Annotated in this window: 80 protein-coding genes and 1 pseudogene (1 of these 81 only partly in view); 12 read left to right on the forward strand and 69 right to left on the reverse strand. The window is 38.8% G+C overall.

Annotated elements, in window-relative coordinates:
• On the forward strand, window positions 1-432 hold the 3' portion of the coding sequence (locus RR45_RS02430; RefSeq protein WP_072353406.1) for a restriction endonuclease subunit S. It extends 120 nt beyond the left edge of the window; 432 of the gene's 552 nt are visible here — the last part of the coding sequence; its start codon lies beyond the left edge, outside the window; the stop codon is at window positions 430-432.
• A gap of 26 nt (window positions 433-458) precedes the next feature.
• Here the strand turns inward: RR45_RS02430 and RR45_RS11135 are convergent, their stop codons facing one another.
• The 11 genes from RR45_RS11135 to RR45_RS02480 form a co-directional block, all read right to left on the reverse strand.
• Entirely contained in the window at window positions 459-635 is a 177-nt protein-coding gene (locus RR45_RS11135) for a hypothetical protein (protein ID WP_167362553.1), read from the reverse strand.
• A complete protein-coding gene (locus tag RR45_RS02435; protein WP_031365669.1) occupies window positions 628-1,293 on the reverse strand; it encodes a zeta toxin family protein in 666 nt (221 codons plus the stop codon). The genes RR45_RS11135 and RR45_RS02435 overlap by 8 nt, the downstream gene beginning before the upstream one ends.
• 44 nt (window positions 1,294-1,337) lie before the next feature.
• Window positions 1,338-2,576 carry a restriction endonuclease subunit S gene (locus tag RR45_RS02440; RefSeq protein ID WP_031365670.1) on the reverse strand — a complete coding sequence of 413 codons (1,239 nt, stop codon included), beginning with the start codon at window positions 2,574-2,576 and terminating at the stop codon, window positions 1,338-1,340.
• Window positions 2,577-2,579: 3 nt separating this feature from the next.
• Entirely contained in the window at window positions 2,580-5,111 is a 2,532-nt protein-coding gene (locus RR45_RS02445) for a type I restriction-modification system subunit M (protein WP_244148273.1), read from the reverse strand.
• 123 nt (window positions 5,112-5,234) lie between these two features.
• Window positions 5,235-7,064, reverse strand: coding sequence for a translation elongation factor 4 (gene lepA / locus RR45_RS02450; protein ID WP_096823138.1), 1,830 nt, complete (start codon window positions 7,062-7,064; stop codon window positions 5,235-5,237).
• Window positions 7,065-7,135: 71 nt separating this feature from the next.
• Complete coding sequence (gene ndk / locus RR45_RS02455; protein WP_031365673.1) at window positions 7,136-7,549, reverse strand: nucleoside-diphosphate kinase; 414 nt, start codon at window positions 7,547-7,549, stop codon at window positions 7,136-7,138.
• 14 nt (window positions 7,550-7,563) lie between these two features.
• Window positions 7,564-7,998 (reverse strand): DUF3592 domain-containing protein, encoded by a 435-nt coding sequence (locus tag RR45_RS02460; RefSeq protein WP_031365674.1) that lies wholly within the window; start codon window positions 7,996-7,998, stop codon window positions 7,564-7,566.
• Window positions 7,999-8,766 (reverse strand): ABC transporter ATP-binding protein, encoded by a 768-nt coding sequence (locus RR45_RS02465; RefSeq protein ID WP_031365675.1) that lies wholly within the window; start codon window positions 8,764-8,766, stop codon window positions 7,999-8,001.
• The gene (locus RR45_RS02470) at window positions 8,756-9,595 is read right to left on the reverse strand and encodes an ABC transporter permease (RefSeq protein WP_031365676.1); all 840 of its coding nucleotides are present in this window, start codon (window positions 9,593-9,595) and stop codon (window positions 8,756-8,758) included. Before RR45_RS02470 ends, RR45_RS02465 begins: the two co-directional genes overlap by 11 nt.
• A gap of 51 nt (window positions 9,596-9,646) precedes the next feature.
• Window positions 9,647-10,633 carry a tryptophan ABC transporter substrate-binding protein gene (trpX, locus tag RR45_RS02475; protein WP_031365677.1) on the reverse strand — a complete coding sequence of 329 codons (987 nt, stop codon included), beginning with the start codon at window positions 10,631-10,633 and terminating at the stop codon, window positions 9,647-9,649.
• A gap of 46 nt (window positions 10,634-10,679) precedes the next feature.
• The gene (locus tag RR45_RS02480) at window positions 10,680-11,144 is read right to left on the reverse strand and encodes a hypothetical protein (protein ID WP_143188705.1); all 465 of its coding nucleotides are present in this window, start codon (window positions 11,142-11,144) and stop codon (window positions 10,680-10,682) included.
• A gap of 153 nt (window positions 11,145-11,297) precedes the next feature.
• Here RR45_RS02480 and RR45_RS02485 point away from each other — a divergent pair, with 153 nt between their 5' ends.
• The 3 genes from RR45_RS02485 (at window position 11,298) to RR45_RS02490 (ending at window position 14,969) form a co-directional block, all read left to right on the forward strand.
• Window positions 11,298-12,926, forward strand: a complete 1,629-nt coding sequence (locus RR45_RS02485; protein WP_031365679.1) for an Rqc2 family fibronectin-binding protein — start codon at window positions 11,298-11,300, stop codon at window positions 12,924-12,926.
• Between the two features lie 325 nt (window positions 12,927-13,251).
• The gene (locus RR45_RS11500) at window positions 13,252-13,374 is read left to right on the forward strand and encodes a hypothetical protein (RefSeq protein ID WP_279625286.1); all 123 of its coding nucleotides are present in this window, start codon (window positions 13,252-13,254) and stop codon (window positions 13,372-13,374) included.
• Between the two features lie 617 nt (window positions 13,375-13,991).
• Window positions 13,992-14,969, forward strand: coding sequence for an L-lactate dehydrogenase (locus tag RR45_RS02490; RefSeq protein WP_031365680.1), 978 nt, complete (start codon window positions 13,992-13,994; stop codon window positions 14,967-14,969).
• A gap of 189 nt (window positions 14,970-15,158) precedes the next feature.
• Here the strand turns inward: RR45_RS02490 and RR45_RS11695 are convergent, their stop codons facing one another.
• Window positions 15,159-15,251 (reverse strand): DUF7916 family protein, encoded by a 93-nt coding sequence (locus RR45_RS11695; protein ID WP_455363147.1) that lies wholly within the window; start codon window positions 15,249-15,251, stop codon window positions 15,159-15,161.
• Window positions 15,252-15,493: 242 nt separating this feature from the next.
• Here RR45_RS11695 and RR45_RS02495 point away from each other — a divergent pair, with 242 nt between their 5' ends.
• A complete protein-coding gene (locus RR45_RS02495; protein ID WP_031365681.1) occupies window positions 15,494-16,213 on the forward strand; it encodes a GntR family transcriptional regulator in 720 nt (239 codons plus the stop codon).
• A gap of 53 nt (window positions 16,214-16,266) precedes the next feature.
• Here the strand turns inward: RR45_RS02495 and nadA are convergent, their stop codons facing one another.
• The 9 genes from nadA to RR45_RS02540 all read right to left on the reverse strand — a co-directional run bounded on the left by nadA (window position 16,267) and on the right by RR45_RS02540 (window position 26,342).
• Window positions 16,267-17,379: a quinolinate synthase NadA gene (gene nadA, locus RR45_RS02500; RefSeq protein WP_031365682.1), complete on the reverse strand. Its 1,113-nt coding sequence runs from the start codon at window positions 17,377-17,379 to the stop codon at window positions 16,267-16,269.
• A gap of 49 nt (window positions 17,380-17,428) precedes the next feature.
• Complete coding sequence (gene nadC / locus RR45_RS02505) at window positions 17,429-18,295, reverse strand: carboxylating nicotinate-nucleotide diphosphorylase (RefSeq protein WP_031365683.1); 867 nt, start codon at window positions 18,293-18,295, stop codon at window positions 17,429-17,431.
• Between the two features lie 7 nt (window positions 18,296-18,302).
• Window positions 18,303-19,796, reverse strand: coding sequence for an L-aspartate oxidase (gene nadB / locus RR45_RS02510; RefSeq protein WP_031365684.1), 1,494 nt, complete (start codon window positions 19,794-19,796; stop codon window positions 18,303-18,305).
• A 175-nt stretch (window positions 19,797-19,971) separates the two neighbouring features.
• On the reverse strand, window positions 19,972-20,907 hold the full coding sequence (gene ftsX, locus RR45_RS02515; protein WP_031365685.1) for a permease-like cell division protein FtsX: 936 nt from the start codon (window positions 20,905-20,907) through the stop codon (window positions 19,972-19,974).
• Complete coding sequence (ftsE, locus tag RR45_RS02520) at window positions 20,900-21,595, reverse strand: cell division ATP-binding protein FtsE (RefSeq protein WP_031365686.1); 696 nt, start codon at window positions 21,593-21,595, stop codon at window positions 20,900-20,902. The genes ftsX and ftsE overlap by 8 nt, the downstream gene beginning before the upstream one ends.
• Window positions 21,596-21,669: 74 nt before the next feature.
• Window positions 21,670-22,770 carry a peptide chain release factor 2 gene (prfB, locus tag RR45_RS02525; RefSeq protein WP_031365687.1) on the reverse strand — a complete coding sequence of 367 codons (1,101 nt, stop codon included), beginning with the start codon at window positions 22,768-22,770 and terminating at the stop codon, window positions 21,670-21,672.
• A gap of 22 nt (window positions 22,771-22,792) precedes the next feature.
• Window positions 22,793-23,848, reverse strand: a complete 1,056-nt coding sequence (gene queG, locus RR45_RS02530) for a tRNA epoxyqueuosine(34) reductase QueG (RefSeq protein WP_031365688.1) — start codon at window positions 23,846-23,848, stop codon at window positions 22,793-22,795.
• 14 nt (window positions 23,849-23,862) lie between these two features.
• Window positions 23,863-24,414 (reverse strand): dihydrofolate reductase family protein, encoded by a 552-nt coding sequence (locus RR45_RS02535; RefSeq protein ID WP_031365689.1) that lies wholly within the window; start codon window positions 24,412-24,414, stop codon window positions 23,863-23,865.
• A 143-nt stretch (window positions 24,415-24,557) separates the two neighbouring features.
• Window positions 24,558-26,342: a lectin-like domain-containing protein gene (locus RR45_RS02540; protein WP_072353405.1), complete on the reverse strand. Its 1,785-nt coding sequence runs from the start codon at window positions 26,340-26,342 to the stop codon at window positions 24,558-24,560.
• 240 nt (window positions 26,343-26,582) lie between these two features.
• On the opposite strand from RR45_RS02540, the gene RR45_RS02545 reads away from it, so the two are divergent.
• Window positions 26,583-27,455: a metallophosphoesterase gene (locus RR45_RS02545; protein ID WP_031365691.1), complete on the forward strand. Its 873-nt coding sequence runs from the start codon at window positions 26,583-26,585 to the stop codon at window positions 27,453-27,455.
• Between the two features lie 65 nt (window positions 27,456-27,520).
• The gene (gene ntdP, locus RR45_RS02550) at window positions 27,521-28,048 is read left to right on the forward strand and encodes a nucleoside tri-diphosphate phosphatase (RefSeq protein WP_031365692.1); all 528 of its coding nucleotides are present in this window, start codon (window positions 27,521-27,523) and stop codon (window positions 28,046-28,048) included.
• Between the two features lie 130 nt (window positions 28,049-28,178).
• Here ntdP and RR45_RS02555 read toward each other — a convergent pair whose 3' ends face one another.
• The 6 genes from RR45_RS02555 to RR45_RS02580 all read right to left on the reverse strand — a co-directional run bounded on the left by RR45_RS02555 (window position 28,179) and on the right by RR45_RS02580 (window position 35,109).
• On the reverse strand, window positions 28,179-28,433 hold the full coding sequence (locus RR45_RS02555) for a hypothetical protein (RefSeq protein ID WP_031365693.1): 255 nt from the start codon (window positions 28,431-28,433) through the stop codon (window positions 28,179-28,181).
• A gap of 51 nt (window positions 28,434-28,484) precedes the next feature.
• Window positions 28,485-29,093 (reverse strand): hypothetical protein, encoded by a 609-nt coding sequence (locus tag RR45_RS02560; protein ID WP_031365694.1) that lies wholly within the window; start codon window positions 29,091-29,093, stop codon window positions 28,485-28,487.
• Between the two features lie 53 nt (window positions 29,094-29,146).
• Complete coding sequence (locus RR45_RS02565) at window positions 29,147-29,701, reverse strand: hypothetical protein (RefSeq protein WP_031365695.1); 555 nt, start codon at window positions 29,699-29,701, stop codon at window positions 29,147-29,149.
• Window positions 29,702-29,723: 22 nt separating this feature from the next.
• A complete protein-coding gene (locus RR45_RS02570) occupies window positions 29,724-31,769 on the reverse strand; it encodes a hypothetical protein (protein ID WP_143188704.1) in 2,046 nt (681 codons plus the stop codon).
• A gap of 381 nt (window positions 31,770-32,150) precedes the next feature.
• Entirely contained in the window at window positions 32,151-33,038 is an 888-nt protein-coding gene (gene scrK / locus RR45_RS02575) for a fructokinase ScrK (RefSeq protein WP_031365697.1), read from the reverse strand.
• Window positions 33,039-33,162: 124 nt separating this feature from the next.
• Complete coding sequence (locus RR45_RS02580) at window positions 33,163-35,109, reverse strand: sucrose-specific PTS transporter subunit IIBC (protein ID WP_031365698.1); 1,947 nt, start codon at window positions 35,107-35,109, stop codon at window positions 33,163-33,165.
• A gap of 207 nt (window positions 35,110-35,316) precedes the next feature.
• On the opposite strand from RR45_RS02580, the gene RR45_RS02585 reads away from it, so the two are divergent.
• Together RR45_RS02585 and RR45_RS02590 are read left to right on the forward strand one after the other, a co-directional pair.
• Window positions 35,317-36,795 (forward strand): sucrose-6-phosphate hydrolase, encoded by a 1,479-nt coding sequence (locus tag RR45_RS02585; RefSeq protein WP_143188703.1) that lies wholly within the window; start codon window positions 35,317-35,319, stop codon window positions 36,793-36,795.
• A gap of 38 nt (window positions 36,796-36,833) precedes the next feature.
• Window positions 36,834-37,790 (forward strand): LacI family DNA-binding transcriptional regulator, encoded by a 957-nt coding sequence (locus RR45_RS02590; RefSeq protein ID WP_031365700.1) that lies wholly within the window; start codon window positions 36,834-36,836, stop codon window positions 37,788-37,790.
• 145 nt (window positions 37,791-37,935) lie between these two features.
• On the opposite strand, the pseudogene RR45_RS11405 reads toward RR45_RS02590, so the two are convergent.
• From RR45_RS11405 to gdhA, 41 genes and pseudogenes are all read right to left on the reverse strand, one after another.
• A pseudogene (locus tag RR45_RS11405) lies at window positions 37,936-38,095 on the reverse strand (GNAT family N-acetyltransferase); the annotation flags it as partial.
• 32 nt (window positions 38,096-38,127) lie between these two features.
• On the reverse strand, window positions 38,128-40,092 hold the full coding sequence (locus RR45_RS02600) for a KUP/HAK/KT family potassium transporter (protein WP_031365701.1): 1,965 nt from the start codon (window positions 40,090-40,092) through the stop codon (window positions 38,128-38,130).
• Window positions 40,093-40,366: 274 nt separating this feature from the next.
• The gene (gene purB / locus RR45_RS02605; RefSeq protein WP_031365702.1) at window positions 40,367-41,659 is read right to left on the reverse strand and encodes an adenylosuccinate lyase; all 1,293 of its coding nucleotides are present in this window, start codon (window positions 41,657-41,659) and stop codon (window positions 40,367-40,369) included.
• 211 nt (window positions 41,660-41,870) lie between these two features.
• Window positions 41,871-42,929: a 5-(carboxyamino)imidazole ribonucleotide synthase gene (gene purK / locus RR45_RS02610; RefSeq protein ID WP_031365703.1), complete on the reverse strand. Its 1,059-nt coding sequence runs from the start codon at window positions 42,927-42,929 to the stop codon at window positions 41,871-41,873.
• Window positions 42,922-43,416: a 5-(carboxyamino)imidazole ribonucleotide mutase gene (gene purE / locus RR45_RS02615; protein WP_031365704.1), complete on the reverse strand. Its 495-nt coding sequence runs from the start codon at window positions 43,414-43,416 to the stop codon at window positions 42,922-42,924. The genes purK and purE overlap by 8 nt, the downstream gene beginning before the upstream one ends.
• Complete coding sequence (gene purD, locus RR45_RS02620; protein WP_031365705.1) at window positions 43,409-44,662, reverse strand: phosphoribosylamine--glycine ligase; 1,254 nt, start codon at window positions 44,660-44,662, stop codon at window positions 43,409-43,411. The genes purE and purD overlap by 8 nt, the downstream gene beginning before the upstream one ends.
• Before the next feature lie 134 nt (window positions 44,663-44,796).
• Complete coding sequence (gene dprA / locus RR45_RS02625) at window positions 44,797-45,648, reverse strand: DNA-processing protein DprA (RefSeq protein WP_031365706.1); 852 nt, start codon at window positions 45,646-45,648, stop codon at window positions 44,797-44,799.
• A gap of 79 nt (window positions 45,649-45,727) precedes the next feature.
• Window positions 45,728-46,684 carry an ABC transporter permease gene (locus RR45_RS02630; RefSeq protein WP_031365707.1) on the reverse strand — a complete coding sequence of 319 codons (957 nt, stop codon included), beginning with the start codon at window positions 46,682-46,684 and terminating at the stop codon, window positions 45,728-45,730.
• Window positions 46,684-47,760: an ABC transporter permease gene (locus RR45_RS02635; RefSeq protein WP_031365708.1), complete on the reverse strand. Its 1,077-nt coding sequence runs from the start codon at window positions 47,758-47,760 to the stop codon at window positions 46,684-46,686. The genes RR45_RS02630 and RR45_RS02635 overlap by 1 nt, the downstream gene beginning before the upstream one ends.
• A 2-nt stretch (window positions 47,761-47,762) precedes the next feature.
• Window positions 47,763-49,277 (reverse strand): ABC transporter ATP-binding protein, encoded by a 1,515-nt coding sequence (locus RR45_RS02640; protein WP_031365709.1) that lies wholly within the window; start codon window positions 49,275-49,277, stop codon window positions 47,763-47,765.
• Window positions 49,278-49,410: 133 nt separating this feature from the next.
• Window positions 49,411-50,115 (reverse strand): purine-nucleoside phosphorylase, encoded by a 705-nt coding sequence (deoD, locus tag RR45_RS02645; RefSeq protein WP_031365710.1) that lies wholly within the window; start codon window positions 50,113-50,115, stop codon window positions 49,411-49,413.
• On the reverse strand, window positions 50,115-50,924 hold the full coding sequence (locus RR45_RS02650; protein WP_031365711.1) for a purine-nucleoside phosphorylase: 810 nt from the start codon (window positions 50,922-50,924) through the stop codon (window positions 50,115-50,117). Before RR45_RS02650 ends, deoD begins: the two co-directional genes overlap by 1 nt.
• A gap of 2 nt (window positions 50,925-50,926) precedes the next feature.
• Entirely contained in the window at window positions 50,927-52,144 is a 1,218-nt protein-coding gene (locus tag RR45_RS02655; protein ID WP_031365712.1) for a phosphopentomutase, read from the reverse strand.
• Window positions 52,145-52,267: 123 nt separating this feature from the next.
• Window positions 52,268-53,320 (reverse strand): BMP family lipoprotein, encoded by a 1,053-nt coding sequence (locus RR45_RS02660; protein ID WP_031365713.1) that lies wholly within the window; start codon window positions 53,318-53,320, stop codon window positions 52,268-52,270.
• 135 nt (window positions 53,321-53,455) lie between these two features.
• A complete protein-coding gene (locus tag RR45_RS02665; RefSeq protein ID WP_031365714.1) occupies window positions 53,456-53,863 on the reverse strand; it encodes a cytidine deaminase in 408 nt (135 codons plus the stop codon).
• Window positions 53,847-54,512 (reverse strand): deoxyribose-phosphate aldolase, encoded by a 666-nt coding sequence (gene deoC / locus RR45_RS02670; protein ID WP_031365715.1) that lies wholly within the window; start codon window positions 54,510-54,512, stop codon window positions 53,847-53,849. Before deoC ends, RR45_RS02665 begins: the two co-directional genes overlap by 17 nt.
• Window positions 54,509-55,798, reverse strand: a complete 1,290-nt coding sequence (locus tag RR45_RS02675; protein ID WP_031365716.1) for a pyrimidine-nucleoside phosphorylase — start codon at window positions 55,796-55,798, stop codon at window positions 54,509-54,511. The genes deoC and RR45_RS02675 overlap by 4 nt, the downstream gene beginning before the upstream one ends.
• A 212-nt stretch (window positions 55,799-56,010) precedes the next feature.
• Window positions 56,011-56,571, reverse strand: coding sequence for a signal peptidase I (lepB, locus tag RR45_RS02680; protein WP_072353403.1), 561 nt, complete (start codon window positions 56,569-56,571; stop codon window positions 56,011-56,013).
• Between the two features lie 111 nt (window positions 56,572-56,682).
• Entirely contained in the window at window positions 56,683-56,889 is a 207-nt protein-coding gene (locus tag RR45_RS02685; protein WP_031365718.1) for a DUF2969 family protein, read from the reverse strand.
• A gap of 152 nt (window positions 56,890-57,041) precedes the next feature.
• The gene (gene trxA / locus RR45_RS02690) at window positions 57,042-57,359 is read right to left on the reverse strand and encodes a thioredoxin (RefSeq protein ID WP_031365719.1); all 318 of its coding nucleotides are present in this window, start codon (window positions 57,357-57,359) and stop codon (window positions 57,042-57,044) included.
• A gap of 118 nt (window positions 57,360-57,477) precedes the next feature.
• Entirely contained in the window at window positions 57,478-59,991 is a 2,514-nt protein-coding gene (locus tag RR45_RS02695; protein WP_031365720.1) for an ABC transporter permease, read from the reverse strand.
• 4 nt (window positions 59,992-59,995) lie between these two features.
• The gene (locus RR45_RS02700) at window positions 59,996-60,697 is read right to left on the reverse strand and encodes an ABC transporter ATP-binding protein (RefSeq protein WP_031365721.1); all 702 of its coding nucleotides are present in this window, start codon (window positions 60,695-60,697) and stop codon (window positions 59,996-59,998) included.
• A 196-nt stretch (window positions 60,698-60,893) separates the two neighbouring features.
• Window positions 60,894-61,580 carry a hypothetical protein gene (locus RR45_RS02705; protein WP_143188702.1) on the reverse strand — a complete coding sequence of 229 codons (687 nt, stop codon included), beginning with the start codon at window positions 61,578-61,580 and terminating at the stop codon, window positions 60,894-60,896.
• Between the two features lie 372 nt (window positions 61,581-61,952).
• Entirely contained in the window at window positions 61,953-62,873 is a 921-nt protein-coding gene (locus tag RR45_RS02710; RefSeq protein ID WP_031365723.1) for a hypothetical protein, read from the reverse strand.
• A 265-nt stretch (window positions 62,874-63,138) separates the two neighbouring features.
• Complete coding sequence (locus RR45_RS02715; RefSeq protein ID WP_031365724.1) at window positions 63,139-64,698, reverse strand: ABC-F family ATP-binding cassette domain-containing protein; 1,560 nt, start codon at window positions 64,696-64,698, stop codon at window positions 63,139-63,141.
• A 253-nt stretch (window positions 64,699-64,951) separates the two neighbouring features.
• Complete coding sequence (locus RR45_RS02720; protein ID WP_031365725.1) at window positions 64,952-67,288, reverse strand: endonuclease MutS2; 2,337 nt, start codon at window positions 67,286-67,288, stop codon at window positions 64,952-64,954.
• A gap of 8 nt (window positions 67,289-67,296) precedes the next feature.
• Window positions 67,297-67,857 carry a CvpA family protein gene (locus RR45_RS02725; RefSeq protein WP_031365726.1) on the reverse strand — a complete coding sequence of 187 codons (561 nt, stop codon included), beginning with the start codon at window positions 67,855-67,857 and terminating at the stop codon, window positions 67,297-67,299.
• A 94-nt stretch (window positions 67,858-67,951) separates the two neighbouring features.
• On the reverse strand, window positions 67,952-68,362 hold the full coding sequence (locus RR45_RS02730) for a hypothetical protein (RefSeq protein ID WP_072353402.1): 411 nt from the start codon (window positions 68,360-68,362) through the stop codon (window positions 67,952-67,954).
• A 70-nt stretch (window positions 68,363-68,432) separates the two neighbouring features.
• A complete protein-coding gene (locus tag RR45_RS02735) occupies window positions 68,433-69,896 on the reverse strand; it encodes a glycoside hydrolase family 32 protein (protein WP_031365727.1) in 1,464 nt (487 codons plus the stop codon).
• Between the two features lie 46 nt (window positions 69,897-69,942).
• Window positions 69,943-70,800 (reverse strand): carbohydrate ABC transporter permease, encoded by an 858-nt coding sequence (locus tag RR45_RS02740; RefSeq protein ID WP_031365728.1) that lies wholly within the window; start codon window positions 70,798-70,800, stop codon window positions 69,943-69,945.
• A 1-nt stretch (window position 70,801) separates the two neighbouring features.
• Window positions 70,802-71,680 (reverse strand): carbohydrate ABC transporter permease, encoded by an 879-nt coding sequence (locus RR45_RS02745; RefSeq protein WP_031365729.1) that lies wholly within the window; start codon window positions 71,678-71,680, stop codon window positions 70,802-70,804.
• Window positions 71,681-71,900: 220 nt separating this feature from the next.
• Window positions 71,901-73,226 carry an ABC transporter substrate-binding protein gene (locus tag RR45_RS02750; RefSeq protein WP_031365730.1) on the reverse strand — a complete coding sequence of 442 codons (1,326 nt, stop codon included), beginning with the start codon at window positions 73,224-73,226 and terminating at the stop codon, window positions 71,901-71,903.
• A 245-nt stretch (window positions 73,227-73,471) separates the two neighbouring features.
• Window positions 73,472-74,446 (reverse strand): LacI family DNA-binding transcriptional regulator, encoded by a 975-nt coding sequence (locus RR45_RS02755; RefSeq protein ID WP_031365731.1) that lies wholly within the window; start codon window positions 74,444-74,446, stop codon window positions 73,472-73,474.
• Window positions 74,447-74,623: 177 nt separating this feature from the next.
• Window positions 74,624-75,403 carry a DUF4097 family beta strand repeat-containing protein gene (locus tag RR45_RS02760; RefSeq protein ID WP_031365732.1) on the reverse strand — a complete coding sequence of 260 codons (780 nt, stop codon included), beginning with the start codon at window positions 75,401-75,403 and terminating at the stop codon, window positions 74,624-74,626.
• Window positions 75,393-75,989, reverse strand: a complete 597-nt coding sequence (locus tag RR45_RS02765) for a DUF1700 domain-containing protein (RefSeq protein WP_031365733.1) — start codon at window positions 75,987-75,989, stop codon at window positions 75,393-75,395. Before RR45_RS02765 ends, RR45_RS02760 begins: the two co-directional genes overlap by 11 nt.
• On the reverse strand, window positions 75,986-76,297 hold the full coding sequence (locus RR45_RS02770) for a PadR family transcriptional regulator (RefSeq protein WP_003137818.1): 312 nt from the start codon (window positions 76,295-76,297) through the stop codon (window positions 75,986-75,988). Before RR45_RS02770 ends, RR45_RS02765 begins: the two co-directional genes overlap by 4 nt.
• A gap of 147 nt (window positions 76,298-76,444) precedes the next feature.
• Complete coding sequence (locus tag RR45_RS02775) at window positions 76,445-77,074, reverse strand: DUF1648 domain-containing protein (RefSeq protein WP_031365734.1); 630 nt, start codon at window positions 77,072-77,074, stop codon at window positions 76,445-76,447.
• Window positions 77,071-77,340 (reverse strand): autorepressor SdpR family transcription factor, encoded by a 270-nt coding sequence (locus tag RR45_RS02780; protein ID WP_031365735.1) that lies wholly within the window; start codon window positions 77,338-77,340, stop codon window positions 77,071-77,073. Before RR45_RS02780 ends, RR45_RS02775 begins: the two co-directional genes overlap by 4 nt.
• A 101-nt stretch (window positions 77,341-77,441) precedes the next feature.
• A complete protein-coding gene (locus RR45_RS02785) occupies window positions 77,442-78,605 on the reverse strand; it encodes an MFS transporter (RefSeq protein ID WP_072353401.1) in 1,164 nt (387 codons plus the stop codon).
• Between the two features lie 151 nt (window positions 78,606-78,756).
• A complete protein-coding gene (gene ccpA / locus RR45_RS02790) occupies window positions 78,757-79,755 on the reverse strand; it encodes a catabolite control protein A (protein ID WP_031365737.1) in 999 nt (332 codons plus the stop codon).
• 294 nt (window positions 79,756-80,049) lie between these two features.
• Window positions 80,050-81,399, reverse strand: coding sequence for an NADP-specific glutamate dehydrogenase (gene gdhA / locus RR45_RS02795; RefSeq protein WP_031365738.1), 1,350 nt, complete (start codon window positions 81,397-81,399; stop codon window positions 80,050-80,052).
• 157 nt (window positions 81,400-81,556) lie between these two features.
• Here gdhA and RR45_RS02800 point away from each other — a divergent pair, with 157 nt between their 5' ends.
• The 3 genes from RR45_RS02800 (at window position 81,557) to RR45_RS02810 (ending at window position 85,725) form a co-directional block, all read left to right on the forward strand.
• Window positions 81,557-82,645, forward strand: a complete 1,089-nt coding sequence (locus RR45_RS02800; protein ID WP_031365739.1) for a M24 family metallopeptidase — start codon at window positions 81,557-81,559, stop codon at window positions 82,643-82,645.
• A gap of 204 nt (window positions 82,646-82,849) precedes the next feature.
• Window positions 82,850-84,985 (forward strand): ABC transporter substrate-binding protein/permease, encoded by a 2,136-nt coding sequence (locus tag RR45_RS02805; RefSeq protein WP_031365740.1) that lies wholly within the window; start codon window positions 82,850-82,852, stop codon window positions 84,983-84,985.
• Window positions 84,985-85,725, forward strand: coding sequence for an amino acid ABC transporter ATP-binding protein (locus RR45_RS02810; RefSeq protein WP_031365741.1), 741 nt, complete (start codon window positions 84,985-84,987; stop codon window positions 85,723-85,725). Before RR45_RS02805 ends, RR45_RS02810 begins: the two co-directional genes overlap by 1 nt.
• Window positions 85,726-85,911: 186 nt before the next feature.
• On the opposite strand, the gene RR45_RS02815 is transcribed toward RR45_RS02810, so the two are convergent.
• Window positions 85,912-87,014 (reverse strand): InlB B-repeat-containing protein (locus RR45_RS02815; RefSeq protein ID WP_143465079.1); only part of this gene is annotated, 1,103 nt, incomplete at its 5' end.

The following is an 87,014-nucleotide window of genomic DNA, read 5'->3' on the forward strand; positions in this document are numbered from 1 at the left end:
GACGATGTTACTAATGTAAAATTTGAAAAATTTGTTAGCAATTTAGGTTTGAAAAATTCTGCTACTAAACTTATATCCGAGAAGTCAATTGCTATAGTTATTCGTGTTGGTGTTGGAAAATTAGCCTTGATTAATGAACCCTTTACGACTTCACAAGATTTTCTTTCTTTGAGTAACTTAAAAATTAATCCTACCTTCGGGGTGTATTCAATTTATCAAATATTGAAGAAAGAGTTGAGCAGTATTCAAGGAACTTCAATTAAGGGAATTACAAAGAATGATATTCTAACAAAGAATATAATAATTCCAATTAGTCTTGAAGAACAAATCAAAATCGGCAAGTTCTTCCAGCACCTAGACAACCTGATTACTGTTAATGAGCATAAGCCTTTCACGGGGTTAAATCAAGATAATCTGGGTATTTTTTGCTAATTTTAGGAATTCAAAACATTTTCGACTTATTTAGCCGTGGAATGGCTATCCATTTCAAAAAGTTTGCTTTGTTTTTTATTGGCTTCATCTGCCAAAAACTTCATAAATGTCTTTAGTTCTTTATTCGTTGCATTTTGGGATAGTTGTGAGTAGCTGTCACCATATTTATCAACGATTTGTTGTACTTTTTCTCTATCAGTCATGTAAATTTTCCTCCAAAAAATCTTTTGTATAAAGTTCTGGTAGTATCATCTGAATGTTCTCTGTATCCGCATGCGTTTCAGAAATCTTATTTTGATAATCTTTGAACAAAATGTTGATTTCTACACGTTCTCCGAATTTTTCTTTTACTTTTATCAGATTGTGTCTTGCCATGAAATAAGCATTGATAAAACGCTCCTTGGGAACGTTTCTCCCCTCTACTTTCTCACGTTGCTTCACAAATTCCCAGGCTATCACCGGGTCTTGATAAACATAGTAAATCGAAACGTTATAGCTCCGCTTTAGTACTCTGTCAATATTTTTACTAGCAGAGGCAAGCGCAAATGTGCCGTCTAAAAGCAAGGAATAACCTGCATCAGAAACACGATTGAAAATCTCACCTACCAACCAAGATGCACCTGACTGAATTTCACTAGAATTAGCGGCGTTATAAGCTGGAAACCCTTCACGAAAAAGGTCAGCATCAATGACAACCATATTTTGATAGAAAGATAGTAGCTCTGTCGCGACCTCGGTCTTTCCTGCTCCAGGGCTTCCAGCCATAAAGATGGCATCTTTGGTTTGCCCGATGTGCTTACCGCTTATCACTTGCGCATAAAAATCATCTTGATGTTCTTTTGCATACGCTCTTGAGTCCAAATGTCATCCTCTTTCAATCTTTTATGATAAAAATTATTCAAAATCTACACAAACATGTCATTTAAATACGATTTTTTTAGTTCTTTTAGCTTTTTTAGCTCACGCTCATTAACAGTAATCAGGTTGTCTAGGTGTTGGAAGAACTTGCCAATTTTAGTTTGTTCTTCAAAATTTGGTACTAAAATTTCAAGCCTACTAAGTGACTTACCTGATATTTCAAGAAAGGTAGAACCTGAGGCAATTTGAAGAGCCATCTCTTTTATTTTAGAACTGATAGAGTATAAAAAATATAAGTCAGTTTTTTCTTTAATAACTAGCGATTGAAAACCTTGGTTTGTGGCACCATTAGTAGTCATAATCGCTGTATTACCAATCCCCGCACGTGAAGTAAATAATATTGTTTTATAAGCTGGTAAAATTTTTGCGGAACTTTTTTCCAATCCTAATTTTGTGATTTTATTCTGACTAGATGAAACATATATTTGATTGCCTATTTCTACTGGAGAATACCAATTAATTTCACCATTCCAATATTCTAAAATAGAAGTACTTGGTGTGCCTCCTCCAACAATTTCAGCAACATCACCCAACTCACACTTCACCCAAGCGTCAGTGTAACCAGAAAATCTTAATTCTGGAATATTTGACCCATTTTTTGGAAACATTTTTTCAAGATAAGATTTCTTCAGATTTTTGAGCTTATTTAACTCACGCTCATTAACAGTAATAACCTTATCTAATTTAGTAAAAAAATTCCCGATTTTAGTTTGTTCATTTTTTGAAGGCAAATAAACAAGAATTCTTTCTAAATCTGAGTTATGGAGATGGACCACTGATTTACCTTGTGCTCGCTTCGTCAATTCCCTTTGTTGCGATCCATTTGAAATAGTAATTGCTAAAAATATACTATCCAATACTTGTTTATCAGGTTTAATAATATTCAAGTCTCCACCTAATATAATCCCTGATATATCAATAGTTGATGCTCTTGAAATATCTTCTGCTGTTTCACCAGAACCTGGTACAATAACATCTCCAATTTCACTTTTTATTGAATTTAAATCGGCAGAGACAAATGTATCTGTAACTGTTGAAATTGTTGTTTCATAATTTGTGTATAGTCGACCATATAAAATAATTGGATAACCAGCTTTAACTAAGTCACTTTTCGAATAGCCCCTCCCTTTTGAAAACTTAGCAAGTTCAGACAACTCATACTTCACCCAAGCGTCAGTAAACCCAGGGAACCTCAACCGAGGGACTTGCTTATTTTGTTCGCTCATCTCTCACCCCTCTACCAATTCTGCCATCATACTTTGTAGCTCTGCTTCAAGCGCCTTTTTCTGAGCTTGAATGTCGCTGAGTGTATCGCTATAGCGGTCAACCAGTGTACTGAGTTGATCAAGTTCTGAATCAATCGCATTATCCAACAGTTTCAACATATCCGCATCAAATGCACCAAACCATTTTTCACGCAATAAGGTCTTGACTTCATCTTCTGTCAGGCTGGCATAGCGCGCAATGGTCAACTCATCTAACGCGTCTTCTGCTTTTTTCACGGCACGGCTGCTATCACTTTTCAACTTATCAGCTGTGGTAAAGGCTTTCAACCAGGTCAAGATAGCATCATCAGAAGTCTTGTCATAGTCTTTCAGGTCAGATTTGATGCTGTTCTTTTGGACTTTGCCATCTTCATAGTAAGCTTCCAAGTCAGCATTAGATTGCCCTTCCTCAACCAAGGTGTTGTAGGCTTCTTCTGCTTCCTCTGCAGCTTGTTGCAACACCGTCACCTCTTGCAATTCAGCCACAAAAAGGACTTTTTGAACCAGCGTTTTGGGAATCACGCGTCCATTGCGACCAATCACTTTTCCTTTATTGTTCGTCTCAGTTACCACTTCTTGACCAGTTTGGATCAAGCCGAACTTTTGGATCAATTCAGTATCTTGTGTTAAAAATGCTGTCCAGAGATTTGCGACAACCTGGTAAGCCGAATACTGGTCGACAACGTCATCAATTTTCAGCGCTTGCTGAGCGTCACGGGACATCTCAAATTTCAAGGCTTCAAGTGACAGCTCAGGTGCTAGCTTAATCAAACGCGCAAACCATTTCTCAACAAAGGCCGAAATACTTGTCTGATAAGCGTTTTTACTTGCAATCACTCCATGTGCCTGATAAATGGACTTGCGCAAAACTTCTTTATCAATGTTAGCTTGCAGGTAGCCTGGTCTGATGACATCAAATGAGGCATCCAATTCTGCTTTGGCTAGTTTATTAATGACATGTAAATTTTCAAGTGCATAAGCAGGGACACCACCTTTTAAATGACCGTCTACATCTTGAACATCTTCCTGTGTAATAGACTCGACATAACGCGGAATGTTAAGGTTCCAATCGTTTTCGCGAATCTCATCTAAGGAAGCTAGATGACTAAAGCCAGGAATCTCATCACGAGTTTTGACTGTATCAACAATCTTAGCGATGTCACGCTCACGCAACTTGTTTTGCTTGCCGTCTTTGACGAACCCATCAGATGCATCAATAATCAGCACCTTATCCCCATTGCTTCTATTTTTCTTTAGCACCATGACGATAACCGGGATACTTGTATTCGTAAATAAGGTTGAAGGCATACCGATGATGATATCAATCTGATTGCGTTTGAGCAGGTTTTGACGAATCATCGCTTCATCGCCACCTCGGAAAAGCACACCATGTGGCAAGACAATCGCCATTGTTCCCTGGTTATCGAGATGATAAAGCCCATGGAGTAGAAATGCAAAGTCAGCCTTTGTCTTAGGCGCAAGCGTACCATAATCTTGGTAACGTGGATCTGTCAAAGTAGCTTGCTCATAAGCACTATCATCACCCTTGCTCCAGTTATGCGAATAAGGTGGATTCATGACTACCGCATCAAACTGTTTACTTTGTTGTGGATTCCGCTCATCTTCTGGCCAATCTTCTCTCAGAGTGTCACCATTGTTAATGGTCATATGGTCAGGCTGAACGCCGTGAAGCAAGAGATTCATTCGCGTGAGGTTAAAAGTCGCTGTATTATATTCTTGACCATAATAACGCAACAGTGTTCTGTTTTCAGTATCTAGATGCTTCGCAACTGTTAAAAGAAGCGAGCCAGAACCAACAGTTGGGTCATAGATTGTTTGGATACTATCAGTAGTGCTCGTGATGACTTGCGCCATGACTTCTGATACTTGACGAGGCGTGTAGAATTCTCCCGCTTTCTTCCCTGACTCCATACCAAATTGGCCGACTAGGTACTCATAGGCATCACCAAGAACATCCGTTTTTTGCAGCTCTGCCATGTCTAAGTCAGCAAATAATTTGATCAATGCGCGTAAATTTTTATTACGTGCATTCAAATCGCCACCCAAATCAGGACTATCAACATTCATGGAACTAAATAAACCATCAAAATCATGTCGATTACTTGACCCTTGAATATTTCGATTGAAGTTATTGATCGCATCTTTGATATTTTGGACTTCAAAAGTATTATTCTCGATTTTTTTGATCCAGGTTTGATACAAATCCTCCGGCTGAACATAATAGCCAAGTGTTGAAATCAATGCTGCATTGACCTGAACACGCATATCATCAGCTGCTAAATATTGTTCATAAGCTTCTTCACTAGGAATTTCTGCATATTCCGAAAAAGATGCTAGCGTTTTATCACTCAGAAATTTATAAAACATAATCCCAAGCATATAGTCTTTATATTTCGAAGCATCCATTGAGCCACGTAGCTGTTCAGCTCCATCCCAAAGGCGGGCATATAAATCTTGATTTGTTTGAATCGTCATTTTATCTCCTAGACACAATTTTCCACTATTTGAAATCCGTAGAATACTGCTATTTTGCGGTTTTCCTATCTTCTATTATACAATAAATCGAAAAAAACGCATCTCTGCGCATTTTTTCTATATTTACTCATCATCCATACTCAAAACGCTCAAGAAAGCTTCTTGTGGGACTTCGACAGAACCGATTGACTTCATGCGTTTCTTACCTTTTTTCTGTTTCTCGAGGAGCTTGCGTTTCCGAGAAATATCGCCACCGTAACATTTGGCGAGGACGTTTTTACGTAAGGCTTTGATATCGCTACGGGCGACAATTTTTTGACCAATAGCTGCCTGAATTGGGACTTCGAATTGTTGGCGGGGAATGATTTTCTTGAGTTTATCTACGATAATTTTACCGCGTTCATAGGCAAATTCTTTATGGACAATGAAACTCAAGGCATCGACACGCTCACCGTTAAGCATGATATCCATCTTAACAAGAGAACTTTTACGGTATTCCGAAATTTCATAGTCAAAGCTAGCATAGCCCTTAGTACTTGATTTCAATTTATCGAAAAAGTCGAACACAATTTCTGACAATGGCATTTGATAAATCACGTTCACACGATTTTCATCCAGATAATCCATGGTCACAAAATCACCACGTTTACGCTGCGCCAACTCCATTACGGCACCAACATAGTCTTGAGGCACCATAATTTGTGCTTTGACAAAGGGTTCTTCAATATTATCAACGCGGGTCGGATCAGGAAATTCAGATGGATTGGCCACTTCTAAAGTTTCACCATCTGTCGTATTGATATGATAGACCACACTTGGGGCTGTCATAATCAAATCAATATTGAATTCACGCTCCAAACGCTCTTGAATCACGTCCATGTGTAGCAAGCCAAGGAAACCACAACGGAAACCAAAACCAAGTGCCTGTGATGTCTCAGGCTCAAACTGCAAGCTGGCGTCGTTGAGCTGTAACTTATCCAAGGCTTCACGCAAATCATTATATTTATTGGACTCAATCGGATAAATACCTGCAAAAACCATGGGGTTCAATTGTTTATAGCCATGTAATGGTTCTTCTGCAGGATTATCCGCCAAAGTAATGGTATCCCCAACACGCGTATCGGCAACTGTCTTAATGGCAGCGGCGATATAGCCAACGTCACCTGTTGCTAAGAAGTCGCGACCAACTGTTTTGGGTGTAAAAATACCGACTTCTGTGACATCAAAGGTTTTACCATTGCTCATGAGCTGAATTTTATCGCCTGGTTTGACGATACCATCCATGACCCGTACTTGGAGGATAACACCACGGTAGGCATCATAAACTGAGTCGAAAATCAAAGCTTTCAGAGGATTGTCGACAGAGCCTTGCGGTGCTGGTACCTTTTCAACAATTTGCTCCAAAATTTCTTCAATCCCGATGCCAGCCTTAGCCGATGCCAAAACTGCCTCAGAGGCATCTAAGCCAATGACATCTTCAATTTCTGCGCGAACACGCTCAGGGTCTGCTGCTGGCAAATCAATTTTATTGATAACCGGCAAGATTTCAAGGTCATTATCCAAGGCCAAATAAACATTGGCAAGCGTTTGGGCTTCGATTCCTTGCGCCGCATCCACAACTAAAATCGCACCCTCACAAGCCGCAAGAGAACGTGACACTTCATAAGTAAAATCGACGTGTCCTGGTGTGTCAATCAAATGGAAGGTATAGTTTTCACCATTCTTAGCCGCATAATTCAGCTCAATCGCATTCAGTTTGATTGTAATCCCACGCTCACGCTCCAAATCCATCGAATCTAGCAATTGCGCCTGCATTTCACGCGCTGTTACCGTTTTGGTTTGCTCCAAAATACGGTCAGCCAGCGTCGACTTCCCGTGGTCAATATGGGCAATAATCGAAAAATTTCGGATATTCTTCTGCCGTGTTTTAATTTCATTTAAGTCTATAGTCATAAGCTTTATTTTACCATATTTTCTCCAAATAAAAAACCTGTCCGAAGACAAGTTATCTTAATTTATAGTCGTTATTTACCAAACCAAAGGGCAATTTCACGTTCAGCTGACTCAAGACAATCTGAACCATGGACGATATTTTCGACACAACCATTATCAGAAGAGTGAGCAAAGTCGCCACGAATCGTTCCTGGCAATGCATCTGCTGGATCTGTCGCGCCCATCATTTTGCGCCAAGAGCTAATGACATTTGACCCCCTCAAAATGCCGATAACTACTGTACCAGTCGTCATGTAAGTCACAATATCAGGATAAAAAGGCCGATCAACTAAATCTGAGTAGTGCTGATCAAGGATTTCTTTTGTGACTTGACGCATCTCCAATTTTTCAATCGTAAACCCACGACGCTCAATACGAGAAAGTACTGAGCCCACCAAAGATCTGTGAACTCCATCAGGTTTGATGATAAAAAAAGTGTTTTCCATTTGAATTCTCCCTTTTAAAATGCCTTATTTTCTTTTCTAGCCATCTTCCTCAACTTATGAAGAAACCAATATTCGAAGAATAAGACTAGTACAATCAACATCGCCCAGCCAATCAAAGCCAGTGCTAAAATTAAAAGGCTGGTTGCACCTTTTCTGATGTAGATTTTTGTCGGATGATTATGGTTAACATAGACAGGAATCTGCGTCCCCACTTTACCAAAAGTTTTTAGAAAATTAGCTACCGGTACAGCCTGATAGTCCCTTCCCTCAAAAGTATAAGCCACCATTTTGCCATGCTCAGAATTTTTAACTACCTGACCGATAACCAAGGTCTTGACTTCTTTATGCTCCGTCAAGTAACGTTGAAAATTCATCCCCCCGACAAACAGCAGAATTAGAGCGAAAAATCCCAAAACCACTCGTGAAATTCTTTGTAGTATCTCATTCATCTAATCAAATATCCTATAAAAATCTTCTAACTTCATCTGTTCCTTCTCCGAAGTTGCCAAATCTTGTACAATTTGGCCTTCCTTCATGACAATCAAACGATTGCCATATTTGAGCGCATCCTCCATATGATGCGTAATCATTAACGCCGTCAAATTTTTACTAGTAACCAAATCATCTGTCAACTTCATCAAAGCTACTGACGTTTTCGGATCCAATGCCGCCGTATGCTCATCTAATAAAAGCAAATCTGGTGGCACAATCGTCGCCATCAACAAACTCAGCGCCTGCCTTTGCCCACCAGATAAATTACCTGTTGGCGTATCCAGATGCTTCTCTAAGCCATTACCGATTTGCTCTGCAAGACTAGCAAAACTCTCCTTATACTTGGCGATATTACGTAATCTGAGACTTCTTCTCTGCCCACGTAGCGCCGCAATTGCGATATTTTCCGCAACCGTCATCCGAGGTGCCGTTCCCATTTTTGGGTCTTGAAACACGCGTGAAATGGCAGCAGCACGCTTTTCTGGACTGTGATTTGTCACATCGTTGCCTTTGATGTACACGGAACCTGCAGTTAGTGTTAAAGTACCTGAAATCGCATTAAATAAAGTTGATTTTCCAGCTCCATTTCCACCTAAAATGGTAATAAAATCTTTAGCGTATATTTTCAAAGACACATCATCTAAAATAACTTTACGCTCGTCACCATTCTCAATAACTTTCGTCGCATTCTTGAGTTCAATAATTGGTTTTTTATCATTTGGCATTGAGCTTCACCCCCTTGAAAAATTTGTCTTTAAAGGTTGGAATCATCAAGCAAATGGCTAAGACAATGGCACTGAAAAGTTTGAGATAATTGGTATTGAAACCAAGTTTAATCACAGCTAAAATCAAAAATTGATAAAAAATTGAGCCGATGATAATCGCAAACAAACGTTCAAAAAGTGAGACATTACCAAAGAAAACCTCACCAATAATGATACTAGCAAGTCCTATGACGATGACACCAATTCCTTTAGAGATGTCTGCATACCCATCGTTTTGTGAAATTAAAGCACCCGATAGCGCTATGACACCATTGGACACGACTAAGCCTAAAACTTCCATTCTTCCCGTGTTGATCCCAAATGACTGCGCCATCTCGACATTATCACCTGTCGCAATGAAGGCCTGACCGAGGTTGGTGTTGAGAAAATAGAAGATGAGTATTAAGACAAGGAGAACAGCTGATACACTAATCCAAGTACTTTTGAGCTTATCAGCACCGAGTAGACCTAGATTAGCACGCCCCATAATCATAAGCATGACAGAGTTGCACGATGTCATGACTAGAATCCCAGCTAAAAGCGTCGGAATTTTACCTTTGGTGTAAAGTAAACCGGTCACAAGACCTGCTGCACATCCTGCAAGAAAGGCGACAAACGTTGCAATGACAGGATTAACACCTTGTGTGATGAGTGTCACGGCAACGGCACCACCCAAAGGAAATGACCCTTCTGTCGTCATATCTGGAAAATTAAGTATTCGGAAAGTCATGAAGATGCCCAAACCCAAAATCGCCCATAATAACCCTTGATTAATTGTTGATAATATCATAGTAAGTCTAAAGCATCATTATTTTAATTTGATGCTTTATTTTGTCCCCTTCTATTTTGCTGATTTTGCAGCCTTGGCAACACTTTCAGGAATGGTAATGCCTAAAGTTTTAGCTGCAGTTTCATTAATCACTGGTTTTGTTGTATCGTAAAATTCGACTGGTAGCTCTGAGACTTTTTTGCCTTTTAAGACTTCTGCTGCCATTTTTCCTGTTGCCACACCTAAATCATGTTGATTAATCGTAACTGCTGCTAAACCTCCTTGTTCGACCATGGTATCAACTGATGGAAAAACCGGTATTTTGGCTGCGTTTGATAGCTCGATAACTGTCGGAAATGCTGACGCAATTGTATTATCAACGGGTACATAGAGGGCATCTACTTTTGAAAGGGCAACATTAACTGTTGTTGTAATATCATTAGTGGATGATACAGCATATTCAGAAACTTCATAGCCTTGCTGACTCGCAACTTTTTTAAAATCAGCGACTTGTGATTTAGAGTTATCTTCTGATGAGCTATACAAAATACCGATTTTTTTAACGTTGGGTGTCATTTCTTTAATCAGACTGATTTCTTTGGCAACCGGAAACTTATCTGATACTCCAGTTACATTACCCTCTGGTTTTTTGACATTTTTAACGAGTTTAGCCCCTACTGGATCTGATACAGCACCCATAATAACTGGTATGTCTGATGTCGCATTAGCCAATCCTTGAGCTGTCGGTGTCGCGATACCAATAAGTACATCATTTTTTTGATCGACGAGTTGACCTGCCATTGTCGTTACTTTTGACTGGTCAGCTTGGGCATTGTAAAAATTAATCTTAGCATCTGCATAGCCCTCATCAGCTAAGCCCTCTTGGATACCACTGTAAATCTCATCCAAAGCAGGATGGGTCACGAACTGTAAGACACCAATTTTAACATCGGCTGATTTTACCTTGTTTTGTTGCTTGATAAACTTAGGAATGAGAATTGAACCCAAACCTAGGATGACAATAATAGCAACGACGAATATCATTTTTTTGTTTTTCATGGGGTAATAACTCCTTTATAAAAGATAGGGGGCAATAAAATCTGACTTAATTGGCCGAAAGTTTTTTAAGTTGGTCGACTAAACTTTGATCAAAAGCAGTTTTTGATGTTATCGGATAGATGGCTTGTGGCTCTCCACCTTCAAATTGCACGACATTGATGGCTGTCTTGTCGAGATTCAGTTTCGCAATCACTTTATCATGATAGAGTTCTTGGAAAATATAGATTGTCTGAGATAAACCTAAATTTTGATTTTGATTGATAAACGCATCAAATTTTTTATTTAGTTTTGAATTTTGCACATTCAGCATTATCAAGGTTACTTTGGGGTGAGATTTAAGCAACGCTTTGATGTCATCATTTGGTACAGCTTGAATTTGGTCTGTTACCGTAACCTTGGGAATAATTTGACCTTCCTCACGTTGAACGTGCCGATGAATGTTCGGTGTTATGATAACCAACAACAAAGCGATGACGGCGCATATTCCCCAAATTCTATATTTTTTATTCATGTTATCATTATAACTGAAAAATGGGCATTTTACAAAAAATTCTGATAAAATAGGAGAAAAGAGCAAAAGTCTCTATTTATTTTGTGCCAAGATAGGGCAAGTTTTAAGGTTCACCAAGATTTCACTCAAATGGAATCACAGAAGGGAGTTATTATGTCTTTTGATGGCATTTTTTTACACCACATGACTCAGGAATTAACTGAGCAATTAACAGGTGGTCGCATCCAGAAAATTAATCAAGTTTTCGACCATGAATTGGTGCTGCAAGTTCGTAGTCATCAAACCTCACATAAATTATTATTGTCCGCACATCCTACTTTTGGGCGTGTCCAATTAACCCAAACTGTTTTTGAGAGTCCTAAGCTACCTACGACATTTACCATGATTTTAAGGAAATATCTCAGTGGTGCTTTTATTGAAAAGATTTATCAAATTGACAACGACCGTCAAATCATCTTTGAAATCTCCTCTAAAAATGAAATCGGCGACCGTATGAAAATTGCCTTGATTGCTGAAATTATGGGGAAACATAGTAATATTATCCTCATGGATCGTGAATCTAATAAGATTCTTGAATCCATTAAGCATGTTGGCTTTTCGCAAAATCAATATCGAACAATTCTGCCTGGCTCGACATATATCGCGCCACCTAGTGATGGTAAAATCAATCCTTTCACGGCATCTGATGAAAAAATATTTGAAGTTTTGCAAACTGGTGATAATTTACAGCAAGTGTTTCAAGGATTGGGGCGTGATAGCGCAATGGCTTTAAAAGGTTTGAGTCTAGCTGACTTCAAGTCTATCTTAATGACTGCGACACCCTCCATTTATACGAATGATACTTTTTCTGCGATTCGATTATCTGATGATTACCAATCTTTTGATACCTTATCTGCTATGCTAGACCATTATTACCAAAATAAGGCAGAACGCGATAGGGTACGCCAAGTTGCAAGCGAGGTGATTCGCAAGGTGACAGGGGAACTAGATAAAAATCGTAAGAAACTGAAAAAACAAGAACGTGAGCTGAAAGCGACGGATAATGCTGAAATTTTCCGACAAAAAGGTGAGCTTTTGACAACTTTCTTGCATGAAGTACCTAACAATAAACCGTCTGTTACTCTGGCTAACTACTATACGAATGAGCCACTAGAGATTGCACTCAATCCTGCTTTAACGCCTAATCAAAATGCTCAAAAATATTTCCATAAATATTCTAAACTCAAGCAAGCTGTCAAATTTTTAGGCGAGCAAATTGCCAATACGCAACAGACGATTACCTATTTAGAGTCCGTTGAGAATGCGCTAGAGCAGGCTACTGTAACTGAGATTACAGATATTAAGGAAGAATTAATCCAGACTGGTTTTATCAAGCAGAAACACCGTAATAATAAGAAACAAAAATTATTGCCGCCTGAAAAATATCAAGCATCTGATGGCACGACTATCTTAGTCGGTAAAAATAATCTACAAAATGAACAGGTTAGTTTTAAACTTTCTCGAAAAGGTGATTTATGGTTTCACGCCAAAGACATTCCTGGTTCCCACGTCATTATCACGGGCAATCCAACGCCTTCTGATGAGACGATTACTGAGGCTGCTGAACTTGCTGCCTACTTTTCAAAAGCACGTCTCTCCAATCTGGTACAGGTTGATATGATTGATGTCAAAAAATTACATAAACCAACTGGGACACCGCCTGGTTTTGTGACTTATGTTGGGCAAAAAACATTGCGGGTGACTGCTGATGAGGCTAAAATTCGTGAGATGAAATGTGATTAATATCTCAAAAGATCAATTTATACGCATTCAAGTATCTGAATTATAGACGGTAGCCACAATTCAGATACTTTTTTTATTTTCACAAATTCTATGTCATTCGTGGTATGTGACAACTTTTCTTTTGAGATTACACTATACTGAATATAGAAATAAATAAGTTTTAAAAATTGGCCAATGATGCATACTTTTTGTTTTGTGACCAAAATATTTTTCTTTATTTTAGTCACCTATCGTAGTGAAGAGAAATTCACGAAGACAGCAATAGATCAGCTTTCTATAATTTAAAAAATAATCTCAAATCAATTCAATTATTAGGAGACAAACTATGACAAGCCAAAAAATATTAACTAACTTTGCAGCTCTTGGAGGTTTTACAGAAGATCCACTAGGCGCTTTTGCAGGAGCCATTACAGGATTCATAAAAGGATATGCAGAAGGACCTAAATAATGAACTATAATTACCTTTTTATGATTGTCCTTTTCTTGTTTATGACACTTATCACCTATATGTTTTCTATTAATATCAATCTTTTTATTATATTAATATTAACAGTCCCGTTAGCACTGTTAGTTAAATATGTCTTTAGGCGTCTAAAATAAGGTAGAGAAATTTTGTAGCCATGTCAAACTTCTTTCATAATTATTAATGCTAATACCTCCGCTCTATGAAAAAATAGAAACCTTGTTTTTCGACACTTATTATATTAGTCACAGTTTGAAAATTATTAAAATAAAAATATTTTTACTTCTGATTCTTACGGTAGTAAAGTTTCTAAACTATTTCATTTTAGTAATGTAGAAAGTGTTTATCCTTGATAATATTGACATAAAAAAATTTCGTCACAGTTTGAAAAATCAATTTAGTCAAACTGTGTTTTCTTTCTATCTGATCAAATAAAGAACAAATAGCATTTCTATTTTTTAATCTATCAGACGCGAAAACGCTTACAGAAATTTTCTTGAAAAAAGTTTAACATAATACCTGACAAAGCCATTCTAAAATGTTATAATTTAACTGTTTGAAAAACTTGGTCTACCAAGAATTTGAAAGGAATTCATCACATTATGACTGATGTAAAATTGCACAAAAAAGTAATCCTCGTAGGCGATGGCGCTGTAGGTTCTTCATACGCGTTCGCCCTTGTTAACCAAGGTATCGCGCAAGAACTTGGTATCGTTGATATCTTCAAAGAGAAAACTGAAGGTGATGCAGAAGATTTGAGCCATGCGCTTGCATTTACTTCACCTAAAAACATTTATTCAGCAACTTACGCTGATGCACATGATGCTGACCTTGTTGTTTTAACAGCAGGTGCGCCACAAAAACCAGGTGAAACTCGTCTTGATTTGGTTCAAAAGAACCTCCGCATCAACAAAGATGTTGTCACTCAAATCGTTGCTTCAGGTTTCGACGGTATCTTCCTTGTTGCCGCTAACCCAGTTGATATCTTGACTTACTCAACTTGGAAATTCTCTGGTTTCCCTAAAGAACGTGTTATCGGTTCAGGTACATCACTTGACTCAGCTCGTTTCCGTCAAGCGCTTGCTGAAAAAATCGGTGTTGACGCACGTTCAGTCCATGCTTATATCATGGGTGAACACGGTGACTCTGAATTTGCAGTTTGGTCACACGCTAACGTTGCCGGTGTTAAACTTGAACAATGGTTGCAAGACAACCGTGACATTGACGAACAAGGTTTAGTTGACTTGTTCATCAACGTTCGTGATGCTGCTTACTCAATCATCAACAAAAAAGGTGCAACTTTCTATGGTATCGCTGCTGCATTGGCACGTATCACAAAAGCTATCTTGGATGATGAAAATGCTGTATTGCCACTCTCAGTTTTCCAATCTGGTCAATATGGCATTGATGACGTCTTTATCGGTCAACCAGCTATCGTTGGTGCTCACGGTATCGTTCGTCCAGTAAACATTCCTTTGAATGATGCTGAACAACAAAAAATGGAAGCTTCTGCTAAAGAATTGAAATCAATCATTGATGAAGCATTCTCTCAAGAAGAATTCAGCTCAGCTGTTAAATAATTAAATTTGTAAAACCCAATAAAAATTCCTAGTCTTTCAGTTTTGAAAGACTAGGAATTTTTATTTTATTTATTTAAGTTTTTCTAGATATCGAGTTGCAATTACTTGTGCTAGACTATTACTGCTTTCTTATAAATCAGCGACAATTTCAAAAAAGCAGATGAATTCAGATTTCATCTATCCTTTTTCCTAACGATTAGCACTGCGTGACATGCGAACAAAGGTATGTCGGCGACCACGAATGGCGATAGAAGCATTGTAAATTGTCGTTGGTACAGGCATGCCTGCCAGGCACGTGTTAATTTAATGTCAGCACTAATTCGTTCTGTATAATTAAAAGTATATAGTTTTGTTAATTATTTGTCAAGAGTATTTTAATATTTGTTTCATTAATTTTAAATAAAAGCAAAATAACTTATATTTTAGGGTTTTAAAACATATAAACACTAATTTAAAACTATATACTTTATTCTTAAATAAAAATGGTATAATATATCTATATAGAATAGATTCAAGGAGCAGTCATGAGAACCAACACCAAGTATATTGATATATATACGCAAATTAAATACGATATTGAGTCCGGTAAATATCCAATCAATGAGAAATTGCCCCAAGGACGCATCCTCGCAGACCAGTTTAATGTCAGTGAACTAACGATTACAAAAGCCATCAACTTATTAGTTCAAGAAGGCTATATCGTACGACGTAGAGGTTCAGGTAGTTTTGTCAAAAACTTTAGAAATTCTACCATTACTAAATTTTCACCTTTAACTGGTAGCACTGCTTTACATGAAGGAGAAGTCACCTCTACAATTATTGGTTTTTCAACTGAGGCACCTAACCAGTACATCGCTGATAAATTAAGTATTGACAAAGAAAGTTTAGTTTACAAAATCATTCGACTTCGGACCATTAAAAATGTCCCTTCCATCATCGAATATACCTGGATGCCGCTTGAGATTATACCTGGCCTGACAACCAAAGAGTTAGAAACATCAATTTATAGTTATATCCATAAAACACTCAATCTAACGATTAAAAGTGCACATATTAAAGTTGCTGGTGTTCGACCCAGTATTCTTGAAAAAGCCTATCTAAAATTAAAAGATACGGATTTTCTGATGCAAACAGAACAAATTGGTTACCTAGATGACGGCCGAATCTTCGAATTTTCAATCGCTAGCCATATTCCAAGTGAATTTGCTTTTGAAACTGTTTTAATCGCTAATGAACACGACTAATCAAAAAACTCCCTCACTTCAGCTTTGGCTCGTGTGAGGGAGTTTTTATCTATTTATTTTGCCAACATCCGCTCAAGTGCCTTGAGACTAGATATTTGTGTGGCTTCATCTACTGTTATTTGCTGAATCGTTGAGCCCTGTTCTATCTCTTCTAGTGTCCATAAAAGATGTGCTAGGCGAATGCGATTCATGGTGATGCATGAAAAGGCAGAGGCATTAATGGACCTGATGTCATGATTAGGGAAGCTTTGAATCAAGCGATTCACTAAATTGTTGTCCGTGCCAATCGCCCACTTTGTGCCTTCGGGACTAGCTGCGACTTCATCAATAATTTTTTTAGTTGAGCCGTAACTATCTGATGCTTGCACGACTTCAATCGGACATTCAGGGTGAACAATGACCTTCAAGTTGGAAATTTGACTGCGTAAGGTTTTAATTTGTTCAACGGTATATTGTTGATGCACACAACAGCGGCCTTGCCAGAGAATCACTTTAAGATTTTGAAGGTCACCCTCTGCTTCTAATCTATTTTGTTTAGGATGCCAGACAGCCATTTGCTCAAGTGGAATTCCTAATTGATAAGCAGTATTACGCCCTAAATGCTGGTCGGGTAAAAAGAGGACACGTTGATGTTTGTCAAAAACACGTTTCAAAATAGTCTCAGCATTACTAGATGTCACGATGACACCATCATGGTTACCAACGAATGCTTTAACCGCTGCTGTTGAGTTGATATAAGTAACGGGTATGACTGGTTCAGCATAGGTTGTTTCTAAGAATTGCCAAGCTTGTTCCAACTGCTCTAAATTAGCCATATCCGCCATTGAACAGCCTGCTAAAGCATCTGGTAAGTAGACCTTCTGATCAGCTGTTGTGAGCATATCAGCTGTCTCAGCCATAAAATGAACACCACAGAAAATAATGTGTTTAGCCGACTCATTAGCTGCTGCTTCTTTTGCTAATTGTAAGGAATCCCCAACATAATCTGCAAAGGGAATAATTTCATTTTTTTGGTAATGATGTGCCAAAATCAATAAATCATCACCAAATTGTCTTTTTTTCTCATAGATTTTACGAATCATTTCACCGTCTGACAGGTGTAAATAACGTTCAGGAATGATATGTTTCTTATCAAATATTGGGTTAGTTGTCTCACTAGCTGCCATGATTTCTCCTCATCTTATCTCGTCTAAGGTCAGTTATACTCACTTTTTGTCACCCAACATAAGGCAAATTTGTTTCGCCTTTTTCACCATTTTGGCTATTAAAACTAATATCAAAAGCGATAACTGAATGGGTTAATGCACCTAGCGAGAGATAATCAGCGCCTGTATGTGCGTAGTCTGCTAAATTATCGAGTGTAATGCCTCCAGAAATTTCAGTCAAAATCGTCTCAGGCACTAGCTTTGTCCAAGCAGCCACTTGTTCTGGTGTTCGATTGTCAAACATGATAATGTCAGCTTTGGCATCAATTGCTTCAAGTAATTGCGCCTCAGTTTCGATTTCGACTTCAATTTTAACCATTTGACCAATCTGCTGACGAACTTTTTCAACTGCTTTTGAAATACTCCCCGCATAAGCAATATGATTATCTTTTAGCATGACACCATCATAAAGACCACTCCGATGATTAAAGCCACCACCGATTTTTACGGCTAGTTTGTCAAAATAGCGCAAACCTGGGGCTGTTTTTCGGGTATCACAAATTTTAATCGTTGCATCATTTAATGTTTGAATCGCTGTATGGGTAAAAGTCGCAATACCACTCATGCGCTGTAAGAGATTCAAAATCACACGCTCTCCGGCTAACAGTGTTCTGATGTTACCCGTTGATCGCCCAATAATTTCACCTTTTTTAATGCTGTCACCATCAGCCACAGCAGGTATAAACGTCGCATCCTGACTGAGTAAATCATAAACTTGCTGTGCCACTTCGATTCCAGCAATGATGCCGTCTGCTTTGGCAATAAAGATGCCACTTGCTTGTTCGTGCGCATCAAATATTAAATCCGACGATAAATCGCCAGTGCCGATATCTTCAATCAAGAAAGCATTAAGTTGTTCTTTTGCTTGTAAATTCATGCGACAGTTATTCCTCCGGTAATAGATAATGTGCACCAAGACTTTTAGTCCGAGCTAGCGTTGCATTGGCAATCGTTTCTGCGACAAGACATAGGTTAGCTGTCTCAATTTGGTGACGATTTGTGCAAGTCTGGTCTATGGTATGATAGTCAAAGGTTGACAGCCAGTCTTGAAACTGACGTATGCTTTTTGGTTTTCGAATAATGCCAAGTGCATCTGATGTTCGTTTGACTAAATCAGCCCGATTTGGTAGGTGCATCTGAGTTGATGATTGTGAGACCTGCTGCATTTGCTCATTTGGAGAGCTATTCTCTTTGTCTAACAAAATGGCATCTGCCACACTTCTAGCAAAACTAAGCCCTTCTAGTAAAGAATTACTCGCCAAACGATTAGCACCATGGACGCCTGTAAAAGCGACTTCTCCTACTGCATATAAGTTGCCAAGCTTTGTGTGACCTGAAGCGTCTGTTTTGACACCACCCATCAGGAAATGCATGCCTGGTTTAATAGGAATGCGCTGACTAATTTCAAAATCAATATTATTCTGCTTCAAATAGCTTGCAATGGATGGGAATTGTTGAGAAAAATTCGTGACACGAGAGATATCCAAATAAATATGGTGTCCCGCTTGTATCTGTTCATTAACAACTCGACTGACAACATCTCGTGGTGCTAGGTCGAGTTTACTAGAGCGACCAACCATAATCGGACAATCGTTTTCATCAACTAAAATTGCACCGGCACCTCTGACAGCCTCTGAAATCAGAATCGAATGTACTTTTTCGCCACCATCTAAAAGACTAGGATGAAATTGTAAAAATTCCATATCAGACAAGTCACATCCCGCACGTAAAGCCATGGCGATACCGTCTCCAGTAATCGTCTTATCGTTACTCGTATCCTGAAACAAATGCCCAATGCCACCACTTGCTAAGACAACATCATCTGCAAGTATCGTTTGCCTTTGATTATCCGCATCAAGATAGCTTACACCACGAACTTTGCCTTCTTCTACCACAAAATCTAATGCAAAAGTGTTAGGCATCCATTTTACTGCTGACAATTGTCCATGAACAAAACACGTCAACTGATGACCTGTTTGATCCCCACCCGCATGTAAAATTCGTTTATGCGAATGTGCACCCTCAAGCCCCATATCTAATTGCCCATCGAGCGTTTGATCAAAAACCATCCCTAAATCAATCAGATCTTGAATGACTCGAGGACCTTCATGCACCATTTTCTCAACTGCTTTTTTCTGATTATGGAAAACACCGGCAGACAGTGTGTCCGCGACATGAGATGCTTCATTATCCAACTCCTGCCCCTTTTTGAGACTCTTAGCTGGCATGACAGCCGCAACACCTCCCTGAGCCAACATCGAATTACTTTCTTCTTGCTTTCCCTTACAGATTATCGTGACATCCGCTTGCCCCTCCAGATATAAGGCGACTGTTGCACCTGCAATCCCCGAGCCAATAATCACAACTTTTTTCATCATTTCTTCTTTCAATTATAAAATAATCATATACGATTAACTTTAAGTTTGTAAATTAACAAACTAACAAACTAACAATATTGCTACTATTCTACCACAAAATTCGTGTGATGAAGTATAAAACAATAAAAAAGAGCAAAAAAAAAGAGCGAATGTTCGCTCTTTTAAAGTTTGTCGTTTAAATTTTAAGAAATCGTCTCATTGAGATAATTGAACCTAGTGAACCAATCGCCACACCGACAACGATCATTAAAATAATCAACTGCGGTACAAATGTACTAGGATTTAAAAGGTATAAGCCCTGTTGCGATAATGGTTTTTGTAAGCCGACATAACCAATGCGGTAAACAACACTAATTAATACACTAGGTAGAATAGCACCAAGTAAGCCAACCCAAGCTCCTTCAAGGAAGAATGGCCAACGGATATAACCATTCTTAGCACCAACCAAACGCATGATTTGAATTTCTCGTTGACGAGACAAAATCGTAATTCGAATCGTATTAGAAATCAGAAAGACTGCGACAAACAAAAGTAGAATTGCTGCGCCAGCTCCCCAAGTTCTGATAACTTTTGATAGGCCAAAGATTTTCTTGGTATTGGTACCACCGTAGTCCGCACGGTCAACGCCATCAATTTTACTGATGTTTTTAGCAACTTCTGTTACATTTTCAGGTTTATCCGCTTCAACGATGTAAACATCATAAAGAGGATTACTGTCGCCTTTAAACATTTTCCAAGTATTACCGAGTGATTTTGTGAGTTTTTCTAACTCATTTTCTTTGCTTGAATAAGTCACCTTGGTCACGTGCGGTACTTTTTCAATCGCTTTTTCTATCTTATGATAGTCTGGATTAGCAACCATTTTTGATTTATCATTGGGGTCTGCAATTTCTTTTTCACCATCATGAACATTTAGTTTCAAAAAAGTTGAAATCCGAACATTATTTTCTAAATCAGATGCTAGTTTCGTTGTATTGAGGATAACGGCTAGGAACACGCCGACTAATACAAGGGTGATGGTAACAGATGAAACAGCAGCAACTGTCATCCAACCATTTCTGCGGAGATTTTTAATAGACTGCCACAGGTGCTTAAAAAATGTTCTAATCATCGTAGCCATATTCTCCTTCTATTTGATCTCGGACAATTCGACCATTCTCAATCGCAATAACACGATGACGCAAGGTGTTAACGATTTGTGAATTGTGGGTCGCCATTAAAATTGTTGTCCCTTGGATATTAATTTTTTCCAGAAGATTCATAATTTCCCATGAATTTTCTGGGTCTAAATTACCTGTCGGTTCATCGGCGATTAGTACTTTGGGTGCATTAGCAATTGAGCGCGCAATCGCCACACGTTGCTGCTCACCACCTGATAATTCATTCGGGAATGAGCGAACTTTGTGTTTAAGACCAACAAGGTCTAGTACTTCCATGACACGTTTCTTGATTTCTCGTGGGCGTTTACCAATAACTTCCATGGCATAAGCAATATTTTCATAGACTGTTTTATTTTGTAGTAATTTATAGTCCTGGAAAACGACACCGATAGATCGACGCAGCATTGGCACATCGCGCTTTTTAATTTTTTCAAGATTGTAGCCAGCGACGACACCCTGACCTTTATCCAACTTCACTTCACGATATAATAACCTGATGAATGTTGATTTACCAGCGCCTGAAGGTCCTACGACGTAAGCAAATTCTCCGGCCTCAATATCAACTGAAATATTTCGTAAGGCGGTCGTTCCGTTATTATATTTTTTGGTTGCATTACTTAATTTGATAATACTACTCATATTTTTAGTTTCTTTCTGTTTTTTGTCAACATATACATATTATAACAAATTACTATCTCTAAAATATTACAGCCTTACAACATTTTCCATTTGAGATAAGCATCAATAAAGCCATCTAAATCACCATCCATAACATTATCAATCTGACTTGTTTCGTATCCTGAACGTGTATCTTTGACCAATTGATAAGGCATGAAAACGTAAGAACGAATTTGTGACCCCCATGAAATATCGGCTTGATCACCTTTCAATTCATCAACTTCTGCTTGCTTTTTATCAACTTCGAGTTGGTAGAGTTTAGACTTAAGCATCTTCATTGCCAAATCTCTATTACCATACTGTGTTCTATCCATAGTAGATGAGACGACAATACCAGTCGGGATATGCGTCAAGCGAACACCTGTCGATACCTTGTTGACATTTTGTCCACCAGCACCACCAGAACGGAAAGTATCCATTTTAATATCAGCATCGCGGACATCAACTTCAATCGAATCGTCTAATTCAGGCATGACATCAACCGAAGTAAACGAAGTGTGACGTCGATTTTGTGAATCAAAAGGTGAAACACGTACCAAACGGTGAACACCTTTTTCAGAACGTAGGAAACCGTAAGCATTATTACCAGTAAATTTCAGAGTTGCTGATTTAAGACCAGCGACATCACCATCTTGGTAGTCGACCACTTCAACCTTGAAATTGTGGGCATTACCCCAACGTTCATACATCCGCATGAGCATGCTACCCCAGTCCTGAGACTCGGTACCACCTGAACCTGGATGAATCTCTAGAAGGGCATTCATGTGATCATAAGGCTGATTGAGGAGCATCTCAAGCTCATAGGCTTGCATTTTAGCACCTAATTTATCAAGCTCCACTGTCAACTCTGCTTGCATTTCCTCGTCAGCATCTTCTTCTAACATCTCCAACATCACTTCTTGATCATCAAGCATCGCTTGCATGGTCATAAAAGTGTCATATTTAGCTTTGAGCTGGTTAGATTGCTCAACGACTTTTTGTGCAGCAATGTTATCATCCCAAAAACTAGGGTCAGACATATCATTGTCAAGAAGCGCAATTTCTTCTTCAAGGCGGTCTAAATCGAGATTATCTCGAAATGACGCCATCTTATCTCTATTTTGGGCAATTTGATTGCGAATTTCACTAATTTCCATATTATATTATTCTACCACGTTCTCATCTATTTTTCAAAGATTGATGATGATTCACCTTTGATTTAATCTTGTCTAGCGCCCATTGTGCCGCCTCTTGGTGGACGGCATTGCTAGGATCTGCTGCTATTTCTTCTAATAAAGGAATAGCCGTTTTGTCATTAACATTAGCTAAAACGTAAATCGCATTACGCTGCAAAACATTTTTACCTCGCCATGAACCTGCAATTTCACTGAATTTAGCCTTAAACTCCTGATTACTCAGCTGAATAAAAGGTTGTAGCTCAGGATAAGCGAGTTCCGGATCAATGATAGTCTGAGCCTCATTCCTTATTCCCTTATTATAAGGACAAGCAATTTGACAAATATCACACCCATAAATCAAAGTCTTCATTTTGACGCGAAACTCTTCATCCAGTGGCCCTTTTTTCTGCGTCTGAAAACTCAGGCAACGCTTGGCATTCATGGTTGAATCGCCATTTAGTGCATCAGTCGGACACGACGTGATGCAATGGTCGCAATCGCCACAGCCGTAGTCAACCGGACTGTCCGGTTCAATATCGAGATTAGTGATGAGTTCTCCCAAGAACATATAGGAGCCAAATTCTTTAGAAATGACGAGGCCATTTTTACCGATGAAACCAATTCCCGCTCGTCTGGCGACAGCAGTATCCACTAAAGCGCCTGTATCGACCATAGCCTTGTGGTCAAAATCATCTGTTAATTCAGCAATTCTCTCAGATAAACAGGCCATTTTTTCTGTAAGAATGGTATGATAATCAACACCCCAGCTTGAAGAAGAAAACTTACCACGTTTATAAGATGATTTCCCTGGTAATTGTGGCAGTTTATTCGGATAGGCAATGGCAATCGAAATAATCGTTTTGGCATTATCAAGTAAGAGCTTAGGCTTGATTCGCTCTTCAATATTTTGATGTTCAAAACCTGAGTTTGTCCCTTTTTCTTGAGCCAGTCTTAATGATTTTTCCAAGTAGTCAAAATTATCAGCTGCCGTAAAGCCGATTTTTGAAATGCCAATTTCTTTGGAAATGGCAATAATTTGTTCTTTCAGATTCGTCATATTTTTATTATACCTTAATTTACTGGACTGGTAGACGATTTTTGAATTCTCTTTAAATGTAGCTCTGATAATTGACCGATTTTGTCAACTGAGACTAGTTCAAAACGTTTTAACTCCTGTTCTGTCTCCTCAAACAAACGTTTACCAGTTCCCAATACAACGGGCGCAATTTGAATCCAGAGCTCATCAATCAAATCATGTTTTAAAAGTGTCGTCACGATTTCGCCGCCACCAACAACCCAAATCGCTTGGCCAGCTTCAGCTTTTAAGCGATTAATAACAGCTACTGGGTCACCTGAAACATAATTTCCTTCTATTATATTGCCTTTTTCACTACGTGAAAAAACAATCTTTTCCTTATTAGGAAAAATGCGTTCTGCTCCCGAGAGACGTTGCGTTTCACGGTAAGTCGTATGTCCCATGACCACTGTACCAATGCGGTCTTCAAAGTCACTAATATCAAACTCCTTATCTAGAGATGTGTCAAACAACCACTGTAAATCATCAGTAGCGCTTGATAAAAAACCATCTAGACTAATGGCGCCATAAAAAAATACTTGTCGCATTGTTTTCTCCTTTAAAATAAAAGATACGCATTTATTATAACATATTCTAACAAGTCTACTCACCCTTACAAAATTAAAAAATTTCCCCAATACTGAAGAAATTTTTATTAACCTTAACTTTTTAACACTTGCACGTCAAAAAGTTATTCTTGATTTTTTCTTAATTTTAGCCATCCAGCTGTCGCCAAAAAGACAATAACACCAAGGATAGTTTCAGCTATACCATTTTTGGCACCTGTATCTGGTAGTTCTTTTTTATTTGCTTGAGCGGTGACAGGCACAGATGGCGTTTGACCTTTCTTACTAGATTCACTTGGTTGACTAGGATTATGAGGTGCCACCTTATCTTTATCCATTGGTATTTTCACCGCACTAGGTACCTTCATATAGATAACCGTTTTAACAATATCTTTCGTCTCACCACTTACCTTGTCAATGGCAGCAACTTGTGGGACATCGGGTGTATAATTTTTAAGGCTAGGTGATGTCACCTTTTCAAATGAAGTGCCACTGCTCGCCATCCAGTCACCATAAGTTTTACTACCTATCACCTGGTCAGTCGTGACTGTTCGAGTGAATGTTAAGGGTGTCGCAACATAATTATTTAAGGCTTGTTTGCCATTTTTGTATTGATAGTGAATAACTTCTTTCACTTGTTTAGTTTCGGTCGTTGCGATGGATTTATGCATCAGATGAACCTCGAAATTTTGCGGTTGATTAGTAAAAGTCACACCAGCTTTTGGATAATTATCTGAAACATACTGATAGCCCTCACTCAGAAAAGTCGCGATATCTGTCTTGGTCGTATAATTTGTAGACTCCCCAGTTGCACCTGTGATTTCTTTGTGAGTTAAAACTTGTCCTGTCGTATCATCAATATATGTAATTGTTGCAAAATCTTGATTTCGTTTATAAATGTAATTGACATCTTGAGCATTTGCTTGATATGTACCTATGTGTGCAGCGCCTGTCACGCGCTCAAAAGTATAACCTGGAATTGTCACTTGACTCGTTGTATAGAGGGTATCAATATCACCACTTGTTGTGATTGTAGCTTTAAGGGTTTGCCCATTTTCATCTAAATAATTAGCATGAACAGTTCCTTGAGCAATAGTATACTGAAAGTTTGATAACTGTAGTTGTTGTAAATTAAAATTATCACCTGTAGAGGCAGAAATTGAAAAGGCCATTGATTGATTCGTACCAATCAAGTTACTAACATCTTGCTGCCAAATCTTACCATCATAAGTCACTGTCATCATTTTTGAAGTGCCATCATAGGACATTTTAAAAGGTTTAAATTGATTATTACTAGGTTGTGATATAGGTTGTGCACTTTCTTCTAGAGTTTGTGCCACACCACTTGTGCCATTTACAAAAGCACCATAAGCCTGACCAGGTGAAAATTCACTTGGATCGGGATAGAAGTAAGGATCTCCATCATAGTTATAGTAAGTATCTAATTTGAAACCAAAAGCACCTTTAACCCCACCAATGCCAGCTGCACCCCCTTTTACACCCACAACATCTGTATTACCCGGATGAAATAAAAAGCCAACACCGTCAGCGCCACCAGACTCACTACTTTTATCGCCTAAATTAATTGAACCAGATAGTGTGAAATTCTGTGACATATCTACTTTGGTTTTCAATGTTACATTACCAGACTGATCTTTCATATTCGGTGTTAACGTTTGTACAAAATTTTGGATGTCATAATTAAAATTTGCTGCTGACCCGTTCCGTTGAAAGTAAGTCAAAAAATCTGAGGGATAAACCGTTACTGTTCTTTGTGTCACTGAATTTGAAGACAGTGTTGGTGATTTTTCTTCTTGTGCGTCTGCAGTGATGCTTGTTGTGATAAGACTTGTGTCAATACCTATTGTTGTGGCACTTAGAATCAAGACAATACCTGTTTTAAACTTCATTTTTTCCTCCTAGAATTGTTTTAATGTAATGTGTAATTTATGTCACGTAACTATCTTAATGACATATTTTAATTTAACAAAATTTATTATACTGCCATGTGATTAAAAATGCTATCTTTTTAACCTAATAAAAAGAAGAACTGTTACAGAACATTTAAAAAAAATGAAACAGATCAGTATATTTTACTCAAAATAGTAAAATATGAAAGATGCTTAAAGAGAATATGCTATACTTAGATTATGAAGAAGCTGGCTATTCTCTCTGATTTGCACTTGGATGTTAATCAGTTTGATGAAAAATATGAACAAATCTTAATTCAAACCTTGCAAGAGCAAGACATCACGGATATACATCTGGCAGGTGATATTTCAAATGACTTTGAACAGTTATCAAAGCCTTTTTTAGCACGTCTATCTCAATATTTTACTGTTTCTTATAATCTTGGTAACCATGATATGTTGGGTATGACCGAGTCGGATATTACTGCAAATGACTTTCAACTTCGGTCAATTGGTCAGAAAAAACTGCTTAGTTTTGCAGGTTGGTATGATTATTCTTTTTGTCCGGGTATCAGTGTTGAGCAAAATATGAACACTAAAAATACGTTTTGGTTTGACCGGAAAATTACACGAGATGCCGATGATATAACGGTGACTAACCGTATCTTAGCTCAATTTGACGCGGTCTTGACAAATATGACAGCGGCTGATAAAGCTGATTTAATCATCGCTATGCATTTTGTACCTGAACGCTCTTTTTTGATGACGCATCCTAAATTTGTTAAGTTCAATGCTTTTTTAGGGTCTGAGCAATTTCATTCTATTTTTGTTAAACATGGCATCAGAGAAGTTGTTTTTGGTCATAACCATCGGTCTTATGACCAAGTAATTGATAATGTTCACTATCAATCTAAACCTCTAGGATATAAACGGGAATGGTGTTTAATCAGTGATTACTTCAAATCTTATCCTGTCTATCAATCCTATAACTCTTACAATCTGCATAGGCGTTATAACCTAATCAAGAAAACAAAAGAATTCGATGCTTATCTCCTCACGCATTTTTCAGAGGAAGTGAAAAAGTCTTTGATTATTTTCAACGTTCAAATCTGACAAATGTCGGATAAAATGGTATAATTTTTGTTGAGAACTTTGAATGTTAGAAAGTTGGTAGGATGATGAAAATCCCCAAAGAAGGCGACTTTATTACGATTCAAAGCTATAAACACGACGGAAGCTTGCATCGTACTTGGCGTGATACGATGGTGCTAAAGACTAACGAAAACTCGATTATTGGTGTGAATGACCATACCCTTGTGACTGAGAGCGATGGCAGACGTTGGGTGACCCGCGAACCTGCTATTGTTTATTTCCACAAGAAGTTTTGGTTCAATATTATTGCCATGATTCGCGAAAATGGCGTCAGCTACTACTGTAACTTGGCAAGTCCTTACACGCTTGACAATGAAGCTCTTAAATATATCGACTATGACCTTGATGTCAAAGTTTTTGCTGACGGTGAGAAGAAATTGTTGGATGTCGAAGAATATGAGCGTCATAAACGTCAAATGCATTATCCAGAAGATATTGATTTTATATTAAAAGAAAATGTCAAGATTTTAGTTGACTGGATTAATGAGGGTAAGGGGCCATTTTCTAAGGAATACGTTGCCATTTGGTACGACCGTTATCACCAATTAAAATAAGCCCTCACAAAATTGAGGGCTTATTTTTTTACGACAAATTAAGAGTAGAATATTTTCAAAACATCAAAAAGCCCTTTACCACATTAAAATGGTAAGAGGCTTTTTGAATTTCAGCTCAACCGATGAAGATCTATCTTTTTGAATGAGCCTTAATTCTGGCATATCTTCTAATAATAAGAGCGACAATCAAACAAAGCGAACCTGTGAACATTACAATGCCTACTCCTCGTAAAGGAGGTAAACCATCTTTATCAGACATCATCATTTGCTTGTGTGTTGTATAATGTATTGAATTGCTACTTTTCTTTTGAGATAACTTTGCTTTATCAGTTGAAATAGTTCTATCCACCAGGCCTAATTCGCCTGATATGGTTGCTATAATCATCCTGAAATCTCCTTATGCTTGACGATACTAATGGGCAAATGCGAATAAATATTAAAACGCAATCGAATCAAATTTCAAGCTCAAAGTATAACCTAATTTCAAAGGTGCCACTGCTTTTGCAGAACCAGCATATGTGAAAGTGGCATGGTTATTCACAGCTGTGCCTGCTGTTACAGCTGTATCATTTTTCGTGTATTGGTCAACATTATTTGCCAACGTAATTAATTCATTTGTTGATGCTTGAAGTACACCTTGTTCAATCAATTTTGTACTTGTTGTTGTGACATTATTTCCTGTCACCTTCAAATTCAAGGCAAAATCATTTGGCAACGTAGGATTTGTGGTACCCGCAGCATCAGCAAAATTATTCACACTAACTTTCACAGGACGACCAGAATGATTGATGATATCATAAGTTGGCGCTTTAATTGTTGGTTCACTCACTTTATTATAAAAAATCGTGTCAGTTGGTACAGTTACGTTGATCCAATCAACGTCTGTTTCAGGAATTGTTGATCCCGGATCCGTATTATCAGCCCCTAATGTTCCGTTAACTGCAATATCTGCATCACCAGCACCAACAATATCTTGCGCCATAACCGCTTGCGCACCACCGAATACAGCTGATGAAATAAGTAAAGTTGAAAGTAGTTTTTTCATGATTTCTCCTAAATTAAAATAAAATAAAATATAACATACTCGTTTAAGTATAATTAGCCGACGATGAAACTGACACCTGCTGCCACTTCACCTTTTTTAGTTTTCGTTTTCGAATCGTATAAACTAAAACGTGCCGTTGCAGGGTGCGTCCCTTTAGTTAATGGTTTCTCTAGCGCAATATGACTCACCTCCTCTCCTGGCTCAACAGCACCAGACGTATAAATGACATCTCCAGTTTGATCATCTGTGATGACGACATTAACCGGATAAGTATTTGTCTGAGGATTTTTAATATTGAGTGTCCCTTGCTGAGACTGACTGCTAATGATAGCTTTTGAACCAATCATCATATTAAACTGACTATCATCTACCTTTTTCTGAGCAAATTTTTTGAGCTCCTTATCTGACATCTTCTTAGCATCCTTACCTCCAGGTAAAAAATCACCACTAATCACTGTCACATTTTCTTTGGGATTTTGCCCAAAGACATGGTAGAGGCTATACCCAACCCCTGCCAATAAAAGCAAGAGCAGGAAGATTAATCCCCATTTTTTTCGTCTCTTTGTTTGACTTTCTTGTGCTGTTTGTTCTATATTTTGATTTTGCATCTTCAACTCCTACTATCCTAGATTATGATACTTGCCTAATTGAAACAGCCAACTTATAATTGACATGATAAGGACCTCCGTCTGATATAGTGACCGAGTGCTCACCTTTAAAATAAAGAGATGCCTCATGGTCACTAGTCCAATACGGTTCCAACTCTATCGGTTGTCCTGTGATACTTCCTATCAATAAAGGATCCCACAATACATCACCGATATCTGTCGGATGATTAGCCAATAGTTCCAGATGAATTTGTTTTCTCTTGGGAGACTTTGCTACCAGCGATACGTCTTGATCACTACCTGAGTTAAGCGCTAAAGATTTCAAATTCATTTTAACTGGTACATTGCCATGATTAATTGCAAGATAATTTGCCAAATGATTTTCTTTTGTAATCTCACCTGCTTTTGGTGCTACAAAGTCTAAAGTATCCGGTAAACTCACCTTGGTATATGAGGGGACTAGCACGACTTGCTCGATCCAAGGACTAGACAAGGTATAGCCTGTTATATGGTTCGCATCTAATCTACTGTAAACATAATAAGTCTGTGCAGGTAAATCATGAAACTGATATATCGAGTCTTTCCCTATATCCGTTGCAATATCAACGCTTCTCGAGTCTCGGACACCATTTGCCGCTGTGGCATTATTGATACTTGTCTGTGATGACGTCGTCGTGATATTATTACCTGAATATAGCGTTCTTGTGGCTATTTTATAATTGATTTTACTGCCGGCTGCCAGGCTTTCTGGATTCCATTGCGTAATTTGAGCAGTTATCTGGCTAAGGTCATCTCCTACCGCTGGAACAGCATTGAAAGCCGTAAGTTGTGGTGCACGAGCATAAACAACCGATTCTCCACTGTTGATATTGGATGCCGTAATACTTCTACTTCCTGTCATGTTTGCTGTTAATTCTTTTTGACCACTTTTCAAATATTTAATCGGATACAGATAACCATCAGAATCTTTTCGCGTCAAACTCGGTGCAATGGACCCTAAAACTGACTTACCCGATGTTGTCGCATTAAATAAAATATAATTAGGAGAGGTTACGCTAATCGTTGGATCCTGACCAGTAAAACCATTCTTTTCTGTTGTAAAAATACCAATAGCATCTTTGGCAAAATCCATATTAATACTGCCAGTATACTTTAATGATGCCGTTTGTGTCGCATGATTGGGTCCTGAAATAGCTCTATAACTAAACTGTCCTTTTTCTTTCACATTTAAATTAAAAGAAGTGCCATCATAGGAAAGATATTGTTTACTCGTCTTAATATCGACTAGGGCATGCTTACCAACTGTCAGCGTTTGGTTAGCTGGTCCCCAAAAAAATGCTAACTCATTATAAGTATCGTGATAAATCGTTGTTTGACTATCATCATCGAAATTGATAGCTGTAAACCCTTGGGCAAATTCACCATCGTAACCACCACCAGATGTCCCAGCCTTAAAATTATTTTTGCCTTTAAAGGTTAAGGTATTGGTTTCATTGTTAGCATAAAAAGGTTGCCCACCTTTTTGAATGTCGTAATCAATATTTTCAATCACTAGATTGGTATTTCTATTATTAATGCGCATGATGCCATACCAAGTGCTGTTAGGATAGGTTGCATTACCATACTTGATATTTTTTAACGTGATCGTTAAATTATCAGCACCAGTTGAAAAATGTTCATAATCATAATAGCCGTTTGCTGGTGCACGTGTTTCTGTATAAAGTATCGCATGTCCATCACCATCTATCACAGTGTTTTTACTCACTTTTATCCCTCTGTCCGAGAAAGCGTAATAAATATCAGCGGTTAACTTAATACAAAGTGCTGACTCACCAGGTGCTATACTCTGGTTTAGAGCAGTTTTTAAGTCAGCAATCGTTGCGACCAATAATGGCGACCTCGCAGTACCCGTACCATTGGTAATATCGCGTGGTGTGACATCTGAAACTTGTTGCGGTGTTGGCGTATCATCGTTTGTTGTCGTTGATGTCTCATCTGCCCTCACAAAAATTGGGCATACAAATGCTAATAAGAAAAGCAAAGCTAATCCTCTTAGTATGTTTCGCAATTCAAAAATCCTCCGTTTTACTCTTGGGAAAAAATCAAGTCTAATGCAACTGCAATTAGGCACCACTCCTTTCAATAATGGGACTCGATTTGTTATACAGCCATTTATTTGCAGTGTTTTATTTGATTATGTGGTTATTATAGCCTATTATTTCTTAAAAGTGTTAATATTTGCTCATGAATTTTAATTAAATTACTATCTACTTTAATTAAAGTATTATCAGATTTGAATAATCTTGTTTTTTTGTATATTTTATTAAAAATAAAACATATCAAAAACCCTTTACCAATCAATAGGGTAAAGGGTTTTGAATGCTTAAATATCAGATCACCATAAGTTTTTGCCTATAGCATAGCTAAAATCATATCAGCTAACTGTTTGTCATTTTGAAGTTACTTGGTCATATACGCGTTTCGCTAATGCAAAATTTCCTACTGTTGCCGACGCATTGTTAGCAATACTTGGCACTTGTAAATAATCCGTCAACTCAGGTACTGTGACATAGTCATTTAAAAGTTCTGCAAATTGTTGACGGACACGCGCCATCATATGTTCTTGTGCCATGACGCCACCACCAAAAATGATTTTTTCAGGACGAAGTGTCAAGGTCGTAGAGACAGCAGCTTGCGCAATGTAGTAAGCTTGAATATCCCAGACATTTGAATCAAGTTCAATATTTTCACCTCTAATACCAGTTCGAGCTTCAAGTGACGGACCTGCTGCGACACCTTCTAAACAGTCACCATGATAAGGGCAGACACCAGCAAAATCTAAATCATCTGAATGACGTTTAACAAACATATGCCCCATTTCAGCATGTGAAATACCACCTATAAATTCACCATTTTGAATCGCACCCGCACCGATGCCAGTACCGATAGTAAAATAAACCAAGCTTTTAAGTGACGGTTCAAGTAACTGCTCACCATATGCTGACGAATTAACATCGGTCGTAAAGTACATCGGTAAATCAAGCTGTGCTTTCAAGAATCCAATCAAATCAAAATTAGCCCAGTGTGGTTTAGGCGTTGTCGTCACAAGTCCATAAGTTTCTGATGCCTCATCAATATCAATCGGTCCAAAGCTACCAATCGAAATCGATACAAGCGATGAACCAAACTGTTTAAAGAAATCAACTGCTTGCTGCAGAGTTTTCACTGGTTCCTCCGTTGGAAATGTCGTGCTCTCAAGAATCATAAATGCTTCATTACCAACTGCACAGACAAATTTTGTACCACCTGCTTCAATACTACCAAATAATTTACTCATTTTGACCATCATTGAGTTGCCTAACAACTCGTCCTTTCTTTTCTGAACGTATATTCCTGTAAACGTTTTCTACAATTATATCATAATTCCAAATAAATAACCGATCTAATCGGTTATTTTAACTTTATTTTGTTACAGGTGCAGTTGTATGAATAACAGCTTGACCAACTGTAACAGTTTGGTTATTAATTCCTTGAACTTCTGCAAATGACATGGTATTTGTCACAATGACCATCACTGTCGCTTCATAACCAGCGGCTTTAATTTTACTAATATCAAAAGTGCCTAGTAAATCACCTTTTTTCACGACTTGACCTTGTTTAACTTGTGTTGAGAATCCTTCACCTGCCATTTGTACTGTATCAATCCCAATATGGAGTAAAACTTCTGCGCCATTGTTCGTCAAAAGACCATAAGCGTGTTTACTGTCATTTGTGACTGTCAATGTACCATCTGCTGGAGCGTAAATTTCACCTATCGTTGGTTCAATTGCAATCCCTTTTCCCATTAATTCTGATGAGAATACTTGGTCTTTCGTTTCAGAAAGTTGGATGGCTTGACCAGCTACTGGAGCATAGAGTGCTTCATCTGAAACACCTTCAGAAGTTTTAACGCTATTAATTTCCTGAGCTGTTGTTCCTGTCGTTGTAACATTCGCAGGGACATCCATGCGTCCTCGACCGTAGACATAAGTCGCAATAAAAGCAAGGACAAAGCTGATCACAATACCGAGCATGAACATTGGAATGCTAGCTGGCTTGATGGCGATAAAACCAATGATTCCCGCAGGTCCAAGCGATACGCCACGCACGCCCGCAAATCCCATGATAGCAGAGGCAATACTGGCAGCACCAAGACCGATGAAGAATGGAAACTTAAGTTTGAGGTTGACACCAAACATTGCTGGCTCAGTAATACCAAGCATCGCTGAGAAAGCTGATGATGATGCGAGACCTTTTTGTTTTTCATTTTTCGTCAAGAAGAAGATGGCAAATGTTGCAGCACCCTGAGCAACGTTGGCTGCAGCTGCGATAGGGAAAATGAAGTCCCCTCCTGTTTTTGCAATATCAGCAAGTAGAGAAGTTTCGATTGCTGGAAATGATTGGTGTAAACCAGTCAGCACAATCGCTGAATAGCCAAGACCAAAGATACCATAACCAACCCCACCAAGGGTATCAACCAACCACACAAGACCATCAGTCATACCAGTTGAGACTGTTCGTAAGACAGGACCTACCACAGCAAAAGTCACAAAACCAGTGATAATGACGGCTAACATTGGGGTAAAAGTAAAGTCAATCGCATTTTTTAAATGTTTATGGAAGAATTTCTCAAGTGTTGCCAGAATCCAAGCCACACCAATGACTGGCAATACTTGACCTTGATAACCGGCTTGTGCGATTTGGAAACCAAAGACATCCCAGTAAGGCATTTTGTTTGTCGAAATCGCTTCTGCTACACCATAACCATTGACAAGGCTAGGCATGACTAACATCATCCCTGCTGCTGCCCCTAGATATGGATTCCCACCAAAACGTTTAGTGGCAGAAAATCCGATAAGAATTGGTAAGAAGGCAAAAGGTGCTGATGCCATGAGATTGACAATCTCAGCAAATCCCTTAATCCCCGGTACCATTTCAACAATAGATTGAGGTCCAAAGAGTCCTTGACCTGTCAAGACATTGTTCAACGCCATTAAGAGACCACCTGCTACCAAAGCAGGAATCAGTGGCACAAAAATGTCTGACAAGACTTTAATCAGCTTCATAATTGGATTTTTTTCAGTGTCGGCGACATTTTTTAGTTCATCTTTCGACACTTCCCCAACACCTGTAATGGCAACCAACTCTTTATAGACAGTATTAACATCGCCAGGACCAACAATGATTTGATACTGACCATTGGCTTCAAATGTGCCTTTCAAGTCTGCATCGTCATCAAGCGCTGCTTGATCAATCTTAGCTGTATCTTTAACAACTAAACGCAAACGTGTGGCACAGTGGGCTGCCGCGATGAGGTTATCTTCGCCAAGTGCTGCCGCAACTCGTTTTGCTACTTCTTTGTGATCCATAGGAATCCCCCTTTAAATTCTACGCATGGCCTTTTCTAGTGATTGCTATTCAAAACTATCACCTAAAAGTCAATGGTCACCTAAAATAATTTCAATACGATATCAAGTTGTCAAACGTTTGATACCGTTTACATTTTTAATTATAACTTGTTCCAAAAGTATTGTCAAGCGTTTGACATAAAAAAATTTTTGCTTTATAATTTGACTATGATGACTAAAATAGATTATACAAAACCTTGGACTTCTGCAGAGCGTTATCGCCCCTATGCAGACTACTCTGCTGATTACATAACAGCACTCACAAATGCTGTTGATAAATCAGCTTATAGAAATTCCTATCATATCCAACCTAAAATAGGACTCCTCAATGATCCTAATGGTTTCTCTTTCTTCAATGGTAAATATCATTTATTTTACCAAGTCTTTCCCTATGGTCCGGTTCACGGCCTTAAATCTTGGGCACTCATGACATCACCCGACTTGATTCATTGGACAGATGAAGGGCTTAAACTTTTTCCTGATACCATTTTTGACTCACACGGTGCTTATTCTGGATCTGCTTTGCCACTTTCTGACAAAGAACTTTTCCTATTCTACACTGGCAACACGCGTGGCGAAAATAATTCTCGGGATGCTTATCAAAATGGTGCCATTTACACACAAACAGGCAACATCCGTAAATTTGATACCCCACTCCTTAGAACACCAGAAGGCTATACTGATCATTTCCGTGACCCAATGATTTTTGACGCACATGGTCATAAATTTGCTATCATCGGCGCACAAACATCTGAAGAAAAAGGGACAGTCGTCTTAGCTCAAGCAACTAACGACAGTTTAACCGCTTGGGATTACAAAGGACAACTTCAGTTTACCCAAGAGGAAATGGGCTATATGATTGAATGCCCTAATCTCGTCTTTATTGACAAAAAACCCGTTCTCCTATTCTGCCCGCAAGGTCTTGACAAATCAATCGCTGACTACGATAATATTTTTCCGAATATGTATGTGATTGCGGATGAGTTTGATTCTGAATCTGCTACACTGACACAGGCAGGAAAACTTCATAATCTAGATGACGGCTTTGAAGTCTATGCGACGCAAGCTTTCAACGCCCCTGATGGTCGAGTACTTGCCTCTTCTTGGTTGGGCTTACCTGATCTGGATGTGCCATCACAAGCTGATGGTTGGCAGGGTATACTCAGTCTAGTTAAAGAGTTAACACTCAAAAATGGTCAACTTTACCAATATCCTGTTGTAGAGACAATATCACTACGGCACGAAAAACAAAACATTACGCTGTCAGAAGTTGCCACTACCATTGACAGTAATAGTTATGAACTTGAAATTGAACTTAGCGAAGATGAAGAAAATGAACTTTATCTATTTGCAAGTGCCGACAATTCTTCTCACGTTTCGCTCAAAATAGATGTAAAAAATGGTAAAATAGAACTTAATAGAGCAAATCTGCCTGTTAGCTGGGCTGAAAATTATGGTGTGACGCGTTCGACTTATGTCGCACCTGGCAAGATGAAACTTAATATCTTTGCGGATACATCGTCGCTTGAAATTTTTGTTAACGATGGTGAAAAGGTCATGTCTAGCCGTATTTTCACAGTGCCAGAAAACACTTATTTGTTCGCCAAAAGCAGCTTACCTGCTACTATCTGGCAACTAAAAAAATAAGGATATATTGCGTATTTCATATGCAATCATGTAAATTTATGGCAACTTTAAACGATGTCGCAAAAATTGCTGGCGTCACGCCCACAACTGTTTCTCGCGTGATTAACATGCGAGGGTCTCTATCTCAAAAAACGATTGAACGTGTTCATAAGGCTATGCGGGAATTGAACTATCAACCTAATGCCATGGCACGTTCACTACAAGGTAAGAAATCCCAGCTGATTGGGTTAATATTTCCTTCTGTCGCCTATCCTTTTTATGGTGAAATCATTCATGCAATTGAGTCCAAACTCTTTGAACAGGGCTACAAAGCGATTTTATGCGACAGTGAAAATGATCCTATAAAAGAGCGCGCCTACCTGACAATGCTCATGGCCAATCAGGTTGATGGCATCATTACCAGTTCTCATAACAAAGAAATTCATGAATATGAAAATGATAATCTAGCCATTGTCGCTTTCGACCGTTATCTGGCGGATGGCATTCCTATTGTTTCTTCTGATAATTTGGCAGGTGGTAAACTTGCAACTGACTATCTTTATGAGCAAGGCTGTCGCAAGATTGCTATAGTCGCAGGTGTCTCTGATACCATTAGCCCAACAGAAAATCGGCGATTAGGCTATCAAACTATGATAGCAGAACGTCACCTCACACCACTGATTCATTATCTTCCAAGAGAAAGTAACCTCAATCAAAAACGTCAGAGTATTCATCAGTTTTTAGTTGAGCAACAACCTGATGGTGTTTTTTGTACAGATGATTTGACCGCCGTCATTGTTCAAAATCTTGCAACCACAGTTCATTTAGATAATCTCAAAGTTGTCGGTTATGACGGCACGCAGGTTATCCAGAGTTTCATGCCAAGTCTATCAACGATTGTCCAACCAATTGACGACTTAGCAGAACTCATGGTCAAAATTTTAATTCAAAAAATTGAGGATGAACAGTTTACCCCTCAAGCTAACTATGTCTTACCTGTGACCCTGAAAAAATAATCTACCGTGTCAAAGGCAGATTATTGATAGAGGATACTAACATCATTTTGAAGAACGACATAACAGGATATTTCTCAACAAAAAAGAACTTAGAAGTTTATCATTACTTCTAAGTTCTTTTCTTTTCATCTTAAAAGGATTGCTCCTACCATTCTGCTCTCAAGATACCAAACTTAACTGAATCACAATATTGATTTTGCCAAAAGCGAACCTTGCGAATCCTGCCTTCTTCAATCATACCATTTTTGACCAAGCTGACTCATCCCTAGATTACCCGAATAAGTTGTAAAACCAATATGTGGTAGGTCATTCATTTCAGCCTTTCTATGCTAGCGCTTCAATCAATTCTCTCTAAATGAGGTTTACGATATTCACCAATCACGAGTGGCGTCCGCTCGACTAGCACTTCACTGAACTCAAGGCCGAACCATTTAGCTGGAGTCACGGTTATCTGACGAATAGCAAATTTAGTTTGCATGATAAATCGTGACCAGTTTGATAATTCACCTGCATGGGAGAGCTCTTCATTGAGTAAAATAAATCTGAAGTCACCGACTTCACGGTTTTCAGAAATTGAGTAAGTCTGTACTTGTTTTTTAATTTCACCCGTTGCCATTAATTCCGCAACAATTTGTCGGAGATAAATATTAACTTCTTGACTAACTCTAAAACCTAGGTGCAATTTAACAAGCACAACATAATCTGTTCCAAGTGTGTCAATTTCATATTGTTTCGTAAAAGGTTCATCCGTAACTGACACGTTGACAAACCAATAGACATGAGCACGTTTCGGATTCTTGTCTAAAATAGAATATAGAATAGGTGCATCAATTTCATCTGCCTCCATATACTTCGTTAAATATACGACATTTGTTTGTAAGATAGGCAGTGAATGGTCATCCCTCAAATGGTCAAGTTGAGATAGATATTTTTTAACAGGTAAATGTTCAACCAAGCCGTCAGTAATCTGGCTACCCTTATACCAAATATACATTATCATAATAATCGCAAGCGCAATCAGAACCGCAACATATCCACCATGTACAAACTTATCCAAGCTTGATAGCAAGAAGACAATTTCAATACCTGCAAAGAAAAGTGGTACGGCGATAGCAAAGAATGCCTTTGCACGTGTCTTGAGATAATAATGAAGTAAGAAAGTGGTCATCAGCATCGTTACTGTAATCGACAGGCCATATGCAGCCTCCATTTTAGTAGATGACTGGAAAACAATAACAACGATAGATGTCGTCACCCACAATAGAAAGTTCACAACTGGTATATATTGTTGACTACGACTCTTACCAGGATAAAGGACGTGCAAGCGTGGCAGAATTTTCAAGCGCATCGCCTCGCTGACAAGTGTGAAAGAACCCGTGATTAAGGCTTGAGATGCAATAATCGCAGCCAAAGTCGCAAAAAGAACTGCCAAAGGCATCAAGGGATTCGCAATCATGTGAAAAAATGGATTCATCTCTTTGAATTGACGAATATCAGTTGATAAGAGATAGGCAACTTGACCAAAGTAATTGACAATCAGACTGATTTTAACATAGGGCCAGCTCAAATGGATATTAGATTTGCCGACATGACCTAAATCACTATACAGAGCTTCAGCACCTGTTGTTGCAAGAAAGACATTCCCTAAAATGAATAAACCTAAATGATTATTAGGGCTAAATAATAGCTTGATACCATAAATTGGATTTAAGGCTCTCAGTACTGACAAATCTTGTAGTAAGTTAGCAAATCCTGAAACCAAAAGGAAAGTAAACCAGATAAACATTATAGGGCCAAATAATTTACCGACTGTGTCCGTCCCAAAACGCTGAAAACTAAAGAGAACTAATAGAATAACTAAAGTGATAATCACAATTATATCTTGTGAATAACCAAAAACTTCTGTAAAAATCGGTAGCGTCCGCAAACCTTCTATCGCACTGGTTACAGTCACTGCAGGTGTTAAGACACCATCCGCAAGCAATGCCGCACCACCAATAATAGCTGGAATAATTAAAAATTTCCCCATAGGCCGGACAAGTGCATAAAGTGAAAAAATACCGCCTTCGCCTTTATTATCTGCATTCAGCGCAATTAGGACATATTTTACTGTTGTTAATAAGGTAATCGTCCAAAAAATCAAGGACACACTACCAACTAAAAAATCTGCGTTAATTTCGCCATGGTTACCTGCTATCAGCCCCTTCATTACATAAAGCGGACTGGTTCCTATGTCACCATAGACAATCCCCATTGCAATCAAGAGGCCAGCTGCTGACCATTTCTTATTTAACTTCTTCATTCTAAAATACCCCTCCTGGGAATTTTTACGCGCAAAAAAAACCTAAATGTCCCAATCATTTCCGTTGAAATATAGAACACCTAAGTCTTGCCATTTAAGGATAAACCAGTGGTAAGTGATAGTCAATAAGTTTAAACATCTCACCACAGACATGTTGATTTATCCAGTCGTACACGACCTGCTACTCCCTTAAGTCAATAGAGTTATTTTAACAGTATAGTGTGTCAGTGTCAAGAGCAAACCACTAACCAAATTGAATTATTTTTACACGAATTTACAAACCAATCCGCTCAAAGACTTCTTCCACTCGACTAGCATAATAAGTTGGATCAAATAACTCATCAATTTCTGCCTTAGTCAAGATTGACATGACTTGTTCGTCAGACAAAAGTTGCGGTTTAAAATCTACTTGATTATCCCATGAATAAGCAGTTTTTGGCTGAACCAAATCATACGCCGTTTCACGTGTCATTCCTTTTTCAATAAGTTTCAACATCACACGTTGACTGTAAATCAAACCAAATGTACTATTCATATTACGAATCATATTTTCGGGAAAAACAGTCAAATTTTTAACAATATTGCCAAAACGGTTTAACATATAATTCATCAAGATTGTTGTGTCTGGTGTAATAATTCGTTCAGCTGAACTATGTGAAATATCACGTTCATGCCATAAGGCAATATTTTCATAAGCAGTCACCGCATGCCCACGAATCACGCGCGCAAGACCGGTCATGTTTTCAGAACCGATTGGATTACGTTTATGTGGCATAGCTGAGCTACCTTTTTGACCTTTGGCAAAGAATTCTTCTACTTCACGTTGCTCAGATTTTTGCAAACCACGAATTTCAGTCGCCATACGCTCAATAGACGATGCGATAATTGCTAAAGTACTAAAATACTCTGCGTGCAAATCACGTGGTAAAACTTGTGTCGAAATTTCTTGGGCTGTAATACCAAGTTTGTCACAGACATAACGTTCAACGAATGGCGGAATATTGGCAAAATTACCAACAGCACCTGAAATTTTACCTGCTTCAACACCACGTGCAGCATGCTCAAAACGCTCAATATTACGTTTCATCTCAGAGTACCAAGTTGCCAATTTCAACCCAAAAGTCGTTGGCTCCGCATGAACACCATGCGTCCGACCCATCATAATCGTCAATTTATGCTCGCGCGCTTTGTCCGCAACGATTGCTGTAAAACGTTCAAGGTCTGCACGCAAAACATCATTAGCTTGTTTAAAAAGATAGCCATAAGCCGTATCTACAACGTCAGTCGATGTCAAGCCATAATGCACCCACTTACGTTCTTCACCTAAACTTTCAGATACAGCACGTGTGAATGCCACCACATCATGACGTGTTTCTTGTTCAATTTCAAGAATCCGATCCACATCAAATGTTGCCTTTTCACGAATCTTTGCGACATCTTCTTTTGGAATTTCACCAAGTTCTGCCCAAGCCTCATCAGCTAAAATCTCAACTTCAAGCCAAGCTTGATATTTATTTTCTTCAGTCCAAATGGCTGACATTTCTGGGCGGGAATAACGTTCTAACATCTTTTTATGTTCCTTTTCTATTGTGGACATCTCTAAAAACTCAGATTTGCCTCTTTTGGCTAAATTTACCTATTGCGTCTTTATTGCTCCGTACCTTGCAGTAGCAATGGGCTTTATATGGCGAGTAATCGCAGCTACAAGATTTGTCACAATACCTATCGCTAGGAGAATTTAGCACAAAAGCCATCAAAAACAATTTTTAGAGTCACCCTTATAAACTAATCGCGCAGTCATCCGTCAAAACAGTCACATGACCCATTTTGCGATTTTCCTTTGCTTCAATTTTACCATACAAATGCAAATGTGCGCTCGGATTTTCTGTCGCAAAATGTTGTGCAGTAGATAAATCTTGGCCTAAAACTTGCAGCATGACAGCAGGTGATAACAATGCTACCTTTGGTAATGGTTCACCCAAGATACCACGAATATGTAAATCAAACTGCGAAAAATCACACGCTTCAATTGTCGCATGACCTGAATTATGCGGCCGCGGTGCAATTTCATTAACCAAAATATCATGGTTAGTCACAAACATTTCAACACATAAAGTCCCCGACAATTTCAAAGTCTGAGCAATTTTCAGTGCCATACTTCTCGCTTCTTCTGCCAAATACTTTGAAATTCTTGCAGGCATAATTGTTTTATCTAAAATATTGTTCTGATGCAAATTTTCGCAAACTGGAAAAACAGAAAACTCAGTGCCATTACCAGAAATAATAACAGAAATTTCCTTTAAAAAGCTAACAAATTCTTCACTTACACAAGGTTGAAGATCCGCAAGTTCACGCGCTTCTTCCCAATCCACAATATTTTTAACAACAACTTGACCATGACCATCGTAACCACCAGTTGCCGTTTTGACAACGTGTTTTTTAGATAAATCTAAATCATTCAAGTCTTCTAACGTATTAATGACTGTATAATGTGCTACTTTCACACCTGCTTTTGTCAAAAACTCTTTTTCAAAAATACGATTTTGAGAAATGCGTAATAAATCTAAACCTTGAGGTATTTTGTCTTCGTAAGGTGCTAATGCATCTGCCGATACATTCTCAAACTCATAGGTCAGAACATCAGAACGTGCGGCTAATTTTGCAATGGCAACCTGATCATCATACTTAGCTACAATTTGTTCAGCCACCTGAGAGGCCGGACAAGTCGGATCTGGATCAAGAGTAATGACTTTATGTCCCATATAAATCGCAGATATAGCCATCATTTGTCCGAGTTGACCGCCACCGATAATTCCTATCGTTTTCTCTTTAGTCAAGTTCGTCACTACTTTCTATCACAGCTTGTTTTTGATCTTCTCGGAATTTAGCCAAGCGAGCAGCTAAATCCTCGTCAGAAATTGACAAAGTCTGCAAGGCATATAAGCCTGCATTCTGTGCACCGGACTCACCAATTGACATCGTCGCAACAGGTACACCACCTGGCATTTGAGCGATGGACAAAAGTGAATCTAATCCATTCAAAGCACGCGATTTAACAGGTACACCGATAACGGGCAATGTTGTTTTAGCTGCCACCATACCTGGTAAATGTGCTGCACCGCCAGCACCTGCAATAATAATTTGGATGCCACGATCACGTGCAGTTTCCGCAAACTCAAACATCAAATCTGGTGTTCTATGGGCAGATACAACTTTCTTTTCATATGTCACACCAAATAAATCAAGAACATCTGCTGCTTTTTTCATGGTAGCCCAGTCGGACTTACTTCCCATAATGATTGCGATTTTAGATTGTTTAAACATTTGCTTTATCTCCAATATCGTTTCTATAAAAGAGTCCTGTTGTGTCTTGTTCTTTTAATTGTTTGTATAGGATAGCTTGTGCATCAGCTACTGTATCAGCTGATGTCTCTAAAAGATATACACGACCGCCATTCGTCACAAGTTGTCCCCTAGCATCAGCAGTCACACCTGCATAATAAGTCGTGATATCTCCCGTTGTTTTCTCAGGAATTTTAACGCCTTTGCTATAATCACCTGGATAGCCTTCTGAGGCAACGACGACACCTAAAGTGACACCGCTATTGAGCCAAGTGAATTCTGGGGTTTTATCTGCAAGTAAATCGCGCATATTAATCGCAAAGTCTGAGATTAGACGTGGTAAAATGACTTGTGTCTCAGGGTCGCCAAAGCGTGCATTAAATTCAATGACTTTAGGACCGTCTGCTGTCAAAATGAGACCTGCGTACAAAATACCTGTGTAAGGACGTCCCTCGTTGATCATACCGTTGACAACGGGCTTGATAATCGTCTCAACAGCCGTGTCAACAACCGACTGTGGTAAGTGAGGTACTGGCGAATAAGCACCCATTCCACCTGTATTTGGGCCTTTATCTTGGTCATAAGCACGTTTGTGGTCTTGCGCTGTCGGCATCATATAGAATTTATCATGCTTGACGAAAGCAAAGAGTGAAAATTCTTCACCGTCAAGAAATTCTTCGACAATGACACGTGACTTACCAAATTTATTATTTTCTAGAACATCACGTGTGAAATCCAAAGCTTGAGCAACTGTTTCAGCAACGACTACACCTTTACCGAGTGCTAGGCCATCTGCCTTAATAACAATAGGCGCTCCTTTTGATTCAATATAAGTAGCTGCTTGACTGAAATCACTAAAAGTCTTGTGGTCAGCGGTTGGCACACCATATTGATTCATGATTTGTTTTGCAAAATCTTTTGACCATTCTAGTTCCGCTGCACGTTTGGTAGGACCAAATACAGATAAACCTGCTGTTTCAAAATCATCAACAATTCCGGCCGCCAAAGCATCATCTGGTCCGACAAAAGTAAAGGTAATATCGTTTGACTTAACAAAATCAATCAATTCAGCATGTTGGTCAATGTTGATCGCAATTGTTTCAATCCCATCTAAAACCATACCGGCATTGCCTGGTGCAGCGTAAACAGCTGTCACTTCAGGACTATCTAGTAATTTTTTAGCAATCGCATGCTCACGCCCACCTGAGCCAATGACAAGTAATTTCAAGATTGTTTTCCTCTTTATGCTCTCTTTTACATTATTTTGTTTCATTCTATCATGATTATGAGTAAAATCAGGTAAAATACCAGACAAAAAACCAAAAACCAGCTTAAAACGTTCGGTTTTTTATCATATGCATCTCACCTATCATACTCCATCAAAATATCACGACCGTGGTAAACAAGTTTAGCACCCTCCTGAATTAGAAAATGACAACCATCAGATAAATTATCAGTAATATTACCAGGAATAGCAAAAACATCTCTGCCCTCTTCCATGGCGCGCTCGCAGGTAATCAAACTTCCTGAACGCGATTTTGCCTCAGTCACCAATACCCCCCGAGATAAGCCAGCAATAATTCGATTACGCTCTGGAAAATGATATTTCAAAGGCTTTTGACCTGGGCCATATTCCGTCAGTAGTAATTGATTTGTCGCAATATAGTTTTGTAGCTGAGCGTTTTCTCTGGGGTAGTTAACATCAAGACCTGTGCCAATCACAGCAATTGTCTTCCCCCCATTTTTAAGAGCTGCAATGTGACTGGCAGTGTCAATGCCACGTGCTAACCCACTAACAACGACAAAATGATTTTGCAATTCCCCAATAATTTTTTTAACACTTGCAACACCTTGTAGACTACAATCTCGACTGCCTACAAAACCTAATTTTGCTTGATGGAGTAGGCTTAAATCACCTTGATAGAACAATAAAACGGGAGGATTATATATCTCACGTAACTGTTCGGGATAAACAACATCCTGAATCGAAAATGATGGAAATTTCAGAAATTCTTGTCGTAGTGTTTTTAAATCAAGTGATCGAAATCTTTCCCAAAAAAGTGCAGGATGTTTCATATTTGATTGACGAACAAAGGCAGGTAAGCAGACCAAAGGTTTTTTTTCCTGACAGTCTGCAGTTAGTGTTAAAAACTGATAAATCAATAGATTTGACATACCAGCTTTTTTTAAACGATAGATATCGAAATTGGTCATAAAATAATCCTTTCAATACCCTATACGAAAAAAAGCTGCGATTGCTCGCAACTTTTATATCGTCTATACTGTCATCAAATCATTTCGATTTAATGTAATTGATACCATTGGCCTTAGGCCCTGTTGATTTGCCAAAGAAAATAGCTAAGACTAGAATCGTCAGAACATAAGGGGCAATTTGCAAGTAAACACTTGGAATACTTGAAATCACTGGAATTTGTGTGCCGACAACTGATAAACTCTGTGATAGTCCAAAAAACAAACTTGCAAGCATAGCACCAATTGGATTCCATTTACCAAAAATCATGGCAGCCATGGCAATAAAACCTTGGCCTGCAATGGTAGACCCACTAAAGTTAACTGAGATTTGTTGAGCAAAAACTGCCCCACCGATGCCGCCTAAGACACCTGAAATCATAACACCAGAGTAACGCATCAAATAGACGTTAATACCGAGCGTATCAGCTGCTTGTGGATGTTCACCGACTGAGCGTAGGCGCAAGCCAAAACGTGTCTTAAATAAGATAAACCAAGCAATAAATGACACAAGGATAGCAACATAACCAATCAAAGAAGTTTGTTTAAAGAATATTTTACCAATAACTGGAATTTTGTTTAAAAGCGGAAAATCCCAGTAACCAAAGCTCTGTTGGATATTATCTGTTTGACCTTTACCATAAAAGACTTTAACCAGAAAAACAGCAAGCGCTGGTGCCATGAGGTTAATCACTGTCCCTGAAATAATATGGTCTGCCCGAAAATTAATCGTTGCGACTGCATGGAGTAAGGAGAAAATCAACCCAATCACACCAGCAAAAAGTAACGCAATCCAAGGTGTTGCTTTACCAAAGGTACCCGCAAAAGTCAAATTAAAGACGACAGATGAGAAGGCACCCATAATCATAATACCCTCAAGACCGACGTTGACAATCCCACTACGCTCTGAAAATGTACCACCTAGACTTGTAAAAATCAAAGGTGTCGCATAGATGAGCATAGAAGAGATTAAAATTTGAAAAATCGTTGTGATTGTCATCAGTTCTCACCCTCTTTCTTAGCTACTTTTTTAGGTAATTGCGGTAAAATTTTCTCGATAACAAACTTAATACCCACAAAGAAGATAATACTTGCAATCACAACATTGACAATTTCTGCTGGAATACCGGTAACATTCATGCCTGGTGCACCAACTTTCAAAATTGAGAATAAGAAAGCTGCTAATAAAATACCGATAGGAGAATTTTCACCTAACAAAGCGACTGCCATGCCATCAAACCCGATAGATAGACTTGAATATTGGACAAAGAAGTTTTGGAAAGTTCCTAATCCCTCAACGACACCACCTAAACCAGCTAAACCACCTGCCATTAACATCGAAATGATGATTGTTCGTTTAGATGAAATACCAGAAGATTCAGAGGCATTGGGATTTAAACCAACTGCCCTAATTTCAAAACCAAGGGTAGTCCGTTTAAAAATAATGGCAACAATAATAATCGCAATAATGGCAATAAAGATACCGATATTAAGTCGAGAATTATTGGTAATCGATGTTAAAAATGAATTTCTAAATGTCGCATTGGCACCTACTTGAATTGTTGAATCTTTAGATGCCATCAATTTTTGATTAAAACCATAATGTACGAGGTAAGTTGATACCAGCAAAATGATGTAGTTCATCATAATCGTGACAATAACTTCACTCGTGCCCCAAAATGCTTTGAGAATCCCAGGAATAGCTGCCATAATTGCACCCCAAGCAGCGCCAATGATAATGACAAGCGGAATCATAAAAACACGTGGCATATCTGGAAAGCTTAGTGCAAACCAGACAGAAGAAATCCAACCTGCTAGGGCTTGACCAGACATTCCAATATTAATCATCCCTGCTCTCATCGCAACAGCAAAAGATAAACCTGTCAAAATCAGTGGTCCCATACTTCGGAAAATTTCGCCGATTGATTTACTATTGCCGAAAGCCTGACTGAGCAAGTCTTCATATCCCCAGATTGGGTTGTAGCCGAAAATCAGCATGATAATGGCGCCAAGCAAGAAACCAGCAACGACTGCTATAATCGGTACCATGCCTTTTCTAATTGATAAATTTTTCATGTTTACCCTTTGCCTCCTACCATCAGAACACCTAGTTCTTGTTTTGTTGTGTCCTTAGGTCTGACAATTCCTTGAATTTGACCATCATGAATAACTGCAATCCGGTCTGAGACATTTAATATTTCGTCGAGTTCATACGAAACGACTAAGACAGCTTTACCTTCATCCCTAGCTTGAATTAAACGCTTATGAATATACTCAATCGCACCAACATCTAGTCCACGAGTCGGTTGACTGACAATCAATAAATCTGGATTGCGGTCAATTTCTCGTGCGATGACTGCCTTCTGCTGATTGCCGCCAGATAGTGCTGATGCTGGTACTAGTTCACTTGCACCACGAACATCAAATTCTATCATTAACTCGCGCGCATGGCGATTGATTGCTTTATAATTCAAGAAACCATGATGACTCAACGGTGCTTGATAATAGGTTTGTAAACTGATATTTTCAGCGACGGACATGGCTAAAATCAGACCGTCACGGTGGCGGTCTTCTGGAATGTGTGCCACTGACATTTCAGTAATTTGACGCGGTCGATAGTCAGCGACATTTTGACCTTTTACATTAACTTGGCCACTTTCAACATGCTGCAACCCCGTAATCGCACGGACCAACTCACTTTGACCATTGCCATCAATCCCAGCGATTCCGACAATTTCACCCGCATGGACTTGTAAAGAAAGCGACTTAACGGCTTGGGCGCCACGACTTTCATGAACGACCAAATCTTTGATATCGAGGACGACTTTACCAGGATTTGCGGCTTTTTTCTCTGTTACAAAGGATACGCTGTGCCCGACCATCATCTCAGCCAGTTCTTTACTGCTACGACCTTCAACCTCAACGGTTTCAATCGATTTACCACGGCGAATCACAGTCACGCGGTCCGCTACGGCACGAATCTCTTCAAGTTTATGAGTAATCAAAATGATTGATTTCCCTTCCTTCACAAGGTTTCGCATGATGTCTAACAGCTCTAAAATTTCAGCAGGTGTTAAGACAGCGGTTGGTTCATCGAAAATGAGAATATTTGCACCACGATAGAGGGTTTTCAAAATCTCAACGCGCTGTTGTTGACCGACATTAATATCTCTAACTAAAGCATCAGGTTTTACCTCAAGACCGTACTTTTGAGATAACTCGAGAATTTCTTTCTCGGCTTTTTTAATGTCCAGTTTCCCACCATGGACCGTTTCATTGCCCAAAATAATATTTTCGGTGACTGTGAAGGCATCCACTAACATGAAATGCTGATGTACCATCCCAATCCCAAGTTTACTTGCTTTTGATGGCGAATCTATTTTTTTCGTCTCACCATTGACTATAATCTCACCAGAAGTTGGTTCAAGCAAGCCTGATAGCATATTCATCAGGGTTGATTTGCCAGCACCATTTTCACCCAAAAGTGCGTGAATTTCACCTTTTCTGACTTGCAAATCGATCTGATCATTCGCAACAAATTCTCCAAAAATTTTAGTGACTTTGCGCATTTCTATAACATTTTGTGCTGTCATAAAAACTCCGTTCTAATATTTTGTCCATTTTATTATATCATATTGCTGTATACGATTTCATAAAAACTCAAAAAATTCTAGGCATGACCTAGAATTTTCAAGTCAAAATTCAATTCTTGATTATTCAAATCGACTAGGCAATGAGCGTTTCAAGACCAACTCGCATCATATCCGTAAAAGTTTTCTCACGTTCCTCAGCAGTCGTATCTTCATCTAAAACGAGACTATCTGAGATGGTCATGAGACTAAGTGCTTGCACTTGGTGCTTAGCAGCAAAATAATAAAGCGCAGCCGCCTCCATCTCAACAGCCTTAACACCCATCGTACCAAGCTTGATATTTTTGTCAAATAAGTCTGAATAAAATAAGTCTGCAGATAAAACATTACCAACGTGGGTGATAACGCCCATGTCTTTAGAGATATGATAAGCCTTATCTAGCAAATCAAAATCAGCGATTTGGGGGAAATCATACTCAGGCCAATCATTTTTGATAATTCGAGACGTCGTTGCTGCTGCTTGTGCAAGGACTAACTCCCGAACATGAACATCTTTCGAAAGTGATCCAGCAGTGCCCACACGAATCAATTTCTTCACATCATATTCTGTAATCAATTCATGTGCATAAATAGAAATAGAAGGCATCCCCATACCAGTACCCATGACAGAAACGCGCACACCTTTATAGGTTCCTGTATAACCAAACATATTTCGAATATCATTAAACAAGACTGGATTTTCTAAGAAATTCTCAGCGATAAATTTCGCACGCAAAGGATCACCTGGCAATAGAATCTTATCAGCAATGTCACCTTTTGGGGCGGCGATATGGATTGACATTAGATTTCCTCCAGGATTTGTTTAATAAGCGTTTTGAATGTACCTTTGATACGTGTTGTCACTTCCACAACCTCTTCATGGTTTAGTTCAGCTTGTTTACCAGCAGCATGATTCGTGATAGCCGAAATACCAAGAACACGTAAGCCTGAGTGAACTGCAATAATCACTTCGGGCACAGTTGACATCCCAACCGCATCCGCTCCAATTGTTTCTGCAAAACGAATTTCAGCAGGTGTTTCATAAGTTGGACCAGTGAATCCCATGTAGACACCTTCTTGCAAGTCAATCCCCGCACGATCAGCCACAATTTTTGCAGTGGCTTGGTAGCCTTTATCATAAGCACTTGACATATCAGGGAAACGTGGTCCATAAGCGTCCAAGTTCTCACCGATTAAAGGATTTTGACCAGTAAAATTAATGTGATCATTAATCAACATCAATGTGCCTGGACCATGTGTCACACCGCCTGCAGCGTTAGTAACAACAACACCTGTCGCATCTAACTCAGCCATCACACGCACAGGGAAAGTCACAACATCAAGTGGATTTCCCTCATAAAAGTGAAAACGTCCTTGAAGTGCCAATACTTTTTTGCCCGAAAGTGTACCGTAGACCAACTTACCAGCATGACCTGCAACTGTTGATTTGCCCCAGTTAGGAATATCAGCATAATCAATCATGACTGGATTTGAAATTTCATCTGCTAATTCACCTAAGCCTGACCCTAAAATCAAACCAAAGTCAACATTTTCAACACCTTGTTCTTGTAGGAAAACAACAGTTTCCTTTATTTTGTCCATCATTGTCATGATTAATTTAAGTCTCCTAAGAATGATTGTCCGTTTTCTGTTGCAGGCACGCCGAAGTTTTCAGCGACCGTCGCTGAAATATCAGCATAATGCCCAATATTTAAAACACCTTGTCCAGTAAATGTTTTACTGTAAGCGAGTAATGGCACATACTCACGCGTATGGTCAGTACCAACATAAGTTGGGTCATTGCCATGGTCAGCGGTAATTAGCAATAAATCTTTTTCACCCATTACCTCATAGATTTCTGGTAATCTCGCATCAAATTCATTAATCGCATTACCGTAGCCTGCCACATCACGACGATGTCCGAAAAGTGCATCAAAATCAACCAAATTCGTGAATGAAAAACCCGTTTCAAAGTCTGGTAATTTCAGCGTCTCAATCAAACGGTCCACACCAACCATGTTACTCGCAGTATGCCCCATATCATGGTTAATGCCAACACCATTGAAGATATCATTGATTTTACCAACAGAGTAGACACTAATACCAGCTTCATTTAAGCTGTCTAAAACAGTATGACCGAAAGGTGATAGTGCGTAATCATGACGATTAGCTGTCCGAGTAAAGTTACCCGGCGTCCCAACATATGGACGTGCAATAATACGGCCAATCATGTAAGGATCATCTAAAGTAATTGAACGTACATATTCACAGATTTTATAAAGTTCATCTAGTGGAATAATGTCCTCATGCGCAGCAATTTGCAATACTGGGTCTGCTGATGTATAAATAATCAACTCTCCAGTTGCCATTTGTCGTGCACCAAAATCATCGATGACTGCTGTACCAGAATAAGGAATGTTTGCCTCACGAATGACTTTACGACCAGAGAAGGCCTCAATTTTTTCAAGCAAATCTTCTGGGTAACCTTCTGGAAAAACACGGAATGGTACTTGAATATTTAAGCCCATAATTTCCCAGTGACCTGTCATCGTATCTTTACCACGTGACACTTCTTCTAGTTTTGTAGCATAACCAGTCAACTGTTCTGTCGCAATTTGTTCAATACCAACCAATGCTTTTTCGCGTGGAATTTGACCCAAACCTAATTTCGCCATGTTAGGGACATTGAGTGCAAAATTCTCTGAAATGTGACCGAGCGTATCTGATTGGGTATCGTTTGTATCGTGGTTGAAAAATTCATCCGCATCTGGTGCAGCACCAATTCCAACTGAATCCATGACTACTAAATGAATCCGATTAAATTTTGACATATATGCCTCTTTCTAATATCTAAAAAAACAGTGCTTGAAAACTAGCACTGTCCTTTATCATGCTGATACTTATTTACTTTAAAAATAGGGCGTACAGTAGCGAATTTTTAAAGCAAATACGTCTTATTTCTCAGGGACAGTAATTTTACCTGATTTAATTTCGTCATAAGCTTTATCAACAGCAGTTTTTGCATCTTCAGAAAGATTATCATCGGCTAGGCCAACAGCACCTTCTTTGATACCATAAACAACATGTTTACCGCCTGGGAATTTACCGTCCGCTGTGTCTTTACTGATGTTTTGAACCGCTTCGCCTACACCTTTAGTTGATGAGGCAAGGACAAAGTTAGATTTCTTACCATCTTTAGAAGTATAGTTACCTTCACCTTTTTGGTCACGGTCAACACCGATAACCCAAACTTTGTCCGCTTCTTTTTTCTCTTCGTTCAATGATTTTGCCTCAGAGAAGACACCAGCACCAGTTCCACCTGCGGCTTGATAGATGATATCCGCGCCACCGGCATATTGTGTCGCAGCAATTGTTTTACCCTTAGCAGCATCTGCGAATGAACCAGCGTAGTCAACTTGTACTTTGATTGATTTATCAACAGATTTCACACCTGCCTCAAAACCTTTTTCAAAGCGTGAGATAACTTCACCTTCCATACCACCGACAAAACCTACGATTTTTGTTTTCGTTGATTTTGCTGCCGCAACACCTGCTAGGTAAGCTGCCTCTTGGTCTTTAAATGTTGCTGATGCGACATTTTTTTGTCCTTCAATCACATCGTCAATCAACACATAATTGATGTCTGCGTTATTTTTTGCTGCCTCTGAAATCGCATTGTGGAGTGCAAAACCAATACCGTAGATTAGCTTGTAACCACCTGATACAGCACTATCAAGATTTGTTGCGTAGTCAGATTCACTAGCAGATTGGAAATACGTGTAACCCTTATCTTTAGATAAATTGTTAGCTTTCCCCCAGGCTTGTAAACCTTCCCAAGATGATTGGTTAAATGACTTATCATCAACACCACCAGTATCTGTAATGATGGCAACAGTCAAGTCTGTTTTAGCTTTAGCTGAACCCGTACTTTTATCACGGCTACCACAAGCTGCAAGTGACAAGACTGCAACAGCAGCTAAACCAACACCAATTATTTTTTTATTCATCAAAATGAACTCCTCCAAAATTTAGCTCACGCAAGCGTCAGCAAGACAATAATGTGTTTTTGAAACTCTACTTTAATTTTATCGTAACTCGTATAAATTCACAACCATTTTTCAATTAAATTTAAACATATAATTCTAATTGTTTGTTTTTTTATCCAAATCCTTAAAATGATAAGGTAATAAGTCACCGACCGTTGTTTTTTTGACATCTCCAGCTTTTGAAAATAACCAAACAGGCATCTCATCTGGACAAAATTCTGTTAAGACTTGACGACACGCACCACATGGAGATATCGGCTCTTCCGTCTCCCCATAAATGCCAATCATCTCAAATTCACGGATGCCACTCGAAACTGCCTTAAAAATCGCTGTACGTTCCGCACAATTGGTCAAACCAAAACTAGCATTTTCAATGTTACAACCTTGAAAAACGAGTCCATTTTTAGCAACTAAGGCTGCACCTACTGGAAAATTAGAATATGGCACATAAGCGACACTGGATGCCTCCCTCGCTTGTTGAAAAAGCTCAATATCCATTGCCATCAGCTACATTTCCTTTCATGATATCAACACCATTAGATGTACCAAGTCGTGTTGCACCAGCGTCAATCATGGCTTGTGCATCCGCAATTGATCGAACACCACCTGATGCTTTAACCCCCATATCTGGACCGACTGTTTGACGCATCAGCGCAATATCTGAAACAGTCGCACCAGCAGTTGAAAAACCAGTTGACGTTTTAACAAAGTCTGCACCCGCACGAACAGCAGCTTGACAAGCTTTGATTTTTTCTTCATCAGTTAGTAATGACGTTTCAATGATGACTTTAGTTAGGACATCTCCTGAAGCATCCACGACGGCTTGGATATCAGATTCGACTAAATCCCAATCGCCATCTTTAGCTGCACCAATGTTAATAACCATATCAACTTCATCTGCACCGTGCTTTATAGCGTCAGCTGCCTCGAACGCTTTGACAGCAGACGTATTGGCACCCAAAGGAAAACCAATAACCGTACAAACTTTTACATCAGTAGTCGCTAATTGTTTAGCTGCAAAACTGACCCAAGTCGGATTAATACATACACTCATGAAATCATACTGAATCGCCTCATCGATGATTTGTTGAACTTTAGATTTCGATGTATCTGCTTTTAATACCGTATGGTCAATATATTTATTTAAATTCATTTGATAATCTCCACAATCTCTTTAATTTCTACTTTTTCATCTGAAATGCTAATGGCATCCAGTAACACTTGGCTTTCCTTTTCAACATCAAAATCAGCTTTATTATACAAAATCTCAAAAAGTGGCTCATCACTCTCGACATAATCTCCGATTTTTTTGAAAATCTTAAGACCGGCATCTAGGTCAAGGACATCTGACTTGACGGCACGACCTGCGCCTGCTCGCATGGCAAGTAGACCTGCTGTCAGTGCATCAAAACTGGTCACATAACCTGTTTGCGTACTGACCACGGTTTTTGAAAAAATTGTCTTATGCTCTGGCGATGTCAGTAATTCATCAAAATCACCACCTTGTGCTTCAATCATTTTCTTGAATTTTTCAAGGGCAGCACCATTTGAGAGATTTTCTAAGATAGCATCTATTGATTTATCAATACCTGCCAGACCAAGCATGATTTGTGCCAAATCAGCGATGAATTTTCTGAGTTCTGGCCTACCACCCCCTTGTAAAACAGTTAAGCTCTCAGCAATTTCTAACCGATTACCAATCGTAGCACCTAGAGGTTGACGCATATCTGTAATAACAGCTACTGTCTTGCGTCCTACTGCATTGCCTAAATCAACCATGGTTTTCGCGAGTAGGCGGGCATCTGTCATGTTTTTCATGAAGGCGCCACTACCAACGGTGACATCTAACAGAATAGCATCGCTACCTGCTGCGATTTTTTTCGACATAATTGAGCTTGCAATCAAGGGAATGATGTCAACGGTAGCAGTCACATCACGTAGGGCGTAAAGCAGTTTGTCAGCTTTTACTAAGTTATCTGACTGACCAATGACTGAAATACCGATGTCTTTGACTTGTTGGACAAAGTCGGCTTGAGTACGCTCGACTTGGAAACCGTGAATGCTTTCGAGCTTATCAATCGTACCACCAGTATGACCTAGACCACGCCCACTCATCTTAGCAACAGATACGCCAAAGCTAGCAACGAGTGGCGCTAAAATCAAGGTGACTTTATCGCCGACACCACCTGTTGAGTGTTTATCGACCTTTACACCAGGAATATCGGACAAGTCAATCTGTTCACCTGTCGCAACCATAGCCATAGTCAAGTCTGCAATTTCTGTCTTGTCCATGCCTTGGAAATAAACTGCCATCGCCCAAGCGGACATTTGATAGTCAGGAATTTCTCCTATTGCATACTGCGTAATCAACCATGTCGTTTCAGCCTTGCTCAGCGCCAGACCATCCCGTTTTTTCTGAATGATATCAATCATTCTCATCGCCTTACCTCACTTCATCTATCTCTAACAGCCTCACCCAAAATCGGATAAAATGACTGCTTTTTTTAACCACTCGTCAGGCTTTATTTTATCATATTTTAATAGAAAATGAACGTGATACTTTAAAATCTATTCTTATAAAATAAAAAAATCAATCCGTAAAAAGAGTCACTTCAGTAATTTTTTGACAAAATAAATAAGGCCATCTGACCTTATTTATTTTCAAAACCATTTTCAATTTTAGCTTCATCATTTTCGACAAAACCGAAATCACTGATTGGTGCATATTTAAACTTGAGTTCACCTAAAATATCTTTTTGGGGAATCGCACCAAATTCTCGGCTATCATCTAATACATCTCTGGCATCATTTAAAATCCAATAACTATCTTTACCTAACTTATCTCGACGAAAATCTGTCGTAAAATTTTCATCATGCGTTTTTAGATAAGTCGTTTGATTCTTTTTAATATAGGGCTCTTTCAGAATCTTCTGGTCAACATAGACAATGTTATCCATCGCAATGACACTTTGACCCGGCGTACCAATAACACGCCCCACATATTTCTTACCGTTATGGCGATAAGCAACTAAGTCAAGATTATCAAGCCGCGTGCGTTTAATAGCAAATACTTGCGTTTTCTTAGGCAAAATAGGCGCCATATTATTATTATGAATTCTAATGGGCTCTAAAACAAACAATCGCAAAATGGTCAACACTGCGACAATGATTAGGCCAATCAAAATATTTCGATATAAGTCTCTCTTAACCATTTTTACTAAAACTTTCTAAAATAAAAGCGAACGTATCAATCTGCCGCTCTCTATTTCATTTATATTAAGGATAGGGGCCATAACAGACTGCCCAGATACACAGCGAAAGGCTTATAAAGCCAAGTTATAAGTTTTGATAGCCTCTTCCAAAGCCTCTGGGTATGCCTTAAATGTCTTGATATGTTTACCATTGACAATCACATCAAAGCTATCGTCGGCAGTATTTTTGATTTCAGCGACCATCTTCTTGCCAACCGTTAAAACCACGCCATCTTTACTGTCAGAAATTTGAATTTCCGTCTCTTTTTTCTTACTCATGTTACCTATTATACCTAAAAATGTCGCATTTTTCAAGTCAAGCATTTTTACTCGCGCGCACATCACCGCCTTGGCAATGCGAGTGATGTACTTATGTTGGCATAAAAATCCATCAAAAAAGTCTAGGCGATACTCACTTAGACTTTTTTTGATTAGGCGTTTAATTCTGCCAAGATACCTTTGATTTGATCTTTAGTATGCACACCTGCGACTTGTTTAACAACTTCACCGTCTTTTTTGAAAAGAAGTGTTGGGATACTCATCACACCAAAAGATTGGGGTGTTACTGGGTTTTCGTCAACGTCCATTTTAACGATTTTGAGTTCGCTTTCGTCTAATTCTTCTGAAAGCTGTTCAAGAATCGGTGCTTGCATCCGACAAGGGCCACACCATGTTGCCCAGAAATCTACGAGTACAATGCCATCTTTCGTTTCTTCTTGGAAAGTTGCATCTGTTACTTCTATTGTCATTTTAATCACCTCTTATTTATTTTTCTATCTCTATTCTACCTTAAAGTTCTAGGTTTGTCCTAAAATTTGCACGCAAAATGTTTTGTAATTAAAATCAGGATTTCCTTAGGTAATCGGCTTATTCTATATTTTTCAAAGCGTCAATCATATCGATTTTTTTCAAGCTAAAATGCGTGATAAGATTAACAATCACAGTAAACGAAATCGTTAGTGCTGCTGCAAAGATAAAACTCATCGTATTCACGTGTCTAACAAACATCAAGGTATCTGTTTCACAGGTACTGATGATGAAATGACACAAGTAAACACCACTTACCAAGCCAATGATCATCCCAACCATCGTGAAAATCATATTTTCTTTGGTAATATAAGCATCCGTCTCTTGATCGTAGAAACCTAAGACTTTAAGTGTCGCAATCTCACGCTTACGCTCGCTAATATTAATCGTTGCCAAATTATACATGACGACAAAAGCTAGAATTGCTGATGAAACAATTAAAATCAGGACAACAAGATTAAGTGACGTCATAGTGTCATTAATCATAGAAACCGTTGTCCTAGAATTAATGACACTCGCCACCGATTGATGCGTCAAAAGGAAGGCATCAAACTTGTGGTCTGCCTGCGTCGATAACTTATCTTTTAGTTTAATCGCGACGACATTAGTGTCATATCCACCAAAGATAGCTTGGGATGTTGCCTTAGATAAGTAGACATAATTTTGAATATAATTTTCAACGATTTTGCCTACTTTGACTTCGTGCGTTTCATCGCGACTATCTTTGAAAGTAATTGAATCTTTTTCTTGAACCTTTAATAACTTAGCTAGCTTTTGACTGATAATAGCTTGATTACCTGTCAGAGAAACAGCTTTTTTATTGTGATTAATATCATTAAGATTGATGACTTGCTTGAATGTTTGGCTATTATCTGGCACAATGACTGTCACATCATAAGCTTCACCATGGCTTGACACATGTTTTGTTGCCATAGATAAATTAGCCATATGCGCAACTTCTTTATTTTGCGATAACTCATTAAGCAGAGGCTGCTCATCTCTACTTGCTTTTAAGGACACTAGTTTATCGTATTTAAAGACATTGCCATACTGGTACTTAACGATGTCAGTGATTGAATCTTTGAGTCCAAAACCTGCTAGGATCAACGCAGTGCAGCCAGCGATGCCTAAAATTGTGACGATGGCACGCGTTTTATAGCGAAAGAGATTCCGCATGACAATTTTATTTGAAAAGTTGAATTGATTCCAGATGACGGGTACGTATTCTAGTAAAATACGCTTGCCTGCCTTAGGTGCTTTTGGCCGCATCAAGATGCTCGGTGTGTAGATGAGCTCACGGTACACTGCGACTAAAGCGCCACCACATATGCAAATCAGTGCGATTGCAAGTCCTGTCAAACAATAGACTGGCTGGAAGAGTACGATAAACTTAGGTATGGTAAATAGACTCGTATAAATGTTCCAGATGAGGTTGGGGATAAGATTAAGACCGATGAACATGCCAAGGACGCCACCAACCAATGTCGCTGAAACAGAAAATAGACCATATTTTAAAGCAATAGCAGAATTTGAAAAACCTAGCGCTTTTAGAGTGCCAATTTCACTTCTATCTTCTTCTACCATTCGTGCCATGGATACTAGACTAATCAAAACAGCAATCACATAAAAGACAACTGGAAAGACACGTCCAACTTTAGCGATACTTTTCGTCGCATCAATAAAATCTTTGTAGCCTGTATCATCTTTTCGATCGGTGATATACCATTTAGCAGGTGGCAAACTATCGCGTTTGACCAATCCTGATGCGGTGGCAGCTGGATTCAGATAGGCTGCATAGACCGTCTCAAAACGCTGCTTTTCTTGCACCTCTTTAATTGACTCAACTTCTTTTTTGGCCACTGAAATTTTATCCAAGTAAGCCGTCTGACTTGTTATTTCCTGATTGGCACCTTTGACTGTCAAAGCAATTGCGCTATAAGCATCCTGTTGAAATACACTAGGTTTGACATACATGAAATAATCAATTTGACCATCTCCAAGGCTTGTCGTCCCACGGTTGACCTTAGAAAAATAAAGTGGACTCTTAACCGTCCCCACGATTTTGAAAGTCTCATTTGTCAAATCAGAGTCAGTTATTTTAAGTGAATCACCCAACTTCATCTTATGTTTCGTTAGATAAGCTGCTTCAACGACAATTTCATTATTCTTTTTCGGCAATCGTCCCTTAGACAAGCTGATTTTATCAAGTTTGTCCGGCATACCAATCACTTTGGCAATCGCAGTTTCATCTTTTTGACGCGTTGCTGCTTTGTTAAGGACTGGTTCAATAAGCTCATCTTTAGTATAGACGCCTTGAACGCTATTAATGTCAGATAATTTTTCAAGACTTGCAACATCTGCCTTGCTTAAACCAAGAGTAGACTGAATTTGCAAATCATGAGCATTGCTTTGATCCAAATAAGTATCTAAAGTCGAAAGCATATCTTGTGAAGTCGAGCTGATGCCTGCATAAAATCCGACACCTAAGAGAGCCATAAACAATAACGAAATAAACCGTTTAGACGACTGCGTCATATTACGAAAACTACTGATGATAATCGTTTTATTTTTCATTGGCTTACCACTCTATCGCTTCAACCGCTAAAGGCTGGTCATTCCTTTGAATTGACTCAACGCGACCATTTTTAAATTTAATGATCTTATCAGCAATCTGACCAATAGCACTATTATGCGTGATAACGACGACAGTAATTTTTTCTTCTCGGCACGTATCCACAAGCAAAGATAGAATCTGCTTACCTGTATGATAATCTAAGGCGCCTGTCGGCTCGTCACATAAGAGTAGTTTAGGGTTCTTAGCAAGCGCTCGAGCAATGGCGACCCGTTGCTGCTCCCCGCCTGAAAGTTGAGCTGGGAAGTTCTTTTGACGCTCACCTAAACCAACTTTTTCAAGCGTCTTTGCTGGTGAAAACGAGTCCTTAGTCAGTTGGACAGCCATTTCAACATTTTCAAGTGCTGTTAGATTTTGAATTAAGTTATAGAATTGAAAAACAAAACCAATATCATTGCGGCGATAATTGACCAAGGCTTTATTTTTCAACTGCGTGATGTCTACACCATCAACCAAGACTTGCCCACTCGTAGCACCATCCATACCACCCAAAATGTTCAGTGCTGTTGTTTTACCAGCTCCTGAGGGCCCAAGGATACAGACTAATTCCCCTTGCTCAATTTCAAACTGTGCATGGTCTAGGGCTTGAATACTCACTTCTCCCATTTGATAACTTTTTACAATATCGTTAAATTCAATATATGCCATCTCTACCCTCTAATTCATTTAAAACGATTTAATTATCTTGACTTACTCTAAATTATAGGGGATTAAAGCTGATTGTCAACTATTATAATAGAAATATTTAGGTTTGTATTAGATTTTTAAGATTAAGGTTTGTTTTTCGAAAAAAAAGAAGACTTATGTCTTACTTTTAATTCTTGATTTAAGATATTTGTCACAGTTAACCGTAGATTTCTTCCTCTTTTTCAATTCTTTTGACGAGATTTACTTTTTCATCTGTCAAATAATCTTTTTCTTTTTGTAAAAGTGTTTGATGCGATTCTGAGCTTGAAAAATAGAATCTGTGCTCAAGTTCACTTTTTAAATAGTCAACTGTCTCTGAAACTGTTTTGGCTTTACCACTTGCGATATATTTTTCTAATAGGGTCAAATACTCAACTGAGAGATAGTGGTCAGGCACTCTAGGTTTTTTAAAGACCTGTTGAGAGATGATGTGATTAGCTTTTTCATCGATTTTTTCTATATCTGAAAACAACTGATGTTTGACCTTTTTTTCGAATAGGTAACTGAACGCTCGAAAAAGGGGTTGACGCCAAATCATATGGATAAAGAAGTACGGTAAGATAATGAGTGAGGCGGTCGTCACTAATAAACCAATTAATCGTATCATAAACGCACCTGGTACTTGTACATCAAATATACTAACTTCCAATGAAGTTAAGGCAGTAATCCAGAATACTGTTGGTAATATTGAGGCTAATATACCTGCTGTAATCGCCCGTATAGCGCGTGTTTTCTCGTGAAAAATTCTCAGGCGTTCATTTCTTGCATAGGCTACTTTTTCTAGCCTTCTTAACAGTATGATAGATGTATTAAAATAATCTAAATCATTCAGTTTTTCCATCATAATCTCCTCCAACGTTTTTGATGTCTTTAATCATTGAAATGGGTAAGAACCATGCGATATCATTTATGATATTTTAACTCAATATACCCTCAATAGACATATTATAATCGTAACAAAAAAACATCTGCATTTTAAGCACTTTTGCCATATTGTCCTAATGTTATTATATAAAATGAAAATCAGGACATTTTGTCGATTTTTTATTTTATTTTTCTAAAAATAAGACAGATTGACTAAAGTTGTTCAAAAAAGATATCGTTCCTCTTACTTTGAAAACAAATCAGATCGTATTTATTGTTGTCGCATCAAAAAAACCTTGCATGAGGACTCTACCATTGAACCAAAAAGGTTTAGTCAGGTCTTTTGCAAGGACTATTTTTTATTTGCTTCTATTAAATTTATTTCTAGTTGATCTAAAAAATACTCGATTCTAGGAAATGATTCGTTCGGGAATAGCATGGTGAAGGCGTATCTTAGCTGTAACAAATTTTCTTTGAATTGCTCGTCTTTAGGGTTAATCATTTGGTTTTCAATGAGTAGCGCACATTTTTTTAAAAATAGGAAGAACCAATCTTTATTCTGGCTATATAATTTATTTATGATTTTAAGGATTTCAAATAGATTTGTGACGTTTCTTGTTTGCAAATTCGCAATTACAATGTGAATAAAGAAATCTTCAAGTAGGTTTTTTGTCCTATAATCAGCGATGACAAATTCAGTGATGACTAAAATTTCTTTAACCAGTGAAAAATCCATTTTTTGTAGCCCTAATAAATTTTGCATAGCTAAAAACTCTAAGTCAAATAATGTATAAAGTTCACTTTTATTGAGTTGCTTGATGATTTTATTTTCGTTGTCTAATGCTTCTGCTTTGGTGATGTTTGTTTTCGGATTATGTAAAAGGCTCATACCTTGCATCATATATAAAACATATAATTTTCCTAGACTTACTGAAGTTGTTATCGTATATTCTTTGAATAAGCCATAAATACGCTCTGCTTCTTCAAACTTTTGTGTTTGAATTGCTGAAACAAACTTATTGCGATACTGCACGGTCATGGACTGATTTTCAACTTCCAAATTGACTTCTAAGGGAGATAGACAGAGAATTTCAACAATAATCGCTAGGTCTGATACTGCCATGTCTGACTCGCCTGCTACGACTCTTTGGAAAGTTCTAGACGAGACGCCATTCGCTTCAAAAACGCGATAAGGTACTTTTTTAGCACGTCTGACATCGTCAATATACTTACCTAAATTTTGATATTCATTAAAACTACTTTGCTTAATCATACTATTTGGAAACTCCTAGTTTTTATTTCATCAATAACTTGTCTATACAACATTTCAATAATATCACATCTTTAACACATTTCATTGAAATTTGTTTAAAATCTAAAAGCAATCTTCTAAACTTTTAGAAGTGTATCAAAAAAATAAAATGTCAGCGTATTCATCCTTTTTAGATGCTAAATTTCAACAGTAATTCTTTCTGTCAGATGCCATGTTCAATCTGCATTTAGGGCCAAAAAAATAAGACTTGCGTCTTACTTCTTGTTTAGACAACTTTTGTCGTCCAGTCTTCACAATTAATGATGTCAGTTGCAATATCTTGGTAAAATTCTGGTTCGTGACTGACCATGAGAATAGTACCTTTATAAGCTTGAAGGGCGCGTTTGAGCTCGTCTTTGGCGTCCGCATCCAGGTGATTGGTTGGCTCATCCATGACCAGGATATTAGACTCATGGTTCATGATTTTACCTAGACGCAGTTTCGACTGCTCACCACCAGATAAGACGTAGACGCGACTCTCGATTTGCTTAGTGCCAAGACCACATCTGGCTAGGGCTGCACGGACTTCAGCTTGATTGAGCGTTGAAAACTCGTCCCAGTAGTCATCCAAGACTGATTTTTGGCTCGGCGTTTTATCTTCCTGAGCGAAATAGCCGATAATTTGAAACTCACCCTGTATGACTTCTCCTGATAGGGGTTGAATTTCACCTAATAAAGATTTGAGTAAGGTTGATTTTCCGATACCGTTCGAGCCTGTAAAGGCGACTTTCTGACCACGTTCCACTAGCATGTTAATCGGACTTGAAAGGGGTTCTGACGCATCATATCCCAAAACTAAATCCTTTGCCTCAAAAATAAGTTTGCCTGATGTGCGACCCAATTTGAAGTCAAAACTTGGTTTGGCCTTTTCCTGGATGGTCTCGACAAAAGTCATCTTGTCCAACTTCTTCTGGCGGGCTTTTGCTTGACCAGATGTTGCAACATTGGCTTTTTTCTTAGCGATGAAGTCTTTGAGTTTAGCCGCCTCAGCCTGTTGGGCATCTGCGAGTGATGCCAGCTGTTTTTTCTTCTCTTCGAAGAGGCGCTCAAAATTATGGTAATCGCCCACATAACGATCAATTTTCTGCTGGTTGACATGGTAGACGATATTGATAACATCGTTCATGAAGTCAACATCGTGAGAAATCAAGACAAAGGCATTTTCATAGTTTTGCAAATAATTTTTCAGCCAGGTGATGTGTTCTTCGTCGAGATAGTTGGTTGGCTCATCTAGCAGTAGGATATCTGGTTTTTCAAGCAAGAGTTTGCCGAGTAGGATTTTTGTGCGTTGACCACCTGAAAGATCCGCTACATCTTTATCAAGTAAGTCACCAAGTCCCAAGCCACGTGCGATTTCATCAACCTTGGCATCAATCAGATAAAAATCTGAATTATCTAAGGTATCTTGTAAGTCAGCAGCTTTTTCAAGGGCTGTTGTCATCTCATCATCAGACATGTCACCCATGCGTGCGTAGATATCGTTCATCTCACTTTCAGCGTCCAATAGATACTGGAAAGCTTCCGATAAAGCTTGACGTGTCGTTTTTCCTTTACCAAGCGCTGCGTGCTGATCCATGTAGCCAACACGGTGTTTGGTTGACCAAGTGATTTTTCCTTCGTCTGGTTGCAGATTGCCGGTAATGATGTTCATGAAGGTTGATTTCCCCTCACCATTTGCCCCGACAAATCCAATGTGCTCACCTTTTAATAGCCGAAAATTGACATCATCAAAAATCGCACGATCACCAAAACCATGGCTTAGTTTTTGAACGGTTAATATACTCATCTTTACTTCTATTTCTCCATCTGTTTCCAAGTTTGCTTTCTCTATTTTAACAGAATTTTTGGGAATGGGGAAGGGTGGGAAACGGCAATTAGAGTTTTTGGTACAGGCATTCAATTCAACATAGCTCTAAAACCATAATTATAACATTTAAGATTTAATAAGTGTCATTTGAATACAATTTTTCAAAAAAATCAGACAGTTATTATCTGAGCAAAACAAAAAAACACTGATGCCTCAGTATTTTCACTAATCTCTATTTCAATGTCACAATACTAGCCCCACTACCTCCAGCATTCTGCGGGGCATAGGTATAGGATTTAACATGGCGCGAGCGTTGCAGATACTCTCTTACCATGTCACGGATGACACCTGTCCCGATACCGTGGACAATAGTAATCTGATGGAGATTGGCAAGCAGGGCCTGGTCCATATAATCATCCAACATTTTCCGCGCCTCCTCGTAGCGGACACCCCGTAAATCAAGTTGGGCTTTGATGTTAGAGGTAACTGTCTTTTTAACAGCCTTGGTCTTCGTTTTCTTAACCTTTTCTTCTGGCTCAATCGGTTCGAACTCGTCTTCTGAGAGCTTAGTTGTGATCAAGCCCATCTGGACCTCCCAGCGACCATCTTTTACCAGTCTAACCAAATTCCCACGTTGATTATAGGATAAAACTAGAACTTCAACACCTGGCTTCAGACCGCGTTTGGCCTTGGCTTTTTTGAGGATTTTATTTTTCGATAAGTCAACAATCTCAGGTGCTAACTCACCTAATTGGTGCTTGGCATCAATGATTTCATGCGGTTTTAAAAGTGATTTCTCCTGTAAATTTTTCAAAATATTATCAGCTTCTTCAACAGCAACTTTAACGATGTCTTGCGCTTCTTCTCGCGCTTTATTCAACTCTTTTTCGCGATCTCGGTTAAAGGTTTCAAGCGCACGTGACAAGTCGTGATGTAAAAGCTCGTTATCCTTTTCTAACACCTTAATCTGTTTAGCGGATTCAAGCATCTCTTGATTTTTTTGCTCAAGCGAGGCAATCATGACGTTGACATCATGTTCATCCTCGGTCAAAAAGCCAGCTGCTTCCGCCAAAATCTGAGTTGGCAAGCCTAACCGTCTCGAAATTTCCAACGCGTTCGAGCGACCTGGTACGCCTTGAACCAAACGATAGGTAGGGCGGAAGTTATCCAAATCAAACGCCATTGAGGCATTCTCCACACCGTCTGATTCGACGCCATAGGCTTTTAATTCGGGATAATGCGTGGTGGCTAGCGTTTTCACATGCTTGCTTTTAAGAAAGTCTAGGATTGAAATCGCTAGGGCTGCGCCCTCTTTAGGGTCAGTCCCTGCACCGAGTTCGTCGAAGAGGACAAGGCTCTTGGCATCCACCTGACCCAAGATGCTGACGATGTTAGTCATATGACTTGAGAAAGTTGACAGGCTTTGGGCAATCGACTGCTCGTCGCCAATATCAGCAAAAATCTCAGTGAAGATGCCAACTTGACTGCCCAAATCAGCCAAAATCGGCAGACCTGACTGTGCCATCAGCTGGACGACACCAAGTGTTTTCAGGGTAATCGTTTTACCACCAGTATTAGGACCAGTAATGACAATCGTTTCAAGTGTCTGGTCGAAAAAGAGGTCATTTGCCACAACGACTTTGGGATCAATTAAAGGATGTCTTGCGGCATAAAGCTTAACGGCTTTATGGTCAGAAATAAGTGGCACTGTCGCTTTTTGGGCAACCTGATAACGATACTTGGCATTGATAAGGTCAATTTGCCCGATTAACCAAGTATTTTGACGAATATCGTCAATGTGTGGCTTAATCGCTTCTGCCAGTTCACGTAAAATACGTGCGACTTCGTTTTTTTCTTCAATTTTCTTTTGCGCAATATCATTATTAAGCTGCACAACACGATTAGGCTCAATATAAAAAGTCTGACCTGAGGCACTCATATCATGCACAATCCCAGGAACTTTATTTTTACTGTCACTTCTGACAGCAAGAACCGGTCTGCCTTGGCGAATGGTGATAATACTCTCGGTCAAACTAGATTGAGATTTCGAGAGAATTTCAGCCAAAATTTTCTTGACTTCAGCATCACCTTTTTTGATATTTTGGCGTAAAGTGTACAATTTATCTGACGCTGTATCAGAAAGCGCACCTGCTGAATCAATGACTTGTAAAAGGCCCAAAAGATAGGCAACATCTACAAATTTATCAATGGTCTGACCTAAAACAGGAAAGCTGACATTAACCGCTTGTTCAAAAAAATGCCGCGTTTCATTGGCCAAACGCAGAACTTTTTTGATTTTCGCAAATTCTTGACTAGCCAGACTCGCATCCAATTCAATTCGACGGAGGATCTCCGTCAAATCAGCAGTGTTGGATAATGGTACTGGGCCATTTTCTTGAACAATCGTACCAAATTCAGATAACTCATCAAACCATTTCTGGATACGTGCTTTATCTGAAATTGGGGATAGATGTGCCATTTCGTTCTGACCTTGTGAAGTCGATAGCGACCGCGCAATCTGTGCTTTAATCTGATCAAACTCTAAAATGTCTAATATTTTTTTATTCATTGTCATTTCTATATTTTAATATGTGTGATCTGTGTGATAAAGGTTTCTTGTAGCCAACCAGAGAAAAGCGGCGTGTTGACTAGCATAAAGCGGGCTAGACCGCTGCTCATCAATTGATTTTGAACAAGAGGAATTGGCATTGTCGACAAGGCCATCAAGCCAAGTGACAAAACAAAATAGGTGCAACAAACAGACAAAGCACCCGCAATGATGTTACCAGTCTTACCAAGGATAATTTTATTTTCAAGGGCACCCAGAAAAATACCAACCAAACGCACAATGCCGTAGACAATAAGAAAGATAACCATGAAAGCTAAAACAGCATAAAAAACATGGTCAATTTCAAAAATTAGCTTTGAAGAATAAAAAGCTAATTTACTGTTAGAAGTGGCTGAGGCAAACGGAACCCACAATGTTATTTTTTCGCCTAAAGCTTGATAATTTTTGAGCGCAATAAAAATCGCTACCCATGAGCCAAGTGTGTAATAGCCTTGGAGCGCAAGACCGCGCGACTGACCAACTAGGTAAGCCCAAATTAAAATTGCTAAAATTAAAATCGTGATAATCATAGCATTATTATATCATAAAAGGCGAGGATATGCGATTTCCGAAACAATTAAAGGTCTTGGTAAACAAATTAAAGAAGTCGCTCATCTCGACTTCTCATTTTCCTATGATTTTCAATTTTATTTTGCCATATCTCTTTTGTATAGAAGTACTCGAAAGTATAAAATTCTTTCCCCAATGTCTTGACATCATATGCACTCTCTTGCTCAAATCTAAAATCAGATTTTCCAATCGAAGCCTTTGACCCTTGTTTCCTCGAAAACAACCAGCATACACTTTCCAGATACTATTAGAAAACAGATAATTCAAAATCAAGGGGATCGTTTCACTCCTAATCCCTTTTACTTGATAATCAGCATTAACCAGAAACAGAAACCCTAATTCTTTCGTGTCAACTCTATTATCAACAGAGTCAGCCTTGATAATGATGTAGCTGATAACTCTCTTTTCTGCCTTGTATACAATAGTGAAAATATTTTCATCGTCTAAATAGTTATTAAGTGACACTGTAGCTATCCTATCTCATCTCTTTTTTAACAAAAAAATACTAAGCTCACACTTAATATTTTTATCCTTATCATTTAATATCAGAATAGGTCAACGTACCATTTAACTCACCATCAGTACAAATACTGATAGCCTGACTTTTTTCAAGTTCATAAAAAGTTGCTGTTAGCGCCACACCACCATTTAAGAAGATTTCGATTGATGAGGTATCTTTATAAATCTCAATGATTAACCACTCAGAATCAGCAAGAGATAACTTAATGTGACGTCTATTTAAGGGGGATTGCTCCTGCCCAACCAAGGGCAAGCCAAAATCAGTTCTATCAAAAGTCAAGATCTGTGTGTCAACATCAAAAGACAACTTTAAGGCTGATTTTTCTGATTTCAAAAGTGCTATCAAAACTTGTGACGTTTTAGAGATATCAAGTTCAAATTTAAGATAGCAGCTGTCTGTCATGAGATCTTTAAATAGCACGGTCTTATCACCTGAAACAGTAATCCTTTGTGTCTTGGGCTGCAATTTTACAGGTACAGGTTTTTGTACTAGCCTCAGCTTGTCTACTGATAATTCTCGTGGTAAAGTCATGGCACCAGCCCAGAGATGACCTTTGTCATCCGTTGGCAAAGTCCGTTGCCACATCTGCATCCATGCGACCATGATTCGCTTACCGTTAGGACCTTGACAAGTTTGCGGGGCATAAAAATCTAAACCACCATCAATTTCATGCTCATTTTCTACCTTGAAATGCCCTTTAGTCCAATCAACTTCACCTATAAAAGCGAGCGTTGAATTGAGGTTTTCATAGGCAAAACCATCGATTGGCATGGCAATGGGTGAAAGGATGAGGACATCCTTGCCGTCTAAACGGAACAGATCAGGACATTCCCACATAGTGCCATGTTTGGCTTCTCCTGTGAGTAAAGTAGAGAAAAATGTCCAGTTTTTCAAATCATTTGATTTGAAAAGCAAAATCTGTCCTAAATCTTCAGATGTTTTAGAGGCAACGATACAGTAAAATTGACCTTCACGTTCGAAAATTTTCGGATCCCGGAAATCAGCAATATCTGCATCTAACCCTTCAAGTTGTACTTCCGATATAATCGGATTATGGCGATATTTTTCGAAATGGTTACCATCCTCTGACATCGCTAAACATTGGACTTCCCGTCGCACGCCGTCCTGTTCAACATGTCCCGTATAAATCAAATAAAGTTTGTCCTCATGTGCAATTGCACTGCCAGAATAACAACCATTGGCATCATAAGCTTCATCTGGTGCAAGCGCCACAGGCAGATGCTCCCAGTGTATTAAATCCTCAGACTTAGCATGTCCCCAATGCATCGGGCCCCACTTACTCTCATAGGGATAGTATTGATAAAATAAATGATAGGCACCCTGATAATAGATAAAACCATTGGGATCATTAATCCAACCTATTGGCGCCATCAAATGATAATGATGTCGGTAAATTGGGTTCACTTTCTTAACGTTCTCAGCAATAAACTGATTGGCTAAATCAACTTTTTGTGTCATTTTTTCCCCTCATATTTGTACTTTCAGCTAGCTTAATTGACTTATTTTATTTAATACCTGTGCCAGAGCCACCGAGTCCTTGCAAGATATATTTTTGTGCCACAACATAAATGATAATCAATGGAATGGTTGAAATAGTCAAGACTGCCATGACTTGATTGATATAAACCGGTTGTGTCGTGTTAATCGTCGTAATGGCTACCTGCATTGAAAATTTACTTTTATCTGTCAATACCATCAGTGGCCAGATATAATCATTCCAACTCCCGATAAATGATAGCACACCAACCGTTGCAATGGCTGGTTTAGACATGGGTAACATGATCTTAAAGAAAATTTTGACAATACTCGCCCCATCAATTCTCGCGGATTCGATAATTTCTTCTGGAATCGCAATGAAAAAATTTCTGAACAGATAAATATTGAAAACACTAGCGATACCCGGTAAAATCACCGCTAAACGTGTATTAACTAAACCTAGACCATTCATAATCGTAAACTGAGGAATTAAGACTGTTTCGACAGGAACGATTAGCAGTGCAAGCATCATGCCAAAAATGATTTTCTTACCTGAAAAATTGATTTTAGCAAAAGCAAAGCCTGCTAATGAATTGATTAAAATCGAACAGGCAGCGAAACTCAACCCGTAGAAAATACTATTGAAGAGATAGGTCCCAACACTGAAACGGTTGATAACTTCTGCATAAGTTTTGAACCAATTACCAGGATTCAGACTGGGTAAAAAAGCACGCAAACTAGACAAATCTTTGAAAACACTTGCCTCAGGCTTCATGGAAGATACAACCATCCACAACATAGGGAAAATGAAGAGGGCTGCTAAAAGCAAGAGTAATCCGTATTCTAAAATTGTCATGGCTTTCATTTTTTTTAGCATTTTTTTCATCTCAGTTATCCTCCTTCATCAGTCGACGTTGTGCGATTGAAATCATGCCAATCATCGTCGTGAAAATTAAGGCGATGGAACTGGAATACCCAACCATTCTATCTGTGAAACCTGTTTGATAAATATAATAGACCATCGTCATCGTTGAATTCATCGGCCCGCCTTGGGTCATGACCATTGGCTGAACAATGAGTTTAAAGGCTGAAATCAAAGTTGTCAATAAAACAAAGAGCGCTGTGGGCTTCAACAAGGGCATCGTAATATAGATAAATTGTTGAAATTTATTAAAACCATCAAGTTCCGCAGCTTCATATACATCTTGCGGAATATTTTGCATACCACCCAAAAGCAGTAACATCTGATAGCCTGCCCCTTGCCAAGCAGAAACGAAAACAATCGTGTACATGGCTTGTTTGGGACTTGTCAAAAATGGCTGAGCGTCAATGCCAATCTTCATTAAAAGCGTGTTGATTAACCCATCATTTGGATTGAGCAAATAGAGCCAGAGAATTGAAATGACGACTAAAGACATGACAACAGGTGCAAAGAATGCCACTTTGAAAAAAATATTGCCTTTTCTTGCTTTGTTGACAATCAAGGCAAGTCCGAGTGACGCCCCCAACTGAACAGGAATAATCCAAACAACAAATTTCAAGGTATTGAAAATTGATTTGATAAAAATTGGATCCTTAAATAATTGAACGAAATTTGATAATCCTACAAATTGTCGTTGGTCTGGTGTTAATAAATAATAGTCCGTGAAAGAATAATAGACTACCATAAATACGGGAATGACTAGAAAAATCCCTAGTAATATCAAAGCTGGTGACATAAAACCATAGCCAATCAGATTCTCTTTTAATGTCGATTTTTTGTTCATTAAACTACTCCTAAATCCAGATACAAGCTCTCTGCCAATCCTGCCACAAACAAGCAAGCATCGTGCGAGTCAAAATTGTTGACGGTTGGGATCCTATACAATGCTTTTTACAGCAACTTTACCAAACGCCTTAGCTAGGAAACATCTCTCCCTAAAAGCGCGACCTGCTTTTGTTTTTTGAGATAAAGCAAGGCATGACCCTGTTACACCCGACTTCATCTTATTTTTTAGCTTTGTCAATCGCTGCTTGCATTTCAACTGCTCTGGCATCTGCAACTTTTTGAACATCCGGATTCTCTTTAAAATAACCAGCATCTGCTGCTGCTTGTTGGAAAGCTCGAGACACTTGTGGATACGCAACAACAACTGGACGGGCATGACCTGACATTTGGTTTTGTTCCATCAAGAATTTCATGCCTTCAGGAATATCATTTTTGATTAATTCAGCTGTTGATTTGCGAATTGGCAAGACTTGATTGCCTAGGCTCATGATTTTGCTTGACTCTGTATTTGTGGCATAGAGGATAAAGGCTGCTGCTGCGTCTTTTTTCTTAGTTGTTTGAGACATGGCTAATTCCCAGCTACCCGTTGGTGAGACAAGTTTTTTGGTTGTATCTGAAACTGGATAAGGCAAAATACCGTAGTCAATATCTTTATAGTTAGCAGACAGATCAGCCATTGTCCATGAACCACTTAATAGCATGGCATATTTACCTGTTTCAAACCCTTTTTTCACTGGTGTATTCGTCGTATAACCATTTTTAACTAAATCTTGAATAAACTGTAAGCCTTCAACACTTTTCTTAGCATTGAAGTAACCTTCAGCTTTTGTACCAGTCTCATCCACAACATCACCACCATTTGACCAAATAAATGGTGTATAAGCATAGGTCAACATTTCATCAGCATTGGCCAATTGGATATCGATCGCTGGTGACTTGAATTTGTCTTTAATTGTTGCACATATCTCTTGAAATTCAGTCCAAGTCCATGGTTTTTCAAGCGTTGGCAATGTCGTTAGATCAATACCTGCCTCTTGGAACATTTTTTTATTATAATAAACACCAACACCAGACTCTGAGAAGCCAAAAGCATAAAATTTACCATCATAAGTGCCTTGTTGTTTAATGGAATCTAACACATCATCCATGTTGGCATCTGCTAAATAGTCATCCAATGGCGCAATAACTTTTGAAGAAGCATAGGCCGCAGTATTGGGACCATCTAAAGAAATAATATCTGGCAATGTATTGGTCGTAATTGCTGCATTGACCTTATCTTCATAGCCACCACCGGAGCCACTTCTTGGAATGTATTCAATTTTGACTTGATATCCTTTGCCATTTTCAGCATTGAATTTGTCCCCAATTTTATCCCAAGCCTTGCCTTCAGGTGTTTCATCTGAACAATTGACCCAAAATGTCACGGCTTTATCATTGCCTTGACTGCTCTTACTAGCTGATTTGCCACACCCTATCAAGGCTGTACTTGCAAGTAATGCTACTGCTAACAAACCGATTGTTTTCTTGAGTGTCTGACTTTTCATGTGATACCCTCCAATTTTTTGGAAACGTTTCCGTTTTTGATTTTTTAAATAATTGAAACGCTCATTTATTTTGGAAACGTTTCAATTACTGAGTTCATTTTAACATTGTAAACGCTTACTGTCAAGTGATATTTGATTCTTTTTTATAAAATAACTTTTTACAGTAATTATTTCTAGACCATTTCCTCTCTATTTTTAGATGACTAATAGATAAACTCTTTTCCAGTACATACAAAAAAGACACCTTACATGTCTTTTGTCGTTCCAGCAGATTCAAAAAAAACAGGTAATATAACACGTTTTTCAGTTTCAATGCCTGCTACTTTTTTCAAGATTAACGCAACTGCTGCTTCTGCCATTTCTTTTTTAGGTTGCACAATCGTTGAGACTAAATAGTTTCGAGAGCTATCTATTCTTGTCCCATCAAACCCTATCAATTGATAGTCTCGTAAAACTTCTTTGCCAAATTTTTTGAAGACCGTCATAACATCCATCCCCATGGCGTCATTGACACAGAAAACACCATCAAAATCAGCATTTTTCGTTAAAAAATCTGCAATAGGTGTTGTTAAATCTGAGATTGGCTCTGGAATCCTCAAAATATCAAAGTCAATACCTTTTGCCCGACAATAGGCCTCAAATCCATCGCCACGCAAGGTTGTCTCATTGGGATAAGGATTAATCCCGCCGATATAAATCAGCTTTTGACAGCCTCTTTTTTGCAATTCTTCCGCCGCTAATTCGCCACCACCAAAGTTATCTGCTGTAACATAACTGACTTCTTCCGAGAAATGTCGGTCAATACTAACAAAAGGCAAATTTGACGAAATAAATTTATCAATATCCGAATAAGTAATTCCAATAATCCCGTCCACTTTACTTTGTTTGACCATCTGGATATAATCATGCTCTTTTTCTGGATCACCATCCGCATTACATAAATAAAGTTTATAGCCACGCTCACTTAAACTTTCCTCAACATGGTAGGCAAACTCAGAGAAAAAAGGGTGCCAAATCGTTGGTAAAATTAATGCAATCGTTTGACTATGATTGGTTTTAAAAGCTCTTGCTGCTGCATCTGGCTCATAATCTAAGGCTTTGATAGCTGCTTCTACCTTGCGACGTGTCACGTCTTTAACTGCGACGCCATTGATCATCCGTGAAACAGTACCAACACCGACACCTGCTAATGCTGCAACATCTTTCATTGTGACGCTCATTTGCTGACTTCCTTCCACTAAAATCTGAATATTCCTCTCACACTATTTCTCATAGTTCAGTGGCATATTAATTTAACCTTAACATAGCTCATCTTATTTTTCAAGAATTACCCTAGATTTTGGAGGAAAATTAAAAATGCTTGGCTTAAAGCCAAACATTTTCTACTTTATTAGTCATTAGTCGATTTCAAGATCACCATTTTGACTCGTCACCACTAATTTAGCCTGACTTTGGCTAGATTGTCTCAAATCATGATGCAACTCAACATCCTCATCGCCCCACTTCGTCTTGGCATAAAAGGTTGGCAGACGACTGTCTTTGATCTCAATATCACCATTTTGGTTGATGATTTGACCCCCATTTTCGATGCTAGTCCGTTTTAACTGAATCTCACCATTGGTACTCGTCATCATCAAGTCACCAAAGGTAGCACGCTCAAATTTTGTGTCCCCGTTCGTAGCCATGATTTGTGCTGTCTTAACAGACACCTGTTCAACATCCAAATCACCATTGCGACTTTTAACAAGAAGAGTTGACAGATGCTGTGATTCTGGTAGGGTAATGGTGATTTGGTTCGTTCTAATAATCATACCAATTCCAAAACTAGAACGACTGGCTTCACCCTCGCTATCATTAATCGTCAGCTGACCGGCATCAAAACTAATTTGAGTGGCACCTTTTGATGACCAATTTCGTGTTGTCACCTTAAATTGCTCACCCTTGATGATTTTAACATCTGCATTTTTCACGTCAATCTCAAGCGCTGTAATCTTTGACGGCACAACTGGCAGATCATGCGTCACAAGTTCACCTGACATTTTTGACTCCGTTTGATACTTGAAACCATCATCCCAAACCAGACTACCTGGCTTTTCAAATTGCCAAATCATAGCTGCCACTAATGTTCCCACAGTGAGTAACAGTGCGCCAATTATCATTTTTCTTTTATGCGTCATCCTGCACACCCTTTCTACCGACAGTTTTCTTCCCTATCCAACGAATCATCACAAACACCCAATGCTTTAAGCCTTTAACCATGGACATGACGAGGGGCCAAAGCAGGATAAATCCACCAATGACGGCAATACCAGCTGCAATGTAAAATAAACCGCCTAGGACAGATTGGGTCAAAACTAGAATACCACCGATAACACATATCACAGCCGCAAAACCAAATGACCCAAGAAGCACAATAAGTGAAAAAGCAAGAGCCGCAAAGGTTACCACAATAGCAAAAATCAGTGCGATAACTGTGATTGCAACGGGAATCAAAATTGGTGAAGCGAGCAGAGCTAGGATGATAATCTTAGCCAGACCAAGCGGTGATTTTTGATTTTCTTCTGGTACATCACGCGCCTCATCCATATAGTAATCGGCAACCAATCGACGCGCCAAATTTTTCGGCGTCCCAAACTCAGACACTGCCTGACCATCTGTCAGCTGACCTTCATAAAAATACTGTTCATAATAAAGCATGGCATCACTAATTTCAGACTCAGGAAGAGCCTTCAAATTTGCCTGTAAATCCTGTAAATAACTCATGCTGCACCTCCTAAAATTTCACTAATTCCTGCCGAAAAGTCTTGCCACTCCCGCTTAATTTCAACCAAGTGCTTTTGGCCCAATGGTGTAATCTGATAATACCGCCTCATTCGTCCCTCAAATGCCTCATCGTAGGTGATTAAGTCTCCATTTTTTTGTAGACGGCGTAAAACTGGGTACATGGTAGATTCTGATACATTCACATGTTTCTGAATTTCTTTTGTCAACAAATAGCCATACATATCTTGACTGTCAAGAATTGCAAGCACGCTCCCATCCAGTAAAGCAGTTGGTATTTGAATCGTCATATGATATACCCTCCTATACTATTTACTATATACCATTATACTATACCATAAATAGTATAGTGTCAAGTATAAACATACCCTAAAAACATAAAAAAACATCTCAAAATATAGATTTTGAGATGTTTTTGATACTCACATGCCATCAAATCATGATTGATGCGCTAATCTGATTGAATAACCTAACGGTACTAGGACAATTAAGACAAAAATCACGATAAAGGTTAGCACAACAACCATTGGATACCAAATGCTAATGATACCACCTGTAATCATCAGAATACCTGAAATAACTAGCATCATCCCGCCCAAACGGTTCGTTTTTTGCCAATTATCTGGATTGCGCATCGTCATAGGAAAACGAAAACCAGCAACTCTATTTTGTGATGTTTTAGGGATATAGTTTCCTAACATAATAAGGACAATCCCAATAATCACCATGGTGATCAAGCCAATCTCTACATGATAGCCTAGTGCTTGACTCAGAATTAAGATCTGAAAGATCACCGACATAATAGGCAGCAGCCAAAGCATCAGTTTACCAAGTTTGAGATTTGTCTTCGGTGCCGTCTCTAGGCTAAGCTGAACGATCAAGTTAACCACAACCATAATCAAAGGCAAGATCAAAATTCCGACCCATTTCGTTGCGAAACCATTCGGTTCACCGTCTAATCCCCAGTGTATGGGCATTTTTTCTGGTAATTTTGAATAGACAGCTACCCCCATTAAAATGGGGAGTAAGCCAACCACCGTCGGCAATAATAATTTCTTTAACTTCATTTGTCTTCTCCTGTAAAATCTTTCAACCACAACATAGTTTCCTCAAATACGCTGAGATTGAGTTCATAGTAGATAAAATTTTTATACTTACTCTCCCGAATCAAATCAGCAGACTTTAGCTGCTTTAAATGATTTGAAATCGTGGCACTGCTCAAGGCAAATTGCTCACTAATCTCACCGGCAGACAGTCGACCTGATTTTAATAGTGTCAAAATATCTCGACGGACAGGATTTGAAATCGCCTTGAGGGTCACTTGTAAACTCATCAGCTTTCACTCCTTTTCTATTTCGTTTTATCTCTAAATAGATTATACCACTATTTCGATAAAAATCAAATTAGATGATCAAAAAAAATAGCTTTAACTTGCTATTTTTTCACTTGTTTAAAAATTAAGGCGACTAAAACTGATAATATAACAGTCAACATCAAGATGAGAGTCGGAAAAATACTAAAACTCAAAATCTTAAATAAAGCACCAAATAACAGCGGAAAAACGAGTATCCCTAGCATACAAAATCCGACATTATAAGAGATAACCCTTTGAGCGATTAGCTCAGGATACATTTGATTGGGTAACATCATCATCAATGGATAAAGGGGCCCCATCGCCAATCCTAACAAGAAAACTGTCCCCATTGTATAAAGGCCTGGTGGTAGAAAGAGGGTAATGCTCATCAGTAATAGTAACCCTATGTGGCTGTAAATAATTGTTTTATCTTGCATGAAGCGTGTTAGAGCACCCGTGACGAATCGGCCGACCATTAAGCCTAGCCAAAATAGTGTTGTGAAAAAGGCTGCCTGAGCACTATTGACTTGGAAATTTTCAACATAGTAGGTCGCTAAAAATATTCCCGTGACTGCTTCTATGGCGTAAAAGAAGTAAAAAATAGGATTGATCAAATAGCCAAGTTTAAACTTTTGAGTCGTTTCTGCGTTAGTTTTTTGTGGAGTCATTTCTTGGCTGTCGTCTCGTTCGGCGAAATGATGGCGATAAACAAAAATCAATAGTAAAATCAGAATTTCAAACAAGGCAATCGCACCAATCGCAAAACGCCAGCTTGAAAAAGTGGACAAGAAGAAGGTTAGAATGGCAGCACTCATGCTAACACCTACGCCATAAAAGCCATGGAGGAGACTCATGAGAGCGCTAGGTAAGTGCTTGGCCGCAAAGTGATTGACCGTTACATCGATTGCGCCTTGACCGATACCCATAAAAGGTGTGGCGAGAAAAAGAACAATCGGATTTGAAGTTATCATCATTAATATTAAACCAATAATCACACAAAGCATACTGGTTAAGATAACTTGCGCAACTGTTAAATATTTGGCAATTTTAGTGTAGAGCATACTAGAGAAAAACGAAAAAAGCAGCATAATTGTTGTCAAGTAGCTGACTTGACTGGCACCCATCTCATAACTCTGACGCATACTTGGCCAGGCACTCCCTAGTATAGAATCCGGTAAACCTAGGGAAATGTAGATGATAAAATTTAAAACGACAAGCGTCGAAAGTGTGACTTTTTTAGACATGTTAACCTCTATGTAATCTATGGCGAATTAAGAACGTAATAAAGCGCTTTCCACTATTATATCATGAGTCTCCTTAATTTTTCTTTCAATGTATAGTAGCTAGCAGAAAACAAAAAAAATATAGACCTCAGTCTACATTTTTAATGTCCCTTTATTTACTTGAACCACGTTTAACAAAACCGTGTGGTAAAATCACGCGCTTACCTGCCACTTCTTCTTTGTTCATCATTTTTGTCAAAAGACGCATTGATACCGCCCCTAAATCATACAAGGGTTGTTCAATAGAAGAAAGCGTTGGCCGTGTAAATTCTGTGATAACCGAATTGTTAGCCGTGATGATTTCAAATTCTTCTGGTACTTTAACACCACTATTAACCAAACCATTCAGCAACCCAACGGCTACTTCATCATCCGTCACAACAGCTGCAGTCGCACCTGATGCCTTTACCCGTTCTGCCAATTTCAACCCAGCAGGATAGCTATAAGTTGTCTCAAATACTAGACCTTCAGAGAAAGTCAAACCAGATTCAGCTAAAGCCTCTTGATAGCCGACCAAACGTTCCTTACCATTAATCGCATTAACCATCGGACCCGCCACGAGCGCAATTTTTTGATTATTTTTGGCAAGCTCCAGCGTCACTTCCTTAGTCGCAACCGTATAGTCAATATTAACAGACGGAATTTGATCTTCCGGATCAACAGCACCAGCCAAAACGATTGGCGTACGCGTACGCGAAAACTCAGCACGAATTTTATCAGACAGATTATGCGCTAGGAAAACAAGACCATCAACCTGCTTGGCAAGCAAAGTATTCACCACATTAATTTCCTTACCATCTTCTCCATCTGAATTTGCAATGACGATATTGTACTTATACATCGTTGCAATATCATCAATACCACGCGCTAGACTCGCAAAATAGCTGTTGGCAATGTCGGGTATCACCACACCAACCGTTGTTGTCTTTTTAGAGGCAAGACCACGAGCTACTGCATTTGGGCGATAGTCCAGACGTTCGATAACGTCTAAAACCTTACGACGTGTTGTTTCTTTCACATTTTGATTCCCATTAACAACGCGGCTGACCGTTGCCATTGAGACACCTGCCTCACGTGCGACATCGTATATTGTAATTGTTTCGCTTTCCATTATGACATACTCCTTATTTTCTGTTGTATCTTTTTTCATGAAAATAATATTTTCATTTCATTCCTATCCATTTTATCACTTTATGAAAAGGTTTTCAAGAACTTTTTCACTTTTTTTCAAAAAAATATATTTTTTAATTAAAATAACTACTTTAACGCCTAATCACTTACATTCGTGCACGATAATTCCTAAAAAACAAAAAAACACGCTTTGTGAGGGTGCCGTCGTGATTCAAACAAAATCACCCTAACACCCTACTTGCACTGCGCGTTTACCAATTGATTATCTTGTTGCTTAAACGAGACCTTGAGCCAACATTGCTTCAGAAACTTTTCTAAAACCAGCAATATTAGCACCTGCTAGTAAATTATCAGCCAAGCCAAATTCTTGAGCTGTATCACGACAATTTTCATAAATCATTTTCATGATTTTATCTAATTCTTGATCAACAGTATCAAATGTCCATGACAAACGTGCTGAATTTTGACTCATTTCCAAAGCAGATACCGCAACACCACCTGCATTCGCTGCTTTACCAGGACAGTAAATGACTTTTGCAGTTTGTAATAAGTCAACTGCTTCAAGCGTTGTTGGCATATTCGCACCCTCAGCAACTATTTTAACACCGTTTTCGATTAAACCAGGAACGTGTTCAGGTAAAATTTCATTTTGAGTCGCACATGGTAGCGCAATGTCTGCGGCGATTTGAAGTGTCCAAACAGATTGGTCTGCAATATATTCAGATTCTGGTCTAGCTTTAACATATTCTGTCAGACGCGCACGCTTGACTTCTTTAATCTCTTTCAAAAGTGCCAAATCAATCCCAGCAGGATCATAAATATAGCCAGAAGAATCTGAAACGCTAACAACGAGACCACCCAATGCATGGACTTTTTCAATCGCATAGATAGCGACATTACCACTACCTGAAACCATGACTTTCTTATCTTTAAAGCTATCACCTTGGTCAGCTAAAAGATGTTTAACAAAGTAGACAAGACCATAACCAGTCGCTTCTGTCCGTGCTAAAGAACCACCGAAAGTCAAGCCTTTACCTGTCAAAACGCCTTGAGCGTTACCACGCAAGCGCTTATATTGACCATACATGTAACCAATCTCACGACCACCTACCCCAATATCACCTGCTGGAACATCTAAATTAGGACCAATATGACGATGTAATTCTGTCATGAAACTCTGACAAAAGCGCATGATTTCTGCATCAGACTTCCCCTTCGGATTGAAATCTGAACCACCTTTACCGCCACCAATTGGTAGACCAGTTAAGGCATTTTTAAAGATTTGTTCAAATCCTAAAAATTTAAGGATAGATAGGTTGACTGAGGGATGAAATCTCAAACCGCCTTTATAAGGACCTATTGCTGAATTAAATTGAATACGGAACCCTCGGTTGACTTGCCACTTGCCGGCATCATCTTGCCACGGCACACGAAATTGAATGGCACGCTCAGGCTCCGTAATCATTTCTACTAAATTATGTTCTAAAATTTCTGGATGTTGCGCCAAAAAGGGGGTAAGGTTGGCAAAAAACTCATCAATAGCTTGCAAAAACTCTGGCTGATGTGGATCTCTAGCATGAATTTTTGCTTGCAATGCTGCTAATTCTGGTGTTGCTTGTGACATAAGGCCTCCTTTGATTTGTAAAACATGATTGACATAATGATTATATCATATGTTTCTCCTAAAAAGCATCCTATTTAATTTATTCCAATTTTTAAACTTTATAACTATGGCCTATTTTTGTATGGTAATTTATGTGACAAAGTGGCAAAATAGAGATATGACAAAACTAACTGACATTGCCACATATCTCGGCAAAGAAAATTGGGATATGACTTTTATCACCAATCCAACGACTGTTAACTATTTAACAGGCTTTTCAATGGATCCTCACGAACGTATTTTAGGTTTGATGATTTTCCCTGATTGCGAGCCACTTTTGTTCACACCCGAGCTTGAGGTTGAAAAAGCTAAAGCCCATGTTAATTTTGATGTCATCGGTTACGCTGACAATGAAAATCCTTGGGCTAAAATCAAGTCTCACTTGGCGGGACACCAGATTAAAACAATTGCAGTCGAATATGATCATCTGATTCTCAGTAAGTCTGACGGTCTCAAATCCGTCTTTGACGGCATCTCTTTTAACAACCTGACACCATTGATTAACCGAATGCGTCTAATCAAATCTGACGATGAAATCCAAAAAATGCTCGTCGCGGGTGATTATGCGGACAGATGTTTTGACATCGGTTTTCAGTTTGCAGGCTCTGAACCTGGGCTGACAGAGATGGATGTGGTCGCAAAGATTGAGTTTGAAATGAAGCGTCAGGGTATCTCTGAGATGAGTTTTGATACCATGGTCTTGACGGGAGCTCGTGCGGCTAATCCTCACGGGGTTCCAGAGGCTGTGACGATTCAACAAAATAAACTTCTGCTTTTTGACCTAGGTGTTATGTCTAATGGTTATGCCTCTGATGCAAGTCGGACAATTTCGATTGGTCAGCCAAGTGATGTTGACCGAAAGATTTACGAGATTACACGTGAGGCGCAACAAGCAGCTTTTGACTTTGTAAAACCTGGTGTGACCGCCTTTGAGGTTGATAAGGTGGCGCGAGATGTCATCACTAAAGCTGGTTATGGCGACTATTTCACACACCGAACCGGACACGGCATTGGCATGGATGTGCATGAATTTCCTTCAATCGGCGGTAGCAAAGATATTACCATTGAAAAGGGGATGTGTTTCTCAATTGAACCTGGTATCTATATCCCGAATCAAGTGGGCGTACGTATCGAAGATTGTCTATATGTAACAGAAACTGGTGCAAAAAGTTTTACGCAAACATCAAAAGACTTGTTAATTTTCTAAACTATCGTCAAGCACCTGATATGACTGGTGCTTTTCGTTTCCCCTTTGTTCAATGGTTATAGCTGATTCGAAAAGCTATCAACGTTTGATGTTGATTACAATGTCAGAAAAACTAACATATCAAAAAACTGTTCTTTATTTTCTCGCATTTTTATGATAGAATTATACAGAATATAGTTTGAATATTTTGAAAGGGAATCAAACATGAAAAATAAATTATTGATGCTACTCACGGTTTTCATCACCTTATTCTCGGCAACTATTGTTAAAGCCGAAGATAAAGTGGTAAAAATAGCCAGCGACTCGACCTATGCGCCTTTCGAGTTCCAAGATGCCAATAAAAAATACGTCGGAATTGATGTTGACTTGATGCAAAAAATCTCTGAGATGAATGGTTGGCAACTTGACCAATCCTTCCCAGGTTTCCAAGCTGCCCTAGATCAGCTAAACGCAGGTCAGACAGATGGTGTTATCGCTGGGATGTCTATCACAGATGAACGGAAGAAAGTTTTCGATTTTTCTGATTCTTATTATGCATCATCAGTTGTCATTGCTAGCAAAAAAGGCAATAAAATCTCAGCCTATAATCAACTAAAAGGGAAATCAGTTGGTGTGAAAAATGGCACAGCATCACAAGATTTCCTATCGAAAAACAAAGCTAAGTACGGCTATACGATTAAAACCTATGATGAAGGCTCTCAATTATATGAAAGCTTAAAAGTCGGTGCTGTTGATGCCATTATGGATGATGAGCCAGTGCTCAGATACGCCATTAATCAAGGACAAGATTTTGAAATCAATATGTCCGGTGAAAAAATTGGCGACTACGGTTTTGCTGTCAAAAAAGGCACACATGCTGATTTGATTACAGGCTTTAATAAAGCCTTAAAAGAACTCCGAAATAATGGTGGCTACGATGCTATCCTCAATAAATATATCAAAACTGAGACTGAAAAAGACATTAAACCAGTCAAATCAGACTATCGCATCGTATCAGACTCTCTTTTTGCACCTTTTGAATTCCAAAACTCTTCCAAAAAATATGTCGGGATTGATGTTGATTTGATGCAGGCAATTGCCAAAAATCAAAAATTCAATATCACTATGGACTTCGTCGGTTTCCAAACCGCAATTGACCAAACACAAGCTAGTCATGCTGACGGCATGATTGCTGGGATGTCAATCACAGATGAACGAAAAAAAGTCTTTGACTTCTCTGATCCTTATTTCACTGCTAATGCGACCATTGCTGTCAAAAGCACGACCACTAATATCAAATCTTATAAAGATTTGAAAGGGAAAACAGTCGGTGTCAAAAACGGTACAGCATCTCAAACCTTTCTTGATAAAAACAAAGATAAATACGGTTACTCTGTAAAAGTTTTTGATGCTGCGGATACCATGTATGAAAGTTTAAATACTGGCTCTATTGATGCCTTTATGGATGATGAACCTGTCGTTAAATATGCAATCTTACAAGGCAAGAAGTTTGCAACACCGCTTGAACCTGAAAAAATCGGGGAATACGGATTTGCTGTTAAAAAAGGCACAAATCCTGAATTGCTTGCCATGTTCAATGCTGGACTCGCTAAGCTCAAAGCCAACGGTCAATATGACACCATCGTAGAAAAATATATGGGTAATACAGATTCTGAAGACAATAAAGTGGATGAATCTACTATAATTGGTATTATCAAAAATAACTGGCAACAATTAGCCAAAGGACTTGGTTATACACTTTCGTTAACGATTGTTTCCTTTATTTTAGCCTTAATCATTGGTGTTATTTTCGGTCTATTTAGCGTTTCACCAAGTAAATTCTTAAAGGGCTTTACAAGAGTCTATGTCGATCTTGTTCGCGGTGTGCCACTGATGGTACTTGCCATCTTTATCTTCTACGGTATCCCCAACTTAATTGAATCAATTACAGGTCACTCTAGTCCACTTAATGATTATGTTGCGGGTGTTATTGCCCTCACACTGAATGCCTCAGCTTATATCGCTGAAATCGTCCGTGGTGGGGTTAATTCTGTACCGATTGGTCAGATGGAAGCCTCACGCTCACTTGGTATTTCTTATGTTAAAACAATGCGCCGCGTCATTCTCCCACAAGCAGTTAAAATTACGATTCCTAGTTTGGTTAACCAATTCATCATTTCACTGAAAGATACAACGATTATCTCAGCTATCGGTTTGATTGAATTACTCCAAACTGGTAAAATCATCGTTGCGCGTAACTTCCAATCATTCAAAGTTTACGGTTTGATTGCATTAATCTATCTCGTCGTTATTCTGTCTTTAACTATCTTTGCACGTCGACTTGAAAGGAATATGAAATAATGGCAAAATTGAAAATTGATATCACTGATTTGCATAAGTCATTTGGTAGTAATGAAGTCTTAAAAGGTATCACGACACGCTTTAACGAAGGTGATGTTGTTTGTATCATCGGTCCATCTGGTTCTGGTAAGTCAACTTTCCTGAGAACACTGAACGGCTTAGAAGAAATTACATCTGGCACTGTTATTGTAGATGGCTATGATTTGACCAATACAAAAACTAATCTTAATCAAGTCCGTCAAGAAGTCGGTATGGTGTTTCAACAATTCAACCTCTTCCCTAACATGACAGTACTTGAAAATATTACTTATGCACCACTCGAGCTCAAGAAAATGAGCAAAGATGAGGCACATACGAAAGCCCTTGATTTGCTTAAAAAAGTTGGGCTGTCTGATAAAGCTGATGCCATGCCTGAGAGCTTATCTGGTGGTCAGAAACAACGTGTGGCGATTGCCCGCGCATTGGCGATGGATCCTGACCTGATGCTCTTTGATGAACCAACCTCAGCACTTGACCCCGAAATGGTCGGTGATGTCCTTGAAGTCATGCAAGAGCTTGCCAAAGAGGGCATGACCATGCTCATCGTGACACATGAAATGGGCTTTGCACGTAAGGTGGCAAACCGCGTTATCTTCACGGATGGCGGTGAAATCTTAGAAGACAACACACCCGATCAAGTCTTTGAAAATCCACAACATCCACGATTGAAAGACTTTTTGAATAAAGTTTTGAATGTTTGATTGAAAAAAATTCTCCTAGCAATTTGAATGCTAAGAGAATTTTTTATTATCGTCAATCAAACTCCCTAACAACGGTAGGAGTTTGATTGACGATAGTTTGTATAAAAGCAAGTCACATTGATGTGACTTGCTTTTAAATTGAATTTTAGTACATCTATGACTAGCCTAGGTAATCTTACTAGATTGTTAATCTAATTGGATGGCTAAAGCGGGACGAACTGGTAATTTTTCGTTGACAACGTGGTAGAAAGTATAGTTACAGAAGTTACCAGCATAAACAAATCCTGGAGCAGTAGCGATACGACCAGCTGACCTAAGCCAAAAATCATGATGGTTGGCATCAACGTTACCAAAGTCTAACAAAGTGGTATAAATGTCTTTGCCATTTGACATTGATGATCCACCAGCATATTCATATTCACCAAACGTGCTTTTATCTAGGGTTTGGATATCACCATAACTCAAGGCAAAAGCTTGTTGTTTAAAGTCGTTCACGTTTGTTAGAGGTGCCAACGAGATTGGAAAACGAGCATCCGTGTAGTAAGACTGCATATCTTGCCAGACCCAATTCTTGTAATCTATTGCTCTTCCAGAGACTGTATTAAACGACATATTCTCGCTATAGCGCGTCCAATTCGGCTGATCTAAATCAACAGGTAGGACGTAATTGCTATAAGTTGACGCAATATTGTCCTCGTAGTACTTGTCAATCACTTTTTTAAGATTACTTTCTCCATAACCAGTCGCTGTTGTTGCATCATGGAAATATGAATTCTTTCCTGTGGTATCAAACTGCACCATAACATCGCCATCACAAGTTTCTTGGTCGGTTAAGGCTTGTTCTTTGATGATGAGTGCTTGATTGCCATTACTAGAGTCTGCCATATCTGCTTTTAGAACACGCCACCAGCTATTAGAAAGCCAAACCCTATCAAATTGTGTACCAAGCGTCCCATCGTCATGGCCTCCTAACTCTACAATCGGTAAGCCCCATTTCGCATAGAGCGTGATATTTGATGTAATTGGTGTGTCAAAATCGAAAGGCGTTGTCAATGATTCATCTATATACCAATTTTTAAAAGTAAAATCATGAGCTGGTGCATCATTAGCATCAGTGACATTTTTTATCGTATCATCTAATGACGGATTTTCTGGATCAGATGGTTTTGCAACCGTGTTACCATAGGTCACTGTTGCTGATGGTACAGCATCGCCACCCTTACTATCAAATATTACCGTATAGGTAACATTCCATTTAGCATAAAGCGTAACGTCTTTAGCTGGCATTT

Source organism: Pseudolactococcus chungangensis CAU 28 = DSM 22330, from assembly GCF_002441885.1.
In the GTDB taxonomy this organism is placed as follows: domain Bacteria; phylum Bacillota; class Bacilli; order Lactobacillales; family Streptococcaceae; genus Pseudolactococcus; species Pseudolactococcus chungangensis.

Excerpts from the sequence above, each read along its gene's own strand:
- RR45_RS11135 (WP_167362553.1), bottom strand. The coding sequence starts at position 635 with ATGACTGATAGAGAAAAAGTACAACAAATCGTTGATAAATATGGTGAC.
- RR45_RS02440 (WP_031365670.1), bottom strand. The coding sequence starts at position 2,576 with ATGAGCGAACAAAATAAGCAAGTCCCTCGGTTGAGGTTCCCTGGGTTT.
- RR45_RS02445 (WP_244148273.1), bottom strand. The coding sequence starts at position 5,111 with ATGACGATTCAAACAAATCAAGATTTATATGCCCGCCTTTGGGATGGA.
- lepA (WP_096823138.1), bottom strand. The coding sequence starts at position 7,064 with ATGACTATAGACTTAAATGAAATTAAAACACGGCAGAAGAATATCCGA.
- ndk (WP_031365673.1), bottom strand. The coding sequence starts at position 7,549 with ATGGAAAACACTTTTTTTATCATCAAACCTGATGGAGTTCACAGATCT.
- RR45_RS02460 (WP_031365674.1), bottom strand. The coding sequence starts at position 7,998 with ATGAATGAGATACTACAAAGAATTTCACGAGTGGTTTTGGGATTTTTC.
- RR45_RS02465 (WP_031365675.1), bottom strand. The coding sequence starts at position 8,766 with ATGCCAAATGATAAAAAACCAATTATTGAACTCAAGAATGCGACGAAA.
- RR45_RS02470 (WP_031365676.1), bottom strand. The coding sequence starts at position 9,595 with ATGATATTATCAACAATTAATCAAGGGTTATTATGGGCGATTTTGGGT.
- trpX (WP_031365677.1), bottom strand. The coding sequence starts at position 10,633 with ATGAAAAACAAAAAAATGATATTCGTCGTTGCTATTATTGTCATCCTA.
- RR45_RS02480 (WP_143188705.1), bottom strand. The coding sequence starts at position 11,144 with ATGAATAAAAAATATAGAATTTGGGGAATATGCGCCGTCATCGCTTTG.
- RR45_RS02485 (WP_031365679.1), top strand. The coding sequence starts at position 11,298 with ATGTCTTTTGATGGCATTTTTTTACACCACATGACTCAGGAATTAACT.
- RR45_RS11500 (WP_279625286.1), top strand. The coding sequence starts at position 13,252 with ATGACAAGCCAAAAAATATTAACTAACTTTGCAGCTCTTGGAGGTTTT.
- RR45_RS02490 (WP_031365680.1), top strand. The coding sequence starts at position 13,992 with ATGACTGATGTAAAATTGCACAAAAAAGTAATCCTCGTAGGCGATGGC.
- RR45_RS11695 (WP_455363147.1), bottom strand. The coding sequence starts at position 15,251 with ATGCCTGTACCAACGACAATTTACAATGCTTCTATCGCCATTCGTGGT.
- RR45_RS02495 (WP_031365681.1), top strand. The coding sequence starts at position 15,494 with ATGAGAACCAACACCAAGTATATTGATATATATACGCAAATTAAATAC.
- nadA (WP_031365682.1), bottom strand. The coding sequence starts at position 17,379 with ATGGCAGCTAGTGAGACAACTAACCCAATATTTGATAAGAAACATATC.
- nadC (WP_031365683.1), bottom strand. The coding sequence starts at position 18,295 with ATGAATTTACAAGCAAAAGAACAACTTAATGCTTTCTTGATTGAAGAT.
- nadB (WP_031365684.1), bottom strand. The coding sequence starts at position 19,796 with ATGATGAAAAAAGTTGTGATTATTGGCTCGGGGATTGCAGGTGCAACA.
- ftsX (WP_031365685.1), bottom strand. The coding sequence starts at position 20,907 with ATGATTAGAACATTTTTTAAGCACCTGTGGCAGTCTATTAAAAATCTC.
- ftsE (WP_031365686.1), bottom strand. The coding sequence starts at position 21,595 with ATGAGTAGTATTATCAAATTAAGTAATGCAACCAAAAAATATAATAAC.
- prfB (WP_031365687.1), bottom strand. The coding sequence starts at position 22,770 with ATGGAAATTAGTGAAATTCGCAATCAAATTGCCCAAAATAGAGATAAG.
- queG (WP_031365688.1), bottom strand. The coding sequence starts at position 23,848 with ATGACGAATCTGAAAGAACAAATTATTGCCATTTCCAAAGAAATTGGC.
- RR45_RS02535 (WP_031365689.1), bottom strand. The coding sequence starts at position 24,414 with ATGCGACAAGTATTTTTTTATGGCGCCATTAGTCTAGATGGTTTTTTA.
- RR45_RS02540 (WP_072353405.1), bottom strand. The coding sequence starts at position 26,342 with ATGAAGTTTAAAACAGGTATTGTCTTGATTCTAAGTGCCACAACAATA.
- RR45_RS02545 (WP_031365691.1), top strand. The coding sequence starts at position 26,583 with ATGAAGAAGCTGGCTATTCTCTCTGATTTGCACTTGGATGTTAATCAG.
- ntdP (WP_031365692.1), top strand. The coding sequence starts at position 27,521 with ATGAAAATCCCCAAAGAAGGCGACTTTATTACGATTCAAAGCTATAAA.
- RR45_RS02555 (WP_031365693.1), bottom strand. The coding sequence starts at position 28,433 with ATGATTATAGCAACCATATCAGGCGAATTAGGCCTGGTGGATAGAACT.
- RR45_RS02560 (WP_031365694.1), bottom strand. The coding sequence starts at position 29,093 with ATGAAAAAACTACTTTCAACTTTACTTATTTCATCAGCTGTATTCGGT.
- RR45_RS02565 (WP_031365695.1), bottom strand. The coding sequence starts at position 29,701 with ATGCAAAATCAAAATATAGAACAAACAGCACAAGAAAGTCAAACAAAG.
- scrK (WP_031365697.1), bottom strand. The coding sequence starts at position 33,038 with ATGAGTAAATTATTTGGTAGTATTGAAGCAGGTGGTACAAAATTTGTC.
- RR45_RS02580 (WP_031365698.1), bottom strand. The coding sequence starts at position 35,109 with ATGGATCACAAAGAAGTAGCAAAACGAGTTGCGGCAGCACTTGGCGAA.
- RR45_RS02585 (WP_143188703.1), top strand. The coding sequence starts at position 35,317 with ATGATGACTAAAATAGATTATACAAAACCTTGGACTTCTGCAGAGCGT.
- RR45_RS02590 (WP_031365700.1), top strand. The coding sequence starts at position 36,834 with ATGGCAACTTTAAACGATGTCGCAAAAATTGCTGGCGTCACGCCCACA.
- RR45_RS02600 (WP_031365701.1), bottom strand. The coding sequence starts at position 40,092 with ATGAAGAAGTTAAATAAGAAATGGTCAGCAGCTGGCCTCTTGATTGCA.
- purB (WP_031365702.1), bottom strand. The coding sequence starts at position 41,659 with ATGTTAGAACGTTATTCCCGCCCAGAAATGTCAGCCATTTGGACTGAA.
- purE (WP_031365704.1), bottom strand. The coding sequence starts at position 43,416 with ATGTTTAAACAATCTAAAATCGCAATCATTATGGGAAGTAAGTCCGAC.
- dprA (WP_031365706.1), bottom strand. The coding sequence starts at position 45,648 with ATGACCAATTTCGATATCTATCGTTTAAAAAAAGCTGGTATGTCAAAT.
- RR45_RS02630 (WP_031365707.1), bottom strand. The coding sequence starts at position 46,684 with ATGACAATCACAACGATTTTTCAAATTTTAATCTCTTCTATGCTCATC.
- RR45_RS02635 (WP_031365708.1), bottom strand. The coding sequence starts at position 47,760 with ATGAAAAATTTATCAATTAGAAAAGGCATGGTACCGATTATAGCAGTC.
- RR45_RS02640 (WP_031365709.1), bottom strand. The coding sequence starts at position 49,277 with ATGACAGCACAAAATGTTATAGAAATGCGCAAAGTCACTAAAATTTTT.
- deoD (WP_031365710.1), bottom strand. The coding sequence starts at position 50,115 with ATGTCAATCCATATCGCCGCCCCAAAAGGTGACATTGCTGATAAGATT.
- RR45_RS02650 (WP_031365711.1), bottom strand. The coding sequence starts at position 50,924 with ATGACAATGATGGACAAAATAAAGGAAACTGTTGTTTTCCTACAAGAA.
- RR45_RS02655 (WP_031365712.1), bottom strand. The coding sequence starts at position 52,144 with ATGTCAAAATTTAATCGGATTCATTTAGTAGTCATGGATTCAGTTGGA.
- RR45_RS02660 (WP_031365713.1), bottom strand. The coding sequence starts at position 53,320 with ATGAATAAAAAAATAATTGGTGTTGGTTTAGCTGCTGTTGCAGTCTTG.
- RR45_RS02665 (WP_031365714.1), bottom strand. The coding sequence starts at position 53,863 with ATGGCAATGGATATTGAGCTTTTTCAACAAGCGAGGGAGGCATCCAGT.
- deoC (WP_031365715.1), bottom strand. The coding sequence starts at position 54,512 with ATGAATTTAAATAAATATATTGACCATACGGTATTAAAAGCAGATACA.
- RR45_RS02675 (WP_031365716.1), bottom strand. The coding sequence starts at position 55,798 with ATGAGAATGATTGATATCATTCAGAAAAAACGGGATGGTCTGGCGCTG.
- lepB (WP_072353403.1), bottom strand. The coding sequence starts at position 56,571 with ATGGTTAAGAGAGACTTATATCGAAATATTTTGATTGGCCTAATCATT.
- RR45_RS02685 (WP_031365718.1), bottom strand. The coding sequence starts at position 56,889 with ATGAGTAAGAAAAAAGAGACGGAAATTCAAATTTCTGACAGTAAAGAT.
- trxA (WP_031365719.1), bottom strand. The coding sequence starts at position 57,359 with ATGACAATAGAAGTAACAGATGCAACTTTCCAAGAAGAAACGAAAGAT.
- RR45_RS02695 (WP_031365720.1), bottom strand. The coding sequence starts at position 59,991 with ATGAAAAATAAAACGATTATCATCAGTAGTTTTCGTAATATGACGCAG.
- RR45_RS02700 (WP_031365721.1), bottom strand. The coding sequence starts at position 60,697 with ATGGCATATATTGAATTTAACGATATTGTAAAAAGTTATCAAATGGGA.
- RR45_RS02705 (WP_143188702.1), bottom strand. The coding sequence starts at position 61,580 with ATGATGGAAAAACTGAATGATTTAGATTATTTTAATACATCTATCATA.
- RR45_RS02710 (WP_031365723.1), bottom strand. The coding sequence starts at position 62,873 with ATGATTAAGCAAAGTAGTTTTAATGAATATCAAAATTTAGGTAAGTAT.
- RR45_RS02715 (WP_031365724.1), bottom strand. The coding sequence starts at position 64,698 with ATGAGTATATTAACCGTTCAAAAACTAAGCCATGGTTTTGGTGATCGT.
- RR45_RS02720 (WP_031365725.1), bottom strand. The coding sequence starts at position 67,288 with ATGAATAAAAAAATATTAGACATTTTAGAGTTTGATCAGATTAAAGCA.
- RR45_RS02725 (WP_031365726.1), bottom strand. The coding sequence starts at position 67,857 with ATGATTATCACGATTTTAATTTTAGCAATTTTAATTTGGGCTTACCTA.
- RR45_RS02735 (WP_031365727.1), bottom strand. The coding sequence starts at position 69,896 with ATGACACAAAAAGTTGATTTAGCCAATCAGTTTATTGCTGAGAACGTT.
- RR45_RS02740 (WP_031365728.1), bottom strand. The coding sequence starts at position 70,800 with ATGAAAAAAATGCTAAAAAAAATGAAAGCCATGACAATTTTAGAATAC.
- RR45_RS02745 (WP_031365729.1), bottom strand. The coding sequence starts at position 71,680 with ATGAACAAAAAATCGACATTAAAAGAGAATCTGATTGGCTATGGTTTT.
- RR45_RS02750 (WP_031365730.1), bottom strand. The coding sequence starts at position 73,226 with ATGAAAAGTCAGACACTCAAGAAAACAATCGGTTTGTTAGCAGTAGCA.
- RR45_RS02755 (WP_031365731.1), bottom strand. The coding sequence starts at position 74,446 with ATGAGCGTCACAATGAAAGATGTTGCAGCATTAGCAGGTGTCGGTGTT.
- RR45_RS02760 (WP_031365732.1), bottom strand. The coding sequence starts at position 75,403 with ATGACGCATAAAAGAAAAATGATAATTGGCGCACTGTTACTCACTGTG.
- RR45_RS02765 (WP_031365733.1), bottom strand. The coding sequence starts at position 75,989 with ATGAGTTATTTACAGGATTTACAGGCAAATTTGAAGGCTCTTCCTGAG.
- RR45_RS02770 (WP_003137818.1), bottom strand. The coding sequence starts at position 76,297 with ATGACGATTCAAATACCAACTGCTTTACTGGATGGGAGCGTGCTTGCA.
- RR45_RS02775 (WP_031365734.1), bottom strand. The coding sequence starts at position 77,074 with ATGAAGTTAAAGAAATTATTATTGCCGACGGTGGTTGGCTTACTCCCC.
- RR45_RS02780 (WP_031365735.1), bottom strand. The coding sequence starts at position 77,340 with ATGAGTTTACAAGTGACCCTCAAGGCGATTTCAAATCCTGTCCGTCGA.
- RR45_RS02785 (WP_072353401.1), bottom strand. The coding sequence starts at position 78,605 with ATGTCTAAAAAAGTCACACTTTCGACGCTTGTCGTTTTAAATTTTATC.
- ccpA (WP_031365737.1), bottom strand. The coding sequence starts at position 79,755 with ATGGAAAGCGAAACAATTACAATATACGATGTCGCACGTGAGGCAGGT.
- gdhA (WP_031365738.1), bottom strand. The coding sequence starts at position 81,399 with ATGTCACAAGCAACACCAGAATTAGCAGCATTGCAAGCAAAAATTCAT.
- RR45_RS02800 (WP_031365739.1), top strand. The coding sequence starts at position 81,557 with ATGACAAAACTAACTGACATTGCCACATATCTCGGCAAAGAAAATTGG.
- RR45_RS02805 (WP_031365740.1), top strand. The coding sequence starts at position 82,850 with ATGAAAAATAAATTATTGATGCTACTCACGGTTTTCATCACCTTATTC.
- RR45_RS02810 (WP_031365741.1), top strand. The coding sequence starts at position 84,985 with ATGGCAAAATTGAAAATTGATATCACTGATTTGCATAAGTCATTTGGT.